Origin of the sequence: Pseudomonas sp. AU12215, assembly GCF_001675465.2 — a bacterium.
GTDB classification, from domain to species: domain Bacteria; phylum Pseudomonadota; class Gammaproteobacteria; order Pseudomonadales; family Pseudomonadaceae; genus Pseudomonas; species Pseudomonas nitroreducens.
The window spans coordinates 1-103083 of the sequence record NZ_MACM02000025.1 but is presented as its reverse complement, the minus strand read 5'-3'; the positions used below and the strand labels follow the sequence as shown (position 1 = coordinate 103083).

The 103083-nt window shown below is 66.4% G+C and carries 105 protein-coding genes and 3 riboswitches; of the genes, 63 read left to right on the top strand and 42 right to left on the bottom strand.

The window, feature by feature from the left end:
- Positions 1-537: GTP-binding protein (locus A9513_RS07445; protein ID WP_304362934.1), on the bottom strand; the 537-nt coding region annotated here is incomplete at its 3' end.
- Positions 538-769: 232 nt separating this feature from the next.
- Positions 770-965, bottom strand: a riboswitch (cobalamin riboswitch).
- Between the two features lie 60 nt (positions 966-1025).
- A riboswitch (cobalamin riboswitch) is annotated at positions 1026-1238 on the top strand.
- A 105-nt stretch (positions 1239-1343) separates the two neighbouring features.
- Here A9513_RS07445 and A9513_RS07440 point away from each other — a divergent pair.
- The 4 genes from A9513_RS07440 (at position 1344) to cobM (ending at position 3569) form a co-directional block, all read left to right on the top strand.
- On the top strand, positions 1344-1529 hold the full coding sequence (locus A9513_RS07440; protein WP_024764032.1) for a CbtB-domain containing protein: 186 nt from the start codon (positions 1344-1346) through the stop codon (positions 1527-1529).
- Between the two features lie 91 nt (positions 1530-1620).
- A complete protein-coding gene (locus A9513_RS07435; RefSeq protein WP_065084360.1) occupies positions 1621-2340 on the top strand; it encodes a CbtA family protein in 720 nt (239 codons plus the stop codon).
- Between the two features lie 69 nt (positions 2341-2409).
- Positions 2410-2826, top strand: coding sequence for a cobalamin biosynthesis protein (locus A9513_RS07430; protein ID WP_065084359.1), 417 nt, complete (start codon positions 2410-2412; stop codon positions 2824-2826).
- Positions 2823-3569 carry a precorrin-4 C(11)-methyltransferase gene (gene cobM, locus A9513_RS07425; RefSeq protein ID WP_037017171.1) on the top strand — a complete coding sequence of 249 codons (747 nt, stop codon included), beginning with the start codon at positions 2823-2825 and terminating at the stop codon, positions 3567-3569. Before A9513_RS07430 ends, cobM begins: the two co-directional genes overlap by 4 nt.
- A 97-nt stretch (positions 3570-3666) precedes the next feature.
- On the opposite strand, the gene A9513_RS07420 is transcribed toward cobM, so the two are convergent.
- The 3 genes from A9513_RS07420 to ccoG form a co-directional block, all read right to left on the bottom strand.
- Entirely contained in the window at positions 3667-5457 is a 1791-nt protein-coding gene (locus tag A9513_RS07420; protein ID WP_065084358.1) for a hybrid sensor histidine kinase/response regulator, read from the bottom strand.
- Between the two features lie 298 nt (positions 5458-5755).
- Positions 5756-7171 carry a GntR family transcriptional regulator MpaR gene (gene mapR, locus A9513_RS07415; protein WP_065084363.1) on the bottom strand — a complete coding sequence of 472 codons (1416 nt, stop codon included), beginning with the start codon at positions 7169-7171 and terminating at the stop codon, positions 5756-5758.
- An 86-nt stretch (positions 7172-7257) separates the two neighbouring features.
- Entirely contained in the window at positions 7258-8667 is a 1410-nt protein-coding gene (gene ccoG / locus A9513_RS07410) for a cytochrome c oxidase accessory protein CcoG (protein ID WP_065084357.1), read from the bottom strand.
- A gap of 345 nt (positions 8668-9012) precedes the next feature.
- Here ccoG and A9513_RS07405 point away from each other — a divergent pair, with 345 nt between their 5' ends.
- The 4 genes from A9513_RS07405 (at position 9013) to A9513_RS07390 (ending at position 13126) form a co-directional block, all read left to right on the top strand.
- Positions 9013-10677: a nitrite/sulfite reductase gene (locus A9513_RS07405; RefSeq protein ID WP_065084356.1), complete on the top strand. Its 1665-nt coding sequence runs from the start codon at positions 9013-9015 to the stop codon at positions 10675-10677.
- A complete protein-coding gene (locus A9513_RS07400; protein WP_024764025.1) occupies positions 10674-11162 on the top strand; it encodes a DUF934 domain-containing protein in 489 nt (162 codons plus the stop codon). The genes A9513_RS07405 and A9513_RS07400 overlap by 4 nt, the downstream gene beginning before the upstream one ends.
- A 139-nt stretch (positions 11163-11301) precedes the next feature.
- Positions 11302-12186: a sugar nucleotide-binding protein gene (locus tag A9513_RS07395; RefSeq protein ID WP_024764024.1), complete on the top strand. Its 885-nt coding sequence runs from the start codon at positions 11302-11304 to the stop codon at positions 12184-12186.
- Positions 12179-13126: an NAD-dependent epimerase/dehydratase family protein gene (locus A9513_RS07390; protein ID WP_065084355.1), complete on the top strand. Its 948-nt coding sequence runs from the start codon at positions 12179-12181 to the stop codon at positions 13124-13126. Before A9513_RS07395 ends, A9513_RS07390 begins: the two co-directional genes overlap by 8 nt.
- On the opposite strand, the gene A9513_RS07385 is transcribed toward A9513_RS07390, so the two are convergent.
- The 6 genes from A9513_RS07385 to A9513_RS07360 all read right to left on the bottom strand — a co-directional run bounded on the left by A9513_RS07385 (position 13107) and on the right by A9513_RS07360 (position 17466).
- The gene (locus tag A9513_RS07385) at positions 13107-13463 is read right to left on the bottom strand and encodes a SirB2 family protein (protein WP_024764022.1); all 357 of its coding nucleotides are present in this window, start codon (positions 13461-13463) and stop codon (positions 13107-13109) included. The two genes, A9513_RS07390 and A9513_RS07385, sit on opposite strands and share 20 nt — an antisense overlap.
- A 56-nt stretch (positions 13464-13519) precedes the next feature.
- Positions 13520-14224, bottom strand: coding sequence for an OmpW family outer membrane protein (locus A9513_RS07380; RefSeq protein ID WP_024764021.1), 705 nt, complete (start codon positions 14222-14224; stop codon positions 13520-13522).
- A gap of 138 nt (positions 14225-14362) precedes the next feature.
- On the bottom strand, positions 14363-14881 hold the full coding sequence (locus A9513_RS07375) for a DUF3299 domain-containing protein (protein WP_065084354.1): 519 nt from the start codon (positions 14879-14881) through the stop codon (positions 14363-14365).
- A 24-nt stretch (positions 14882-14905) separates the two neighbouring features.
- Positions 14906-16171, bottom strand: coding sequence for an ABC transporter permease (locus A9513_RS07370; protein ID WP_024764019.1), 1266 nt, complete (start codon positions 16169-16171; stop codon positions 14906-14908).
- 2 nt (positions 16172-16173) lie between these two features.
- Positions 16174-16881 carry an ABC transporter ATP-binding protein gene (locus A9513_RS07365; RefSeq protein WP_024764018.1) on the bottom strand — a complete coding sequence of 236 codons (708 nt, stop codon included), beginning with the start codon at positions 16879-16881 and terminating at the stop codon, positions 16174-16176.
- Positions 16882-16896: 15 nt separating this feature from the next.
- Positions 16897-17466 carry a DUF2796 domain-containing protein gene (locus A9513_RS07360; RefSeq protein WP_024764017.1) on the bottom strand — a complete coding sequence of 190 codons (570 nt, stop codon included), beginning with the start codon at positions 17464-17466 and terminating at the stop codon, positions 16897-16899.
- Between the two features lie 129 nt (positions 17467-17595).
- On the opposite strand from A9513_RS07360, the gene A9513_RS07355 reads away from it, so the two are divergent.
- A complete protein-coding gene (locus tag A9513_RS07355; protein ID WP_065084353.1) occupies positions 17596-17949 on the top strand; it encodes a hypothetical protein in 354 nt (117 codons plus the stop codon).
- 45 nt (positions 17950-17994) lie between these two features.
- On the opposite strand, the gene trxA is transcribed toward A9513_RS07355, so the two are convergent.
- The 3 genes from trxA to A9513_RS07340 form a co-directional block, all read right to left on the bottom strand.
- Entirely contained in the window at positions 17995-18864 is an 870-nt protein-coding gene (gene trxA, locus A9513_RS07350) for a thioredoxin (protein WP_024764015.1), read from the bottom strand.
- Between the two features lie 154 nt (positions 18865-19018).
- The gene (locus tag A9513_RS07345) at positions 19019-19675 is read right to left on the bottom strand and encodes a methyltransferase (protein WP_065084352.1); all 657 of its coding nucleotides are present in this window, start codon (positions 19673-19675) and stop codon (positions 19019-19021) included.
- On the bottom strand, positions 19672-20139 hold the full coding sequence (locus A9513_RS07340) for a YbaY family lipoprotein (protein ID WP_024764013.1): 468 nt from the start codon (positions 20137-20139) through the stop codon (positions 19672-19674). The genes A9513_RS07345 and A9513_RS07340 overlap by 4 nt, the downstream gene beginning before the upstream one ends.
- 136 nt (positions 20140-20275) lie before the next feature.
- On the opposite strand from A9513_RS07340, the gene nrdR reads away from it, so the two are divergent.
- The 13 genes from nrdR (at position 20276) to A9513_RS07275 (ending at position 30321) form a co-directional block, all read left to right on the top strand.
- Positions 20276-20740: a transcriptional regulator NrdR gene (gene nrdR, locus A9513_RS07335; RefSeq protein WP_024764012.1), complete on the top strand. Its 465-nt coding sequence runs from the start codon at positions 20276-20278 to the stop codon at positions 20738-20740.
- Complete coding sequence (gene ribD / locus A9513_RS07330; protein ID WP_141678348.1) at positions 20737-21855, top strand: bifunctional diaminohydroxyphosphoribosylaminopyrimidine deaminase/5-amino-6-(5-phosphoribosylamino)uracil reductase RibD; 1119 nt, start codon at positions 20737-20739, stop codon at positions 21853-21855. Before nrdR ends, ribD begins: the two co-directional genes overlap by 4 nt.
- A gap of 122 nt (positions 21856-21977) precedes the next feature.
- Positions 21978-22140, top strand: a riboswitch (FMN riboswitch).
- Positions 22141-22295: 155 nt separating this feature from the next.
- Entirely contained in the window at positions 22296-22964 is a 669-nt protein-coding gene (locus A9513_RS07325) for a riboflavin synthase (RefSeq protein WP_024764011.1), read from the top strand.
- A 16-nt stretch (positions 22965-22980) separates the two neighbouring features.
- Positions 22981-24087: a bifunctional 3,4-dihydroxy-2-butanone-4-phosphate synthase/GTP cyclohydrolase II gene (gene ribBA, locus A9513_RS07320; protein WP_065084351.1), complete on the top strand. Its 1107-nt coding sequence runs from the start codon at positions 22981-22983 to the stop codon at positions 24085-24087.
- A gap of 230 nt (positions 24088-24317) precedes the next feature.
- Positions 24318-24794, top strand: coding sequence for a 6,7-dimethyl-8-ribityllumazine synthase (ribE, locus tag A9513_RS07315; RefSeq protein ID WP_065084350.1), 477 nt, complete (start codon positions 24318-24320; stop codon positions 24792-24794).
- Positions 24791-25270, top strand: coding sequence for a transcription antitermination factor NusB (gene nusB / locus A9513_RS07310; RefSeq protein WP_024764009.1), 480 nt, complete (start codon positions 24791-24793; stop codon positions 25268-25270). Before ribE ends, nusB begins: the two co-directional genes overlap by 4 nt.
- Positions 25271-25417: 147 nt before the next feature.
- The gene (gene thiL, locus A9513_RS07305) at positions 25418-26377 is read left to right on the top strand and encodes a thiamine-phosphate kinase (protein ID WP_065084349.1); all 960 of its coding nucleotides are present in this window, start codon (positions 25418-25420) and stop codon (positions 26375-26377) included.
- Positions 26378-26379: 2 nt separating this feature from the next.
- Positions 26380-26895, top strand: a complete 516-nt coding sequence (locus A9513_RS07300; RefSeq protein ID WP_024764007.1) for a phosphatidylglycerophosphatase A — start codon at positions 26380-26382, stop codon at positions 26893-26895.
- Positions 26896-26964: 69 nt separating this feature from the next.
- Positions 26965-27702, top strand: coding sequence for an ABC transporter substrate-binding protein (locus A9513_RS07295; RefSeq protein WP_255302826.1), 738 nt, complete (start codon positions 26965-26967; stop codon positions 27700-27702).
- A 4-nt stretch (positions 27703-27706) separates the two neighbouring features.
- The gene (locus A9513_RS07290) at positions 27707-28351 is read left to right on the top strand and encodes a TIGR02281 family clan AA aspartic protease (protein ID WP_024764005.1); all 645 of its coding nucleotides are present in this window, start codon (positions 27707-27709) and stop codon (positions 28349-28351) included.
- 121 nt (positions 28352-28472) lie between these two features.
- Positions 28473-29102 carry a GTP cyclohydrolase II gene (gene ribA / locus A9513_RS07285; RefSeq protein WP_024764004.1) on the top strand — a complete coding sequence of 210 codons (630 nt, stop codon included), beginning with the start codon at positions 28473-28475 and terminating at the stop codon, positions 29100-29102.
- Positions 29099-29515: an MFS transporter gene (locus A9513_RS07280; protein ID WP_065084347.1), complete on the top strand. Its 417-nt coding sequence runs from the start codon at positions 29099-29101 to the stop codon at positions 29513-29515. Before ribA ends, A9513_RS07280 begins: the two co-directional genes overlap by 4 nt.
- Positions 29515-30321 carry a cobalamin-binding protein gene (locus A9513_RS07275; protein ID WP_065084346.1) on the top strand — a complete coding sequence of 269 codons (807 nt, stop codon included), beginning with the start codon at positions 29515-29517 and terminating at the stop codon, positions 30319-30321. The genes A9513_RS07280 and A9513_RS07275 overlap by 1 nt, the downstream gene beginning before the upstream one ends.
- 189 nt (positions 30322-30510) lie before the next feature.
- On the opposite strand, the gene A9513_RS07270 is transcribed toward A9513_RS07275, so the two are convergent.
- Together A9513_RS07270 and A9513_RS07265 are read right to left on the bottom strand one after the other, a co-directional pair.
- Entirely contained in the window at positions 30511-31524 is a 1014-nt protein-coding gene (locus A9513_RS07270) for a zinc-binding alcohol dehydrogenase family protein (protein WP_065084345.1), read from the bottom strand.
- A 25-nt stretch (positions 31525-31549) separates the two neighbouring features.
- Positions 31550-31837, bottom strand: a complete 288-nt coding sequence (locus A9513_RS07265; protein WP_024764000.1) for a putative quinol monooxygenase — start codon at positions 31835-31837, stop codon at positions 31550-31552.
- A 103-nt stretch (positions 31838-31940) separates the two neighbouring features.
- Between A9513_RS07265 and A9513_RS07260 the strand changes: the two genes are divergently transcribed.
- On the top strand, positions 31941-32855 hold the full coding sequence (locus tag A9513_RS07260) for a LysR family transcriptional regulator (RefSeq protein WP_038803588.1): 915 nt from the start codon (positions 31941-31943) through the stop codon (positions 32853-32855).
- A gap of 7 nt (positions 32856-32862) precedes the next feature.
- Here the strand turns inward: A9513_RS07260 and A9513_RS07255 are convergent, their stop codons facing one another.
- Both A9513_RS07255 and A9513_RS07250 read right to left on the bottom strand, forming a co-directional pair.
- Positions 32863-34179 (bottom strand): bifunctional DedA family/phosphatase PAP2 family protein, encoded by a 1317-nt coding sequence (locus A9513_RS07255; protein WP_065084344.1) that lies wholly within the window; start codon positions 34177-34179, stop codon positions 32863-32865.
- The gene (locus A9513_RS07250; protein ID WP_065084343.1) at positions 34176-34895 is read right to left on the bottom strand and encodes a DNA-3-methyladenine glycosylase; all 720 of its coding nucleotides are present in this window, start codon (positions 34893-34895) and stop codon (positions 34176-34178) included. The genes A9513_RS07255 and A9513_RS07250 overlap by 4 nt, the downstream gene beginning before the upstream one ends.
- Positions 34896-34958: 63 nt before the next feature.
- Here A9513_RS07250 and A9513_RS07245 point away from each other — a divergent pair, with 63 nt between their 5' ends.
- Positions 34959-35813: a class I SAM-dependent methyltransferase gene (locus A9513_RS07245; protein WP_065084342.1), complete on the top strand. Its 855-nt coding sequence runs from the start codon at positions 34959-34961 to the stop codon at positions 35811-35813.
- Between the two features lie 297 nt (positions 35814-36110).
- On the opposite strand, the gene A9513_RS07240 is transcribed toward A9513_RS07245, so the two are convergent.
- Positions 36111-37337, bottom strand: coding sequence for an alpha/beta fold hydrolase (locus tag A9513_RS07240; protein WP_065084341.1), 1227 nt, complete (start codon positions 37335-37337; stop codon positions 36111-36113).
- A gap of 310 nt (positions 37338-37647) precedes the next feature.
- Between A9513_RS07240 and A9513_RS07235 the strand changes: the two genes are divergently transcribed.
- The 12 genes from A9513_RS07235 (at position 37648) to lipA (ending at position 48911) form a co-directional block, all read left to right on the top strand.
- A complete protein-coding gene (locus tag A9513_RS07235; RefSeq protein WP_024763996.1) occupies positions 37648-38913 on the top strand; it encodes a glutamate-5-semialdehyde dehydrogenase in 1266 nt (421 codons plus the stop codon).
- A complete protein-coding gene (nadD, locus tag A9513_RS07230) occupies positions 38913-39569 on the top strand; it encodes a nicotinate-nucleotide adenylyltransferase (RefSeq protein ID WP_024763995.1) in 657 nt (218 codons plus the stop codon). The genes A9513_RS07235 and nadD overlap by 1 nt, the downstream gene beginning before the upstream one ends.
- A gap of 19 nt (positions 39570-39588) precedes the next feature.
- On the top strand, positions 39589-39942 hold the full coding sequence (gene rsfS / locus A9513_RS07225) for a ribosome silencing factor (RefSeq protein ID WP_024763994.1): 354 nt from the start codon (positions 39589-39591) through the stop codon (positions 39940-39942).
- Positions 39943-39949: 7 nt separating this feature from the next.
- Positions 39950-40417, top strand: a complete 468-nt coding sequence (gene rlmH, locus A9513_RS07220; RefSeq protein ID WP_015475414.1) for a 23S rRNA (pseudouridine(1915)-N(3))-methyltransferase RlmH — start codon at positions 39950-39952, stop codon at positions 40415-40417.
- Positions 40418-40432: 15 nt separating this feature from the next.
- A complete protein-coding gene (mrdA, locus tag A9513_RS07215; RefSeq protein ID WP_024763993.1) occupies positions 40433-42322 on the top strand; it encodes a penicillin-binding protein 2 in 1890 nt (629 codons plus the stop codon).
- A gap of 44 nt (positions 42323-42366) precedes the next feature.
- Positions 42367-43470, top strand: coding sequence for a rod shape-determining protein RodA (rodA, locus tag A9513_RS07210; protein WP_024763992.1), 1104 nt, complete (start codon positions 42367-42369; stop codon positions 43468-43470).
- Between the two features lie 8 nt (positions 43471-43478).
- Entirely contained in the window at positions 43479-44501 is a 1023-nt protein-coding gene (gene mltB / locus A9513_RS07205) for a lytic murein transglycosylase B (RefSeq protein ID WP_139092950.1), read from the top strand.
- Positions 44498-45526: a septal ring lytic transglycosylase RlpA family protein gene (locus A9513_RS07200; RefSeq protein ID WP_065084340.1), complete on the top strand. Its 1029-nt coding sequence runs from the start codon at positions 44498-44500 to the stop codon at positions 45524-45526. The genes mltB and A9513_RS07200 overlap by 4 nt, the downstream gene beginning before the upstream one ends.
- A gap of 94 nt (positions 45527-45620) precedes the next feature.
- Positions 45621-46778 (top strand): D-alanyl-D-alanine carboxypeptidase family protein, encoded by a 1158-nt coding sequence (locus tag A9513_RS07195; protein WP_024763989.1) that lies wholly within the window; start codon positions 45621-45623, stop codon positions 46776-46778.
- A 188-nt stretch (positions 46779-46966) separates the two neighbouring features.
- Positions 46967-47266 carry a DUF493 domain-containing protein gene (locus tag A9513_RS07190; RefSeq protein WP_024763988.1) on the top strand — a complete coding sequence of 100 codons (300 nt, stop codon included), beginning with the start codon at positions 46967-46969 and terminating at the stop codon, positions 47264-47266.
- Entirely contained in the window at positions 47266-47910 is a 645-nt protein-coding gene (gene lipB, locus A9513_RS07185; protein WP_065084339.1) for a lipoyl(octanoyl) transferase LipB, read from the top strand. Before A9513_RS07190 ends, lipB begins: the two co-directional genes overlap by 1 nt.
- A gap of 5 nt (positions 47911-47915) precedes the next feature.
- The gene (gene lipA / locus A9513_RS07180) at positions 47916-48911 is read left to right on the top strand and encodes a lipoyl synthase (protein WP_024763986.1); all 996 of its coding nucleotides are present in this window, start codon (positions 47916-47918) and stop codon (positions 48909-48911) included.
- Between the two features lie 47 nt (positions 48912-48958).
- Here the strand turns inward: lipA and A9513_RS07175 are convergent, their stop codons facing one another.
- From A9513_RS07175 to arfA, 3 genes are all read right to left on the bottom strand, one after another.
- The gene (locus A9513_RS07175; protein WP_065084338.1) at positions 48959-50221 is read right to left on the bottom strand and encodes a lytic murein transglycosylase; all 1263 of its coding nucleotides are present in this window, start codon (positions 50219-50221) and stop codon (positions 48959-48961) included.
- 180 nt (positions 50222-50401) lie between these two features.
- Positions 50402-50701 carry a hypothetical protein gene (locus A9513_RS07170; protein WP_024763984.1) on the bottom strand — a complete coding sequence of 100 codons (300 nt, stop codon included), beginning with the start codon at positions 50699-50701 and terminating at the stop codon, positions 50402-50404.
- A gap of 72 nt (positions 50702-50773) precedes the next feature.
- Positions 50774-50926 (bottom strand): alternative ribosome rescue factor ArfA, encoded by a 153-nt coding sequence (gene arfA, locus A9513_RS07165; protein WP_037006939.1) that lies wholly within the window; start codon positions 50924-50926, stop codon positions 50774-50776.
- Positions 50927-51106: 180 nt separating this feature from the next.
- Between arfA and A9513_RS07160 the strand changes: the two genes are divergently transcribed.
- Together A9513_RS07160 and A9513_RS07155 are read left to right on the top strand one after the other, a co-directional pair.
- Complete coding sequence (locus A9513_RS07160; protein ID WP_024763983.1) at positions 51107-51457, top strand: YciI family protein; 351 nt, start codon at positions 51107-51109, stop codon at positions 51455-51457.
- Between the two features lie 182 nt (positions 51458-51639).
- On the top strand, positions 51640-52872 hold the full coding sequence (locus A9513_RS07155) for an MFS transporter (RefSeq protein WP_024763982.1): 1233 nt from the start codon (positions 51640-51642) through the stop codon (positions 52870-52872).
- Positions 52873-52991: 119 nt separating this feature from the next.
- On the opposite strand, the gene holA is transcribed toward A9513_RS07155, so the two are convergent.
- From holA to leuS, 3 genes are all read right to left on the bottom strand, one after another.
- Positions 52992-54029 carry a DNA polymerase III subunit delta gene (gene holA, locus A9513_RS07150; RefSeq protein WP_024763981.1) on the bottom strand — a complete coding sequence of 346 codons (1038 nt, stop codon included), beginning with the start codon at positions 54027-54029 and terminating at the stop codon, positions 52992-52994.
- 36 nt (positions 54030-54065) lie between these two features.
- Complete coding sequence (lptE, locus tag A9513_RS07145) at positions 54066-54680, bottom strand: LPS assembly lipoprotein LptE (RefSeq protein ID WP_024763980.1); 615 nt, start codon at positions 54678-54680, stop codon at positions 54066-54068.
- A 79-nt stretch (positions 54681-54759) separates the two neighbouring features.
- A complete protein-coding gene (gene leuS / locus A9513_RS07140; protein WP_065084337.1) occupies positions 54760-57381 on the bottom strand; it encodes a leucine--tRNA ligase in 2622 nt (873 codons plus the stop codon).
- A 235-nt stretch (positions 57382-57616) separates the two neighbouring features.
- On the opposite strand from leuS, the gene A9513_RS07135 reads away from it, so the two are divergent.
- Together A9513_RS07135 and A9513_RS07130 are read left to right on the top strand one after the other, a co-directional pair.
- Positions 57617-58048 (top strand): hypothetical protein, encoded by a 432-nt coding sequence (locus tag A9513_RS07135; protein WP_024763978.1) that lies wholly within the window; start codon positions 57617-57619, stop codon positions 58046-58048.
- Between the two features lie 46 nt (positions 58049-58094).
- Complete coding sequence (locus tag A9513_RS07130; protein WP_065084336.1) at positions 58095-58856, top strand: YdcF family protein; 762 nt, start codon at positions 58095-58097, stop codon at positions 58854-58856.
- A 47-nt stretch (positions 58857-58903) separates the two neighbouring features.
- Here the strand turns inward: A9513_RS07130 and lnt are convergent, their stop codons facing one another.
- The 5 genes from lnt to miaB all read right to left on the bottom strand — a co-directional run bounded on the left by lnt (position 58904) and on the right by miaB (position 64401).
- Complete coding sequence (gene lnt / locus A9513_RS07125; RefSeq protein WP_065084335.1) at positions 58904-60436, bottom strand: apolipoprotein N-acyltransferase; 1533 nt, start codon at positions 60434-60436, stop codon at positions 58904-58906.
- 208 nt (positions 60437-60644) lie between these two features.
- The gene (locus tag A9513_RS07120) at positions 60645-61484 is read right to left on the bottom strand and encodes an HlyC/CorC family transporter (RefSeq protein WP_024763975.1); all 840 of its coding nucleotides are present in this window, start codon (positions 61482-61484) and stop codon (positions 60645-60647) included.
- 19 nt (positions 61485-61503) lie between these two features.
- Positions 61504-61965, bottom strand: coding sequence for an rRNA maturation RNase YbeY (ybeY, locus tag A9513_RS07115; protein ID WP_024763974.1), 462 nt, complete (start codon positions 61963-61965; stop codon positions 61504-61506).
- On the bottom strand, positions 61958-62959 hold the full coding sequence (locus A9513_RS07110) for a PhoH family protein (RefSeq protein ID WP_065084334.1): 1002 nt from the start codon (positions 62957-62959) through the stop codon (positions 61958-61960). Before A9513_RS07110 ends, ybeY begins: the two co-directional genes overlap by 8 nt.
- Before the next feature lie 104 nt (positions 62960-63063).
- Positions 63064-64401: a tRNA (N6-isopentenyl adenosine(37)-C2)-methylthiotransferase MiaB gene (gene miaB / locus A9513_RS07105; protein ID WP_065084333.1), complete on the bottom strand. Its 1338-nt coding sequence runs from the start codon at positions 64399-64401 to the stop codon at positions 63064-63066.
- A 137-nt stretch (positions 64402-64538) separates the two neighbouring features.
- Between miaB and A9513_RS07100 the strand changes: the two genes are divergently transcribed.
- Complete coding sequence (locus tag A9513_RS07100) at positions 64539-64871, top strand: DUF1820 family protein (RefSeq protein WP_024763971.1); 333 nt, start codon at positions 64539-64541, stop codon at positions 64869-64871.
- Positions 64872-64986: 115 nt separating this feature from the next.
- Here A9513_RS07100 and A9513_RS07095 read toward each other — a convergent pair whose 3' ends face one another.
- The 4 genes from A9513_RS07095 to A9513_RS07080 form a co-directional block, all read right to left on the bottom strand.
- Positions 64987-65529 carry a tetratricopeptide repeat protein gene (locus tag A9513_RS07095; protein ID WP_017521798.1) on the bottom strand — a complete coding sequence of 181 codons (543 nt, stop codon included), beginning with the start codon at positions 65527-65529 and terminating at the stop codon, positions 64987-64989.
- A gap of 216 nt (positions 65530-65745) precedes the next feature.
- Complete coding sequence (gene hemL / locus A9513_RS07090; protein ID WP_024763970.1) at positions 65746-67032, bottom strand: glutamate-1-semialdehyde 2,1-aminomutase; 1287 nt, start codon at positions 67030-67032, stop codon at positions 65746-65748.
- Between the two features lie 42 nt (positions 67033-67074).
- On the bottom strand, positions 67075-67704 hold the full coding sequence (gene thiE / locus A9513_RS07085; RefSeq protein WP_024763969.1) for a thiamine phosphate synthase: 630 nt from the start codon (positions 67702-67704) through the stop codon (positions 67075-67077).
- Between the two features lie 34 nt (positions 67705-67738).
- The gene (locus A9513_RS07080; RefSeq protein WP_065084332.1) at positions 67739-68536 is read right to left on the bottom strand and encodes a hydroxymethylpyrimidine/phosphomethylpyrimidine kinase; all 798 of its coding nucleotides are present in this window, start codon (positions 68534-68536) and stop codon (positions 67739-67741) included.
- A gap of 208 nt (positions 68537-68744) precedes the next feature.
- Here A9513_RS07080 and A9513_RS07075 point away from each other — a divergent pair, with 208 nt between their 5' ends.
- Positions 68745-71135: a hybrid sensor histidine kinase/response regulator gene (locus A9513_RS07075; protein ID WP_065084361.1), complete on the top strand. Its 2391-nt coding sequence runs from the start codon at positions 68745-68747 to the stop codon at positions 71133-71135.
- 204 nt (positions 71136-71339) lie between these two features.
- Here A9513_RS07075 and A9513_RS07070 read toward each other — a convergent pair whose 3' ends face one another.
- The gene (locus tag A9513_RS07070) at positions 71340-72359 is read right to left on the bottom strand and encodes a branched-chain amino acid aminotransferase (RefSeq protein ID WP_054906784.1); all 1020 of its coding nucleotides are present in this window, start codon (positions 72357-72359) and stop codon (positions 71340-71342) included.
- Positions 72360-72756: 397 nt separating this feature from the next.
- Positions 72757-73572, bottom strand: coding sequence for an IclR family transcriptional regulator (locus tag A9513_RS07065; protein ID WP_065084331.1), 816 nt, complete (start codon positions 73570-73572; stop codon positions 72757-72759).
- A 141-nt stretch (positions 73573-73713) separates the two neighbouring features.
- On the opposite strand from A9513_RS07065, the gene A9513_RS07060 reads away from it, so the two are divergent.
- The 17 genes from A9513_RS07060 (at position 73714) to A9513_RS06980 (ending at position 92162) form a co-directional block, all read left to right on the top strand.
- Complete coding sequence (locus A9513_RS07060; protein ID WP_037012870.1) at positions 73714-74100, top strand: Zn-ribbon domain-containing OB-fold protein; 387 nt, start codon at positions 73714-73716, stop codon at positions 74098-74100.
- A complete protein-coding gene (locus A9513_RS07055; RefSeq protein ID WP_024763964.1) occupies positions 74097-75248 on the top strand; it encodes a thiolase in 1152 nt (383 codons plus the stop codon). Before A9513_RS07060 ends, A9513_RS07055 begins: the two co-directional genes overlap by 4 nt.
- Positions 75249-75370: 122 nt before the next feature.
- Positions 75371-77506 (top strand): acetate--CoA ligase family protein, encoded by a 2136-nt coding sequence (locus tag A9513_RS07050; protein WP_065084330.1) that lies wholly within the window; start codon positions 75371-75373, stop codon positions 77504-77506.
- A complete protein-coding gene (locus tag A9513_RS07045; RefSeq protein WP_037012887.1) occupies positions 77490-78371 on the top strand; it encodes a MaoC/PaaZ C-terminal domain-containing protein in 882 nt (293 codons plus the stop codon). Before A9513_RS07050 ends, A9513_RS07045 begins: the two co-directional genes overlap by 17 nt.
- Before the next feature lie 39 nt (positions 78372-78410).
- Positions 78411-79769: an MFS transporter gene (locus A9513_RS07040; RefSeq protein WP_024763961.1), complete on the top strand. Its 1359-nt coding sequence runs from the start codon at positions 78411-78413 to the stop codon at positions 79767-79769.
- 38 nt (positions 79770-79807) lie between these two features.
- Positions 79808-80212 (top strand): PaaI family thioesterase, encoded by a 405-nt coding sequence (locus A9513_RS07035; RefSeq protein ID WP_037006947.1) that lies wholly within the window; start codon positions 79808-79810, stop codon positions 80210-80212.
- Between the two features lie 4 nt (positions 80213-80216).
- The gene (locus A9513_RS07030; RefSeq protein ID WP_065084329.1) at positions 80217-81275 is read left to right on the top strand and encodes an acyl-CoA dehydrogenase family protein; all 1059 of its coding nucleotides are present in this window, start codon (positions 80217-80219) and stop codon (positions 81273-81275) included.
- 8 nt (positions 81276-81283) lie between these two features.
- Positions 81284-82039, top strand: a complete 756-nt coding sequence (locus A9513_RS07025) for an enoyl-CoA hydratase/isomerase family protein (RefSeq protein ID WP_164488292.1) — start codon at positions 81284-81286, stop codon at positions 82037-82039.
- Between the two features lie 16 nt (positions 82040-82055).
- A complete protein-coding gene (locus A9513_RS07020; RefSeq protein WP_065084328.1) occupies positions 82056-83201 on the top strand; it encodes an acyl-CoA dehydrogenase family protein in 1146 nt (381 codons plus the stop codon).
- 48 nt (positions 83202-83249) lie between these two features.
- Positions 83250-84167, top strand: a complete 918-nt coding sequence (locus A9513_RS07015) for an SDR family NAD(P)-dependent oxidoreductase (protein ID WP_024763956.1) — start codon at positions 83250-83252, stop codon at positions 84165-84167.
- Positions 84168-84186: 19 nt separating this feature from the next.
- Positions 84187-85164, top strand: a complete 978-nt coding sequence (locus tag A9513_RS07010) for an NADH:ubiquinone reductase (RefSeq protein WP_065084327.1) — start codon at positions 84187-84189, stop codon at positions 85162-85164.
- A 150-nt stretch (positions 85165-85314) separates the two neighbouring features.
- On the top strand, positions 85315-86565 hold the full coding sequence (locus A9513_RS07005; RefSeq protein WP_065084326.1) for an OprD family porin: 1251 nt from the start codon (positions 85315-85317) through the stop codon (positions 86563-86565).
- 121 nt (positions 86566-86686) lie between these two features.
- Positions 86687-87352: a TetR/AcrR family transcriptional regulator gene (locus A9513_RS07000; RefSeq protein WP_065084325.1), complete on the top strand. Its 666-nt coding sequence runs from the start codon at positions 86687-86689 to the stop codon at positions 87350-87352.
- A 13-nt stretch (positions 87353-87365) separates the two neighbouring features.
- Positions 87366-89015, top strand: coding sequence for an acyl-CoA dehydrogenase family protein (locus A9513_RS06995; protein ID WP_065084324.1), 1650 nt, complete (start codon positions 87366-87368; stop codon positions 89013-89015).
- Between the two features lie 132 nt (positions 89016-89147).
- Positions 89148-90623 carry an AMP nucleosidase gene (amn, locus tag A9513_RS06990; RefSeq protein WP_024763952.1) on the top strand — a complete coding sequence of 492 codons (1476 nt, stop codon included), beginning with the start codon at positions 89148-89150 and terminating at the stop codon, positions 90621-90623.
- Between the two features lie 82 nt (positions 90624-90705).
- On the top strand, positions 90706-91482 hold the full coding sequence (deoC, locus tag A9513_RS06985) for a deoxyribose-phosphate aldolase (protein ID WP_065084323.1): 777 nt from the start codon (positions 90706-90708) through the stop codon (positions 91480-91482).
- A 116-nt stretch (positions 91483-91598) separates the two neighbouring features.
- Complete coding sequence (locus tag A9513_RS06980; protein ID WP_065084322.1) at positions 91599-92162, top strand: hypothetical protein; 564 nt, start codon at positions 91599-91601, stop codon at positions 92160-92162.
- A 20-nt stretch (positions 92163-92182) separates the two neighbouring features.
- Here A9513_RS06980 and A9513_RS06975 read toward each other — a convergent pair whose 3' ends face one another.
- Positions 92183-93193, bottom strand: coding sequence for an AraC family transcriptional regulator (locus A9513_RS06975; RefSeq protein WP_065084321.1), 1011 nt, complete (start codon positions 93191-93193; stop codon positions 92183-92185).
- 112 nt (positions 93194-93305) lie between these two features.
- Here A9513_RS06975 and A9513_RS06970 point away from each other — a divergent pair, with 112 nt between their 5' ends.
- Positions 93306-94286 (top strand): sterol desaturase family protein, encoded by a 981-nt coding sequence (locus tag A9513_RS06970; RefSeq protein WP_065084320.1) that lies wholly within the window; start codon positions 93306-93308, stop codon positions 94284-94286.
- Here the strand turns inward: A9513_RS06970 and A9513_RS06965 are convergent.
- Positions 94186-95226 carry an MBL fold metallo-hydrolase gene (locus A9513_RS06965; RefSeq protein WP_065084319.1) on the bottom strand — a complete coding sequence of 347 codons (1041 nt, stop codon included), beginning with the start codon at positions 95224-95226 and terminating at the stop codon, positions 94186-94188. The two genes, A9513_RS06970 and A9513_RS06965, sit on opposite strands and share 101 nt — an antisense overlap.
- Positions 95227-95377: 151 nt before the next feature.
- Here A9513_RS06965 and A9513_RS06960 point away from each other — a divergent pair, with 151 nt between their 5' ends.
- Positions 95378-95944, top strand: coding sequence for a pseudouridine synthase (locus tag A9513_RS06960; protein ID WP_037006932.1), 567 nt, complete (start codon positions 95378-95380; stop codon positions 95942-95944).
- A gap of 21 nt (positions 95945-95965) precedes the next feature.
- Here the strand turns inward: A9513_RS06960 and A9513_RS06955 are convergent, their stop codons facing one another.
- Positions 95966-96169, bottom strand: a complete 204-nt coding sequence (locus A9513_RS06955) for a DUF2788 domain-containing protein (RefSeq protein WP_015475469.1) — start codon at positions 96167-96169, stop codon at positions 95966-95968.
- A gap of 263 nt (positions 96170-96432) precedes the next feature.
- A complete protein-coding gene (locus A9513_RS06950) occupies positions 96433-96912 on the bottom strand; it encodes an Lrp/AsnC family transcriptional regulator (RefSeq protein ID WP_024763946.1) in 480 nt (159 codons plus the stop codon).
- A 442-nt stretch (positions 96913-97354) separates the two neighbouring features.
- Here A9513_RS06950 and A9513_RS36425 point away from each other — a divergent pair, with 442 nt between their 5' ends.
- Positions 97355-98425 carry a DUF6515 family protein gene (locus A9513_RS36425; RefSeq protein ID WP_065084318.1) on the top strand — a complete coding sequence of 357 codons (1071 nt, stop codon included), beginning with the start codon at positions 97355-97357 and terminating at the stop codon, positions 98423-98425.
- A gap of 6 nt (positions 98426-98431) precedes the next feature.
- Here the strand turns inward: A9513_RS36425 and A9513_RS06940 are convergent, their stop codons facing one another.
- Genes A9513_RS06940 through A9513_RS06930 form a run of 3 tightly spaced genes read right to left on the bottom strand, consistent with a single transcriptional unit; the run spans position 98432 to position 100258 of the window.
- Entirely contained in the window at positions 98432-99328 is an 897-nt protein-coding gene (locus A9513_RS06940; RefSeq protein WP_065084317.1) for a cation diffusion facilitator family transporter, read from the bottom strand.
- Entirely contained in the window at positions 99328-99840 is a 513-nt protein-coding gene (locus tag A9513_RS06935; RefSeq protein ID WP_024763943.1) for a DinB family protein, read from the bottom strand. Before A9513_RS06935 ends, A9513_RS06940 begins: the two co-directional genes overlap by 1 nt.
- A 1-nt stretch (position 99841) precedes the next feature.
- Positions 99842-100258, bottom strand: a complete 417-nt coding sequence (locus A9513_RS06930; protein ID WP_024763942.1) for a polyribonucleotide nucleotidyltransferase — start codon at positions 100256-100258, stop codon at positions 99842-99844.
- Positions 100259-100444: 186 nt separating this feature from the next.
- Between A9513_RS06930 and hrpB the strand changes: the two genes are divergently transcribed.
- Complete coding sequence (gene hrpB, locus A9513_RS06920; protein WP_065084315.1) at positions 100445-102976, top strand: ATP-dependent helicase HrpB; 2532 nt, start codon at positions 100445-100447, stop codon at positions 102974-102976.
- Positions 102977-103083 lie beyond the last annotated feature (107 nt).

Sequence of the window (103083 nt, the reverse complement as noted above, 5' to 3'; positions counted from 1 at the left end):
GGCCAGCTGGTCTTCGAAGAGTTCATGCAGCGGCGATTCGTGGTCCAGGTTCGGGTCCTGCTGGCGCTGCTCGTCGACCTGCTCGGGATGGGCGGCAAAGGTGCCGGCGGCCACGGCCGGGCTGTCGACCACGGTGATCACCGCGTCAACGGTGCAGGCGTTGCGGATTTCCGGCCACTGGAAGGCTTGCACCAGCGGCTTGGGCAGGGCCAGGCCGGAGGTCTCGATGAGGATCTGGTCGAGGTCGCCACGACGCGCCACCAACTCGCGCATCACCGGGAAGAATTCTTCCTGCACGGTGCAGCACAGGCAGCCGTTGGCCAGCTCGAAGACGCGGCCGACCGCCTCCTCTTCGCTGCAACCGATGGAGCACTGCTTGAGGATGTCGCCGTCGATGCCCAGCTCGCCGAACTCGTTGACGATCACCGCGATGCGGCGGCCTTCGGCGTTGTCCAGCATGTGGCGGAGCAGGGTGGTCTTCCCGGCGCCAAGGAAGCCGGTGACGATGGTGACGGGGAGTTTGGCCAGGGTTTTCATGCGCGCCTCGCAAGCGGAAGTTGAAGGCGGATGAAGGGCGCGCGCGCGGTTCGCCGCGCAACGAAGGTCGCCACCGGATCACCCCGCCCGGTTGTCTGTTGATAACGAACCGGTTCCGGATCTCGCGAGCCAGGGCCAGGCAAGGCGGAGGATCGCCGGGGACGCGGAGTTGACTGTAGTCAAAGAGCAGTCCACGGCGATCCTCCAACGCAGCATGGCCGACGCGCAGCAGATCGAAAACCAGTTACGAGGCAGGTCTCCTGGCTCACAGCCCTCTGGTATCTCTTCGCCTTCCCGCCCGAATCGGCAGTGGCGCGTGAAGAGACAGGCTGTTCACAGTTGCGGGGGCAGCCGTGGCGCATCCGAAGATTTCCACGTTCCCTCTTAGCTCCGGCCAGTGCCGGAGAACCTCGAAGGGAGGAAGGCTACGCAGCGATGGCGGGGCGGTCAATCGCCGGGGATCGGTTGACGCTTGCGGGGCTTCGTGGTCAGCTAGCGCGGTTTCAGGTGTCTCGCGCCACGCGCGCGAGGTGAAACGGGAAGCCGGTGCGTCCGCAAGGACCAGTCCGGCGCTGCCCCCGCAACGGTAAGCGATCGTAGGGTCATCAGTAGCCACTGTGCTCCGGCATGGGAAGGTTGACCCGCTTGGCCATTGGCTGACATCGCAAGCCCGGAGACCGGCCTGGAACTTTCGTTTTTTGGCAAACCCGCGGTGGGCGGGCGCAGGCCGTGGCGCGACCGTTCCGGCGCGTTCGAATGCGTTCAACCTCTGCGTTCTCTTACTTTGATCTTCAGAGGGAACGTTCATGTCCAGCAGCACCCTGACGCACGCGTCGAGCACTTCCATCCCCCTTTCCAAGCGCATCAGCCTGGCCGTTGGCGCCAGCCTGCTCGGTGCGCTGCTGGTGTACTTCGCTGGCTTCTCGCACATCGATGCGGTGCACAACGCCGCCCACGATACTCGTCACAGTGCGGGCTTCCCCTGCCATTAATGCCTGCCGTCGCGCCTGGCGCGACGGATTCGAGGCGCTCCAGCACGCTCGCTCACAGTGTTCGAGGCCTCGTCTCGCCTGGAGAATTGCAATGATCAAACGTATCGCCCAGACCGCCGGTTTCGCCGGTCTGATCGCGGCGCTGGTACTCACCGTGGCCCAGCTGCTTTGGGTGTCCCCGCTGATCCTCAAGGCGGAAACCTACGAGAAAGCCGAACCGGCTGCCGCGCTGGTCGAAGAAAACCACGAGCACGCCCATGAACACGCTGCTGGTGCAGTGGCTGCCCACGAGCACGACGCGCAAGCCTGGGAGCCGGAAGACGGCTGGCAGCGCATCCTCTCCACCACGGGCGGCAATCTGGTGGTCGCGGTGGGCTTCGCCCTTATGCTGGCTGGCCTGTTCACCTTGCGTGCGCCTGGCAAGACCTCCGAAGGCCTGCTCTGGGGCCTGGCCGGTTTCGCCGTGTTCACCCTGGCGCCGTCCCTTGGCCTGCCGCCGGAGGTGCCCGGCACCGCCGCCGCCGACCTGACCCTGCGCCAGACCTGGTGGATCGGCACCGCCGCGGCCTCCGCTGGCGGCCTTGCGCTGCTGGTGTTCGGCCGCAACTGGGCGCTGCGTGGCATCGGTATCGCCCTGCTGGTGGTGCCGCATGTGATCGGCGCGCCGCAGCCGGAAGTGCATTCCAGCCTCGCGCCGGAAAGCATCGCCCACGAGTTCATCGTCGCCTCGCTGATCACCAACGCGGTGTTCTGGGCGGCCCTGGGCCTTGTCGCCGCCTGGTTGTTCCGTCGCTTCGCACCGTCGGTCTGATCCGGGCGTTATGCTCGACCCCGCAGACGGCCTGGCCGTCTGCGGGGTTTTGTTTTGGGGAGATTGCTGATGACGCTGGTTGCCGGCCTCGGTTGCCGCCGCGGCTGCACGCTCGATGAACTGCGCGCCTTGCTGGCGCAGACGCTGGCCGAGGCCGGTCTCGATGAGTCGAACCTCACCGCGCTGGCCAGCGCCACGCTGAAGGCCGACGAGGAAGGACTGACAGCACTGGCCGCCGCCCTCGACCTGCCGCTGGCGCTGTTCCCGCCGCAACAACTGGCCGCGTGCGAACCGCGCCTGGACCGCACATCCGAAACGGTCCGCACGGCCATCGGCGCTGCCAGCGTGGCCGAAGCCGCGGCACTGCTGCAGGCCGAAGCCCAGGCCGGTGCGCCGGCGCGACTGCTGGTGGGCAAGCGCCGCAGCGACCAGGCCACCTGCGCGCTGGCCTTCATCCCCGTCGAATCCGAACAGGAGCAGCCATGACGGTCCATTTCATCGGCGCCGGCCCCGGCGACCCGGAACTCATCACGGTCAAGGGCCAGCGGCTGATCCGTTCCTGCCCGGTGATCCTCTACGCCGGCTCGCTGGTACCGCCAGCGGTGCTGGAGGGTCATAGCGCCGAGCGCGTGGTGAATACCGCCGAGCTGAACCTGGACGAGATCGTCGCGCTGCTGGCGCAGGCCCACGGCGAAGGCAAGGACGTTGCCCGCGTGCACTCCGGCGACCCTTCACTGTACGGCGCCATCGGCGAGCAGATTCGCCACCTGCGTGAACTGGGCATTCCCTACGAGATCGTTCCCGGCGTCACGGCCACTTCTGCCTGTGCGGCGATACTCGGCTGCGAGCTGACCCTGCCGGACATCTCGCAGACGCTGATCCTCACCCGTTACGCCCACAAGACACGCATGCCCGAAGGCGAGTCCCTTGCCGAACTGGCGCAGCACCGCGCGACCCTGGCGATCCATCTCGGTGTGGGGCAGTTGCCGAACATCATCGCTGAGCTGCTGCCGCACTATGGCGCCGATTGCCCCATTGCGGTGATCCACCGCGCCAGCTGGCCGGACCAGGACCAGGTCACCGGTACGCTGGGCGATATTCTGGCAAAGGCCGCGGCAAAGGATTTCAAGCGCACGGCGCTGATCCTGGTGGGCAGGGTGCTGGGGGCGGAAGGCTTCGCCGACTCATCGCTCTATAGCGCAGGGCATGCGCACCTGTATCGCCCGTAGTCGCTCTTCGTCGGAGCGAGCTTGCTCGCGAACGGCCTGACGCTGGCTTCATCGCAAAGGTCTGTTGGTGAGCAGGAGCCAGGCGTCCCCTTCGTTCCTACAGGGGATCGTCCAGCGGCTCCAGTTCACTGCTGAACTGCTCATCGATCATCGCCTTCAGCTGCTCCGCTGCCAGCGGCTTGTGCAGCAGCGGCCAGCCATGGGCGGAAGCCTGGGCGAGCAGCTGTGGGTCGGTGTCGCCGGTGACCAGCACGGCGGCGATCCAGTCGTCTTCGTAGTGCCCGTGCAGGCGGGCGATGGCGTCGATGCCGGTCTGGTGGTCGCGCAGGCGGTAGTCACTGATGATCAGGTCCGGCTTCTGCGCGGCAGCGGTCGGGTCGGCCAGCAGGTCGGCGACGTCGGCGACGATGACATGCCGGTATTCCCAGCTCTGGAACAGCAGGCGCAGGCCTTCGCGGTTCTCCGCATCGTCCTCGATCACGTAGATCAGCTTGTCGCTGCCCACCACCGTGCGCGGCGGCTGGATTTCTGCTTGGCGCGGCTGCACGGCGGTGGCGCGGGGCAGGCTGATCATGAAGGCGCTGCCGTGGCCTTCGCGCGAGTGCAGCGCCAGCGGATGGTCGAGCAACCTGGCGGTGCGCTGGACGATGGCCAGCCCCAGGCCAAGGCCTTTGCTGCGGTCACGCTCGGGGTTGTTGAGCTGGTGGAATTCCCAGAACACCTTCTGCTGCTCGCGCTCGGGAATTCCCGGGCCGCTGTCCCAGACTTCCACGCGCACCTGGCGGCCACGGCGGCGCCAGCCGATCAGCACGCCGCCGTGGTCGGTGTAGCGGATGGCGTTTTCCACCAGGTTGCGCAGGATGCGTTCGAACAGCGCCGGGTCCGACTTCACGAACGGTGCGCCGGGGCGTACGCGCAGGTTCAGGCCCTTGTCCGCGGCTTGCACGCTGCATTCCTGCTGGATGCGTTCGAGCAGTTCGGCGAGGGAGAAAACCTGCAGGCTGGGCTGGACGATGCCGGCGTCCAGGCGCGAGATGTTCAGCAGCGCGTCGAACAGCGAGCCCTGCGCGGCGAGCGCGCGGGAAATGTGGTCGACGAGGTTTTCGCTGGCCTCGTTCAGCGGCTGTTTCTTCAGTGCGCCCAGGTACAGGCCCAGCGCGTAGGTCGGCTGGCGCAGGTCGTGGCTGGCGCTGGCGAGGAAGCGGGTCTTGGCCTGGTCGCTGCGTTCGGCGGCCTCTTTCTCGATGCTGAGCTTGCGCAGCAGCTCGCTATTCTCGAAGCGCAGCAGCAGCGAGTCCACAAGGGTGGCGTGGAAGCGGTAGGCGAAGGCAAAGATGGTGACGGCGTAGACCAGCGCTGCCGCGCCGAGCGTCTTGCTCAGGGCGTCCGGCAGCAGCACCAGCAGGGCGGCGAAAGGCAGGGTGAAGGCCGGTACGATGAACAGGTAGAACAGCGGCAGGACGATGCTGTAGGCATTCATCACGCCGGTGCCCAGGCCCAGCAGGACGACCACCACGTACATCTGCATCGAGGGTGGCAGCACGGTCATCCAGTACGCGGCGGGCAGGCCCCAGAGCAGGCCCGAGAGGCCGGTGGTGATCATCACCTGGATCAGCCAGCTACGCCGGGGGCCGGCGCCGCTGTCGCGCAGCTGGTCGTAGCGCCGCAGCAGCCACAGGCGGGCGCCGCCCAGCAGGGTCTGCGCGGCGAACCAGGCCAGCAGCGACTCCAGCGGCAGCGCGCCGTTGAGCACCCAGGTGGTGAGGCCGGCGACCAGGTAGGCGGCAATGATGGAGAAGGGCGAGTTGCGCCGCAGCACGTCGAACTGTTCGGCGCGGACCCGTTCGGCATAGGGGGAATGGCTGAGGTCGCGCTGCCAGAGATTCATTGGGCCGTCCGTGGAGGGTCAGTGGGCGCTGTCTGTATAGCAACGTCCGCCGGGCAATCCCAGAAAATTCAGGCCAGCCAGCGTTCTCCGCGTGGCAGCATCCCGCGCTGCAGGAACCAACGCACCCCGAGGTGCACGCCGAACGCGGCGCCCACCGTGAGCAAGATCATCAGGCCTTCCGCGTCCATGGCAGCGTCCCTTGTCCGGGTTTCCTGCCTGACAGGGTATTCCTGCGACAACTTGACGCACAGATACAGATCGTTTCCGAATGTGCGGATCAGTCCTGCAGTCCGAACCTTCAGCCCTGCAGCGAGTGGATGATCCGTCCCAGGGTCTCCATCGCCTGTTCGCTGGTGGCGGTCCATGGACGCCCGTAGTTCAGGCGCAGGCAGTGGCCGAAGCGCCGCGTCGCCGAGAAGATCGGCCCGGGTGCGAGGCTGATGCCCTGGGCGTGGGCGAGCTGGAACAGCTTGAGCGCGTCGATCTGCTCGGGCAGTTCCAGCCAGAGGAAGTAGCCGCCGCTGGGGCGGGTGACGCGGGTGGCGGCGGGGAAGTGCCGGGCCACGGCGGCGAGCATCGCGTGCTGCTGGCTTTCCAGCGCGTGGCGGAGCTTGCGCAGGTGGCGGTCGTAGCCGCCGTGTTGCAGGTAGTCGGCGATGGCCGCCTGGGCTGGCACCGACGCCGACAGGCTGGTCATCAGCTTGAGCCGCTCGATCTGCTCGGCGTAGCGCCCGCCGGCCACCCAGCCCACGCGGTAACCGGGCGCCAGGCTCTTGGAAAAGGAGCTGCAATGCATGAACAGGCCCTCGGTGTCGAAGGCCTTCACCGGCTTGGGCGCCTGGGCGGCGAAGTACAGCTCGGCGTAGACGTCGTCCTCGATCAGCGGCACCTGGTGCCGGGTCAGCAGGGCGGCGAGGGCGCGTTTCTTCTCCTCGCTCATGCTGGCGCCCAGCGGGTTCTGGAAGTTGCTCATGAACCAGCAGGCCTTGATCGGTAGGCGCGCCAGGCTGTCGGCGAGCACGTCGAGGTCGATGCCTTCGCGCGGGTGCACGGGGATCTCAACCGCTTTCAGTTTCAGCCGTTCCAGCACCTGCAGGCTGGCGTAGAAGGCCGGGGCTTCGATGGCCACGAGGTCGCCGGGTTGGGTCACCACCTGCAGGCACAGGTTGAGCGCTTCCAGCGCGCCGTTGGTGACCACCAGTTCCTCCACCGGCAGCGGCATGCCGCCGACCATGTAGCGCAGGGCGATCTGCCGGCGCAGGGCGTGGCTGCCGGGGGCGAGGTCAGCCACCACCGAACGCGGGTCCATGTCGCGCACAGCGTGTGCCATGGAGCGCGCCAGGCGCGGCAGGGGGAACAACTCCGGCGCCGGGAAGGCCGAGCCGAACGGCACGGTGTCCGGGTCCTTGATCGAGCTGAGCACCGAGAACACCAGTTCGCTGACGTCCACCTCGGTGGTCTGCGCGTCGTGGCGGGCGATTTCCGGCTCGGCCAGGGCGCGCTGCACGTGCTCGCGGACGAAGTAGCCGGAGCGCGCGCGGGCAACGATCAACCCTCGGTCTTCCAGCAGGTAGTAAGCCTGGAACACCGTCGAAGCGCTGACCCCGTAGGTGCGGCTGGCGTGCCGCACCGAGGGGACTTTCTGGCCGGGGGCGAGTACGCCGCTGCGGATCAGGCCGGCGATCTCGTCGGCGAATTTCTCGTAGCGCTTCATCTTGTCCTGCGGGGCGCCCTGGGCGGTGTTGGAATCCGCCCACTCTAGGCGTTGCGCCGAGGTCACGCCAAGCTCCCGTGCCATGCTCAGCGCCTCGGCGAGACGAAGGTACTGGCGGCGTCGATGGCTTCATGGCCGTCGCTGATCCTGAAGTGCAGCGGCAGCGAACCACCGGCGCTGCTCTGCGCTTCGCTGGCGACCGAGACGGCGAAGTCGCGGATCTCGCCCGGCTGCAGCATCAGTTCCGGCACGCCTTGCAGGCGGTAGCCGGCTCCATCGGCGAGGCTCAGCTGGTAGTGCTGCGGTTGCTGGGTCTTGTTGATCAGCTTGAGGTTGTAGATGTTCTCGATCTCGCCGGCGGCGTTCTCGCGGAACAGGCCACGGTCGCGGGCGACGTCGAGGTTGATCAGCGGCCGGGCTTCCAGCGCCCAGATGAACGCGCCGATCATCACCAGCAGCACCGCCGCGTAGCCGATCAGGCGCGGGCGCAGCAGGTGGGTCTTGCCGCCCTCCAGCGCGCGCTCGGAGGTGTAGCGCACCAGGCCGCGGTCATAGCCCATCTTGTCCATCACCGAGTCGCAGGCGTCGATGCAGGCGGCGCAGCCGATGCAGGCTATCTGCAGGCCGTCGCGGATGTCGATGCCAGTGGGGCAGACCTGTACGCACTGGTGGCAGTCGATGCAGTCACCCAGGCCGAGGGCCTTGGGATCGGCGTCCTTCTTGCGTGCGCCACGGGACTCGCCGCGCGCCGCGTCGTAGGAAATGATCAGGGTGTCCTTGTCGAACATCACGCTCTGGAAGCGCGAGTACGGGCACATGTGGATGCACACCTGCTCGCGCAGCCAACCGGCATTGGCGTAGGTGGCGGCGGCGAAGAAGGCGACCCAGAAGGTGCTTTCCAGGTCGAGTCGGAAGGTGAACAGGTCCATCACCAGCGGGCGCACCGGCGTGAAGTAGCCGATGAAGGTGACCGCCGTGGCCAGGCTGATCAGCAGCCACAGACCGTGCTTGGCGCTTTTGCGCAGGACTTTCTCCGTGCTGACCGGGCCCGCGTCCCGCTTCATGCGCTGGTTGCGGTCGCCCTCGGTGACCTGCTCGGCCCACATGAAGATCCAGGTCCACACGCTCTGCGGGCAGGTGTAGCCGCACCAGACGCGGCCGGCGAACACGGTGATGAAGAACAGGCCGAAGGCGGCGATGATCAGGATTGCCGAGAGCAGGATGAAATCCTGCGGCCAGAAGGTCGCGCCGAAGATGTAGAACTTGCGCTCGGGCAGGTCCCAGAGCACCGCCTGGCGGCCGTTCCACTGCAGCCACAGGGTGCCGAAGAAAAGCAGGAACAACAGCGCACCGCCGAGGCGGCGGAGGTCGCGGAAACGTCCGGCGAAGCGCTTGGTGTAGACCGTCGGGGTGACCGCCGACAGTGGTTTCGGCGGCGGGGTGAAGCGTTGCGGTGCGTCGATCTCGATGACCTTCGCGGGGATTCTTTCGCTCATTATCGTGGCCCATCAGGCAGAAGAGGCGCCGCGACTGTACGAATCGGTCTGCACCCGAAACAGATTCAGGTTCGCCGGAAAAAACCATATCAGATGGTGAGATCCGCTGCGCACCGCGCCGTTGCAGGGTTGGTGCCACGCGCCATGAGACGGCTGATCGGGCCTGTTGCGGCAACCGGTCGCAGGCCCGTCGGGGCAGGCCTCTCCCGCATCTGATCCGGTTTTTCCCGTGTTATCTGCCGCTGTTTTGCACAACAGCCGCCGGCCATAGTTCGGTCAACCGCAATGTGGCGCGCCCGACGACAGAAGCAGGCTGCCACGCAACGATCCGAAGGTGGCCTGGCGATGTACCGATACGACGATTACGACCGCGCCCTGGTGCGTGAACGGGTGGCGCAGTTCCGCGACCAGGTGCAGCGGCGCCTGAGCGATGAGCTGAGCGAAGAGGAATTCCTGCCGCTGCGCCTGCAGAACGGCCTGTACCTGCAGAAGCACGCCTACATGCTGCGGGTGGCGATTCCCTACGGCACCCTGTCCAGCGAGCAGATGCGCACCCTGGCCTGGATCGCCCGCGAGCACGACCGCGGCTACGGCCACTTCACCACGCGGCAGAACATCCAGTTCAACTGGGTGGAACTGGGGCGCGTGCCGGACATACTCGAACGCCTCGCCGAGGTGGAGATGCACGCCATCCAGACCTCCGGCAACTGCGTGCGCAATATCACCACCGAGGCCTTCGCCGGGGTCGCCGCCGACGAGTTCCTCGACCCGCGCCCACTGGCGGAAATCCTTCGCCAGTGGTCCACGGTGAACCCCGAATTCCTCTTCCTGCCGCGCAAGTTCAAGATCGCCCTCTGCGCCGCCGAGGAAGACCGCGCGGCGGTGATGATGCACGACATCGGCCTCTACCTGCGCCGCGCTGAAGATGGCGAGCTGCGGCTGAAGGTGCTGGTGGGAGGCGGGCTGGGGCGCACGCCGATGCTGGGCCAGGTGATCCGCGACGACCTGCCCTGGTGGCACCTGCTGTCTTACGTCGAGGCCATCCTGCGCGTGTACAACCGCCACGGCCGGCGCGACAACAAGTACAAGGCGCGGATCAAGATCCTGGTGAAGGCGCTGGGTATCGAGGCGTTTTCCCGCGAAGTGGAAGAAGAGTGGCAGCACCTGCGCGATGGCGAGGCGCAGCTGACGCTCGATGAGTACCAACGCGTCGCAGCGGCATTCGATCCGCCGGTCTACGCGCCTTCCGACGAGCTTGCTTACGGCTCTGCGCTGGCTGCCGACGCGGCGTTCGCTCGTTGGGTCTCGCGCAACGTGCGCCCGCACCGCGTGGCGGGGTACGCCAGCGTAGTGCTGTCCACCAAGCCGGGTGCCGAGGCGCCGCCGGGCGATGCCACTGCTGAACAGATGGAGCGGGTAGCCGACTGGGCAGAGCGCTACGGCTTCGGCGAAATCCGTGTCGCCCACGAACAGAACCTGGTGCTGCCGGACGTTCGCAAGGCCGATCTCCACGCCCTGTGGCAGGAGGCTTGTGCCGCTGGGCTGGGTACACCGAACCAGGGCCTGCTGACCGACATCATCGCCTGCCCCGGTGGCGATTTCTGCGCGTTGGCCAACGCCAAGTCGATCCCCATCGCCCAGGGCATCCAGCAGCGCTTCGAGGACCTGGACTACCTGCACGACCTGGGCGATCTCAGCCTGAACATCTCCGGCTGCATGAACGCCTGCGGCCACCACCACATCGGCAACATCGGCATCCTTGGCGTGGATAAGAACGGCAGCGAGTGGTACCAGATCACCCTGGGGGGCGCGCAGGGCGTGAAGAGTGCGCTGGGCAAGGTGATCGGCCCATCGTTCGGTGCCGCCGAGGTGCCGGATGTGATCGAGGCGCTGGTGCAGACCTACGTGGAGCAGCGCGGCGCTGGCGAGCGCTTCGTCGAGACGGTCGAGCGCATCGGCCTGGAGCCTTTCAAGGCGCGGGTCTACCGCCAGGCGGAGGAACCGGCATGAAGAACCTGATTCGCCTGCGCGATGGTGTGGCCGAGCTGGCGCCGAATGATCCCTGGACCTTGCTGCGCGAGGTGCCGGAGGAACTGTCCGAAGGCCGACTGATCCTGCCGTTGAAGAGCTGGCTGGCGCTGGAGTCCGGTGACGGTTACGGCGTCTGGCTGGCGCCGGACGAAGACCCCGAGGAGTTGATCTGGCGGCTGAAGGAGCCGGCGCTGATCGCCATCGATTTCCCCAGCTTCCGCGACGGCCGCGGCTACAGCCTGGCCTACCTGCTGCGCAGCCGCCTGGGCTGGCGCGGCGAGTTGCGCGCGGTGGGCGATGTGTTGCGCGACCAGCTGGCGCACCTGCGCCAGTGCGGTTTCGACACCTTTGCCGTGCGCGAGGACAAGTCCGTGGAAGACGCCTTGAAGGGGCTCGCAGGGCTCAGCGTACTCTACGGGCGCTCGGTCATCGAGCCGCGCCCGCTGTTCCGGCGACGCTCCTAGGGCGTCACTATCGCGCACGGCCAGGGCTGCAGTGGGTCGGCCAAGCTTGACGCTGTGCCGGGGGGCAGGAAAAATGCGGGCATCATCCACGGCGCCCGCGCGCCGCTGGTAACCCACGTATTCGAGTGACCCCCAGAATATGCGCATGCGCCTGATGCTGTTGGGTGGCGGTAATGCCCTTGGACAGGCGCTGATCCGCCTGGGCGCCGAGGAAGACATCGGCTTCCTCGCCCCCCGACCGCCCGACCAGGGATGGGACGCCGCCAGCCTCACCGTGCTGCTGGACGAGACCCGTCCCGACGCGGTGATCAACCTTGCCTACTACTTCGACTGGTTCCAGGCCGAGGCTGTCGAGGCCGCCCGCCTGGCCAGCCAGGAGCGCGCGGTGGAGCGTCTGGCCGAACTCTGCCAGCACCACGAAATCCTGCTGATCCAGCCCTCCAGCTACCGCATATTCGATGGCGCCCGCGCCACTGCCTATAGCGAGAAGGACGAGCCGCTGCCGCTCGGCCCGCGTGGCCAGGCGCTGTGGCGCATGGAACAGTGGGTGCGGGCGACCTGCCCGCGCCACGTGCTGCTGCGTTTCGGCTGGCTGCTCGATGACAGCGCCAATGGCGTGCTCGGCCGCTTCCTCGAACGGGCGGAAAAGGAGCAGGTGCTGTTCCTCGCCGACGATCGGCGCGGCAACCCGACCCCGGTGGACGATGCCGCCCGGGTGATCCTCTCGGTACTCAAACAGCTCGACTGCCAGGCGCCGCTCTGGGGCACCTACCATTACGGCGGCCTGGAGGCGACCACCACCCTGTCCCTGGGCCAGGTGGTGCTCGGCGAGGCGCGCGCCTTCCGTGCGCTGGCCGTCCAGGAACCGAGCCCGCAGGCCCATGCCGCGCGCCCCGATGCCGGTGACGAACCGCAGCACGCGGTGCTCGCCTGCAAGAAGATCCTCCACACCTTCGGTATCAAGCCGCGCGCCTGGCGCGCCGGCCTGCCCGCCCTGCTGGACCGTTACTACCGCCATGTCTGATCGCCTCATTCCTTCCGCGCAGCCCATCCTCATCACCGGCGGCGCGGGGTTCATCGGTTCCCATCTGGCGGATGCCTTGCTGGCGCAAGGGTTTGCCGTGCGCGTGCTGGATGACCTGTCCACCGGCAAGCGCGCGAACCTCGATCCGCGCGTCGAGTTGATCGTCGGTGATGTCGCCGATGAAGCCGCGCTGCGCGGTGCGGTGAGCGGTTGTCAGGGCGTCGTGCACCTGGCGGCGATCGCTTCGGTGCAGGCCTCGGTGGAAGACCCGGTGGGCACCCACCGCGCCAACTTCATCGGTACGCTGAACCTCTGCGAGGCCATGCGCGAGGAAGGCATCCATCGGGTGCTGTTCGCTTCCAGCGCGGCGGTCTACGGACAGAACGGCGAAGGTAGCGCCATCGACGAGGACGTGGTCAAGGCGCCACTGACGCCCTACGCCTCGGACAAGCTGGCCAGCGAGTACTACCTGGACTTTTATCGCCGCGAGCACGCGCTGGAGCCGGCGATCTTCCGCTTCTTCAACGTCTACGGTCCGCGCCAGGATCCGTCTTCGCCGTATTCCGGGGTGATCAGCATCTTTGCCCAGCGCGCCGAGCAGGGCTTGCCGATCACCGTGTTCGGCGACGGCGAGCAGACCCGCGATTTCATCTACGTCGGTGACCTGGTGAAGCTGCTGATGACCGCGCTACTGGCGGACGAGGTGGCCGAGTCGGCGATCAACGTCGGCCTGGACCAGTCCACCAGCCTGAACCAGCTGCTGGCCGAGATTGGCAAACTCACCGGCGGCCTGCCGCCGGTCACCTACCAGCCGGCGCGCCACGGCGATATCCGCCATTCCCGCGCCGACAACCGCCGCCTGCTGGCGCGCTATCGCCTGGATGAGCCGACGCCGCTGGCCGAAGGCCTGGCCCAGCTGATCACCACCAGGGTTTGTTGATTGCCAGGAAGAAAACGCCTGCCAGCGAACTCAGGGCGAGCACGCTGAAGACTGCCTTGGGTGCCCGCGAGGTACTGCGCAGGGCGAAGGCTGCGAGCAGGATATAGAGCACCAGCAGGCCGATCTTCACCTGCAGCCAGACCGGCAGCGGCCAGGGCATCGCCAGGTGCACCAGGCCCAGGGCGCTGAGCAGCAGCAGGGTGTCGATCAGGTGAGGCAGGCCGCGCTGCCAGCCCGAGGGCCGTTTGCCCCACCAGCTCAGTCCCAGCCGCAACAGGAAAAGGGCGGTGCTGATGATGGCGAGGCTGACGTGCAGTGCTTTGAGTTCGAGATACATACCGGTTCCCTGAAAATGAAAAAGGCGCCCTTGGGCGCCTTTTCATGTTTGCTCCGTTAGAAACGGTAGCCGAAACCGACCATGTAAACCCAGGGGTCGACGTCGACATCGACCTTGGTTTTCTGGATGCCCAGTGCGGACGGGCCGTCGACACTGGCCTTGGTGTCGATGTCCATATACCAGACCGCGGCGTTGACGAAGGCGTGCTCGTTGAGCATGTAGTCCATGCCCAGTTCAGCGGCCAGGCCCCAGGAGTCCTGCAGCTTCAGGTTGCTGAAGCCCTGGTCCTTGCGAGCACCGGTGAGGTCTTCGTCGAAGAAGGTGGTGTAGTTGACGCCGAGTCCGCCGTAAGGCTGGAAGGCCGAGTTGGTACCACCCATGGGGTAGTACTGCAGGAGCACGGTCGGCGGCAGCTGCTTGATGTCGGCGAGCTTGCCATCGAGACCGCCGCCCAGGCCTTTTACATCGACCTGATGCTTGAACGGAGTAGCGGCGACCAGCTCCACGCCGATCTTGTCGGTGAGCAGGTAGGCGAAGGTCAGACCCAATTGGGTGTCGCTATCGACGGTGGCCTTGGTGCCGCTGGCTTTTACGCCATCGAACTTGAGGGCGCTGCTGCTATCGTCCGGCGCAACGGTGGCGATACCGCCGCGGACGAGGAAGTCGCCAGCCTGGTGGCCACGGATGTCGGCGGCCTGGGCTGCGATCGGTGCTGCGACGGCGAGTGAGAGAAGCGAGGCGGTGAGCCAGGACTTACGCATGATGAGCTCCAATATCTCTTTGGTATAAGTGTTGGTGCTCAGAATAGTAGAGAGCGCTAAAAGCGCTCTTTTGATTTGGCTCAATAAAGACCCCAAGCTTCCCATGGCAAAGGCGTGCGGCAAGATGCCGCACGGTCGTCACCGCCCGGTGTATTCGTAGGGTTCGATGCTGCTGGCCTGCATCTGGTAGCCGGCCTCGGCGAGGTCGCTCTCCACCGCTTTCACGCTCAGCGTGCCGATGATCCAGAACGGCTGGTAAAGCTCGTCGACTTTTACACCCTTGCCGCCTCGAACATAGACGATCTGGTTGGACGGCGGCGGTGGCACGTGGATGCACGCGCCGTAGTAGGGCACCAGCAGGAAGTCGCGGACGGTCTGGCCGTCTTCCTCGACTTCCAGCGGCACGATGTAGCCCGGCATCTTCACCTGCTGGCCATCCAGCGCCTTGACCACCGGGGCGTCGGGTGTCTGTTGCTTCACCGCCGGGCCGCTCTCGGCGTTGAGCACGTCGGAGAGCTTGGACATGTCATGCAGCGGCACGGGCGGTGGAGGCGGCGGCGCGCCCTCGGGGATCAGCTCGGGCCAGGTCAGCTCGCGCGGCGCCGCCCAGACGGCGGCGCTGGTGAGCATCAGCAGCAGGAACAGCAGACGGCGCATGGGACTTCTCTGTAAGGGGCTGGCTCAGAGGCGGATCGACAGGCCATCGGCCAGCGATTGCCGATAGGCACGCCACGCCGGCACACAGCCGATCAGCAGCGCGGCCAGAAGTATGCCGCCCAGCAGCGACCATTCATAGGCGCTGGGCAGCGCCAGTGGCAGGAAGATGCCGTAGTTCGCCTGCACGTAGGCCTGGCTGCCGGCGACGCCGGCATACAGCAGCCCGACGCCCAGCGTCACGCCGGCCAGCGCCAGGGCAAAGGCTTCGGCCACCAGCAGGCTGAAGATGTGCCAGGGGCGTGCGCCCACCGAGCGCAGGATGGCCATTTCCCGGCGGCGCTCGTTGAGGCTGGTGAGAATGGCCGTGAGCATGCCGATCAGGCCTGTCAGTACGACGAACAGCGAGACCACGAACAGTGCCTTCTCCGCCGTGCCCATCAACCCCCAGAGTTCCTGCAACGCCACGCCGGGGAGAATCGCCATCAGCGGCTCGCCGTCGTATTCGTTGATCTGCCGCTGCAGGGTGAAGGTGGCGACCTTGCTCTTGAGGCCCAGCAGGAAGGCGGTGATGGCCTTGGGCTGCAGGTCCATCGTCCGCGCCTGGTCCTCGCTGATACGCCCGGCGCCACGGGCCGGTACGCCGTTCTTCCAGTCGACGTGCAACGCTTCCATGCCCTGCAGGGAAATGTGCAGGGTGCGGTCCACCGGAGTGCCGGTGCGCTTGAGGATGCCGACCACGGTGAACGGCTTGTCGTCGTGCTGCACCAGGCTGATGGTGCTGACGCCGTGGGCCAGGACGATCTTGTCACCCAGCTTGTAGTGCAGCGCTTGGGCCACTTCGGCACCGAGCACCACGTCGAACAGGTCCTGGCCGAACGGCCGGCCTTCGGACAGTTCCAGCATCTGCCCGCGGCCGAAGCGGTAGTGCTCGAAATAGCCGGTGTCGGTCCCCATGACGCGGTAGCCGCGGTGCGAGTCGCCCAGGGAAATCGGGATCGCCCACTTCACCAGGGGGCTGTGGGTGACGGTTTCGTAGCTTTCCCAACGGATGTTGTTGGTGGCATTGCCGATGCGGAACACCGAGTAGAGCAGCAGGTTCACCGAACCGGAGCGGGCGCCGACGATCAGGTCGGTGCCGGAAATGGTGCTGGCGAAGCTGGCCTTGGCCTCGGTGCGTACGCGCTCCACCGCCAGCAGCAGGCAGGCGGAGAGGGCGATGGCGAAGATGGTCAGCAGCGCGGTGAAGCGACGGTTGGAGAGGCTGGCGAGCGCCAGGCGCAACAGGTACATGCTCAGATTCCCGGAGCGCGGGCGGCGCGGTTGAGGTCGGCGAGCGAGACGCTGCGGTCGAACAGCGGCGCCAGGCTCTGGTCATGGCTGACGAACAGCAGGCTGGCGCCGGCCTCGCGGCATTCGGCGAACAGCAACTGGAGGAAGGCTTCGCGGGCGTCGGCGTCCAGTGCCGAGGTGGGCTCGTCGGCGATCACCAGTTCCGGCTGGCCGATCAGCGCTCGGGCAGCGGCGACGCGCTGCTGCTGGCCGATGGACAGGCTGTCGGCGCGGCGCTCGATCAGCGTCGCCTCGCCCAGCCCCAGGTGCTTGAGCAGTGCCTCGGCAGCCTTGGTCACGCTGCCATGGCGCAAGGTGGCCCGTTCGGCGCGGCTGTGGGAGAAATGACAGGGCAGTTCGACGTTCTCGCGGACCGAGAGAAATGGCAGCAGGTTGAACTGCTGGAAGATGTAGCCGGTGTGGTCGACGCGGAAATGATCGCGGCGCGCCGACTTCATCTGCGCGATGTCCTCGCCCAGCAGCTTCACGCTGCCGCGCTGCGGGCGCTGCACACCGCCGAGCAGGCCGAGCAGGGTGGTCTTGCCGCTGCCGGACGGGCCCTTGAGGAACAGGGTTTCGCCGCGGGCCAGGGTGAAGGCGGGAATGTCCAGCAGCTCCGCCTGGCCGGGCCAGGCGAAGCCGAGGTTGTCGAGTGCGAGCAATGCGGTCATTTCAGCGCGTCGTGATCAGAAGTTCAGGGTCGGGTTGGCGGCGGTCAATTCTGCACCTTGCTGGCCGCTCGGGCCGATCAGTTGTACCTGAATCTTCTGGGTCGCCGGGAAGCGCTTGAACAGCGGCGCGAAGTCGAGAGTGGCCAGGTCCTGCGGTTGGGCGCAGGTCAGCTGGTAGTGGGCGTCGATATCGGCGTGGTGGTGGCCTTCGTGTTCGTCATGGTCGCCGTCGTCATGGTCATGCTCTTCTGCCTTGGGCGCATCGCCGAACAGCGGGCTGGAAAGCTCCACCGACTGCACGCTGCACTTGGCCGAGGCGGGCAGGGCAAGCAGTTGCAGCGGTTGCTTGAGCTGGGCCTGCACGGTGGCGACCGTGGCCTTGTCGGCGTCGCTGGTGGCGGCATGCTCGAAGCCGACGAAGTTCATCGCCGGGCTGTCCACCTGCAGTTCCAGGGTCTTGCCGTCGAGGGCAACGTTGAGCTGGGCGACGCCATGCTCGTGCTTGCCGAGGCTGCCGTGTTCATGTTCGTCGTGGGCTTGGGCCGCGAGGGGCAGCAGGGCGACAGCGAGGAGCAGGGGGCGCATGGGAGACTCCGGTCTGATGAATGATTTTGTTACGTTATAACAGATGAAAAATTAAGGCCAGCTTAGCGTGCGTTTGGCGTGGCGCCGATGCCGTGGGAGCATGCGCGAAACCGCGTGAGGAGAAGGGCGATGCTGAGAATCAAGGGCACCATCGGCGACTGGCCGGTGGACCTGACTGTGGAGATGGATGACGCCGACTGGGCCCGGCTGGCGCAGAGCCTGCCGGTGGCGGCCGTTGTGCCGTCCGCGCCGGTTACCGCTCAGCCAGTGGCTGCTGGCCCGGCGGACAAGCTATGGCTGGCCGCGCAGGACCTGTTGCGCCGCAGCGGCAGCACGGAAGGGCCGGAGTTGATGGATGAGCTGGAAGCGCTGGCGGGCAGCACGGGAGCGGCGAAGGGATTGCTAGTGCGCCTGCGGCACAGCCCGCAGGTGAAGATCGAGGTGCGCGATGGCGTGCAGGTCTTCACCTGGGCAGATGAGTAGCCGGGAGACTACAGAAAGAAAAGGCGCCTCGCGGCGCCCTTTTCATCAATACAGCAGATTCGCCAGCTTGCGGCGGTAGGCGATCACCAGCGGGTGATCGTTGCCCAGCAGGTCGAACACCTGGACCAGCGTCTTGCGCGGCAGGTCCTCGCCGTAGCCGCGGTTGCGCGCGAAGAGCTTGAGCAGGGCATCCAGTGCCGCCTCGTACTGCTGGCGCGCCAGTTGCTGCACGGCCAGCTGGTAGGTGGCTTCGTCGTCGTTGGCGTCAGCGGCCAGGCGGGTCTTCAGGGTAGCGGCGTCGGGCAGGTCGGCAGCCTGGCGCAAAAAGGTCAGCTGGGCCTTGGCGGCGGCCAGCGCCTGCTTGTGGTCGTCGCTCTTCACCGCGTCGAGCACGGTTTCGGCTTCACCCAACTCACCGCGCTCGGCGAGGCAGCGGGCGTAGAGGATCAGCGCCGCAGCGTTGCTGTTGTCTTCGCCCAACAGGACTTTGAGCTGCGCTTCGGCCTCGGCGAAACGGCCTTCGTTGAAGGCTGCCTGCGCCAGCTCCAGCGGGTTGCCGGCGGCCGGGGCGGGCGGCTGGACGTGCTGCTCCAGCATCTGGCGGATCGCCGATTCCGGCTGCGCACCGGCGAAGCCGTCCACCGGCTGGCCGTCCTTGAACAGCACCACGGTGGGCAGGCTGCGGATGCCGAAGCGCATCACGATGTCCTGCTCGACGTCGCAGTTGACCTTGGCCAGCAGCAGCTCGCCCTGGTACGACTCGGTGATCTGCGCCAGCAGCGGCATCAGCGCCTTGCACGGGGCGCACCAGTCGGCCCAGAAGTCGACCAGCACCGGCTTGTGGAAGGAGTTCTCGATGACGACCTGATCGAAGTTGGCGATGCTGGCGTCGAAGATGTAGGGCGTATCGCTCATGGGAAATCTCGAATCGAGTGGGGCGATGAAGGTGGTTGCCACTATAAGTGGGGGCGCTGCCTGACGGAAACAACCCGCCTGGTCGGGCAGCGTAATTCCCTTCAGGAGCAATATGGGACGGTGATACGGCCGGGAAGGCCCCAGCGTGCCGATGTCACCCGCGGCGTGCGTGATACAGGCTTACATGGCGGAATTCGGCCGGCTCGGCCAGGTCCGGCCAGGTGCAGCCGTCGAGTATGCCCAGGCGCTGGTACAGCGGATGGCTGAAGTCGCGGACCCGCGAATCCGCCACCAGGGCTTCGCGGCCGCGGCTGAGGAACTCGTCCAGCAGCGGCAGGTTGGCGCGGTCGTAGAGCACGTCGGCGACGATGATCAGATCAAAGCGGTCCTCTTCCTGGAAGAAGTCCGCCGAGTAGGTCAGCTCCACGCCATTCAGCTCGGCGTTGGCGCGGCAGGCGTCCAGCGCCAGCGGGTCGAGGTCGCAGGCCACTACCTCGGCGGCACCGGCCTTGGCGGCGGCGATGGCGGCGATGCCCGAGCCCGCGCCGAAGTCCAGCACGCGCTTGCCGCGCACCCATTCGGGTTTGTCGGCCAACCAGTGCGCCAGCACCAGGCCGCTGGCCCAGCAGAAGCACCAGTAGGGCGGCTCTTCGAGGATGCGCCGGGTCTCGTCGGGGCTGAACTCGCGGTCCATGTTGTTCGCATCGATCAGCCACAGGTCGATGTCGGTACCCGGCAGGCGTTCTGCGCACAGGCGTGCGTCGCCGAGCAGTTCGCCCAGGGCCTGTTGCAGGGAAAGCGGTGGCGTCACGGTGCGCGCTCCAGGCGCAGCTCGCCCAGGGCGCGGGTTTCCGGCTGGGTGATGCGCACCGGCGGCAGGCGCCAGGCCAGTTGGCCGGACTGCGAGACGCGGCCATGCAGTTCCACGCGGGCATTGGCCGGGAAGGACTGCGGATTGAAGATCAGCCGGAAGGGCAGCGCCTGGCCGTTGGCGATGAGCTTCTCGCTGGAAAGCAGTTGTTGCGGACGGTCGCGCTCGTCGATCACCAGCAGCGCGACTTCCACTTCACTACCCGCCGGCAGGTAGCCCTGGGAGCTGCTGAGCTGGCCGGAGAGGGCGCGCATGTGCGCCGGCACCGGTTCCAGTGCGGCGGGCGCCGAGTTCTTCGGTGCGGGCGCCGGCGCAGCGGCGGGCACGGGTTTTTCGCTGGCGCAGGCGGCCAGCAGGGCGGTGAGGGACAAGCAGAGCAGGCGGGTGTACATGGCGGGCTCCATCGCGGCAGATTCCAGGCGGGCGCTTATATAGCGTAATGCCTGCGGCTTGTCTGCGGGGAGCAGGGTTTCTTCGGCCAGGCGATGCGCTACCATGGCCCCTTACCTCTTCCTCCGACAAGACTGCCCAAGACTCGCCATGCATTGTCCTTTCTGCGGCGCCCACGACACCAAAGTCATCGATTCGCGCCTGGTCGCCGAGGGCGACCAGGTCCGCCGGCGCCGCGAGTGCCTGGCCTGCGGCGAGCGTTTCACCACCTTCGAGACCGCCGAGCTGGTCATGCCGCGCCTGATCAAACAGGACGGCAGCCGCCAACCTTTCGACGAGGACAAGCTGCGCGCCGGCATGCAGCGCGCGCTGGAGAAGCGCCCGGTGAGCATCGAGCGGCTGGAAGAGGCGCTGGCGCACATCAAGCACAAGCTGCGCGCCACCGGCGAGCGCGAGATCAAGTCGCGGGTGCTGGGCGAGCTGGTGATGGCCGAGCTGCAGAAGCTCGATGAAGTCGCCTACATCCGCTTCGCCTCGGTCTACCGCCGCTTCCAGGACCTCAACGAGTTCCGCGAGGAAATCGAGCGCCTGGCCCGGGAGCCGGCGAAAGAATGAGCGGCGTCGATTCCGTGAACTGCCCGGATGAAGCCTGGATGGCCCGCGCCATCGAGCTGGCCCGCAAGGGCTGGTACACGACCCATCCCAACCCTCGCGTCGGCTGCGTCATCGTCCGCGATGGCGAAGTCGTCGGCGAAGGCTGGCATGTGCGCGCCGGCGAGCCTCACGCCGAGGTCCACGCCCTGCGCCGGGCCGGCGACAAGGCCCGTGGTGCCACCGCCTACGTCACCCTGGAACCCTGCAGCCACTTCGGTCGTACGCCGCCCTGCGCCGACGCCTTGATCGGCGCCGGCCTCGCCCGCGTGGTCGCGGCCATGCAGGACCCGAACCCGCAGGTCGCGGGCAGCGGCATGCGGCGCCTTGCCGAAGCCGGTATCGAGGTGCGCTCCGGCGTGCTGGAAAACGAAGCCCGCGCCCTCAACCAGGGCTTCCTCAAGCGCATGGAGACCGGCCTGCCCTTCGTCCGCGTGAAGCTGGCGATGAGCCTGGACGGCCGCACCGCCATGGCCAGCGGCGAGAGCCAGTGGATCACCGGCCCGGCCGCGCGCCGCGCCGTGCAGCGCCTGCGCGCGCAGGCCAGCGTAGTGCTCTCCGGCGCCGATACCGTGCTGACCGACGACGCCCGTCTGACCGTACGCCCGGATGAGTTGGGCCTGGACGCCGAGCAGACCGAGCTGGCCTCGCAGCGCCAGCCGCTGCGCGTGCTGATCGACGGGCGCCTGCGGGTGCCGCTGACCGCTACTTTCTTCCAGGCCGGTCCGGCGCTGGTGGTGAGCACCCAGGACGACCCGAACTACGCGGTGGTCGGCCACGAACTGCTCAACCTTGCCGGCCTCGACGGCCAGGTCGACCTGCTGGCACTGCTGAGCGAACTCGGCCGCCGTGGGGTCAACGAAGTGCTGGTGGAAGCCGGCCCGCGCCTGGCCGGCGCCTTTGCCCGCCTCGGACTGGTGGACGAATACAGCATCTTCATGGCGCCCAAGCTGCTCGGTTCCTCCGCGCGGCCGCTGCTGGAGCTGCCGCTGGAGCGCATGAGCGAATCCCGCGAGCTGAAGATCGTCGACATCCGCGCCGTGGGTGACGACTGGCTGGTCACCGCCAGACCGCTGTGATGGCGCGCCGGCGTAGCCCTCGCCGGCCAGTCGGCGGACGCGCAGTGATCAATAGGAAGCTTCCGACTTGCGCCGGCCTGTGGTAAAACGCCACACGCGGTCGACGCTGTAACGACCGCGATTGACGTTCTCAGGGCGGGGTGCAAGTCCCCACCGGCGGTAATGACGCGCAATGCGTCTAGCCCGCGAGCGCCTGTCCAGACCGGTTCGCCGGATGGCCAGGGTCAGCAGACCCGGTGTGATTCCGGGGCCGACGGTCATAGTCCGGATGAAGAGAGAACGGGATAGCCATCGGGGCGTGCCTGCGCGCGTCCGAGAAGTCCCTTCGATCCGATACGCCCTGTTTTCTAACGAAAAACAGGAGTTCGCCTCATGCAATACCTTTCCCTGTTGGCTTCGCGGGCCTGTCGGCCGGCTGCCTTCTCCGTGTGGGAGGCAACATGTTCACCGGCATAATCGAATCCATCGGAACCATCGCATCCATCACCCCGAAAGGCGGTGACGTGCGCCTGTACGTGAAGACCGGCAAGCTCGACCTCGGCGACGTCAAGCTGGGCGACAGCATCGCCGTCAACGGCATCTGCCTGACTGCGGTCGAGCTGCCCGGCGACGGCTTCTGGGCCGACGTCAGCCGCGAGACCCTGGCGCGCACCGCGTTCGCGCAGCTCAAGATCGGCAGCCGGGTGAACCTGGAAAAGGCCCTGACCCCGACCACCCGCCTGGGCGGCCACCTGGTCAGCGGCCACGTCGACGGCGTCGGCGAGATCGTCAAGCGCGAGGAAAACGCCCGCGCCATCCAGTTCACCGTGCGCGCACCGCGCGAGCTGGCCAAGTACATCGCGCTCAAGGGCTCGATCACCGTGGACGGCACCAGCCTGACGGTGAACGCGGTCAACGGCGCCGAGTTCGAACTGACCATCGTCCCGCACACCGTGCAGGAGACGATCATGGCCGACTACCGCGGTGGCCGCCTGGTCAACCTCGAAGTGGACCTGCTGGCGCGCTACCTGGAGCGCCTGCTGCTCGGCGACAAGGCGGCTGAACCCAGCGCCGGCGCCGGCGGCATCACCGAAGCATTCCTGGCCGACAACGGCTTCCTGAAACACTGAAAAGGCTCGTCCCCGTATGGCACTCAACAGCATTGAAGAACTGCTCGACGACATGCGTCAGGGCAAGATGGTCATCCTCATGGATGACGAGGACCGCGAGAACGAGGGCGACCTGATCATCGCCTCCGAGTGTGTCCGCACCGAAGACATCAACTTCATGGCCCGCTTTGCCCGCGGCCTGATCTGCATGCCGATGACCCGCGAGCGCTGCGAGCGCTTGGGGCTCCCGCTGATGGTGCAGCGCAACGGTTCCGGCTTCGGCACCAAGTTCACCGTCTCCATCGAGGCCGCCGAAGGCGTCACCACCGGCATCTCCGCCGCCGACCGCGCCCGCACCGTGCAGGCTGCCGCTGCGAAGAACGCCGTCGCTGCCGACATCGTCAGCCCCGGCCACATCTTCCCGCTGATGTCCCAGCCCGGTGGCGTGCTGGCTCGCGCCGGCCACACCGAAGCCGCCTGCGACCTGGCGCGCATGGCCGGCTTCGAGCCGTCCGGGGTGATCTGCGAGATCATGAACGACGACGGCACCATGGCCCGTCGCCCGGAACTGGAAGAGTTCGCCCAGCAGCACGGCATCAAGATCGGCACCATCGCCGACCTGATCCACTACCGCCTGATCCACGAGCGCACCGTCGAGCGCCTCGCCGAGCAGCCGCTGGATACCGAGCTGGGCCAGTTCAACCTGATCACCTACCGCGACTCCGTGGAAGGCGACGTGCACCTGGCGCTGACCCTGGGCAAGGTCTGCGCGGAAGAGCCGACCCTGGTGCGCGTGCACAACCCCGACCCGCTGCGCGACCTGCTGATGGTCAACCAGGCGGGCCGCTGGAGCCTGCGTGCGGCCATGGCCAAGGTAGCCGAGGCCGGCACCGGCGTGGTCCTGCTGCTGGGCCACCAGGTCGGCGGCGACGACCTGCTGGCGCACGTCCGCGAGATCACCAATACCCCGGCGCCCGCGCAGAAGCCGACCACCACCTACAGCACCGTGGGTGCCGGTTCGCAGATCCTGCGCGACCTGGGCGTGCGCAAGATGCGCCTGATGTCGGCACCGATGCGCTTCAATGCGATATCCGGTTTCGACCTGGAAGTAGTAGAATATCTGCCCGCTGACGGGCAGCCCTGATCGCTGCTGCGCTTGGTCAGGCCGCGTTGGAAGCCGCCTCAAAATGCTCATTTACTTCAGTAAACTGCGCTTTTTCGGCGACTTCCGCCTTGCCGGACCAGCGCTCGCGACGCGCTCAGGACTACCCGAATGAACCTCGCCGCCGTGCCCTGGCACGGCGGTGCCGTTCTTCTACCCTATTTGCGGAGCGTCACGCTGACGCTCCGGCTCTTTAACAGTGAGACTTGCCCATGACCCTGAAGACCATCGAAGGTACCTTCATCGCCCCCAAAGGCCGCTTCGCCCTGGTGGTTGGCCGCTTCAACAGCTTCGTGGTGGAAAGCCTGGTGGAAGGCGCCATTGACGCGCTGGTGCGCCACGGCGTTGCCCAGAGCGACATCACCGTGATCCGTGCTCCGGGCGCCTTCGAAATCCCGCTGGTGACGCAGAAAGTCGCCCAGCGCGGCGAGTTCGACGCCATCATCGCCCTCGGTGCGGTGATCCGTGGCGGTACCCCGCACTTTGAATACGTTGCCGGTGAGTGCACCAAGGGCCTGGCGCAGGTTTCCCTGCAGTTCGGCGTGCCGGTCGCCTTCGGCGTCCTGACGGTCGACTCCATCGAACAAGCCATCGAGCGCTCCGGCACCAAGGCCGGCAACAAAGGCGCCGAGGCAGCCCTGTCCGCCCTGGAAATGGTGAGCCTGCTGTCGCAGCTGGAGGCCAAGTGAGCACCCAGGACGGCAACACCCCGGCCAAGCCCGCCAAGCCGAACAAGATCGCCATGCGTCGCAAGGCCCGCAGCCTCGCGGTGCAGGCCCTGTATTCCTGGCAGATGGCAGGCCAGCCGCTCAACGAGATCGAGGCGACCTTCCGTACCGACAACGATTTCAGCGATGTCGACGGCGCCTACTTCCACGAGATCCTGCACGGCGTGCCGCGCCTGAAGACCGATCTGGACGAGGAATTCACGCCCTGCCTGGACCGTGCGCTGGAAGAGATCGACCCGGTGGAGCTGGCCATCCTGCGCCTGGCCACCTACGAGCTGCGCAATCGCCTGGACGTGCCGTACAAGGTCGTCATCAACGAAGGCATCGAGCTGGCCAAGACCTTCGGCGCCACGGACGGACACAAGTTCGTCAACGGCGTGCTGGACAAGCTCGCTCCGCGCCTGCGCGCCGCCGAACTTCGGGGCGCCAAGCGCTGAGAACCTGCCCATGATCCTACTGCGAGACCGTGATCGGAGCTCATGCGCTGCTCGGAAGCCTCATTTATGGCTCATAAACTCCGGTTCCTGCGCTGCTCTTCGCTCCGCTGACGGCCTCTCGCTACAGATCCTGAACAGGTTCTGAGCATGGGTGAGTTCGAGCTGATCCGTCGCTACTTCGCCTCGGCCGCCTGTGCGGCCGGCGGCGAGGCAGTGGCTCTGGGGATCGGCGACGACTGTGCGCTCCTGGCGCCCCGGGCCGGCGAACAGCTGGCGATTTCCACCGACACGCTCGTGGTCGGTGTGCATTTTCCCACCGTCTGCGATCCCTTCCTGCTCGGCCAGCGTGCCCTGGCGGTGTCTGCCAGCGACCTGGCGGCCATGGGCGCTTCGCCCATCGGCTTCACCCTCGCCCTGACCCTGCCCGAGGCCGATCCGGCCTGGCTGGAGGGCTTTGCCCGTGGTTTGAACCAGAAGGCGCAGGAGTGCTCGCTGGCACTGATCGGCGGCGATACCACCCGCGGGCCGCTGGCGATGACCGTCACCGTGTTCGGCGGCGTGCCCGCCGGGCAGGCGCTGACCCGTGCCGGTGCGCGTCCCGGTGACCTGCTCTGTGTCGGCGGCCCGCTGGGCGAGGCGGGCGGGGCATTGCCGCTGGTGCTGGGCGAGATGACCACCGAGCCGTCCGTCGCCGAGCCGCTGCTGGCGCGCTACTGGTCGCCGCAACCGCAGCTGGACTTCGGCCAGGCGTTGCGTGGCAAGGCGTCGGCGGCGCTGGATATTTCCGATGGGCTGCTGGCCGACTGCGGGCATATCGCCCGTGCTTCGGGCGTAGCGCTGGTCGTCGAGGCTGAAAAGCTGCCGCCCAGCCCCGCGCTGGAAGCCCTGCTGGGCGCCGAGCGGGCATTGCAGCTCAAACTGGGCGCTGGCGACGACTATGTCCTGGCCTTCACGCTGCCGCCTGAGCACCTGTCGGCGCTTTCGGCGAACTGGCCGCTGCTGTGCGTGGTCGGTAGGGTGGAAGCCGGTTCGGGCGTGTGCGTGCTCGACGGCAACGGTGCCGATATCACGCCGCGTCAGGGCGGCTACCTGCATTTCATGGAGTGACCGTGACAGAACACCCCAACCAGGCCCCGGCCCAACCCGTGCCCCATTCGGTATGGCGCAATCCCTGGCATTTCCTGGCCTTCGGCTTCGGCTCGGGCACCCTGCCGAAGGCGCCGGGCACCTGGGGTTCGCTGGTTGCGCTACCCTTCATACCACTCTGGCAGATGCTGCCGGACTGGGGTTACTGGCTGATGCTGGGCGTCACCATGCTGTTCGGCTTCTGGCTGTGCGGCAAGGTCGCCGACGACCTGCGCGTGCACGATCACGAAGGCATCGTCTGGGACGAGATGGTCGGCATGTGGATCACCCTCTGGCTGGTGCCGGAAGGCTGGTGGTGGCTGCTGGTCGGCTTCGCGGTGTTCCGCATCATCGACATCGCCAAGCCCTGGCCGATCAGCTGGATCGACCGCAACGTCCATGGCGGCGTCGGCATCATGCTGGACGATGTGCTGGCCGGCGTTTTCGCCTGGCTGGTGATGCAAGGCCTGACATGGGGTTGGGCCCACTGGCTGATCTGAGGACGTTCGATGCGCCGACTGCTGTGCCTGCTCCTGTGCCTGTGCTGGCTGCCGGTGGCGTTCCTGTCGATGGCCGTGCCCGCGGCCGCGGCTGCTGACAAGCCCGCCCGGACGCTTGCGGGTGTTCCCGGGGAAATCCAGGTGGTCAGCGAGGTCTGGGTCAACTACACCCAGGCTGACGGTCGTGGCCTGGCCTGGGACCTGTTGCGGGCCATCTACGAGCCAGAAGGCGTACGCCTGAAACTGCGCAGCGAGCCCTACGTCCGCTCGGTCGGGCTGGTGCAGCGCGCCGAGGCGGATGCCTGGGTAGGTTCCTACCGCCACGAAATCGACAACATCATCTATCCGCACTGGCCTTACGACGTCGACCCCATCGGTGCGCTGGGCCTGAACACTTCTCCCCAACCGACGCTCGCCACGCTGGATAGCTACCGCCTGGCCTGGATGCGCGGCTACGCCTTCGACCGCTATCTCGATCACCTGAAGCGGCGCAATGAATTGCAGCGGCGCAGCTCGGCGCTGCCGATGCTCGATGGCCACCGCATCGACTACTTCATCGATGCCCGCCCCGAGCTGGAAGAGATGATCGAGGCCAAGGGTGTCGACGCCAGCGTCTACCACATCACCGATGTCGGCTCGATTCCGCTGTATCTTGGCTTCGCCAACAACGACCGCGGGCGGGCGCTGGCGAAGCTCTACGATTCGCGCATGCAGGCGCTTTACCGCAGCGGCGAGCTGGAGCGCATCTTTGCTCGCTGGCACTGGCCCTACGCCCCGCTGAAACCACTGCTGCCGCCCAAGGAGTGATCGAATGCGCCTGTCCGCCCTGATCTGCCTGTCCCTGTGTTCCATCGCTGCCGTGGCAGCCCCGCAGGTGCAGGTGGTCGGTCTGTTCCCCGGTGCTGCGGTGCTCAATATCGACGGCCAGCGCAAGCTGGTGAAAGTCGGCCAGAGCGGCCCGGAAGGCGTGCAGGTGGTCAGCGCCGACAGCCACAAGGCGGTACTGCGTATCGGCGGGGTCGAGCAGACCTATGAGCTGAGCCGCGAGTACAACAGCGGCGGCTATGCCGCGCCCTCCGCCCGCACCGAGATGAGTATCGCCCGCGGCACCGGCGGCCACTATTGGGTGGCGGGCACCATCAACAACCAGAACGCGCAGTTCCTGGTGGATACCGGCGCCACCTCTATCGCCATGAACGAAGGCGAGGCCCGGCGCCTGGGGATCGATTACCGCGCCAGCGGTACGCCGATGATGGTCTCCACGGCCAGCGGCACCGTCAGGAGCTGGCGGGTGATGCTCAACAGCGTGAAGCTGGGCGGTATCGAGTTGCTGGGCGTCGAGGCGGCGGTGGTCGAAGGCGATTACCCCACCGAGATTCTCCTGGGTATGAGCTTCCTCAACCGCGTCGGCTGGCGGGAGGAACAGGGCATGATGTACATCCAGGCCAAGCACTGACGGCAGGGCTTCTATCAACCGCATCGATGCTTATCTTGCAGAATTCGCAATGACGGTGCGGCTGGCGCTGCTGCTACAATGCCGGTCCTCCTTCCTTAGATAAATCTTTCAGGAGTTTCCGGTGTCTGTCGTTTTCGTCGCCGCCTCCAAGCTGCCCACCCCCTTCGGCGAATTCACCATGCATGGCTTCCTCGACGAGGAAACCGGCAAGGAACACGTCGCCCTGACCATGGGCAAGCTCGATGACGGCCAGCCGGTGCTGGGGCGTCTGCATTCCGAATGCCTCACCGGCGATGCGCTGTTCAGCCTGCGCTGCGACTGCGGTTTCCAGCTCGAGGGCGCACTGTCGGCCATCGCCAAGGAAGGCCGCGGCGTGCTGCTGTACCTGCGTCAGGAAGGCCGTGGCATCGGCCTGATCAACAAGATCCGCGCTTATGCTCTGCAGGATGAGGGCGCCGATACCGTGGAGGCCAACCTGGCCCTGGGCTTCGGCGCCGACCAGCGCGACTACGCCATGTGCCTGCCGATGCTCAAGCACCTGGGCGTCTGCTCGCTGAAGCTGATGACCAACAATCCGCGCAAGGTCAAGGCGCTGGAAGGCTATGGCCTGACCGTCGCCGAGCGGGTGCCGCTGCACAAGGGCCTGAACCCGCACAACAAGCGCTACCTGCAGACCAAGGCAGGCAAGCTGGGCCATATGCTGGGCAATATGCATCAGGGCGAAGCCGAGGCCGAGGTCTCCGCGTCGTGAATCGCGCCGCTGCCCGGCGCCGGCTGAATCTGATCTGGTGGCTGCTGCTGGCGCTCGCACTGGCACCGCAGCACCTGATGCTGGCGCTGGTGGGCGATGCGCCGTTCTCGGACACGCTGGCCACGCCGGTGTTCGTCGTCGGCCTGGTGTCGATGTTCCTCACCCTGCCGTTGTTCCGTCGCTACAAGCACGCACTGATCGCTACCGGTAAGGCTCGCGATGGCGCGGACGAGCCTGCGGCCTGGCAGGCACTGGGTGCCGCGCAGCGCCGTGGTGCGCTGGTGGGCAGTATCCCGGCCTGGATCGGCGCCCTGGCGGTGCTGGTCGACCTGCATGGTGTGCCGGTCCTGCTGCTGGGCTTCGCCAGCCTGGTCATCCTCTGGCTGTATCGCCTGCCGCGCCAACTGGCCTGATGCGCCGCTTCCTGTGCCTGCTCCTGCTGATCGCCGGTTTGCCGGTGGCGGCGGCAGAGCGGGTGATCAGCCTGGCGCCCTCGCTCACCGACATGGTCCTCGAACTGGGCGCCGCCGACCGGCTGGCCGGCCTGCTCGACGGCGGGCCACGTCCCGAGCCCCTGAAAGGCCTGCCGTCCGTCGGACGTTACGGTCAGGTCAATCTCGAACAGATTCTCGCCTTGCAGCCCGACCTGTTGCTGGTCTGGCCTGGCGCGGTGCCTGATGCGCAGTTGCGGCGCCTGAAGGCCGTGGGTATTCCGCTCTACGTGGCCGATCCGCACCGTCTGGACGATATCTCCCGGCAATTCCGCGAATTGGGCGAGCGCCTGGGGCAAGCGGAGAAGGGTCGCGCGTTGGCGCAAGCCTTCGATGTGCAAATGGCGCAGTTGCGTGCGCAATACCGGCGCGAGCAGCCACTCAGGGTGTTCTACCAGGTGTGGGACCGCCCGCTCTACACCGTCGGCGGTCGACAGATCATCAGCGAGGCGCTGGAAGTCTGCGGTGGCCGCAACCTGTTCGCCGATCTCGACCTGCCGGCGCCACAGGTGGGGCAGGAGGCCGTACTGGCCCGTGATCCGCAAGTGATCCTGGCGGCCAGCGACGAGCAACTGAGCAGTTGGACCGGCATGCGGCAACTCAGCGCTACGCGGCTCAAGCAGCTCTGGGTAGTGCCGGATCGCAACCTGGAGAAGCCGAGCTTCGCGATGCTCGATGCCACCGGGAAGCTTTGCCGGTTGCTCGCGGGTGCCAAGGCCGACGACTGAGTCGGCCGGGTTCGCGAGCAAGCTCGCTCCTACAGGTAACCGGAAGCACCAGTGCGCTCTTTGTAGGATCGACGGGGACGCCTAGTTCTTGCTTGCGAACCTCCGTATCCGGCGACAAGGAGCAGACCGCAGGGCGGAAAACCCCGAACGGGTTATCCGCCCTGCGTCCACGCCCCTCGGGGCCTGAGGTCAGAACCCCTCCAGTACGATCTTGCCCTTGGCCGTGTTGCTCTCCAGCAGTGCGTGGGCGCGGCGCAGGTTGGCGGCGTCGATCTTGCCGAAGTGCTCGCCCAGGGTGGTTTTCAGCACGCCGCTGTCGATCAGCCCGGCCACGCGCTGCAGCAGCTTGTGCTGTTCGATCATGTCGTCGGTCTGGAACATCGAGCGGGTGTACATGAACTCCCAGTGCAGCGACAGGCTCTTCTGCTTGAGCAGCCGCACGTCGAGGTTCTCCGGGTCGTCGATCAGCGCCAGGCGGCCCTGCGGGCGCAGGCTGGCGACGATTTCGGGCAGGTGCTGCTCGGTCTGGTTCAGGCTGGCCACGTGGGTGACTTCGCCGATGCCGATGCGCTTGAGCTCTTCGCTCAGCGGCTTGCGGTGGTCGATCACGTGGTGCGCGCCGAGGTTGCGCACCCATTCCTGGGTTTCCGGGCGCGAGGCGGTGCCGATCACGGTCATGCCGGTGAGCTGGCGCGCCAACTGGGTAAGGATCGAACCGACGCCGCCGGCCGCGCCGACGATCAGCAGGCTCTGGCCTTTGCTGGCGCTGCCCGCGGCCACCTGCAGGCGGTCGAACAGCAGTTCCCAGGCGGTGATGGTGGTCAGCGGCAGGGCGGCGGCGTGGGCGAAGTCCAGGCTCTGCGGCATGGCGCCCACGATGCGCTCGTCGACCAGTTGCAGTTCGGCGTTGCTGCCGGGGCGGGTCAGGTCGCCGGCATACCAGATCTTGTCGCCCGGTTTGAACAGGCTGACCTCGCTGCCCACGGCGCGGACCACGCCGCTAGCGTCCCAGCCGAGCACCTTGTGCTGGCCTTCGGCGGGCTGTGCGCGCTGGCGCACCTTGGTGTCCACCGGGTTGACGGAGACGGCGCGCACCTCCACCAGCAGGTCGCGCGGGCCGGGCGTGGGTTCGGGCAGCTGGATGTCGAGCAGCGAGTTGGCGTCGCTGCTGGGCAGGCTCTGGGTGTAACCAATGGCTTTCATGGGAATTCCTATTCGCTTTGAACGGTCAGTCGATGCGGTTCATCAGGCGGATATCGAGTTCCGCCAGGTCAGGTTCGGCGGCCTTCACGAAGGCCTGGAAGTGTGGGCTGGCCTCGTGCTCGGCCAGGGCATCCTCGTCGCGCCACTGCTCGATCATGTAGATCAGCTCGGCGTCCTTGATATCGCGGTGCAGGTCGTACTGCAGGCAGCCGGCCTCGGCGCGGGACGGCGCGAGCATGCCGTGCAGGCGCTCCTGCAGGCTGTCGGCGCGGCCGGGCTTGGCGCGAATGATGGCGATCAGGGTCAGGCTCATCCGGGTATCTCCAGTTGGGCAGGGAAGGTGAGGGCATGCTGCTCTCTTTCATCGGGAAGAAAAACCGCGTAAGTAGAGAGTCTCTTTCAAAGGATTTTTGAAAATGCTGCGCTTCGACGACCTGCAGATATTCGTCCGCACCGCGGAGCGCGGCAGTCTCTCTGCTGCCGCCCGAGAGCTGGAGCTGTCGCCAGCCGTGGCCAGTGCCGCGCTCAAACGCCTGGAAAGCGAGCTGGACGTGCGCCTGTTCGCCCGCTCGACCCGCAGCCTGCGCCTGACCGCCGAGGGTGAGCTGTACCTGGCCCACGCCCGCGCTGCGTTGCAAAGCCTGGATGACGGTCGTCAGTTGCTGGCGGGCGGCAAGAGCGAGATCGCCGGCAACTTCCAGGTATCGGCGCCCTCGGATTTCGGCCGCAACGTGCTGCTGCCCTGGCTGGACGAATTCCAGGCGCTGCACCCGCGCATGAACCTGCGCCTGCTGATCAGTGACCGTCAGGCCGATCTCTACCGGCAACCGGTGGACGTGGCTTTCCGCCTGGGGTTGCCGGGGGACTCGAACCTTGTCGCGCTTCCGCTGGCGCCGGACAACCGTCGGGTGCTCTGCGCCGCGCCCGAGTACTTCGCTCGCCACGGCAAGCCGCAGCACCCGGACGAGCTGCAAAAGCACAACTGCCTGCTGTACATGCTGGGCGGCCGAGCTCACGAGCGCTGGCGTTTCAGCGACAGCCGCAAGCAACACGAGGTGACGGTGCGCGGCGATCGTCTCTGTGACGACGCCGACGTGGTGCGGCGCTGGGCCGTGGCGGGGCAGGGGCTGGTCTACAAGTCCTGGCTGGACGTGGCGGCCGATGTGCGTGCCGGCCGGTTGGAGGTGGCGCTGGCGGATTACCTGGGCGAAGCCACGCCGATGAACCTGTTCTGCACCCACCGCGCGCAGCTCAGCCGGGCGGTGACCCAGCTGCGCGAGTTCGTCCAGTTGCGCTGCGCCGAACTGATGCGCGAGCGCCCCTGGGCCTGAAGCCGGGTCAGAGCGGTGTGTAGCGGTGAATGGCCGACGACAGCCCCCAGGCGCTGGCTACCGCCAGCAGCACCATGGCGGTCGGCAGCAGGCTCCACCAGATGCGCGGCGCCAGGGCCGGCAGCTCGCTGCGGCGCTGGCTTATCCACAGGCTGGCGGCGCACACCGCCGCGCCGAGCAGGGCGCCGGCGATGATGTCGCTGGGCCAGTGGGCGCCCAGATAGACGCGGGACAGCGCAATGCTCGCCGCCGGAATCACCGCCAGCAGCATCCAGGTCAGGCGCACCCGCGGGGACTTCTCCCGGCTGGCCAGCACCCCGAGTACCAGGAAGAAGGCGAAGGACGCCGAACTGTGGCCGCTGGGCATGCTGAAGGCGGACAGCGGATCGGCGATCACCTCGGGCCGGGCGCGGCCGAAGAGATGCTTGAGCGCGGTGTTGAGCAGCGCGGTGCCGACCATGGTGCCAGCCGCGAAGAAGGCATGGCGCCAAAGTCGCAGGGCGGCCAGCAGCGCCGCCAGCAGCGCACCGGCGATGAACTGGGTGCGGAAGTCGCCGACGCGGGTGACGGCCACCATCACATGGTCCAGCCACGCGTGGCGGTGTTCCTGCACCAGCGCCATCAGGCCCTTGTCCAGGGCGTCCAGGTGCGGCCAGCCGATCAGCATGGCGAACAACAATACGAAGCAGCCGACGGCGCCGATCAGCGGAGCATTGCGCTCCTTGCGCAGCTCGGCGTGGATCACCAGGGCGAACACCACTGCGATGCACGCGGCAACCACACCGGCCTCCGGCCAGAAGCCTTCGGGCAGCGGCAGGCGCATGGCCGCACCGGTGGCCCAGCCAGGCACCAGGTAGGCGATGGACCAGCCGGCGGCGGCGATGATGGAAACGCTGACGAAGCGGCCGAACGGCATGTCCAGCATGCCCGCAACCATCGGCAGGAACGGCCGCAGCGCGCCGATGAAGCGGCCCACCAGCAGGCTCGCCACGCCATAGCGGTGGAAGAACCCTTCCGCGCTGGCCATCCATTCCGGATGGTGGCGCAGCACTGGCAGGCGGCGGATGTCCTGGTGGAAGTGGCTGCCGATCCAGTAGGACGACAGGTCACCGAGCAGGCCGCCGAGGAACGCCAATGCCAGGGTTTCCCCCAGCCCCAGGGCGCCGCTGCCGGCCAGCATGGCGATGGCGAAGAGCATCACCACGCCGGGCAGGATGATGCCGATGATGGCGGCGCATTCGAGGAAGGCGACCAGGAACAGGACCAGGGCGAGCCATTGCGGATGGGTGGCCATCCAGGTGTTGAAGGCGGCGAGATCGATCATCGGAAGGTGGCGTCCTGGGTTCCGAGCAGGTGGTAGTCATGGCCTTCGACCTGGCCGCGGCGCAGTGGGTTGCGCGTGCAGAAGGGCGCGAAGGCGGCATCGACGAAGCGGTACTGCAGGTGTTCGTCGCGGCCGTGGGGAATGCCCAGGCGCGCGGCCTGGATAACGTGCGCGGGCGTTTCGCCAAGGTCGTCGACGAACAGGCGCTGCGGGTCGAAGCGCTGGGCGTCCCACTCCGGCACTTTCAGGCCCATGGAGCGGCAGAGCAGGGTCTGGCCGTTGCACAGCTTGCCCAGCGGACGCTCGCTGCCGTCGGCGGCGGGGTTGAGCCGACGCATGGCGGCCAGTGATTCGTCACCGGAGATGCGATCCATCCAGGGGTGCCCGGACTTGATCAGTACCGCATTGCCGGCGCCGCCGGCGCTGAAGTTCAGCGAGTCGCCGCCACGCGCGTAATACATGTAGATGTGCCCGCCATCGAGGAACAGCGCCTTGCGCTTCTCGGTGTAACCGAGCGATGCGTGGCTGCCTTTCTCGGCCAGGTAATAGGCCTCGGTCTCGATGATCCGCGCGGAGAGCCACAGGTCGCCGACCCGATGGCGGATCACCTTGCCCAGCAGTTCGCGGGCGACGGTCAGGGCATCGCGATTGAAGAAGGCGTCCGGCAGGGGATTGGCCCCTGGCCAGGGCAAACTTAGGTTGGGTTCGGCGGGCATCGGATTGTCGCGGTTCTCGGGCCGGTCTTAGGCTGGGGAATCATAACAACAAGATTCTTAAGCATGGCTGAACGGATCCGGGCCGACAGCGCCCACATTACCCCCAGCGCGCACTACACCGGTTACGTCTGGTATCGCCACCAGCTTGCCGATCCGGCCTTCGCCACGGCGTTCGGCCGCTGGGTGCACGGTTGCGTGGCGCCGATCAACTGGGGCGCGCGGGTCGGCTTCGGACTGAATATCGAAGACTTCCTGTTACAACGTCACCTGCTGATCGATGCCCGGCTGACCCAGGCCATCGAGTCGCGCGGCGTTTCCCAGGTGGTCGAGATAGCCTGTGGTTTGTCGCCCAGGGGCCGGCGTTTCCGTCAGCGCTATCCCCAGCTGACCTACCTGGAAGCCGACCTGCCGCCCATGGCCGCGCGCAAGTCGGCGTTGCTGCAGGAGCAGGGCTGGCTGGACGGCAAACATCGCGTGCGTGCTGTGGATATCCTTGCTGAAGACGGCGAGCAGAGCCTCGCCGCGTTGCTCTCCGGACTGGACCCAGAGCGCCCCGTGGTGGTGATTACCGAGGGGCTGGTGAATTACTTCCAGCGCCCGGTGATCGAGGGCTTCTGGTGTCGATTGGCCGTGGCCCTGCGGCGCTTCCCCGAGGCGACCTACCTGACCGAACTCTATCCCGACCTGCGCGAACACCCGCGCTACCGGCAGATTCGCTGGGGCGTCGGGCTGATCGGCAAGCTGACGCGGGGTGGCTATCCGCTGCATTACCGCAGCGCGGCGGAAATCGAGCAGGCGTTCGTTGGTTGCGGGTTTGGCCGGGTGGGCGTGCTCGATCCGCAGGTGGACGGTGTGGGGCTGGGCTTGCCGAAAGGGCGGATGCCGAGTCTGGTGCGGGTGATCGAGGCGCGGCTTTAGGTTCGGGACTGTTCGGGGCTGGGCGGTTCGCGAGCAAGAACTAGGCGTCCCCCTCGGTCCTACGAAGAGCAGCCGCGGCTTATTCGGGGGGCATGCAGGGGCGAGCTTGCTCGCGAACAATATCAATGCAGGACGCTTGTGCCCGCGCTTCCCCCTCACCCCAGCCCTCTTCCAGGGGGAGAAGGAGTCATTCGGTGCAGGCCTGCGCAGCTGACGTTTCGCATGATGCCGTTCCAGTCCCCTCACCCTTCTGGGAGAGGGAAGAGCCCGGCCTCCGAAATCGCCACATTCAAACCATCAAGCCGCACACGCCCCCTGCTGCATCGGCACCACCATCGCCGCCAGCGCTGCGCTGGCCTGCGGGTCGCCGTGGGCGAAGATGAACGCCAGGCCGTCGCCGCTGTAGCGCAGCGGCAGGATATCCAGTTCCGGCAGCCCGGCGGCGGCGAGCTTCCAGCCGCGCGCAGGGCGATCCGCCGGCAGCTCGACGCGGATCAGGCCACCGAAATAGCCCAGCTCCGCCAGCTCGCAGCGCCATTCGCCGCCCTCGCCGTTGCGCAGTACGGCGCGCCGATCGGCCGGCGCCAGGCGCGCTTCGAAGCGGCGCTCCAGGTGCAGCAGTTGCTGGCGCTGGAAGCGCGTGCTGCCGGCGGCGCTGCGTGGCAGAGGCTCGCCGAGCAGGAACGGGTTGTAGAGCCGCGCACAGGCATCGCGGCGTTCGAACTGGGCAAGGTGGTCGGCGTCGTGGATCAACGCAAACTCGGCATCGGCGCACGCGTGGGCGAACTCGGCGTGTTCCCACGGCTGGGTGAAATGGTCGTACTCGCCGGCCAGCACCAGGGTTGGGCATTGCGGGTGACGTTCGAAGCCGCCGAAGGCCAGCAGGCGCTGGCTGTTCTGCCGGTAGCGTTCGATTTCCGCTGGTGTCAGGCGCTGCAGCTGGCGCAACAGGGCCTTGCGGAACACCGGGGATACACCGGTATCGCCCAGGCGCAATGGGTTGATCAGGCCGGTCAGCACGCCATGGGCGAAGGGCTCCTGCTCGCCCAGTTCCAGGCGCGCCAGGGCTTCGATCAGCAGGGCGCGGGCGCCGGGTCGGCCGAAGGCGGTGATGCCGGCCAGCAGCAGGCGACCACAGCGCGCCGGGTGGCGGGCGGCGAACAGCGCTGCCAGCGCCGAGCCGTACGACAACCCGATCGGCATCAGGGGCGGCAATTGCAGGGTTTCGGCGAAAGCGGCGATGAGGTCGGCCAGGTCTTCCAGGCTCAGCTGGGGCGCCAGTTGCAGGTTGCCGCCCTGGCTGGGCAGGTCGAGGAGGATCACCGGGTGCCCGGCGAGCAGCTCGGAAACCTCGCTGGCGAAGGAGCGGAAGCTCTGGAAGGCACCGCCCAGCAGCAGGACCGGCGGGCGGGTGTCATCTTCCCTGGAGGAAAAGGCCTGGTAGTGCAGTTGCCAACCGTCCAGTTCCAGCACCGCCGGGGCGGCGGTCAGGGCCTGGGCGCTGTAATCGGTGCGATAGCGCATGGCAGTTCTCCGGCGGTGGGCCGCCTCTTGTTGTTCTTCCCTGGCGTGCCTCCCTGGCTATGCGATCGCAACGGGGGCAATGAGCCATGCTTGCAAGGTAACCAGCCGATACGAATTTGGTTACCCAACCTTCGGGCGGCAGAAGCGGGCGGGGGATGGGCGGATGTCACCGTTTGGCCGATGGGGCGTGGCGTGGGAGGGGGTTGGCGTTACGTGCGGTGCGCCGCTGACCGGCCGGCTGCTGTGGCTGGCCGCTGAGGGGGCGCTCCCGCTATACTTGCGCATTTCCCTCACGCAGACGCGTTTGATCATGACCGAGTCCGTTCTCGACTATATGAGCCGCCTGGGCCGCGCCGCCCGTGAAGCGTCGCGCGTCGTCGCGCGCGCCACGACCGCGCAGAAGAACCAAGCCCTGCTGGCCGCTGCCGATGCCCTGGATGCCGCCCGCGCCCAGCTGACCGAAGCCAACGAGCAGGATCTGGCCAATGGCCGTGCCAATGGTCTGGAGCCAGCCATGTTGGACCGCCTGGCCCTGACTCCGGCACGCATCGATGACATGATCGAGGGCCTGCGCCAGGTCGCCACGCTGCCGGACCCGATCGGCGAGATCCGCGACATGCGCTATGTGCCGTCCGGTATTCAGCTGGGCAAGATGCGCGTGCCGTTGGGCGTGGTGGGGATCATCTACGAGTCCCGTCCGAACGTGACCATCGACGCCGCCAGCCTGTGCCTGAAGTCGGGCAACGCCACCATCCTGCGCGGCGGCTCCGAGGCGATCCATTCCAACCAGGCGATTGCCGCGTGCATCCAGACGGGCCTGGCCAAGGCCGGCCTGCCGGCCAGCGTCGTGCAGGTGGTGGAAACCACCGACCGCGCCGCCGTCGGCGCGCTGATCACCATGCCCGAGTACGTGGACGTCATCGTTCCGCGCGGCGGCAAGGGCCTGATCGAGCGCATCAGCCGCGATGCCAAGGTGCCGGTGATCAAGCACCTGGACGGCATCTGCCACGTCTACATCGACGTCGCCGCCGATCTGGACAAGGCCATCCGCGTCGCCGACAACGCCAAGACCCAGCGCTATGCGCCGTGCAACACCATGGAGACGCTGCTGGTGCACGCCGGCATCGCCGACCGCGTGCTGCCGCCGCTGGCTGCCATCTACCGCGACAAGGGCGTGGAACTGCGTGGCGACGCGGCGACCCGCGCGCTGCTGGGCGCCGACGTGCTGGAAGCCACCGAGGAAGACTGGCGCACCGAATACAACGCGCCGATCCTGTCGATCCGCATCGTCGACAACCTCGATGCGGCCATCGAGCACATCAACACCTACGGCTCACAGCACACCGACGCGATCATCACCGAGAACTTCACCGATGCCCGCCGCTTCCTCACCGAAGTGGACTCGGCCTCGGTCATGGTCAACGCCTCGACCCGCTTTGCCGATGGCTTCGAGTACGGCCTGGGCGCGGAGATCGGCATTTCCACCGACAAGCTGCACGCCCGCGGTCCGGTCGGCCTGGAAGGGCTGACCAGCGAGAAGTACGTGGTGTTCGGCGACGGGCACGTGCGGACCTGATGAACAAGGCGCGTTCCCGGCGTGTCGGTCTGTTCGGCGGCACCTTCGATCCGGTGCACATCGGCCACCTGCGCAGTGCGCTGGAGATGGCAGAGCAGCTCGAATTCGACGAGCTGCGCCTGATCCCCAACTTCCGCCCGCCGCATCGCGACACCCCCCAGGTGCTACCTGCGCAGCGGCTGGCGATGGTCGAGCTGGCGGTTGCCGGCGTAGACCCGCTGGTGGTCGATGACCGCGAGCTGAAGCGTGACAAACCCTCCTACACCATCGACACCCTGGAGTCGCTGCGTGGGGAGCTGGATGAGCAGGACCAGTTGTTCCTGCTGGTCGGCTGGGACGCATTCTGCGGCCTGCCGACCTGGCATCGCTGGGAAGAGTTGCTGGAGCACAGTCATATCGTCGTGCTGCAGCGCCCGGATGCCGACAGCGAGCCGCCGGAAGACCTGCGCGACCTGCTGGCGGCGCGCAGTGTTGCCGACCCGAAGGCGATGATCGGCCCCGCCGGGCAGATCACCTTCGTCTGGCAGACGCCGCTTGCAGTTTCCGCCACGCAGATCCGCCAACTCCTGTCGCAGGGGCGCTCGGTGCGCTACCTGGTGCCGGATGCGGTATTGAACTATATCGAGGCGCACGGCCTGTACCAGGCGCCCCACTGAACAAGTCAGAGAGTCATACATGCAAACCGAACAACTGGTCGAACTGACCATCGCCGCCCTGGAAGATCTCAAGGCGCAGGACATCACCGTCATCGACGTGCGCGAGAAGACCAGCATCACCGACGTCATGGTCATCGCCACCGGCGCCTCCAGCCGTCAGGTCAAGTCGCTGGCCGACAACGTGCTGGAAAAGGTCAAGGAACAGGGCGTGCGCCCGATCGGCAGCGAAGGCCAGGAAGGTGGCGAGTGGGTCCTGATCGACCTCGCCAACGTCGTGGTCCACGTCATGCAGCCGGCCACCCGCCAGTTCTACGACCTGGAGCGTCTGTGGCAGGGCGCCGAGCAGAGCCGCGCGTCCCACAGCGCCGAGTAAGCGTGCCGTGCGCCTGCGTCTGATCGCGGTTGGCTCGCGCATGCCGCGCTGGGTGGAAGAGGGCTGGGCGGAGTACGTCAAGCGCCTGCCCTCGGAGCTGTCCCTGGAACTGGTGGAAATCCCGTTGAACACGCGCGGCAAGAATGCCGACGTGGCACGGCTGATCCGCCAGGAAGGCGAGGCCATGCTGAGCAAGGTCCAGCCCGGGGAACGCATCGTCACCCTGGAAGTCGAAGGCAAGCCCTGGAGCACCCCCCAGCTGGCGCAGGAACTCGACCGCTGGCGCCTGGACGCGCGCACCGTCAACCTCATGGTCGGCGGGCCGGAAGGCCTGGCGCCGGAGGTCTGCGCGCGCAGCGAGCAGCGCTGGTCGCTGTCACCGCTGACCCTGCCGCACCCGCTGGTGCGCATCCTGGTCGGCGAGCAGATCTACCGCGCCTGGACAGTGCTGTCCGGGCACCCCTACCACAAGTAGTCGTAGCCGTTTTCGATGCCGCAGCCGATACAGCTCAAGGACCACGAGAAGGACGCCCGCCTGGTCCGCGCCCGCGTCATCGTCGGCGGGGTGGCGATCTTCCTGCTCGCCCTTGTGCTGGTGGCGCGTATGTATCACCTGCAGGTGACGCAGTACGACTACCACTCGACGCTGTCGGAGAACAACCGCGTCCACGTGCAGCCGATTCCGCCCAATCGTGGGCTGATCTTCGACCGCAACGGGGTGATCATCGCCGACAACCGTCCCAGCTTCAGCCTGACGATTACCCGCGAACGTACGGAGAACCTGCAGGATACGTTGAAGAACCTCGTCGAAATCCTCGGATTGACCGAGGAAGACAAGGCCATCTTCGAGAAGCGCATGAAGCAGGGGCGGCGGCCGTTCGAGCCGGTGCCGATCATGTTCGAGCTGTCCGAGGAGCAGATCGCCCGCATCGCGGTGAACCAGTACCGCCTGAACGGCGTCGACGTGGCCGCGCAATTCGTCCGCCATTACCCGCTGGGCGAGCACTTCGCCCACTCGGTCGGCTATGTCGGGCGGATCAACGAGGCGGAACTGAAGAAGCTCGACCCGGTGGCCTATTCGGGCACCCACCACATCGGCAAGACCGGCGTGGAAAAATTCTACGAGGATGCGCTGCACGGCACGGTTGGCTACGAGGAAGTCGAGACCAACGCCCGCGGTCGCGTCCTGCGCGTGCTCAAACGTACCGAGCCGGTCTCCGGCCGTGACATCGTGCTGAGCATCGACAGCAAGCTGCAGGCTGCCGCGGAAACCGCACTGGCCGGCCGCCGCGGCGCCATCGTGGCGATCCAGCCGTCCACCGGCGAGGTGTTGGCGATGGTCAGCCAGCCGGCCTACGACCCCAACCTGTTCGTCACCGGCATCAGTTTCAAGGATTACGCGGCGTTGCGTGACTCCGAAGATCGCCCTCTGTACAACCGCGTGCTGCGCGGCCTGTATCCGCCGGGCTCGACGGTGAAACCGGCGGTGGCCATTGCGGGGCTCGACGCGGGTGTGGTGACGCCCACCAGCCGTGTGTTCGACCCCGGCTTCTACCAATTGCCCAACTACGACCACAAGTACCGCAACTGGAACCGCACCGGCGACGGCTGGGTCACCCTGGAGACCGCGATCATGCGGTCCAACGACACCTACTTCTACGATCTCGCCCACAAGCTGGGGATCGATCGGCTGCACGACTACATGAGCAGGTTCGGCTTCGGCCAGCGCGTGGCCCTGGACATGTATGGCGAAGCTGACGGCCTGATGCCGTCCCGCCAGTGGAAGCGTGCCTTGCGCCGGCAGGCCTGGTTCCCGGGGGAAACCCTGATTCTGGGCATCGGCCAGGGCTACATGCAGTCCACCCCGCTGCAACTGGCGCAGATGACCGCGCTGCTGGCGAACAAGGGCAAGTGGATTCGCCCGCACCTTGCCAAGACCATCGACGGCAAGCCGCCGGTGGACGAAGACCCGATGCCGGACATCCAGCTCAAGGATCCGAACAACTGGAACCTGGTGGACTACGGCATGCAGCAGGTAGTCCACGGCGCCCGCGGTACCGCCCACAAGGTCGGCGCCACGTCCGTCTACCGCATTGCCGGCAAGTCCGGTACCGCGCAGGTCGTGGCGATCAAGCAGGGGGAGAAGTACAACCGCTCCAAGCTGCTGGAGCGCCATCGTGACCACGCGTTGTTCGTCGGCTTCGCCCCGGCGGACAATCCGCAGATCGCCGTGGCGGTGATGGTGGAGAACGGCGAGTCCGGCTCCGGCGTCGCCGCCCCGGTGCTCAAGGCCGTGACCGATGCCTGGCTGCTGGACGAGACCGGCAAGCTCAAACCCGAATACGCACCTCAGGCCACGGCGGAGGCGCCCAAACCATGACCAAGAACGGAAACTTCGACCGCACGCTGTCCAGCGAAGATGTGATGAAGCGGCGCTCCAGTCTGCTGCAGCGCCTGCATATCGACGGCCTGCTGCTGCTGTTGCTGGTGACCCTCGGCTCGGTCGGCCTGTTCGTCCTGTACTCTGCCAGCGGCAAGAGCTGGGACCTGCTGATCAAGCAGGCGTCTTCCTTCGGCCTGGGCCTGGGCGCGATGTTCGTGCTGGCACAGATCGAGCCGCGCTTCCTCGCTCGCTGGGTGCCGCTGGGCTACCTGATCGGCGTGGCCCTGCTGGTGGTGGTGGACGTGATGGGCCACAACGCCATGGGCGCGACCCGCTGGATCAACATTCCCGGGGTGATCCGCTTCCAGCCGGCGGAATTCATGAAGCTGCTGATGCCCATGACCATCGCCTGGTACCTGTCCAAGCGCGCCCTGCCGCCGGGCTTCAAGCACAGTGTGATCGGCCTGGCGCTGATCGTCGTGCCCTTCGTGCTGATCCTCAAGCAGCCGGACCTGGGTACCGCCATGCTGGTGCTGGCCTCCGGTTCCTTCGTGCTGTTCGTCGGCGGCCTGCGCTGGCGCTGGATCATCACCGCCGTCTCGGCAGCGGTGCCGGTCGCGGTGGGCATGTGGTACTTCGTCATGCACGACTACCAGAAACAGCGCGTGCTGACCTTCCTCGACCCGGAAAGCGACCCGCTGGGCACCGGCTGGAACATCATCCAGTCCAAGGCAGCCATCGGTTCGGGTGGCGTCTTCGGCAAGGGCTGGCTGCTGGGTACGCAATCCCATCTGGATTTTTTGCCCGAAAGCCATACGGACTTTATCATTGCCGTGCTCGGCGAAGAGTTCGGCCTGGTCGGGGTGTGCCTCCTGCTGGTGCTGTACCTGCTGGTGATCTACCGGGGGCTGGTGATCACGGCGCAGGCGCAGACGCTGTTCGGCAAGTTGCTCGCCGGCAGTATCACCATGACCTTCTTCGTGTATGTGTTCGTCAACATTGGTATGGTCAGCGGGTTGTTGCCAGTGGTGGGGGTACCGCTGCCCTTCATTAGTTACGGCGGAACTTCGCTGGTGACCCTGATGTCAGGGTTCGGCGTTTTGATGTCGATCCATACCCATCGGAAGTGGATCACCCAGGTTTGATGACAAGAGTGAAGAACGGAATGCAAGTACTGCGCGCCTGGGCTGCCAGGGGGGTACATTGGGTCGGAATCGCGGGGGCGATCGGCGTGTCCGGCGTTGCTGCCGCGGGCGACTACGATGGTTCGCCCCAGGTCGCCGAGTTCGTCAGCGAGATGACCCGTGACTACGGCTTCGCCGGCGAGCAGCTCATGGGCCTCTTCCACGATGTGGAACGCAAGCAGTCCATCCTCGACGCCATCTCCCGCCCTGCCGAACGGGTGAAGACGTGGAAGGAATACCGTCCGATCTTCGTCACCGACGCGCGCATCAACCGCGGCGTGGACTTCTGGAACCAGAATGCCGAAGCCCTGGCCCGTGCGGAGCAGGAATACGGCGTACCGGCCCAGTACATCGTCGCCATTATTGGCGTCGAGACCTTCTTCGGCCGCAACACCGGCAACTTCAAGGTGATGGACGCGCTGTCCACCCTGGGCTTCGACTACCCGCCGCGCGCCGACTTCTTCCGCAAGGAGCTCAAGCAGTTCCTGCTGCTGGCCCGCGAACAGCAGGTCGACCCGCTCAGCCTGACCGGCTCCTACGCTGGCGCGATGGGCCTGCCGCAATTCATGCCGAGCAGCTTCCGTGCCTATGCCGTGGACTTCGACGGCGACGGCCACATCAATATCTGGAGCGACCCCACCGATGCCATCGGCAGCGTCGCCAACTACTTCAAGCAGCACGGCTGGCACACCGGCGAGCCGGTGGTGTCGCAGGCGGAAATCGGCACCTCCACTGCCGAGGACGCGCTCACTCAGGGCCTCGACCCGCAGATGAACCTCGGCCAGCTACGCTCCCAGGGCTGGCGTACCCATGACGTGATTCGCGATGACCTGATGGTCACCGCCATGCGCCTGGAGGGCGCGCAGGGCACCGAGTACTGGGTCGGCCTGCCGAACTTCTATGTGATCACCCGTTACAACCGCAGCGCCATGTACGCCATGGCGGTCCATCAGCTGGCCGGCGAGATCGCCAAGGCACGAGGTGTCCATTGAGCAAGCGAATCGCAAGTCCCGGCCTCTGGTCGTTGGCCGCCTGCGTTGGCCTGAGCAGCGTGTTCCTCGCCAGTTGCACCGGCAACCGCGCGCCGCAGCAACAGCAGCCGGTCGCCAGTAGCGGCATTTCCGGCCCGTACGACTACAACCGTCCGCACCGCGACGGCGCGCCCTGGTGGGACGTCGACGTCTCGCGCATCCCCGATGCCGTGCCGATGCCGCACAACGGGCCGTTCAAGAACAACCCCTACACCGTGCTGGGCAAGACCTACTACCCGCTCAATAACGCCAGTGCCTACAGCGTGACCGGCACGGCGTCCTGGTATGGCACCAAGTTCCATGGCCAGGCCACTGCCAACGGCGAGCAGTACGACCTGTACGGCATGACCGCCGCGCACAAGACCCTGCCGCTGCCCAGCTACGTGCGCGTCACCAACCTGGACAACGGCAAGAGCGTCATCGTCCGCGTCAACGACCGCGGCCCGTTCTACTCCGACCGGGTGATCGACCTGTCCTTCGCCGCCGCCAAAAAACTCGGTTACGCCGAAACCGGCACCGCGCACGTCAAGGTCGAGGGCATCGACCCCGACCGCTGGTGGGCTTCCCAGGGCAAGCAGCCGCCGATGATCATGGCCTTGCCGAAGATGGCCTCGCAGCCCGCCGCCGCGCAGCCACAGGCGGTCGCCATGGCCCAGCCCATCGAGACCTACACCCCGCCGCCGGCGCAACACGCCGTACCGGTGGCGCCGGTCCAGATCGACTCAAAAAAAAACGCTTCATTACCAGCCGATGGCCTGTATCTCCAGGTGGGTGCCTTCGCCAACCCGGACGCTGCGGAGCTGCTCAAGGAGAAAGTCGGCGGCCTGACGGGGGCGAAATCCTTTATCAGCTCGGTCGTGGTCAACCAGCAGACCTTGTACCGGGTGCGCCTGGGGCCGATCGGAACGCAGGATGAAGCAAGCCGGATGCAGGACAGCATCCGCGTGGCCAACCTTGGCCAACCCAAGCTCGTGCGCCTGGACTGAGTTCCACCGCACTTGCGATAGCGGCACATAGAGGCCGCCTCACGAGTTCCCCCGCGGGGGATTGTTTGACCATTAGTGAACCCCAGAGAGACGGATGAACATCTTCAACTTCGCCAAACGCCTGTCCTTGCTCGTGCTGTTCAGCGCCCCCGTGGCCAGCTGGGCAGCTGAAGTCGTTCCCGCCGCCCCGCAACTCGCGGCCAAGGCCTGGGTGCTGATGGACGGCGCCAGCGGCAACATCCTGGTCGAGAACGCCGGCGACGAGCGCCTGCCGCCCGCCAGCCTGACCAAGCTGATGACCGCCTACATCGCCACCAAGGAAATCGAAGGCGGCCGTATCGCCGAATCCGACCTGGTCACCGTCAGCGAACATGCCTGGCGCACCGGCGGTTCGCGCATGTTCATCAAGGTCGGCTCCCAGGTCTCGGTGAGCGACCTGCTGCACGGCATCATCATCCAGTCCGGCAACGACGCCTCGGTCGCCCTGGCCGAGCACATCGCCGGCAGCGAAGACGCCTTCGCCGACATGATGAACACCACCGCGCAGAAGCTGGGCATGACCAATTCCCACTTCATGGACGCCACCGGCCTGCCCAACCCGGACCATTACTCGTCCGCCAAGGACATGGCTGTACTGGCCCGCGCCATCATCTACGGCGAGCCGACCCACTACGCCATCTACGCGCAGAAAGAGTTCTTCTGGAACAACATCAAGCAGCCCAACCGCAACCTGCTGCTGTGGCGTGACAAGACCGTCGACGGCCTGAAGACCGGCCACACCGACGAAGCCGGCTATTGCCTGGTGGCTTCCGCCGTGCGCGACGGCCAGCGCATGATCGCCGTGGTGTTCGGCACCAACAGCGAACAGGCCCGCGCCGCCGAGACCCAGAAGCTGCTGACCTACGGCTTCCGCTTCTTCGAATCGCAGACCTTCTACAAGAAGGGCGCCGAGCTGACCAAGGCCATGGTCTGGAAAGGCTCCGACCACGAAGTGAAGGCCGGCCTGTCCGAAGACCTGACCATGACCGTACCGCGCGGCCAGCTCAAGCAGCTGCAGGCCAACATGGTTGTCGAACCGAACCTGATGGCGCCGATCCAGCAGGGCCAGGTGATCGGCAAGGTCGAGGTCAAGTTGGGTGACAAGGTCGTCCGCACCTCTGATCTGGTCGCCCTGAACGCCGTGGAAGAAGGCGGTTTCTTCCGCCGTATCTGGGACAGCATCCGCCTGTTCTTCTTCGGTCTGTTCAACTGACCGCCTGTCCCGGCCTTGCACTTTTGTATACAAGGCCGGGATTGACCCGCCCGCGCAGTCGCAAACTCGGGTAAAATGCCCGCCTGCGACTGCCTGGTCCCCCCGTGGTCCGGCAGTTGCCGTCCGATCCACCCGGAGCGCCCCACCCGGACGCTCATGCGGAGGCGGGCCATCCGCCCGCGACAGCCATGACTGATACCCCTGATACCGCTGACACCCCAGAACAGCCTGCACCGAAGATCGAGTTCCCTTGCGAACGCTATCCGATCAAGGTCATCGGCGACGCCGGGGAAGGCTTCCCGGACCTGGTCGTCGAAGTCATCCAGCGCCACGCGCCGGACCTCGACATCACCACCCTGGTCACCCGTGACAGCCGCAACGGCCGCTTCCTGTCCGTGCAGGTGCTGATCACTGCCACCGGCGTCGACCAACTGCAGAACATCCATAAAGACCTGCGCGCCACCGGCCGCGTCCACATGGTGCTCTGATGGGCGAAACGCTGGGCTTTCGTGAGCTGGGCATCCTGCCTTACGAGCCGACCTGGCACGCCATGCAGCGCTTCACCGCCGAGCGCGAACCTGTCACGCCCGATGAAGTCTGGCTGCTCGAGCACGAGCGCGTATTCACCCAGGGGCAGGCCGGCAAGGCCGAACACGTGCTGTTTCCCGGCGACATCCCGGTCGTCCAGGTCGACCGCGGCGGTCAGGTGACCTACCACGGCCCCGGCCAGTTGGTCGCTTACCTGTTGCTCGACGTGCGCCGCTCCGGCATCGGCGTGCGCGACCTCGTCTCGCGCATCGAACAGAGCCTTATCGGCCTGCTGGACAGCTACGGTGTTTCCGCTGTGTCCAAACCCGATGCTCCGGGCGTCTATGTGGACGGCGCGAAGATCGCATCCCTCGGCCTGCGCATCCGCAATGGCCGCTCCTTCCATGGTCTGGCCTTGAACGTGGACATGGACCTGGAACCCTTTCGACGCATCAATCCCTGCGGTTACGCAGGCATGGCCATGACCCAGCTCAGTCAGCTGGCTGGCCCCATCGCATTGGCCGATGTGCGCGAGCGCCTGCGTGGCGAACTCGTCGAACGCCTTGGCTACGCGGCACAGAAGACCCTAACGGGCGGGATCTAACCTAGATGAGCACTGTTGTGGAGAACTCCGGTCAGGCCGCCCCGGCTGCCAAGCCCGGCAAGGTGGAAGTTGGCGTCAAGCTGCGCGGCGCAGAAAAGGTCGCGCGCATTCCGGTGAAGATCATCCCCACCGACGAACTGCCGAAGAAGCCCGACTGGATTCGCGTGCGCATCCCCGTTTCCCCCGAGGTCGACCGCATCAAGCAACTGCTGCGCAAGCACAAGCTGCACAGTGTCTGCGAGGAAGCCTCCTGCCCGAACCTGGGCGAGTGCTTCTCCGGTGGCACCGCGACGTTCATGATCATGGGCGACATCTGCACCCGTCGCTGCCCGTTCTGCGACGTCGGCCATGGACGTCCGAAGCCGCTGGATGTCGACGAGCCGACCAACCTCGCCATCGCCATCGCCGACCTGCGCCTGAAGTACGTGGTGATCACCTCGGTGGACCGCGACGACCTGCGTGACGGCGGCGCTCAGCACTTCGCTGACTGTCTGCGCGAGATCCGCAAGCTGTCCCCTGGCGTCCAACTGGAGACCCTGGTGCCGGACTATCGCGGCCGCATGGACATCGCCCTGGAAATCACCGCCAACGAGCCGCCGGACGTGTTCAACCACAACCTGGAAACCGTCCCGCGCCTGTACAAGTCGTCCCGTCCGGGCTCCGACTTCGAGTGGTCGCTCGACCTGCTGCAGAAGTTCAAGCAGATGGTGCCGCACGTACCGACCAAGTCCGGCCTGATGCTCGGCCTGGGCGAGACCGACGAGGAAGTCATCGAAGTCATGCACCGCATGCGCGAGCACGACATCGACATGCTGACCCTCGGCCAGTACCTGCAGCCCTCGCGCAACCACCTGCCGGTGCAGCGCTTCGTCCACCCGGACACCTTTGCCTGGTTCGCCGAGGAAGGCGAGAAGATGGGCTTCAAGAACGTCGCTTCCGGCCCGCTGGTACGTTCCTCGTACCATGCCGACCAGCAGGCGCACGGCACCAAGATCGGCTGAGCCGTCGGTTCTGCTAGGAAAAAGGCGCCCTTGGGCGCCTTTTTCGTTCAGCTCTTTTGCCGGAGCTGTCCGAGTAGCGCCGGGGTCGGATAGCCGTCCGCCGGCGAGCCGATCGACTGCTGGTAGGCTCGGATTGCCTTGCGGGTATTGGCGCCAATGATGCCGTCGGCAGTTCCCGGCTGGTAGCCGCGCTGCACCAGCAGTTGCTGCAGTTCGATACGCTCCGAGCGGCTCAGCGGCGTGTCCTCCAGCGGCCAGCTCCCCGCCAGTTGTCCGCCGCCCCTGAAACTGTCGGCCAGGAGGCCCACAGCGAGCGCGTAGGAGGTCGAATTGTTGTACTTGAGGATGGCGCGGAAGTTATCGGTCACCAGGAAGGCCGGGCCGCGATAGCCGGCGGGCAACAGCAGTGAAACACTGGCTTGCGGGTCGCTCGGCAGGTTCCCGCTGGCTACCTTGATGCCCTGGCGCAGCCACTCGTTCATCGGTTTGCGGATGTCCATGTCGGCCTGGGCATAGTCGAAGCCCTGCGGCAGGCGCACTTCGAAACCCCAGCTCTGGCCTTGCTGCCAGCCGGAACTCTTCAGGTAGTTGGCGGTGGAGGCCAGGGCGTCGGGGGACGAGCCCCAGATGTCGCGGCGACCGTCGCCATCGAAGTCCACGGCGTAGCGGTTGTACGTGGTCGGGATGAACTGCGTCTGCCCCATGGCGCCGGCCCAGGAGCCGATCATGTTGCTGGCGGGCACGTCGCCGTGCTGGAGGATCTGCAGCGCGGCGATCAACTGGTCGCGGCCGAAGTCCGGGCGACGGCCCTCGTAGGCCAGGGTGGCGAGGGAGCGGATGACGTTCTTGCTGCCCATCTGCTGGCCGAAGTTGCTTTCCATGCCCCAGATTGCCACGACGGCCTCCCGCTCTACGCCGTAGGTTGCGTCGATGCGCTGCAGTACCTCGGCGTTCTCTTGCAGGCGGTCCTGTCCGTTGTGTACTCGCGCGGATGACACCGCGCTTTCCAGGTATTGCCAGACGGGACGGCTGAACTCGGGTTGGCTGCGGTCGGCAGTGACAACCGATTCATCCGGCTCGATGCCTTCGAATGCGCTGTCGAAGGTTGAAGCGCTGATGCCTGCGGCGAGTGCCTGTGCGCGGAAGCCGTCGCGCCATTGGGCGAAGCTCTGCGTGGGTTGCGCGCGCTCGGTGGCGACGCCTTTGGGCGGTGGCTCGGTGCAGGAGGTCAGCAGGCCGAAGCTGGCCAGGGACAGGGCGGCGACGAGCAGGCAGCGTTGGCCGACAACGGGTGAAACAGGCTTGCGCATTGCTCTCCTCGGGTACTGGCAGGCGAGGGGCCACCTTAACATGGCCATTGTGACGCGTCTGCGCTGGGCAGAGGCGACGGATACGCAAGGTTCGACGGCCGCCGCGGTGGAAAATTCCCGCCACCGGGCGGCCGAGCCCGCGGGTGAACCGTCAAGGCATTCCTGCCAGTGTGATCCTGGTTATTGCTTGGGGCTGGCGCCGGTTTCCTTGTCGACCTTCGGGGCGCTCTGGTCGAGTTCCTTGAGCATGTCGTCGTAGGCGGCACAGTCGTCCGGGCGCTGTTCGCTGGAACGGGACTTCTTCATTTCCGCGAGTTTTTCGTTGAGCTTCTGCGCGCGCTGGGGATCGCTGCGGGTGACTTCGGTGACCTTGGCGGCGACTTGCTTGCCTTTGGCTTCGGCTTCCTGGTCGGAGCAGAACGCGTGGGCGGAGAGGCTGAAGGGAAGAGCGAGGATGGCGGCTATCAGGGGCGTTTTCATGGTCGGACCTCCAGGTGCGTGGCTGTCCGGTTGAAAGCGAAAGGGCAGGGGTGGTTCAGGTTTTCTGCTGTTTCAGGCCGCCAGAAGCGAAGAAGCCTCCCAGTTACGGGAGGCTTCGCGGCGGTAGCTGCCTTTGCCTTTGGCCGGCTGTTCCTGGCGGCTGCGGAACAGGGGCTGTGCGATCAGGGACTTGGCCTTGTTCGGCCGTTTGGATTTCTTCGCCATGGGGCTTTCCTCGTTGAGGCCGGCGCCGTTGCCGGCGCGCAAATGTTCCGCCTATCTGGTACGCCTGTCCAATGCCTTTGGTCAGCCGGCGCTCGGGCCAAGGCCGCGGAAGGTCATTCGGGACTACGCTGGCTGCGGCGCACCTTCCTGGCGCATCGGACAGCTACGAGGACCAGAGCGATGAAGTTTCTCTGCATGATCTATTTCGACGAACACAAGGCGGCAGGGCTGCCGGAGGCCGAACTGCGCGGCATTGTCGATGAGTGCATGACCTACAGCGAGCAACTGCGCCGCAGCGGCAACTACATTGCCGCCAACGCGCTCCTGCCCACCGCCACGGGGCGCACGCTGCGCGGCCAGGGTGAGAGGCTGGCAGTGACGGACGGGCCATTCGCCGAGACGCGGGAGCAACTGGGCGGTTTCTACCTGATCGAGGCCCAGAGCATGGAGGAGGCCGAGCGTATCGCCGCGAAGATTCCGCCGGGGCGGTTGGGGTGTGTGGAGGTGCGCCAGGTTCGCGAGTGGGAGTGAGGTCGTTGGGGTAAGTCAGGTCCTGCAGGTTGCGAGGTGACTGCGGCGCTTTGTCGCAAAATTTGTAACAGACCTTTTCAGTCGGACGGCCGTGGCGCGTACTGGAGCTCGGCTAGCTTAATAGCTGGCTAACTATCGCTCTGGCGTGCAGGGACCGCGGCGCCGCCGGCTGGAGATACGTCATGCAGCAATGGTCCCCGACCCAGCGCAATGTGGTGATCGCTTCGGTGCTCGCCTGGACGCTGGATGCCTTCGACTTCTTCCTTCTGGTCTTCGTCCTCACCGATATCGCCCAGACCTTCCACGTCGATCTGCCCCAGGTATCGCTGGCGATCCTGCTGACCCTGGCCGTGCGACCCATCGGCGCGCTGCTGTTTGGTCGCGCGGCCGAGCGCTACGGGCGTCGGCCGGTGCTGATGATCAACATCCTGATCTACTCGCTGCTGGAGCTGGCCTCGGCGTTCTCGCCGAACCTGGCGACTTTCCTGATCCTGCGGGTGGTCTACGGTGTGGCCATGGGCGGAATCTGGGGCGTGGCCTCGTCGCTGGCGATGGAGACCATTCCCGAGCGTTCGCGCGGAATGGTGTCCGGGCTGTTCCAGGCCGGTTATCCCGCGGGTTACCTGATCGCCTCGATCATCTACGGCCTGTTCTTCGAAGTGCTGGGCTGGCGCGGGATGTTCATCGTCGGTTGCCTGCCGGTGGTGCTGGTGGCGTTCATCTGGTTCAAGGTCCCGGAATCGCCGATCTGGCAGGCGGCACGCGAACGCAAGGAGTCGACACCGCTATGGCCGGTGCTGCGCAGTCAGTGGAAGTTGTGCCTGTATGCCGTGCTGCTGATGGCCTGCTTCAACTTCTTCAGCCATGGCACGCAGGACCTGTACCCGACCTTCCTGAAGCTGCAGCACGGGTTCGATACGCACACGGTCAGCCTGATCGCGGTGGCCTACAACATCGCGGCGATCCTGGGCGGCATTCTTTTCGGCAGCCTGTCCGAGCGCATCGGGCGGAAGAAGGCGATCATCTGCGCTTCGCTGCTGGCATTGCCGGTGCTGCCGCTGTGGGCCTTCAGCCATGGCGCGGTGGCGCTGGGCGTCGGTGCCTTCCTCATGCAGTTCATGGTCCAGGGCGCCTGGGGTGTGATTCCGGCTTATCTCAACGAGCTGGCGCCGGTGGGAACCCGTGCGGTGTTGCCGGGGTTCGTCTACCAGTTGGGCAACCTGATCGCTTCGGTGAACGCGCCGCTGCAGGCGGAAATTGCCAAGAGCTACAGCTATGGCACGGCGATGGCCATCGTGGCCGGGACGGTGGCGATCCTCATCTGCGTGTTGATCAGCACCGGCCGCGATACGCGTGGTGTGGCGCTGGACCGCGCGGAAGGACAGGCACACCGGGCAGTGCCGTCGCGGTCCTGAAGCTCCGGGCGCTTGGCAGGAGAAAGGGCAGGCGCGCTCCTACGGAGAGCCTCGGAGGCTGCGTTACTTGGCGGCGGGCTTCTCAGCCACTCCCGCGGGCGGGGCATGAAACGCGGTAATCAGGCCGAAGGCAGGCTGATGCGCTGGCCGGCCACCAGCAGGGCGAGGCGGGCGAGGCTGTTCCAGACGTTGCCGGGAGCCTGGCCCTTGATCTGTGCATCGATCAGCTGAGCGTCCTGCAGCATCTGGTTCCAGCGTTGCGTGGTGTGCCGTTGCAGGGCCTTGCTCATCAGCGGGCGGCGCTTGTCCCAGATCGGCGGGCGACACTGGCTGAAGGCCTTGTCCAGCGGTACGCCCTGGCCGAACTGCTGGGCGAGGCTGGCCAGCACGCGAACTTCCCGCGCCAGCGCCCAGAGGATCACCGGCGGCTCCACGCCTTCGCCGCGCAGGCCTTCGAGCATGCGCAGGCAATGGGCGGCTTCGCCGTTCAGGGCGGCGTCGATCAGGCCGAAGACATCGAAGCGCGCACTGTCGGCCACGGCGGCCTGGACGGTATCGACGTCGATCTGCTGGCCTTCGGCGAGCAGCTTGAGCTTTTCGATTTCCTGCGCGGCAGCCAGCAGATTGCCTTCCACGCGCGCGGCGATCAGGTCGACCGCTTCCTGGCTGGCAGCGAGGCCAGCCTGGGACAGGCGCTGGCGAATCCACTGCGGTAACTGGTGCGCGTCGATGGGCCAGACCTGGATGAACTGGGCAGCATCGCCGTCGATCAGTGCCTTGGCCCATTTGGTCTTCTGCGTGTTGCCGTCGAGCTTGGGCAGGCTGACCAGCAGGACGGTGTCTTCCGGCGGCCGCTGCAGGTATTCCTGGAGAATGGCCGCGCCCTTGTCGCCGGGCTTTCCGGAGGGCAGGCGCAGCTCGATCAGGCGCTTTTCGGCGAACAACGAGAGGCTGGCGCCGGCTTCGATCAGCTGGCCCCAGTCGAAGTTGGCTTCGGCGTTGAACACCTGGCGCTCGCCGAAATCACGCTGGCGACAGGCGGCGCGGATGGCATCGCAGGCTTCCTGGCAGAGCAGGGGCTCGTCGCCGCTGACCACGTAGACGGGCGCGAGGTTGCCTTGCAGGTGCTTGGCGAGTTGTCCGGGATTGAGCTTCATAATGAGAAAGGGGCCGGTTGGCCGGCCCCTTGTCGCTTACTGCGCTTTCGGGAATTCGATCGGCGATTGCTGCGGCTGAGACTTGGCAGCCTCGTCCGCAGCCTTCATCGCGTCCGCTTCGGCCTTGGCCTTGGCTTCCGCCTTGGCCTGCAGGTCGTCGAGCTGCGCCGGGGTGATCAGCTGCAGGCGGGTGACCATCTGCTGGACCAGATCACGACGCATTTCGGCACGAATCTGCTGGGCTTCCTGGTCGGAGCCGATCAGGTTGTTCTCATCCTGCACGTAGACCTTGCGGACCTGGACCTGGTTGGCGAGCAGCAGCAGGTTGTCGGTGCCACGAATCTCGTAGCTCAGGGTGTTGGTCAGTTCGTTTTCCGCGCTACGGGCGGAACTGGTGTAACTGACGCTGCGCTGGGTTACGTCCTCGCGGGCCAGGATCAGGTGGTAGGGCGCGCGGGAGACGACTTTCACGCCGCTGCCTTCAAGCACCTGCTTGAGCTGCGTGACGGTCTCGCCATAGGCGTTGCGCGCACTCACGTCGATTTCCTTGAGCGCAAAGTTCGTATCGCCCAGGCCGCGCAGTTGGAAACCGCAGGCGCTCAGCACGCTGGCCAGGCCGATCAGCGCGAGGCTGGTCAGGATACGTTTCATCAAGCTTCCTCACTCCTGTTGATCCGATATGCCCGTGGCGAAGGTGCCACGGGCGAATGGGTCTTTTCCAGCGTTGCTTTTAGTTGGCGACGATATTGACCAGCTTGCCGGGCACCACGATGACCTTGCGAATGGTCAGGCCGTCGGTGAAGCGCAGCACGTTTTCGTTGGCGCGGGCGGCCGCCTCGACCTCCTCGCGGCTGGCGCTGGCGGGCATTTCAATGTGGCCGCGCAGCTTGCCGTTGACCTGTACCACCAATTGCAGGCTGTCCTGCACCAGCGCGGCTTCGTCGACCTGCGGCCAGCTGGCGTCGATCACGGCGCCTTGCTTGCCCAGTTCTTCCCAGATCACATGGCAGATGTGCGGGGTGATCGGGGCCAGCAGCAGGGTGACGGTTTCCAGGCCTTCCTGCAGCAGGGCACGGTCGGCGGCGGATTCGGCCGGGGCCTTTTCCAGCACGTTCATCAGGGTCATCACGGCGGCGATGGCAGTGTTGAACTTGTGGTGCTGGCCTACGTCCTGGCTGGCCTGGCGGATGGCCAGGTGGATGGCGCGGTGAATGGCCTTCTGCGCATCGTCCAGGGCGGATTTGTCCACGGCGCCGGCAGGGCCTGCGTTGACGTGGGCCTGGGCCAGGCGCCAGACGCGGCGCAGAAAGCGGTTGGCGCCTTCGATGCCGGAGTCGGACCATTCGCAGCTCATGTCCGGCGGCGAGGCGAACATCATGAACAGGCGGCACGTGTCGGCGCCGTAGGCGTCGATCATGGCCTGGGGGTCCACGCCGTTGTTCTTGGACTTGGACATCTTCTCGGTACCGCCGATTTCCACCGGCAGGCCGTCGGTCTTCAGGCGCGCGCCGATGACCTTGGCCTTGGCGTCACGCTCGACTTCCACGTCTGCCGGGTTGAACCACTCCTTGCCACCGTTGGCGGCGACGCGGTAGTAGGTCTCGGCGACCACCATGCCCTGGGTCAGCAGGTTCTTGAACGGCTCGTCGGAGTCGATCAGGCCTTCGTCGCGCATCAGCTTGTGGAAGAAGCGCGCGTAGAGCAGGTGGAGAATGGCGTGCTCGATACCGCCGATGTACTGGTCGACCGGCAGCCAGTAGTTGGCGGCCTTCTTGTCCAGCATGCCGTCTTCGAACTGCGGGCAGGCGTAGCGGGCGAAGTACCAGGAGGACTCGACGAAAGTGTCCATGGTGTCGGTTTCGCGCTTGGCCGGCTGGCCGCATTTCGGGCAGTTGCACTCGTAGAACGACGGCAGTTTGGCCAGCGGCGAACCGGCGCCATCCGGCACCACGTCCTCGGGCAGGACGACCGGCAGTTGGTCGGCCGGGACCGGCACGTCGCCGCAGCTGTCGCAATGGATGATCGGGATCGGGCAGCCCCAGTAGCGCTGGCGACTGATGCCCCAGTCGCGCAGGCGGAACTGGGTACGCTGCTGGCCGAGGCCCTTGGCGGCGAGGTCGGCGCCGATGGCATCGAAGGCGGCTTGGTAGCTCAGGCCGTCGTATTTGCCGGAATTGACGGTGATGACGCTCTCGTCCTTCAGGCCGTACCACTCTTTCCAGGTGCCGGCCTCGAAGTCGTTGTCGCCGGAGGCCTGTGCGATGACCTGGACGATGGGCAGGCCGTACTTGTTGGAGAATTCGAAGTCGCGCTCGTCGTGGCCCGGAACCGCCATCACGGCGCCTTCGCCGTAGGTCATCAGGACGTAGTTGGCGATCCATACCGGCAGCTTGTCGCCGGTCAGCGGATGCTCGACGAACAGGGAAGTGGCGACGCCTTTCTTCTCCTGGGTGGCGATGTCGGCTTCGGCGACGCCGCCGCGCTTGCACTCGTCGATGAACGCCTGCAGCGACGGATCACGCTGGGCAGCCAGGGTGGCCAGCGGGTGCTCGGCGGCCACGGCGACGTACGTAGCACCCATCAGGGTGTCCGGACGGGTGGTGAAGACCTTCAGTTGGCCGGCTTCGCCGATGGAGGCCTGGTCATAGGGGAAGGCGATCTCCATGCCGCGGGACTTGCCGATCCAGTTGCGCTGCATGGTCTTGACCTGTTCCGGCCAGCCCGGCAGGTCGTCGAGACTGGAGAGCAGCTCTTCGGCGTAGGCGGTGATCTTGAAGTAGTACATCGGGATTTCGCGCTTCTCGATCAGCGCGCCCGAACGCCAGCCACGGCCGTCGATGACCTGCTCGTTGGCCAGTACGGTCTGGTCCGCCGGGTCCCAGTTCACGGTGCCGTTCTTGCGGTAGATCACGCCCTTCTCGAACAGGCGGGTGAACAACCACTGTTCCCAGCGGTAGTAGTCCGGCTTGCAGGTGGTGACTTCGCGGGACCAGTCGATGGCCAGGCCCAGGCTGTTGAGCTGGGACTTCATGTAGGCGATGTTGTCGTAGGTCCAGGCCGCCGGCGCGACGTTGTTCTTCATCGCGGCGTTTTCCGCCGGCATGCCGAAGGCGTCCCAGCCCATCGGCTGCAGGACGTTCTTGCCCTGCATGCGGTGGTAGCGGCTGATCACGTCACCGATGGTGTAGTTGCGCACATGCCCCATGTGTAGCTTGCCGCTCGGATACGGGAACATCGACAGGCAGTAGAACTTCTCCTTGCCGGCGACTTCGTCGACGCGGAAGGAATTGTGTTCGTTCCAGAATTTCTGGGCCTGGGATTCGATCTCGAGGGGCTGATATTGCTCGTGCATGGCGCGATTTGAACCTGTACGGAAAAGAAATGTGCAGCCGGGGAGGTCGAGTGGCCCTCCGCTTCGCCGACCCCCGAGAAAACACGGGTCAGGCGGCTACAGAAAGCCTCGTAGCATACATGACCCCCACCCGAGCCGGTAGCCCGCGCCGTTTGTCGCACGCTCGGTCTGGCGCGGGGTGGGCCGCTAAGCTTTGCCTGAAGGCGGGAGGTTTCCGCCTGTCTTGAGGTGACTGATGGCTGAGCTGCATCGTGCAAGTGCTTCGGGTTCCGGTCTGTATGAACGGTTGTTGCAACGGCTCGCACTGGCCCTGGATGAGGCCGATACCGCTGAGCGGCTACGTGACGAATGCCCGATGGAGCTGGAGTTGCGCGGCTTGAGCAGTGCCGAGATGGAGTTGATCCGGGCCTATCTGGATCAGGATGTGAATTGGCTGCGCGGTTGGCATGCCGCAGCGGAAGAGCTGGCGCTGCTGGAGCATTCCCCGGCCCGCGCGCCGCGCCCTGTGCGCCACGCTGTGCCTCCGAGTCGTCCGCGCCTGGTGCCGCGCCCGCAGCAGCTGCAATGCGCGCTGTGTGGCTCGCCGGTCGCCTGGAGCCGCAGCCAGGGTGTGTTGCCTTGTACGTCCTGCGGCTCGCAGTTGTTCCGCAACGCGAAAGCGCGCTGATACCCCATCGATCCGTTAGGCTTGGTGCCTCGACAAGGAGTCGCCAATGCCGATCCGCTTCATCCTCAAACAGCTCTTCATGCCGCCGGGACTGCTGCTTCTGTTGTTGCTCCTGGGCTTCGTGCTGCGCCGCCGCTTTCCGCGCTTCTCCATGCTCTGTTTCTTTTCCGGCTTCCTGGGCCTGCTGGTGATGAGCCTGCCGGTGACCGTGGACTGGGGGGCGCGCCAGTTGGAGCCGCAGCAAGCGCTGAGGCAGGCGCAATGGCCAGGGCTGGCGCAGCGTGCCGACGCCATTGTGGTGCTGGGCGCGGGGCGGGTACGCGGCGACCGCGCCTGGGACGAAGACCAGCCCGGCCTGATGGCCCGCGAGCGTATTCGCTACGCGGCCCGCCTGGCCAAGGCCAGCGGCCTGCCGGTACTGACCTCCGGCGGCCTGCACTATGGCACGCCGCCTTCCGAGGCGCGGATCATGGCGCAAAGCCTGCTGGACGATTACGGCGTGCCGGTGCGCTGGGAAGAGGGTCGCAGCCGCACGACCTGGGAGAATGCGCGGTTCAGCGCCGAGATGCTGCGCGAGGCGGGTATCCGGCGGGTAATCCTGGTCACCAGCGCCATTCATATGCCACGTTCGATCTGGAGCTTCGAGAAGGCCGGGCTGGAAGTGGTGCCGGCACCTTCGGGGTATATCGGGACGGACGATGTCGTGCCCATGGGGGGCTGGTTGCCGGAGGGGCGGGCGATCTGGCAGAGCGGGCAACTGCTGAACGAGGCGATCGGGCTGGTCGGGTATCGGTTGTTCTACCGCTAGCCTTCGCCATGCAAAAGGGCCTCGCAATGAGGCCCTTTTCGCTTGAGTCAGCCGAACAGCCGACGTTCTTCCGGGTGTGTGCGACGGCGCACCAGCGCCCAGACCAGCAGTACGGCGCTGAGAGTCGCCAACGGCCAGACGCGCCACTTCAGGTAGGGGGTCAGGCCCTGCATCGGCACGACTTCGCCCTGCAGGACGCCTTGCTGGAATTGCGGGATCTGCACCGCCAGTCTGCCGAACGGGTCGATCAGCGCGGTCACGCCGTTGTTGGTGCCGCGCACCATCCAGCGGCCGGCTTCCAGCGCGCGCATCTGCGCCATCTGCAGGTGCTGCAGTGGGCCGATGGAGGTGCCGAACCAGGCATCGTTGCTGATGGTCAGCAACAGCTGGCTGTGTGCCGCGAGCTCGGCGGCGAACTCCGGGTAGACCACTTCGTAGCAGATGTACGGCGCCACGGAATAACCCTTGGCCTTGAGCAGCGGCTGGTCGGCCGGGCCGCGCGCAAAGTCGGACATGGGCAGGTCGAAGAAGGCGATCAGCCCGCGCAGCACGTCCTGCAGCGGAACGTATTCGCCGAAGGGCACCAGCTTCTGCTTGAGGTAGTTGCCGCTGCCTTCGCCGACCACGGTAATGCCGTTGTAGTAACGGATGCCATCCGCGGTCTTCTCGCGTACCGGCACGCCGGTGATAAGCGCGGCCTTCTTGGCGGTGGCGACGCCGTTGATCATCTCCAGGTAGCCGGTGGCCTGGTCCTTGAGCACGGGCACGGCGGTTTCCGGCCAGACGATCAGGTCGACGCCGTTCTGCTCGGCGGTCAGGTCGCGGTAAAGCTCGAGCTGGTGGGTGATGGCCTTGGGATCCCACTTCATTTCCTGGGCGATGTTGCCCTGCAGTGCGGCGACCTTCAGCGGTGCGCCGGCTGGGACGGTCCAGGCGTGGCCCTTGTAAGCCAGGCCGGCGGCCCAGGGGGCGATCAGCAGGACTAGGCCGGCGGCCAGGCGCGCCGGGCGCCGGGTCAGGGCCGGGATGTTGATGATCAGCGCGCCGGTCAGGGCGATGGCGAAGGACACCAGCCACACGCCGCCCAGCGGGGCGAGGCCGGCCAGCGGTCCTTCCAGCTGGCTGTAGCCGGCGTAGAGCCAGGGGAAGCCGGTGAGGAACCAACTGCGGAACAGCTCCAGCACCATCCACAGCGCGGCGAAGGCCAGTGCGTCGCTCAGAGGGGCATTGTTGCGGCGGAAGAAGCGCGCCCAGACCCAGGCGGGGAGGGCGAAGAAGAACGCGACACCGGCACTGAAACCCGCTACCAGGAAGCCGGCCAACGGCCCGGAGGCGCCACCGAAGTTGTGGATGCTGAAGTAGATCCAGCTCGTCCCGGCGATGAAGGCGCCGAAGCCGTACCACCAGCCGCGCCACAGCGCCGAGCCGGCGGTGGTGCCGCGCAGGCCGAGGTAGAACAGGGCCAGCGACAGCACCGCCAGCGGCCAGTAGCCGAATGGTGCCAGGAACAGCGGAGTGAGCGCGCCGGCGGCCAGGGCGAGCAGGTGGCCTGGCAGGCCGGGGCGGGTGATCCAGCGCATCGGAAATCCTTGTTGCGGTTAAGCGATGCGCAAGAGTAATGGAGAGACGAACGGTAGGCTATGGGGATGAGGGCCAAAAGCCATGAGCTGAGTGCGGCGGTGTGTTGCAGGATAGGTCGGAACTTATTGTAGGAGCGAGCTTGCTCGCGAGCTGCCCTCGCAGCGGAGTTGGTTCGCGAGCAAGCTCGCTCCTACAGGTGTCTGCCTCTTAATCCTGCAGCGGGGTCAGACGCAGCAGGTGCAGGCGGCGGCTGTCCGCGTTGAGCACGCGGAAACGGAAGCCGCCCAGTTCGGTGGTTTCGTTGCGCTTGGGCAGGTGGCCGAAGGCGCTCATCACGACGCCGCCGACGGTGTCGAATTCTTCGTCAGAGAATTCCGCGCCGAAGAAATCGTTGAAGGCTTCTACCGGGGTCAGTGCCTTCACGATGAAATCGCCGCTGGGCAATGGCTTGATGTAGCTGTCTTCCTCGACGTCGTGCTCGTCCTCGATATCGCCGACGATCTGCTCCAGCACGTCCTCGATGGTCACCAGTCCCGCCACGCCGCCGTACTCGTCGATGACGATGGCCATGTGGTTGTGGTTCGCACGGAATTCGCGCAGGAGCACGTTCAGGCGCTTGGACTCCGGCACGAAGGTGGCCGGCCGCAGCAGGTCCTTGATATTGAAGGAGTGGGCGTTGTCGTGAAGGATCAGCGGCAGCAGGTCCTTGGCCAGCAGCACACCCATGACGTCGTCCAGGCTCTCGCCCACCACGGGGTAGCGCGAGTGCGCCGCGTCGATGATCGCCGGCAGGAACTCGCGCGGGGTCTGGGTGGCCTTGATGCTGATCATCTGCGAGCGCGGCACCATGATGTCGCGGACTTGGAGGTCCGCTACCTGGATTGCGCCTTCGACGATGGACAACGCTTCGCTGTCGAGCAGCTTGTTGTCGTGGGCTTCGCGCAGCAGCTCCAGCAGCTCCTGGCGGTTTCTCGGCTCATGGGCAAAAGCCTGGGTGATCTTGTCCAACCACGACTTGTGCCCATTGCTCGATCGGTCTTCGCTCATCATTCCTGCTCAGTGGCTTTTATTCTTCATCGGCCGCATAGGGGTCCGGGTGACCCAGTTCAGCCAGCAATTCCCGTTCCAGGCCTTCCATTTCCTCTGCTTCCACATCGTCGATGTGATCGTAGCCGAGCAGATGGAGGCAGCCATGGATGACGAGGTGGGCCCAGTGGGCCTGCACGGATTTGCCCTGTTCGGCGGCCTCGCGGATAACCACGGGGGCGCAGATCACCAGGTCGCCCAGCAGCGGGATATCCAGCAGCTCATCGGGAACATCGGCGGGGAAGGACAGTACGTTGGTGGCGTAGTCCTTGTGCCGCCAGGTCTTGTTCAGTTCGCGCCCTTCGGCTTCGTCCACCAGGCGGATGGTGAGTTCAGAATCATTCTGGCGCTGGCGCAGGGCCAGTTCGCACCAGGTTCTGAACTCGGCTTCGCTTGGCAGGCCGGCCGCGTCGGAGGCGACCTGCAGGTCCAGTTCAAGCATTCTTGTTGCCCTGGCCTTCTACGCCGGTCAGGCGGTTCTCATAGGCGTCGTAGGCATCGACGATGCGCTGCACCAGTGGGTGGCGCACGACGTCCTTGGACTTGAAGTGGGTGAAGCTGATGCCGGGGACGTCGCGCAGCACTTCCATCACGTGCTTGAGGCCCGAGCGGGTGCCTTTGGGCAGGTCGACCTGGGTGACGTCGCCGGTGATCACCGCGGTGGAGCCGAAACCGATCCGGGTGAGGAACATCTTCATCTGTTCCATCGTGGTGTTCTGGCTTTCGTCGAGGATGATGAAGCTGTTGCTCAGCGTGCGGCCGCGCATGTAGGCGAGCGGCGCGACCTCGATGACCTGGCGTTCGATCAGCTTGGCCACGGTCTCGAAGCCGAGCATCTCGTACAGCGCGTCATACAGCGGGCGCAGGTAGGGGTCGATCTTCTGCGACAGGTCGCCGGGCAGGAAGCCGAGCTTCTCGCCGGCTTCCACCGCCGGGCGCACCAGCAGGATGCGGCGGATCTGCTCGCGCTCCAGGGCGTCCACGGCGCAGGCGACGGCGAGGTAGGTCTTGCCGGTGCCGGCCGGACCGATGCCGAAGTTGATGTCGTGATCGAGGATAGCCTTGACGTAGCGCTGCTGGTTCGCGCCGCGAGGGCGAATGTGTGCCTGGCGGGTCTTGAGTGTCACCAGCGGGGCCACGGGCTCCACGGAGAGTTCTTCCAGGCCGGATTCCTGCAGGAACAGGTGAACCAGGTCGGGCGTCATCTCGGTGCCGTTCTGCACTTCGCGGTAGAGGCGCTGCAGGAGGTTTTCGGCTGCCTGGGTGCGCTCGGGGTCGCCGACCAGTTCGAACTGGTTGCCGCGGTTGCGGATCTCGATGCCGAGGCGCTTCTCGATCTGGTGCAGGTGTTCGTCGAACTGGCCGCACAGGTTAGCGAAGCTGCGGGCCTCGAAGGGCTCGAGCATGAAACGATGGATGTCCAGGGGGGCGTTCAAGGGCTGTCTAGGTCGCCGTGCTGCAAAGGGAGATGGTCGAAGAATAACCCCCGGCGAGCGAGTACGAAAGTTCAGTCGCCAACGGGGGATTCAACGGTCGAGGTTCAGTGACGTGCTTCCACCAGGGTCGCGCGCAGGGAATTGGGCAGTGCCTCGTAGATTTCCACGTCGACGAACTGGCCGATCAGGCGCGGATTGTCGCAGCGGAAGTTGACCACGCGGTTGTTCTCGGTGCGGCCCTGGAGCTGGCCCGGGTCGCGCTTGGCGTAGTCGGTGACGAGGATGCGTTGGATGGTCCCGACCATCCGTCGGCTGATCTCGAAGCCTTGCTGGTTCAGGCGGCTGTTGAGGATCAGCAGGCGCTGCTTCTTCACTTCGTCGGGGGTATCGTCCACCAGGTCGGCAGCCGGGGTGCCCGGACGCGAGCTGTAGATGAAGGAGAAGGAGAAGTCGAAACCGACGTCCTCCACCAGCTTCAGGGTCTGCTCGAAGTCCTTCTCGGTCTCGCCGGGGAAGCCGATGATGAAATCCGAACTGATGCAGATATCCGGCACCGCCGCCTTCAGCTTGCGGATGCGCGACTTGTATTCCAGCGCGGTGTGGTTGCGCTTCATCGCCGCCAGGATGCGGTCCGAACCGGCCTGCACCGGCAGGTGGACGAACTTCACCAGTTCCGGCACCTCGGCGTGGGCGGCGATCAGCGAGTCGGAGAATTCCAACGGATGCGAAGTGGTGTAGCGGATGCGCTCGATGCCATCGACTTCGGCGACCACGCGGATCAGTTCGGCGAAGTCGGCCAGGCGGCCGTCGTGGGTCTGGCCGCGGTAGCCGTTGACGTTCTGCCCCAGCAGGGTGACTTCCTTCACACCGTTCTCGGCCAGGTGGATGACCTCGGCGAGTACGTCATCGAACGGGCGGCTGACTTCCTCGCCGCGGGTGTAGGGCACCACGCAGAAGGTGCAGTACTTGCTGCAGCCTTCCATGACCGAGACGAAGGCGGTAGGGCCGTTGACCTGTGGCTCGGGCAGGCGGTCGAACTTCTCGATCTCCGGGAAGGACACGTCTACCTGGGGTTTGCGGGTAGCGCGGGCAGCGTCGATCATCTCCGGCAGGCGATGCAGGGTCTGTGGGCCGAACACCACGTCCACGTACGGCGCACGCTCGCGGATCGCCGCGCCTTCCTGGCTGGCCACGCAGCCGCCGACGCCGATCACCAGGTCCGGGTTCTGCTGTTTGAGCACGCGCCAGGCGCCCAGTTCGGAGAACACCTTCTCCTGCGCCTTCTCGCGGATCGAGCAGGTATTGAGCAGAATGACGTCGGCTTCTTCGGCCTTTTCGGTGATTTCCAGGGCCTGGTGTTCACCCAGCAGATCGGCCATGCGCGAGCTGTCGTACTCGTTCATCTGGCAGCCGTGGGTCTGGATGAAAAGCTTCTTGGCCATGGAACCTGTCTTGGTCTGGTTAAAAAATGACCGCGCATTATATGCCTCGCCGCTTGTGTCTACCAGCGGCGGCGCGTGGGGGGAGGTTGCCTGTGTTATGCTGCGTGCCCTTTTTGCAAAGCTGTCATCCTTCGTTCATGAGCAAGCGCGAGAACCCGATCTACAAGGTGGTCTTCCTCAACCAGGGCCAGGTGTACGAGATGTACGCCAAGCAGATCTACCAGAGCGATCTGTGGGGCTTCCTGGAGATCGAGGAGTTCGTCTTCGGCGAGCGCACCCAGGTGGTGGTCGACCCTAGCGAGGAAAAGCTCAAGGCGCAGTTCGACGGCGTCATCCGCAGCTTCGTGCCGCTGCATTCGATCATCCGTATCGATGAAGTGGAGCGCCTGGGCACCGCGAAGATCAGCGATGCCAAGATCACCGGCAACGTGATGCCGTTCCCCATGCCGATGCCGGGCAAGGACAGCTGATTCATCAGCGCATTTTGTCCTTCGTAGGAGTTCGCTCGCGAACTGCCCAACGCCGAAGTCAGCCCAATAGTCCTGTTCGCGAGCAAGCTCGCTCCTGCAGGGAGTGGCGTTTGGGTCAGGGCAGCGGCGAGAACGGCGAGTTGCCGGCGGTCTGCAGTTCGATCAGGTAATTGCGGAAGATCTGCCCGAGCACCTTGGTGGCGATGTCCAGTTCGTCCTTGTTCATCTGCTCGGCGACCAGGTCGGCGCTGTCCATGGCGTCTTCGGCGCCGTTGACCGCAGCCATCTTCAGCACGATGTAGGCCTGTACGTTGTTGGCCTTCACGCCTTCGCCGCGGAAGAACATGGTGCCCAGGCGCAGTTGTGCGTCGGCGTGGCCCTGCAGCGAAGCCTTCTCGTACCAGTGCAGGGCGGCCTGGAAGTCGCGCGGGGCGCGTTCGCCGGTGTAGAAGAACTCCCCCAGCTCGAACTGTGCCTGTGCGTCGCCGGCATTGGCGGCCTGCTGGCAACTGGCCAGGGCCTGTTGCAGCTGTTCGGGCACGGTATTGAGGGTGCAGCGTCCGGTGGCTGGAATCAGCAGCGAGTTGCCGCCCGCCTGAGTGAACAGGGGCAGTGCAAGCAACAGGCAACCCAGCAGGGTGCGACCGGAACGGTACATGGGGAGAAACGGCCTCCAGAATCGGGGCGGGCAAAACCCGGCCAGCGAAATGCGCCAGCCTTCACATTATGAAATAAGCGGGCGCTTCCTTACAAAGTCTTTACCTTCTTTTCTGTTTTTTTACTGGAAATGCCAGCGGCGCCAGGGTTGGCGTAACGCTGTGAAAGGCCCGGTACAGAGCGGAAGGCGCCCGCCTGGGCGCCTTCGCGGGAGGCCTTACTTGAGGGCGGCGAAAGCGCGCTCGGCGGCGTCCAGGGTCAGCTTCAGCTCGGTTTCACCGTGGGCGATGGAGGTGAAGCCAGCCTCGAAGGCACTCGGAGCCAGGTACACGCCAGCGTCCAGCATCAGGTGGAAGAAGCGCTTGAAGCGTTCCGCGTCGCTGGTCATCACATCGTCGAAGGTGACGATGTCGTCGGCGCCGGTGAAGTACAGGCCGAACATCGCGGCACCCGCCTGGGTGGTCACGAAGGGGATGCCGGCAGCGTCGGCGCGCTCCTGCAGGCCCTGCAGCATGCGGGTGGTGTAGGTGGTCAGCTCGTCGTGGAAGCCGGGGCGGCTGATCAGGCGCAGGGTGGTCAGGCCGGCGGCCATGGCCAGCGGGTTGCCCGACAGGGTGCCGGCCTGGTAGACCGGGCCGAGCGGGGAGATCTGCTCCATGATCTCGCGCTTGCCGCCGAAGGCGCCCACCGGCATGCCGCCACCGATGATCTTGCCGAAGGTCGACAGGTCCGGGGTGATGCCGTAGTGCGCCTGGGCGCCGCCCAGGGCGACGCGGAAGCCGGTCATCACTTCGTCGAAGATCAGCACCACGCCGTGCTGGTCGCACAGGCGGCGCAGGCCTTCGAGGAAGCCGGGGGCCGGAGGCACGCAGTTCATGTTGCCGGCGACCGGCTCGACGATGATGCACGCCACTTCCTTGCCGACTTCGCCCAGGGTCTTCTCGACGGCGGCAATGTCGTTGAAGGGCAGGGTCAGGGTGTGCTTGGCGAAGGCCGCCGGCACGCCGGGGGAGTTCGGTACGCCGAAGGTCAGGGCGCCGGAGCCGGCTTTCACCAGCAGGCTGTCGGAGTGGCCGTGGTAGCAGCCTTCGAACTTGATGATGCTGTCGCGGCCGGTGTAGCCGCGGGCCAGGCGGATGGCGCTCATGGTGGCTTCGGTGCCGGAGCTGACCATGCGCACCATGTCCATGGACGGGACCAGCGAGCAGACCAGATCGGCCATTTCCACTTCCAGCGCGGTCGGTGCGCCGTAGGACAGGCCGTGGTCGAGTTGCTTGCGCACGGCGTCGAGCACGTCCGGGTGGCTGTGGCCGAGGATCATCGGGCCCCAGGAGCCGACGTAGTCGACGTAGCGCTTGTCATCCTCGTCCACCACGTAGGCGCCCTCCGCATGCTTGAAGAACAGCGGGGTGCCGCCGACGCTCTTGAACGCGCGCACCGGCGAGTTCACGCCACCGGGGATGTGTTTCTGGGCATTGGCGAAAAGCGTTTCGGAACGGGACATGGTGTACCTCGCGAAGCTGTGAAGGGCCGGGCGCTTGGGCGCTCAGCGGGTTTCGAAGAGTTGGCTGAAGGCGCGCGCGCGTTGTTCGACTTCGGCCGGGGAGTCGGCGGCGAACAGCGCGTGGATCACGGCGATCATGTCGGCGCCGCGGGCGATCAGCTCCGGCGCGTTGTCCAGGGTCACGCCGCCGATGGCCACCAGCGGCACGTTGAAGCGCGCCTTGGCCTGTTCCAGCAGTTCGAGGCTGGCGGCGGACGCGCCCGGTTTGGTCTGGGACGTGAAGAAGCGACCGAAGGCGACGTAGCTGGCGCCTTCGGCAATGGCCTTCTCGGCCAGGTCGAGGCTGGCGTGGCAGGTGCCGCCGATGACGGCATTGCGGCCGAGCAGAGCGCGGGCCGCGGCCAGCGAGCCATCGGTCTGGCCCAGGTGCACGCTGACACCCAGGCGCGCGGCCAGCTCGGCGTCGTCATTGATCAGCAGCGTGGCGCCGTAGCGCGCGCAGAGATCGCGCAGCGCCTCGGCTTCACGCAGGCGGCGCGAGGCGTCATCGGACTTGTCGCGGTACTGCAGCAGCTTGGCGCCGCCCTTCAGGGCGGCTTCGACGTAGGGCAGCAGGCGGCCGCCGTCGAGCAGCTGGCTGTCGGTGATGGCGTAGAGTCCGCGCAGTTTCATCGGTGCCTCGATCTTCGTACGGTTGATCAGTGAATCAGTTGCAATAGTCCAGCGGCAGGCGGCGCGGCACGTACTGGCCGTGGCCGGGTGCTTCCGCGTCACGCAGGGTGCGCCAGGTGTAGTCCAGGGCGCTGCGCACCGCGCTGACCAGTTCCTCGCCCAGGGCCAGGCGGCCGGCGAGGGTGCTCGCCAGGGTGCAGCCCGAGCCGTGGTAGCTGCCGGGCAGGCGCTGGCAGGTGAAGGTGTGGCGCTGGCCGTCGCGGGTGTACAGGCGATTGTGCACTTCGGACTCGTCGCCGTGGCCGCCGGTGATCAGCAGGGTCTGGATATAAGGCAACAGCTTGTCGGCGCATTGGTCCGCGGTGCCTTCGGGCAGCTCGGCGAGAATGCGCGCTTCCGGCAGGTTCGGCGTGGCGACTGCGGCAATCGGCAGCAGGCGCTCGCGCATGGCGTAGCCGACGTCGTCCTTGCCCAGCGAGCCGCCGCCGCCGGCGCGCAGCATCGGGTCGCAGACCAGCGGGATGCCGGGCAGCGATTGCATGATCTCGACGACGGTGTCGACCATCTGCACCGAGCCGAGCATGCCGAGCTTGACCGCCGCCACCGGCAGGTCGGCGATCACCGCGTTGGCCTGGGCCAGCACCCACTCGCGGTCGAGCACGCGGAAGTCGGAAACGTTGACGGTATCCTGAACGGTCAGCGCGGTGACGGTGGGCGCCGCGTGGCAGCCTTGGGCGATCAGGGCTTCGATATCGGCCTGCAGACCGGCGCCGCCACTGGGGTCGTGGCCGGACAGGCAGAGCACTACGGGACGGGAGGCAGGTGTTTTCATGGCGCGGGAGCTTATCACCAAAATGCGCTGCTGAGCTGACCGAACGGTCCATTGCGCATCGCCCGGCCGCGCCCTGTCCGGATGGTCGAATGCCACGGGGCACAAGGCCTGTGCTAGAGTTCGCCGATTCCAACACAACGCCTCCACGGCGCGCCAAAGCGGGAGATGGGGATCTCCGGCGCGGCTGTCGGTGGCACTGCGGGGCACCATGCGGCACTGGCTGATCTTCCTGATCCTTCTCATCCTCTCGCCAGTGGCGAGCGCCATCAGCTTCGACGAGCACGTGGGGCAACTGCCGCTCGGGCGGGCGATGGATGTCTTCGAGGACGTGCGCGGCACCGCCGATATCGCCGAGATCAGCTCGCCGGCGCTGGCCGCCAGCTTCCGCCCCCATGAGCGCGACGTGCTCAATGCCGGCTATTCGCGCTCGGTGTTCTGGCTGCGCCTGGACCTGGACTACCAGCCGCAGGCCTCGCGCGACCCGGCCAACTGGCTGCTGGAGCTGGCTTACCCGCCGCTGGACAAGCTCGATCTCTACCTGCCCGATGGCAATGGCGGCTTCAAGCTCGCCCAGCGCACTGGCGATACCTTGCCGTTCGACAGCCGGCCGATCCGCCAGAACAACTACCTGTTCGATCTCAAGCTGGAGCCGGGCAAGCCGCTGCGCGCCTACCTGCGTCTGGAGAGTCAGGGCTCGATCCAGGCGCCGCTGACGCTGTGGTCGCCCAAGGCCTATCTGGAAGAACAACCGCAGCGCATCTACGTGCTGGGCATCATTTATGGCGTGCTGCTGGTGATGCTGATCTACAACCTGTTCATCTTCCTCAGCGTGCGCGACACCAGCTACCTCTATTACATCCTCTATATCGCCTCGTTCGGCTTCTATCAGATCTCGGTCAACGGCGCCGGCATCGAATACTTCTGGCCGAACAATCCCTGGTGGGCCAATGCTTCCACGCCGTTCCTGATCGGTTCGGCCGGGCTGTTCGGCTGTCAGTTCGCCCGCAGCTTCCTGCATACCCGCGAGCACAGCCTGTGGATCGACCGCATCCTGCGCGTCTTGATGGGCGTCGGCGCACTGGTGATGGTGCTGGCGCTCACCGTCAGCTACGCCATTGCCCTGCGCCTGGCCACCTACCTGGCGCTGGCGTTTACCGTGGTGATCTTCACCGCCGGCATCGTCGCCTGGTTGCGCGGCATGCGTGTGGCGCGTTACTTCATCTTCGCCTGGAGCGCCTTCCTGCTCGGCGGGGTGATCAACACGTTGATGGTGTTGGGCTTGCTGCCCAATGTATTCCTGACTATGTACGCCAGCCAGATCGGCTCGGCGCTGGAGGTCGGCCTGCTGTCCCTGGCGCTGGCCGACCGCATCAACGCCATGAAGGAAGAGCGCACGCGTATCCTCCAGGAAACCAGCCGCAAGCTGGAGCAGCTGAACCTGGAGCTGGCCAGCAGCAACCGCCTGAAGGACGAGTTCCTCGCCACCGTCACCCATGAATTGCGCACGCCCATGAGCGGGGTGATCGGTTCGCTGGAACTGATGCAGACGGTGCCCATGGACATCGAGCTGACCCAGTACCACAAGACCGCCACCGGCTCGGCGCGCGACATGATGCGCATGGTCAACGACATTCTTGCGCTGATCGAGTTGCAGGCCGGCAAGCTCTACCCGCGCCGCGAGCCTTTCAGCCTGCGCGGCCTGTGCGATGGCCTGCGCGCGCAGTACGCGCCGCGCGCCGAGGAGCGCGGGCTGCGCTTCGTGCTGCAACTGGATGAGAGCCTGCCCGACACCCTCGAAGGCGACGCCGGCAAGCTGGCCCAGGCGCTGGGCTACCTGATCGACAACGCCATCAAGTTCACGCACCAGGGTGGGGTGAATCTGCGCGTAGCCGGTGTGCCGAACAGTGAAGGGCTGGCGCTGCGCATCGAGGTGCAGGACAGCGGAATTGGCTTCTCCACGCCGCCGGACGGCGTGCTGTACCAGCGCTTCTTCCAGATCGACGGCTCGCTCACCCGCGAGTACGGCGGCCTGGGGATTGGCCTGGCGCTGTGCCGCAAATTGGTGGCGCTGCTGGGCGGTGAGTTGGTGCATGAATCCGTGCCGGGGCAGGGCAGCCGCTTCAGCCTGGAGTTGCAGGTCGGCCAGCCGGTGCAGAGCATCGCGCCGCCGCCACGCCGTGCCGGCGGCCAGGTGCTGCGCAGCCCCGACCAGTGCACCGTGCTGGTGGTGGAAGACAACGCCATCAATCAACTGGTAATTCGCGGCATGCTGCTCAAGCTCGGTTATCGCGTGCGCACGGCCGACAATGGCGCCGAGGCCATCGAGCTCCTGCGTCGGGAGGCGATCGATACGGTGTTGCTGGATTGCCAGATGCCGGTGATGGACGGCTTCGCCACCTGCCGGGCGATTCGCACCCTGCCGCGTTGCGCCGATCTTCCCGTGCTGGCGATTACCGCCCACAGCCATAGCGGCGACCGCGAGCGCTGCCTGGCCGCTGGAATGAGCGACTACATGGCCAAGCCGGTGAAGTTCGAGGAGCTGCAGGCTTTGCTGCATGACTGGCTGCTGTGCCAGCCGGCGCTGCCCAGCCCGGCCTGAGGTTCGATCCTGTGCGGGGGCGGGCTTCGTCTGCGGTAGCCTCGTGCCTTTCGGTTCGCTGCGAAGAGCGCGCCGGAGCGGGCTTGTAGGAGCGAGCTTGCTCGCGAACGGTCCGTGGAGCGATGACTCTTGCGCACAACCGAATGAAAAACGCCGCGATGCCTTTCGGTATCGCGGCGTTTCTGTTTCAGCGAGCTGTCAGGTTCAGACCTTGACGACCCAGCCTTCCGGACCTTCCACGTCACCCTTCTGGATGCCGGTCAGCTCTTCGTAGAGGCGACGGGTCACCGGGCCGACGTCTTCGCGGCTGAAGAACACGTGCAGGTTGTCCTTGTACTGGATGCCGCCGATCGGGGTAATCACCGCGGCGGTACCGCAGGCGCCGGCTTCCTTGAAGCGCGCCAGGTCGTCGATCTGCACGTCGCCTTCGACCACTTTCAGGCCCAGGCGCTGTTCGGCCAGTTGCATCAGCGACAGACGGGTGATGCCCGGCAGCACCGAGCTGGAGCGCGGGGTGACGAACTCGTTGTCGTGGGTGATGGCGAAGAAGTTGGCCGAGCCCACTTCCTCAATGCGGCTGTGGGTGGCCGGGTCGAGGTAGATGCAGTCGGCGAAGCCGTCTTTCTTGGCCTGGGCGCCCGGCATCAGGCTGGCGGCGTAGTTGCCACCGACCTTGGCGGCGCCGGTGCCGTTGGGCGCGGCGCGGTCGTAGGTGGAGATCACGAAGTCATGGGGCTTCATGCCGCCCTTGAAGTAGGCGCCGACCGGGATGCAGAACACCGAGAAGATGAATTCCGGAGCCGGGCGCACGCCGATGTTGTCGCCCACGCCGATCACGAACGGGCGCAGGTACAGCGCGCCGCCGGAGCCGTACGGGGGAATGAAGCGCTCGTTGGCGCGGACCACCTGGCGGCAGGCGTCGATGAACTGCTGTTCAGAAACCTGCGGCATCAGTACGCGGGCGCAACTGCGGGCCATGCGTGCGGCGTTCTGGTCCGGGCGGAACAGGTTGATCGAGCCGTCCTTGCAGCGGTAGGCCTTCAGGCCTTCGAAGCACTGCTGGCCGTAATGCAGGGCCGAGGAGCCTTCGCTGATGTGCAGGGTGTTGTCTTCGGTCAGCTTGCCGTCGTCCCAGAGGCCATCGCGCCAGTGGGAGATGTAGCGGAAGTCGGTCTTGATGTAATCGAATCCGAGCGCGCCCCAGTCGATGTCTTTCTGTTCCATGGTTGCCTCATTCAATGGGATTGCCTGCGGCCATTCGTCTGCCAGGGCATGGCGGGCGAGCATCCGCATGGTGATTTCGGGACCCTGACGGCGGGCGCTGCCTGAATCGCCAGGATTCCGCTACGCGGGGGGAGCGACGTCCCCCGCTTGATGGTACCGCCAGGACTCCACCAGGACTTGCCATGATACCGGCGATATTCGCGGCTGTGGGGGCCTGCCTGCGAATATCGCTGCCATCAGTCGCATCGGGAACCGAGCGACCCCGGCGCAGGGTCGCGGGCGGCAATGCCCTGCCCGAAGACGGATTTTACTGATCGTCTGTTGGCTTCGGGTCATGCATTCAGCTGAAAAAAGACATTTATATGAATGTCATTTCGCATGCTGAATGAAATTTCCGTCATTCCGACTGGCTGGAATTCCCCTGGGGGAATAGCGAGCGGCTGATGAAACGGGCTGTCTCGTGCAGGCGGGCGCCGATCTGCTCGAGCTTCTCGCGCTCATGCTGGGCGCTGATGCCGATCCCGGAAATGATGAAGCGTGGCTGGCGGTCGTGATCGATGATCGCGCTGGCGACCATGCTGACGCCGCGGTAGAGGTGGTCCTGGTCGATGGCCCAGCCGCGCTCCAGGGTGGCGGCGGCATCGCTGCGGTATTCCTCGAAGCTTGGCGGGTTCTCCCAGCGCACACGGGTCAGGCGGCGGCGCAGTTCGTCGTCCGGCAGGTTGCGCAGGCCGGCGATGCAGCGGCCTGCGGCGCCGACCAGTTCCGGCAGGCGCGAGCCGACGGCGACGTTGACGTGCGCCACGGCTGGCGCGGAGACGGCGATCACGCGGATGTGGGCGTCGTCGGTGACCTGCCACAAAGTGATCAGGATGTTGTGGCTGGTGCTCAGGCGTTCCAGTTCCGGCTGGATAAGGTCGGCGTAGCTGCGGCCGATGAAGCTCACTGCCAGTTCCGACAGGCCCAGTCCCAGGCGGTAGGTCTTGGTGTCGTTGTCGAACGAGGTCAGTTGCTCGTTGGTCAGGGTGCGCAGGATGTTGAAGGTGGTGCTCGGGCTGACTCCCGTGGCGCGGGCGATGGCGGTCGCGCCCTCGGGGCCTTCGGCATTGGCCAGGTGGCGAAGGATCTGGATGGCGTTCACCACTGCGCCGACATCCTTGGCGCTGCCGGTGCGTTTGCTGCTGGCTTCTTCGACGGTCTTTTCAGTTGTCATATTCTGTATTCTGATTGACATTCAGTATTGTGAATGTATTCTGACCCTGCGACGCCTGCAACGGCTTCCTGGAAGCTGGCTTGGCATGGGCGGTAACGCACTTTGCAACAAAGGCAGAACAAGAACAAAGGAGAAACCTCAATGGTGGATTTCCCCGACCGCAGCATGCCAGGGCCCGAGGCGCAGTACCTCGCGTTTCTCGCCCAGGGCCGCTTCATGTTGCAGCGCAGCGCCTCCACCGGCCGGCATGTGTTCTACCCGCGCACCCAGGTGCCCGGCAGCGGCGAAACGGACCTGGAGTGGGTCCCTGCCAGTGGCCTGGGCACTCTTTATGCCTTGACTGTCAACCGCGCCCGCAGCGGTGACTACAACGTCGCCCTGGTCGACCTGGATGAAGGCGTGCGCATGATGTCGCGCATCGAAGGCCATCTCAGCCTGCCCATCGGTACTCGCGTGAAAGCGCGCATCGCCCAGCAGGACAGCGGCCCTGTCGTCGTCTTCGAGCCCCTGGCGGAGGTGCAGCCATGAGCCAGGTCCTGCGCGGCAAGACCGCCATCGTCGGCATCGGCAGCGCCGGTATCGGCGAAGCCCATGGCTACAGCGCTATGGAGCTGCTCGGCCAGGCCTCGATGAAAGCCATCGCCGATGCAGGGCTTGCGCTCTCGGACATCGACGCGGTGTTCTCGGCCACCAGCTCCCACGCCTTCCCGACCCTCTCGGTCTGCGAATACCTGGGCATCAAGCCGAAGTTCGTCGATGGCACCAATGTCGGCGGCTCCAGCTTCGAGCTGCATCTTCTGCAGGCAACCCTGGCCCTGGAGGCCGGCCTGTGTGACGCGGCGCTGATCTGCTATGGCTCCAACCAGCGCACTGCCGGCGGCAAGCTGGTATCGATGAGCGAGCCGCAGTGGCACGAAACGCCCTACCAGCCGCGCCACCCGATCACCGCCTACGCGCTGGCTGCCAGCCGGCACATGCATCAATACGGCACCACCCGCGAGCACCTGGCCGAAGTGGCCGTGGCCGCACGGGGCTGGGCCAACCTCAATCCCGAGGCCTTCGCCCGTGGCCCGCTGAGCATCGATGAGGTGCTCGCTGCGCGGATGGTCAGCGACCCGCTGAGCAAGGCCGACTGCTGCCTGGTCACCGACGGCGGTGGCGCCTGTGTGATGGTGCGCGCCGACCGTGCGCGGGACCTGCCCAGGGCGCCGATCTACTTCCTCGGCGCGGCCGGCGCACAGTGGCACCGCTCCATCGTTGCCATGCCCGACCTCACCGTCACCGCCGCTTCCGAGAGTGGCCCGCGCGCCATGCAGATGGCCGGTGTGAAGCACGCGGACATCGACCTGGTGATGGTCTACGACGCCTTCACCATCAATACGATCCTGTTCCTCGAGGACCTCGGCTTCTGCCCGAAGGGCGAGGGCGGTCGCTTCGTCCAGGGCGGGCGCATTGCTCCTGGCGGCGAGCTGGCGGTGAACACCAACGGCGGCGGGCTGTCCTGTGTGCATCCGGGCATGTACGGCATGTTCCTGATCATCGAGGCGGTTACGCAGTTGCGCCGACAGGCCGGTGAGCGCCAGTTGAAGAAGGCCGACATCGCCCTGCTGCACGGCAACGGCGGCACCTTGTCCAGCCAGGTCACCGCGCTGCTCGGCACCCAGAACGTGCTCTGAAATCCGGGCAGGACGCCCTCCCGGTGGCTACCTGCGATAAGCGGGCGGCCCGCCGTGGACGCGTTCGCCCTCGCGCCGGGACGACCTAGTCCGGCACCCGTCATCTGTTCAGGTGGAACGTCATGTCAGTGAGTCACTTGCAACGCACAGGCTTCGCCAGCCTTACCCCGCTGATCCAGCCACGCTCGGTCGCCGTGGTCGGCGCTTCCAGCGACCCGCACCGCATCGGTGGCCGCCCCATCGCCTACATGCTGCGCAACGGCTTCACCGGCCGCATCCTGCCGGTCAACCCCAATCGCACCGAGATCCAGGGCCTGCCGGCCTACGCCAGTGTCGACGCACTGCCTGAGGCGCCGGACGTGGCGATCATCGCGGTGCCGGCGCCGCAGGTGCTGGAGACCGTCCAGGCACTGGGCCGCAAGGGCGCGCGCAGCGCCATCGTGTTCTCCTCCGGCTTCAGCGAAGTCGGCGAGGAAGGCGTGGCCATGCAGGACGCCATCGTCGAGGCCGCCCGCGCGGCGAACATGCGCCTGCTGGGGCCGAACGCCCTGGGCGTGTTCAACGCCAACCTGGGCTACTACGCCTTCTTCTCCACCAGCCTGGAGCGCGGCATCCCGCTGGCCGGGCGCGTCGGCATCGCCACCCAGTCCGGCGCCTACGGCGCACACCTGCTGGGTCTGTCGCGGCAGCGCGGGCTGGGTACGCCGATCTGCGTCGCCACCGGCAACGAAGCCGACGTCACCCTGGGCGACGCCATCGGCTGGCTGGTGGAATCGCCGGAGGTCGACGTGGTGATGGCCTACGCCGAATCCATCCGCAATGTCGACAGCTTCCTCGCCGCCCTCGAAGCGGCCCATCGCGCCGGCAAGCCGGTGATCCTGCACAAGGTCGGGCGCAGCGAGCTGGGTGGCCGCGCGGCCATGTCACACACCGCCTCCCTGGCTGGCGACGACAAGGTGCTCGATGCGGTGCTGGCCGACTACGCCGTGGTCCGCGCGCGCACCACCGAAGAGCTGGTGGACATCGCCTACCTCGCCACCCAGCGCATCTACCCGGTGAACAACAGCCTGGGGATGATCACCGTCAGCGGTGGCGCCGGGATCATCGTCAGCGACGCTGCCGAGGACGTTGGGCTGCCCATGCCGCCGATGCCGGAAGCAGCCCAGGCGCGACTGAAACAGCGCCTGCACTATGCCTCGCCGCTGAACCCGGTGGACTGCACGGCCCAGGCGCTCAACGACCTGAGCCTGGTGCACGATTTCACCGAGTCCATGGTGGTGGACGGCGGCTATCGTTCGCTGATCGCCTTCTTCACCCAGGCCGGCACCGCCGCCTCCATCGGCCCGCGCCTGGCCGAGCAGTTCGCGCGGATCAAGGCCGACCATCCGGACCGCCTGTTCGTGGTCTCGGTGATGGGCGAGGGCGAGGAGCTGGCGCCATACCAGAAGGCCGGCTTCGCCCTGTTCGAGGACCCGACCCGCGCCGTGCGCGCCATCCAGGCCATGGGCCAGTTGGGCGAAGCGTTCGCCCGGCCGCTGCGCAGCATTCCTGTGCCCGCTGGCGTCGAGCTGCCGGCCAGCTCGCCCGGTGAGGCCGAAGCCAAGCAATTGCTGGCGCGCGCCGGCATCGAATCGGCGCCCGAACGTGTGCTGAAAAGCGCTGCGGAAGCCGCCGCATTTGCCGAACAAATCGGCTTCCCGGTGGTGCTGAAAATCGCCTCGGCGGACATCCTGCACAAGTCGGAAATCGGCGGCGTGCTGCTCAACGTCGGCAGCGCCCAGGCCGTACGCGAGGGCTATGACCTGCTGCTGCAACGCGCTGCTGAACACGCGCCGAACGCTCGCCTCGACGGCGTGCTGGTGGCGCGCCAGCTGCAGGGCGGCGTCGAGTGCTTCATGGGCATCCAGCGCGACCCGCAGTTCGGTCCGGTGGCGGTGTTCGGCCTTGGCGGCATCTTCGTCGAGGTGCTCAAGGACGTGGTGTTCCGCCGCTGCCCGTTCGGCGTCGGCGAAGCCGAGCAGATGATCCGCAGCATCAAGGGCGCGCCGCTGCTGCTGGGCGCCCGTGGTCGCCCGGTGACCGATATCAAGGCCCTGTCGCGCGTTCTCTCGCAGCTCTCGCAATTCGCTGCAGAGGCCGGCCCGCGCCTGCGTTCGGTGGACCTCAACCCGGTCTTCGCCATGCCCGAGGGGCAGGGCGCCTGGGCCGCCGACGCGGTGCTGGAAGTGCAGGAGGTGGCCCATGGCGCTGAATCCTGAGCACCTGCTGAATTACCCGATCCCGGAAGTACGCCAACGTTTCAGCCGCCACGACAGCGCCTTCTATGCGCTGTCGGTGGGCCTTGGCGCGGACCCGATGGACGAGCACCAGCTGACCTTCGTCGACGCCAATCGCGAGCTGCAAGCGCTGCCCTGCATGGCGGTGGTGCTCGGTCACCCCGGCTTCTGGCTGGGCAACCCGGACACCGGCGTCGATGCCCTGCGCCTGGTCCACGGCGAGCAGAGCATCGAATGGCTCAAGCCGCTGCCGGTGGAAGGCGAAGTGATCGGCCGCACCCGCGTCACCGGGCTGGTCGACAAGGGCGCCGGCAAGGGCGCGCTGCTCTATAGCGAGAAGGTCGTCAGCGATGCGCAGAGCGGTGAGGTGCTGGCGATTGCCCGCGGCACCACCTTCCTGCGCGGCGACGGCGGCTTTGGCGGCGACAGCCAGTCGCTGAGCCAACCGCACCGCCTGCCCGAGCAGGCGCCGGACCTGGTCATCGACCTGCCGACTCGCCCCGAGCAGGCGCTGCACTACCGCCTGAACGGCGACGACAACCCGATCCACGCCAGCCCCGCGGCGGCGGCGCGCGGTGGTTTCCCCAGGCCGATCCTGCACGGCCTGTGCACCCTGGGGGTGGCCTTCCACGCGCTGCTGCGCGGCTTGGCCGACTACCGCGCGGAGCGTTTCGCCCACCTGCAGGTGCGCTTCTCCGCACCGGTTTTCCCCGGCGAAACCCTGCGTACCGAAATCTGGAATGACGGCTCCTTCCGCACCCGCGTCGTCGAGCGCGACGTGGTGGTGCTGGACAACGGCCGCGTGCGCCTGACCCCGGAGATGGGAGAACACGCCGGGCGGGCATAGCGCGACGACGACCTCAACCAACCTGCGAGAACAACAACAATGAACGCACCCGACAGCTTGGCCCAGGGCACCGCGATACCGCGGCGGACCCTGGTGATCGCCTTCCTCTTCTGCTTCCTGGGTCTGCTCGCCGATGGCGCGGACCTGATGTTCCTCGCCTACAGTCTGAACAGCCTGAAGGCCGAGTTCGGCCTCTCCAACTTCGAGGCCGGTTCGCTGGGCAGCATCACCCTGGCCGGCATGGCCATCGGCGGTATCTACGGCGGCTGGGCGTGCGACCGCTTTGGCCGGGTGCGGGTGGTGACGTGGACCATCCTGGTGTTCTCCGTGGGCACCGCGCTGCTCGGGCTGGCGCACAACTTCTGGGCCTTTGCGCTGATCCGCTTCGTCTCCTCGCTGGGCCTGGGCTCGCTGTTCGTCGCCTGCAACATCCTGATGTCCGAGTTCGTCACCGCGAAGTACCGCACCACCATCCTGGCGACCATGCAGGCTGGTTGGACGGTCGGCTACCTGGTGGCGACGGTGCTCGCGGGGCAGATCATCCCCGACTACGGCTGGCGCGCGCTGTTCTTCACCGCGATCGGCGCGGCGCTGATCTGCCTGGCGCTGCGGCCCTGGGTGCCGGAGTCGCCGTCCTGGCTGGCAGCCCGTGCGCAACGGCTGCAGCAGGCCGCCAGCAACCGCCAGCAGAGCGCGCCCAGCGGTGGCATGCGCCAGCTGCTGGTCGATCCGTCCACCCGGCGCATGTTCCTGCTGTGGAGCCTCACCTCGTGCTTCCTGCTGTTCGGCTACTACGGCACCAACAACTGGATGCCCTCGTACCTGGAAAGCGAGCTGGGCATGAACTTCAAGTCCATGACCGGCTACATGGTCGGCACCTACACCGCGATGATCCTCGGCAAGGTGCTCGCCGGGATCGCCTCGGACCGCTTCGGCCGCCGCGCCACCTTCGCCGCCGGCGCCATCGGAACCGCGATCTTCATGCCGGTGATCGTGTTCTGGCACACCCCGGACAACATCGTCTGGATCCTCGCGCTGTTCGGCTTCATCTACGGCGTACCGGTGGGCGTGCTGGCCACCTACATGACCGAGAGCTTCTCCACCCAGGTACGCGGCGCCGCCGTCGGCACCTCCTACAACCTCGGCCGCATCGGCGCGGCGGTGGCCCCGGCGGCCATCGGCCTGCTGGCCTCCCATGTGTCCATCGGCGCGGGCTTCCTGGTGATGGGCATCACCTACGTCATCACCGGCCTGATCCCTGCGCTGCTGATCCCCAACCGCCTGTATGACCCGAACCGCGAAGGGCGCACGGTGCAGCCCGGCACACCCGCCCGTGCGCCTGCGCACAGCGCTGCCCGCCCGCTGGGCCAACCCGTCACGGAGGAAAGCCTGCGATGACCGATCTCACCTGCGCCGCCCATGCGCCCGGGCCGGACATGTTCCCCCGCGATCGATACACCTTCCAGGAGTTCCTCGGCCTGGAGCGCTGGGTCGATGGCGAAGTGGTGCGGGTACGCCTGCGCCACCGCCCGGAGCTGATGAACTACATCGACAGCTTCCACGGCGGCGTGCTGATGAGCGTGCTCGACGCTGCCATGGCCGGCGCGATCCGTGCGCAGATGCCGGGTTGCTCGATGGTCACCATCGACATGGCCACCCACTTCATGGGCAGTACTCGCGGCGAGATCAACGCCGTCGGCCGGGTGCTCAAGCGCACCCGCACGCTGTGCTTCTGCGCGGCGGAAATCTTCGATGAAGCCGGCGAGCTGATCGCCAGCGCCACCGGCAGTTTCAAGTACCGGCCCGCGGCGGCCGGAGCTGTTCAACCGACACGGGAATGATGAAATGACCGACCACACCGCGATGGCCGAGGAGCGCGAAGAGCGCCTGCGGCTGATCCGTGACAGCGCCGCCTCCCTGGTCCCGCGCGGCGGCGACCTGGGGCGGGTGCGCCGTCTGCGCTTCCAGCAGACGGGCGTCGACCGCGACGCCTGGGGCGAAGTCTGCGCCATGGGCTGGCCGGGCCTGCGCCTGGCGGAAGAACTGGGCGGCAGCGGGCTGGGCATGGCCGAGTACGCGGCGCTGCTGGAAGAGCTGGGCCGTGGCCTGCTGCCCGAGCCGCTGATCGAGGCGAGCCTGGTCGCTCCGCTACTGCCGGCGGGCGAGCGCGACGCGCTGCTGGCCGGCGAGCGGCTGATCCTGCCGGCCGGCATCGGTTATGAAGCGGATGCGGCATTGCCGGTGCTGCGCGATGGCCAGTTGCGCGGCGAGGTCGCCCATGTGGCGCTCGGTGCTGCGGCCGATGCCTGGCTGGTCGCCTGCAACGCCGGCCTTGCTCTGGTGCAGCGCAACGCCGAAGGGCTCAGCCTGCATCAGGAGCCGACCCAGGACGGCGGCCACCTGGCGCGCCTGCGCTTCGACGGCACGCCGGCGCAACTCGTCGAGTCCGCGCCCGCCGCCCTCGATGAAGCGGCGCTGGCCTGCTCGGCCTATCTGGTCGGGCTGATGGATGCCGCCTTCGAACAGACTCGCGACTACCTCGGCGTGCGCCGCCAGTTCGGCCGCGAGATCGGCAGCTTCCAGTCGCTGCAGCACCGCATGGTCGACCTGAAGCTGCAGATCGAGCTGGCCCGCGCCATCGTCGGCGAAGCGGCCAGCGCCCTGGATGACGGTGCGTCGACTGCCCTGGTACAGCGCCTGGTGTCCACCGCCAAGGTGCGTGCCGCCGAAGCGGCCATGCTGGTCACCCGCCAGGCGATCCAGTTGCACGGCGGCATCGGCTACACCGACGAGGCCGACATCGGCCTGTTCCTGCGCCGCGCCATGGTGCTGCTCAACAGCCAGGGCTCGCTGGCCTTCCATCGGGCGCGCTACATCGCCCTGCTGCATGCGGAGGTGGCGTGATGAGCGAGATGCTGCTGCAGGAAACTCATGGTTCGGTGCGCCTGCTGCGTTTCAACAATCCGGCGCGGCGCAATGCGCTGTCCCCCGCATTGCGCGCCGAGTTGCTCGACGCACTGCGTGAAGCGGACGCCGATCCCTCCGTGCGCAGCGTGGTGCTCACCGGTTCGGCGGAAGTCTTCAGCGCTGGCGGCGACCTCAGCGACATGCACGTCACCGACCTCAACGCCGGCCGCATGCGCATGCAGAAGAACGCCGACCTGATCCGCCAGATGCTGCGCATGGGCAAGCCGATCATCGCCGCCGTCGAAGGCTGGGCGGTGGGCGCCGGGCTTTCGGTGGCGCTGGCCTGCGACAGCCTGGTTTGCGGCGGCACGGCGCGCTTCGCGGCGGGCTTCGGCAAGGTCGGACTGATCGCCGATCTTGGCCAGTTGCACACCTTGCCTGCGCGCATCGGCAACGGTCGGGCGCGGCAAGTGCTGATGTTCGGCCAGGTGATCGAGGCCGAGGAAGCATTGCGCATCGGCCTGGTGGACCAGCTCTGTGCACCGGGTGCCGCGCTGGATGCGGCGCTGGCACTGGCCGCGAAGGTCGAGCAGCAGGCGCCGCTGGCGCTGTCGCTGACCAAGGCGCTGCTGGCCGATGGCCTGGAGCTGCTGCTCGAACGCGAAGGCGATTTCCAGAGCCAGCTGTTCCTCAGTGCCGACCACGCCGAAGGCAAAGCGGCCTTCCTCGAAAAACGTTCCCCGGATTTCCGGGGCCAGTAATCAGGAGAACCGTGACATGACCGATTACAACGCCCTCGACGACGGCGAATTCCGTCGGCTGGTGCGCGAGTGGGTCGCCGCCAACTACCCGCAACGCATCCGCAACCCGGCCCACCGCCTGGGTCGCGACGACACCTGGGAGTGGTACCAGGCACTGTCGCAGCAGGGCTGGCTGTGCCCCGGCTGGCCGGTGCAACACGGCGGCATGGGCCTGTCCGCCGGCAAGCAGTTGATCATGATCGAGGAGATGGAGAACTACGGCTGCGCGCGACTGCCCGACAGCGGCATCACCATGCTCGGCCCGCTGCTGATCCGCTACGGCACCGACGCCCAGCGCGAGCGCTTCCTGCCGCGCATCTTGAGCGGCGAGGACATCTGGTGCCAGGGCTACAGCGAGCCCAATGCCGGCTCCGACCTCGCCAGCCTGCGTACCGAAGCGGTGCTGCGCGACGGCGAATGGGTGATCAACGGCCAGAAGACCTGGACCACCATGGGCACCGAGGCCAACTGGATCTTCGTGCTGGCGCGCACCGAGCGCAGTGCCAAGGCGCAGCAGGGCATCAGCTTCCTGCTGGTGCCGATGGACAGCCCCGGCGTCGAGGTACGGCCAATCCTCAACCTCGAGCTGCAGGGCGAGTTCTGCGAGGTGTTCTTCAACGACGTGCGCGTGCCGGAGGAAAACCTCGTCGGCGCGGTCAACCACGGCTGGGGCATGGCCAAGGCGCTGCTCGGCTTCGAGCGCATCTTCCTCGGCTCGCCCAAGCAGGCCACCTTCGCCCTCGAGCGCCTGGTGCGCCTGGCCCGTCACCAGGGCCTGTGGGACGACCCGGTGTTCGCCCAGCGCTTCGCCGCGCTGAGCATGGACCTGGACTGCCACAAGGCGCTCTACGAGCGCTTCGCCGAACGCCTGCGGCGCGGCGAGGAACTGGGCCCGGACGTGTCCCTGCTGAAGATCCACCAGTCCGAGCTTTACCAGCGCATCAGCGAGCTCGGGCTGGAGATCGCCGGCGCGGATTCGGCGCTGCTCAACCCCTTCGCCGACGATCCCGAGCTGCACCCGGCGGGCATCTTCATCCAGTCGCGGCCCACCACCATCTACGGCGGTACCAACGAGATCCAGCGCAACATCCTGGCCAAGGCCGTGCTCGGCCTGCCGAGCTGATCGTGCGCACAACGAACCTCAAACACGAATTGATGTAAGGAACGAGCAATGACCCAACGACTCAACGAAGGCAAGGTAGCGATCGTCACCGGCGCCGGTGGCGGCATCGGCCGCGAGATTGCCCTGGCCCTGGCCGACAGCGGCGCGCGGGTACTGATCAACGATATCGGCGTGTCCCTGCAGGGCGAGGGCGGCTCGGCTTCCCCGGCCGAGGAAACCCTCGGGCTGATCCGCCAGCGCGGCGGCGACGGCGCGATCAACACCGACAGCGTGTCGGACTGGGACAGCGCCCGGCGCATCGTCGCCAGCGCCATCGACGCCTTCGGCCGCGTCGACATCGTGGTCAACAATGCCGGCATCCTGCGCGACACCATCTTCCACAAGATGAGCGCCGAGGACTGGCTGTCGGTGATCAACGTGCACCTCAACGGCAGCTTCTTCGTCAGCCGCGCCGCCGCCGAGCATTTCCGCGCACAGAACAGCGGCGCCTTCGTGCACATGACCAGCACCTCGGGGCTGATCGGCAACTTCGGCCAGGCCAACTACTCGGCGGCCAAGCTGGGCATCGTCGCCCTGAGCAAATCCATCGCCCTCGACATGCAGCGCTACAACGTGCGCTCCAACTGCATCGCGCCCTTCGCCTGGAGCCGCATGACCGACTCCATTCCGGCCGAGACCCCGGAGCAGAAAGCGCGGGTGGAAAACCTGCAGCGCATGACCCCGGACAAGAACGCGCCTCTGGCCGTGTACCTCGCCTCCGATGCCGCCAGCGCGGTCAACGGCCAGGTGTTCGCCGCACGCAACCACGAGATCTTCCTGATGAGCCAGAGCCGCCCGCTGCGCAGCGTGCACAGCGACAACGGCTGGACCCCCCAGAGCATCGCCGAGCACGGCATGCCGGCGCTGCGCGGGAGCTTCATGGACCTGGCGCGCAGCCCGGACGTGTTCTCCTGGGACCCGATCTGACCCTTCGGAGGACAGGCGCATGTTCAAGACCCGATTCACCGAAGCCTTCGGCGTCGAACACCCGATCATGCAGGGCGGCATGCAGTGGGTGGGGCGCGCCGAGATGGCGGCGGCGGTGGCCAACGCCGGTGGCCTGGCGACGCTCTCGGCGCTGACCCAGCCGACGCCGCAGGCGCTGGCCGACGAGATCGCGCGCTGCCGCGAGCTCACCGAAAAGCCCTTCGGCGTCAACCTGACGCTGTTGCCGACACAGAAACCGATCCCCTACGCCGAGTACCGCGCGGTGATCATCGAGAGTGGCATTCGCGTCGTCGAAACCGCCGGGAACAATCCCGGCGAGCACATCGCCGAGTTCCGCCAGCATGGCATCAAGGTGATCCACAAATGCACGGCGGTGCGCCATGCGCTCAAGGCCGAGCAACTGGGGGTCGACGCGGTGTCCATCGACGGCTTCGAATGCGCCGGCCATCCGGGCGAGGATGACATTCCCGGCCTGGTATTGCTGCCGGCGGCGGCCAACCGGCTGCGTGTGCCGATCATCGCTTCCGGTGGTTTCGCCGACGGGCGCGGGCTGGTGGCGGCGCTGGCGCTGGGGGCCGATGCGATCAACATGGGCACGCGCTTCCTCAGCACCCGCGAATGCCCGATCCACCCGCAGGTCAAGGCGGCCATCCGCGCCGCCGACGAGCGCTCCACGGACGTGATCATGCGTTCGCTGCGCAACAGCGCGCGGGTCGCGCGCAACGCCATCAGCCAGGAAGTGCTGGCCATCGAGGCGCGCGGCAACGCCACCTATGCCGACATCGCCACGCTGGTCAGCGGCCTGCGCGGGCGCACGGTCTACGAACAGGGCGACACCGACCTGGGCATCTGGTCGGCGGGCATGGTCCAGGGCCTGATCGATGACGAACCGAGCTGCGAGGAACTGCTGCGCGGCATCGTCGAGCAGGCGCGCGAGCTGATCCGCGAGCGACTGGAGGGTTTGCTTATCCAGTGATTTTCCATGTGGCGGCGTGGGAGCAAGCGTTTCCTGGGGCCATGTGTGGGGCCTCCCTCTCCCTGGACGATGGGGCTGGGGAAGGGGCTCTGGCACGGAACTTCAGGCAGCGGCGCCGCCTTCACCTCACCTGACGAAGAGACAACAACAATGAAAAATCTTCCCGTACGGGCGCTCGTTTCGAGCTTCGCCTGCCTGCCCCTGTTCGCTCACGCGGACTTCATCGCGGACAGCAAGGCCAGCCTGGAACTGCGCAATTTCTACTTCAACCGCGACTACCGTCAGAGCGGCGCCGCACAGTCGAAATCCGAGGAGTGGGCACAGGGTTTCCTGCTGCGCTTCGAGTCGGGCTACACCGAGGGCACGGTCGGCGTGGGCGTCGATGCGCTCGGCCTGCTCGGGATCAAACTGGACTCCAGCCCCGACCGCACCGGGTCCGGTCTGCTGCCGTACTCGGCCAGCGACAAGCGCGCCGCCGACGACTACAGCGACCTGGGCGTGACTGCCAAGCTGCGCGCGTCGAAAAGCACCCTGAAGGTCGGCACGCTGCTGCCGAAGATGCCGGTGGTGCAATACAACGACACCCGCCTGCACCCGCAGACCTTCCAGGGCGGCCTCGCCGAGATCAACGAGATCGACGGCCTCACCGCGCAACTGGGCCAACTGCGCCAGGTGAAACAGCGTGACTCGACCAACGACGAAGACCTGTCGATGACCCGTGGCAACAAGCGCAACATCGTGCTCGGCAGCCATACCAGCAGCGACCGCTTCAACCTCGCCGGCGGCACCTACCGCTGGACCGACAACCTCAGCACCAGCTACCACTATGGTGGCCTGGAAAACTTCTACCGCCAGCACTACCTGAGCATGGTCCACACGCTGCCCATCGCCGAGGGCCAGTCGCTCAAGTCCGACATCCGCTGGGCGCGTTCCACCGACGATGGCGGCAGCAACGTCGACAACCGCGCGCTCAACGCCTTGTTCACCTACCGCATCGGCGGCAGCGGCTTCGGCGTGGGCTACCAGCGCATGTCCGGCGATACCGGCTTCGCCTACCTGTCCGGCACCGACCCGTACCTGACCAACTTCGTGCAGATCGGCGACTTCGCCAACAAGGACGAGCGCTCCTGGCAGGCGCGCTACGACTATGACTTCGCCGGCCTCGGCCTGCCCGGCCTGACCTTCATGACGCGCTACCTGCAGGGCGACCACATCGACCTGCTCAACGGCTCGGGGCGCGGCAAGGAATGGGAGCGCGACACCGACATCGGCTACGTGGTGCAGAACGGCCCGTTCAAGAACCTCGGTTTCAAGGTACGCAACGGCGCCTTCCGCAGCGATTTCGGCAACGACATCGACGAAACGCGGGTCATCGTCAGCTACCAGATGCCGCTCTGGTAATAGTCGCTACGCGCGGTGGCGGTTTGGCCAGAATCGCCCTTCCCGTGGCGGGAATGTCCCTTTCAGCCAAAGTCTGAACCGTGATTCACTGCTTTCAATGCAATGAATCAGGGTTCAGACCATGGCGTACCGGCAAACCGAGGCCCGGCTGCAAAAGGACGGCGAACAGCGCGAGCGCATCCTCGAGCTGGCGCTGGCGCGGGTTGCCGACGGCGGCTTCGCTTCGCTGACCATGCAGAGCCTGGCGGATGACGCCGGCATCGCTACCGGCAGCCTCTATCGGCATTTCAGCGGCAAGGGCGAACTGGCCGCCGAAGTCTTCGCCCGCGCCAGCCAGCGCGAGGTCGATGCCTTGGGCGTGCTGCTGAAGGATTCGGGCAGCGCCGCCGAGCGCCTGAATCGAGGCCTCCACCAATTCGCCGCGCGTGCCTGGGGCAGTCGTCAGCTGGCCTTTGCACTGATCGCCGAACCGGTCGACCCGGAGGTCGACGAGCAGCGCCTGGTCTACCGCGACGCCTACGCTGCCCTGTTCATCACCCTGCTGGAGCAGGGTATCGCCACCGGCGAATTCCAGCCCCAGCCGGTGCAGCTCACTGCCGCCTGCCTGGTCGGCGCCATCGCCGAAGCGTTGATCGGTCCGCTCTCGCCACCGGCCCGCGCTGCGCGGGATGCCGGTGAATCCAAGGTTTCCCTGGAGGACGTCAGCGACGCCCTCGTGAACTTCTGCCTGCGCGCCGTCGGTGCGTTCCCTGCTGCTTTGCCAAACCTGCCAGGCCCACGCCTGTGATGGAGGACCAGTCATGATCCCGCACCAGTACGCCGAAACCCACGAAGTGACCAACCAGGTGCCGCCGCTGGATGGTGCCAACCTCTATCGCGTCGACGTACCGCTGCAGGAGTGGGTGCGTCGCTACGGCGGTGGCTTCGCCGAGCAGAAACTCGACGCCTATGGCGCGCTGGCCGGTGGTCCGCTGATGGCGGCGGGCTTCCTGGCCAACGAGAACAAGCCGGTGTTCAAGTCCCATGACCGCTACGGCCATCGCGTAGACCTGATCGAGTTCCACCCGGCCTACCACGAGCTGATGCGCGCCTCCATCGAGGCCGGCATCCCGTCCATGCCCTGGACCGACCCGCGTGCCGGCGCCCAGGTTGCCCGCGCCGGCCTCAGTTACCTGCACAGCCAGGCCGAAGCCGGCACTGGCTGCCCGCTGACCATGACCTTCGCCAGCGTGCCGGCCATCCGCCTGCAGCCGGACATCGCCGAGAAGTGGCTGCCGAAGATCCTTTCCACCGAATACGACCCGCGCAACCTGCCCATCGAGCAGAAGGCCGGCGCCACCATCGGCATGGCCATGACCGAGAAACAGGGCGGTACCGACGTGCGCGCCAATACCACCCGCGCCTACCCGGTGGGCATTCCCGGTCCGGGGCAGGCCTACGAGCTGGTCGGCCACAAGTGGTTCTGCTCGGCGCCGATGTGCGACGCCTTCCTCACCCTGGCCTACACCGAAAAGGGCCTGACCTGCTTCCTGCTGCCGCGCCACCGCCCGGACGGCAGCCGCAACGAGTTCTACATCCAGCGCCTGAAGAACAAGCTGGGCAACTGGTCCAACGCCTCCAGCGAAGTGGAATACCGCGGCGCGCTGGCCTGGATGGTCGGCGAGGAAGGCCGCGGCGTGCCGACCATCATCGAGATGGTCGCCATGACCCGCTTCGACTGCATGATCGGTTCCAGCTCGCTGATGCGCCAGGCGCTGACCCAGGCCGCGCACCACTGCGCCTACCGCCAGGTCGGCGGCCGCGTGCTGGCCGAGCAACCGCTGATGCAGAACGTGCTGGCCGACCTCGCCCTGGAAAGCGAAGCCGCGCTGGCGCTGACCCTGCGCATGGGCCGCGCCCTGGACCACCTGCACGACGAACAGGAAGACAAGTTCGCCCGCCTGGTCACCGCCGTGGGCAAGTACTGGATCTGCAAGCGCGCCCCCGCGATGATCAACGAGGCCGCAGAATGCCTGGGCGGTGCCGGCTACGTCGAGGACACCATCCTCCCGCGCCTGTACCGCGAAGCACCGGTCAACTCCACCTGGGAAGGCTCGGGCAACGTGCAGTGCCTGGACGTGCTGCGCGCCCTGTCCAAGGAGCCCGGCGTGCTCGACGCGCTGTTCGCCGAGCTGGGAGACGGCCATGGTGACGCGCGCCTGGCCTCGTTCATCGGCAACCTCAAGGCGTCCTTCGCCGATACCCAGGACATCCAGTACCGCGCCCGCCAGCTCACCGAGAACGTCGCCGTCGCCCTGCAGGCCAAGCTGCTGCTGGAAGCGGGTAACTCGGTGGTCTCCGACGCCTTCATCGCCAGCCGCCTGGACGACGGCGGCCGCGTCTACGGAACCCTGCCGCGCGGCGTGGATGTGGAAGCACTGGTGGCGCGGGCGACACCGCACCTGGAGTGATGCAACGTTGCCAGTTGCCCTCCATGGGCAACTGGCCTGGTCCTGTCACTGATCGTCTCTGTTGAATCTGTCATCCCTTTCCGCAACGGAAGCAGGCAAGATGGAGCTGATCGTTCAGACAGGATGCCCACCATGAGTCTTACGACTGGCGACGAGTTCTTCGTCGCACAGACCGCCGAAGAGGCCGTCGATCAACTGGCCGTGCTTCATGAGCGCGCCACCGGCGCCCTGAACCAGGCGCTCAAGCGTTACCTGAAGGACCGCGAAGTCCCCGACGCGCAGCAGCGCGAACAATTCCGCTACCCGCTGCTGCGGGTGACCTACCTGTGCCAGGGCGAAGTGCCATCCACCACCCGCGCCTACGCCAAGGTCCAGGTGCCCGGGACCTACGCGGTGACCATCACCCAGCCCAAGGCCTTCCGCAAATACCTGCTCGAGCAACTGCGTCCGCTGATGGAAGACTTCACCGTACGGGTGGAAGTCGGTGTCAGCCAGCAGAACATCCCTTACCCCTACGTGGTGGAAGGCGGCGATGAACTGGGTGGTTCGGGCGTGACCGCCGCCGAGTTGGCGCGGGTGTTCCCCAGCACCGACCTGTCGGCCACTTCCGATGGCGTGGCGGACGGCCTGTACGAATGGGAGAACGCCGACCCGATGCCGCTGGCGCTGTTCGACGCGGCGCGCACTGACTTTTCCCTGCGCCGCATGGTGCATTACACCGGCAGCGACTGGCGCCATGTGCAGCCGTGGATCCTGCTGACCAACTACCACCGCTACGTCGACCAGTTCATCCACCTGGGCCTGGAGCGCCTGCGCGACGATCCGCGCTTCGTGCGCATGGTCCTGCCGGGCAATGTGGTCATCGAGCGCGGTACCGACGAAGGTGAGGCCAACGCCATCGTCGCCAGTGTCGAATGGCACCGCTTCCAGATGCCGGCCTATCACCTGATCGCCGAGGATGGCGACGGCGTGACGCTGGTGAACATCGGCGTCGGCCCGTCCAACGCGAAGAACATCACCGATCACCTCGCCGTGCTGCGCCCGCACTGCTGGCTGATGGTCGGCCACTGCGGCGGCCTGCGGCAGTCGCAGACCATCGGCGACTATGTGCTGGCCCACGCCTACATGCGCCGCGACGGCATTCTCGACCGTGTGCTGCCGCCGCACATCCCGATCCCGGCGCTGGCCGAGGTGCAACTGGCGTTGCAGGAAGCCGCCGCGGTGGTGACCGGAGAGCGCGGCGACCAGCTCAAGCGCCGCCTGCGTACCGGCACCGTGCTCACCTACGACGATCGCAACTGGGAGCTGCACTGGGCCCAGGAACGCCCGCTGATCAACCTGGCGCGGGCGATTGCGGTGGACATGGAGAGCGGCACCATCGCCGCCCAGGGCTACCGCCTGCGGGTGCCCTACGGCACGCTGCTGTGCGTCTCGGACAAGCCGCTGCACAGCGAGATCAAGCTGCCCGGCGCCGCTACGGCGTTCTACCAGCGCGCGGTGAGCCAGCACCTGTCCATCGGCATCGCCGCCGTCGATCTGCTGCGCACCCAGCTCAACTCGCTGCACTCGCGCAAGCTGCGCAGCTTCGACGAGCCGCCGTTCCGCTGATCTGCGACAGGGCACGGGGCGACCAGCAGGGTGATGGTGGTCGCCCTGGCTGCATGAAGAAAGCCGATGGAGAGCGTTGCCGATGACCGATCCTCGCAAGACCCCGGCGGGCCGTGCGCTCGCCCTGCTGGACCTGACCTCCCTGAATGACCGCGACGACCTGCAAAGCACCGTCGAACTCTGTCGCCGTGCGCTGACGCCCTACGGCGATGTGGCCGCGGTGTGCGTCTGGCCGAGACTGGTGCATATCGCCCGGCGAACACTCAATACCCTGGGCGGGCGCTCGGTAAAGGTCGCCAGCGTGTGCAACTTTCCCGCGGGCAACGCCCCGCTGGCGGACGTGGTGGAGGAGGTGCGCAAGACCCTTGCCGAAGGCGCGGACGAGATCGACCTGGTCTATCCCTGGCGCAAGCTCAAGGCCGGCGAGCCAACCGGCGCAGTGGAGCTGATCCGTACCTGCAAGACGCTGTGCGGGCCTTACCACCGTCTCAAGGTGATCCTGGAAACCGGCGAGCTGGCCGACCCCGAATTGATCCGCACGGCCTGCCGGGAAGCCATCGCCGGCGGCGCCGACTTCCTCAAGACCAGCACCGGCAAGGCGGCGGTGAATGCCACGCCCGAGGCGGTGCGGGTGATGCTCGAAACCATCGAGGAGGAGGGCGGCAAGGTGGGGCTCAAGGTATCCGGCGGGCTGCGCACGCTGGCCGATGCGCAGGGCTACCGGGCGCTGGTGGAGGAACGTTTCGGCGCTGGCTGGGTCACCCCGGAGCATCTGCGTTTCGGCGCATCGTCATTGCTTGACGATCTGCTGCGCGAGTTGCGCGCCGAAGCCAAGCCCATCTCCACGCGCAGCTACTGAACCGCTCGCGTTGACGCAGCCTGGGGCGGGCCTAGAATGCTCGCCTCCCGCGCCACGGGGAACCGTGGCGCGCTCCTCCGGTCGGACCTTCGCCGACCTCCTCCGCTGGTGATTGCATGCCCTTCCGCGCCCCCTCGCACCTGACCAACCCCTTGCGCCGCTTCTCCCGCCGCCTGGTGGAAAACGGCACGCCTGAAGTCGCCGCGCCGCTTCCCTTGCCTGACAGCATCGCCGGCGAACCCTGGTTCTCCGTGGGCAAGGCGGTGGAGGGCCTGGGCGGCGAGCGGGTGGATGGCTGGTGCCTGGAGGAGTGGCCGGGCCTGGCCCTGCGTGCCCGCTTCAGCGCCTGCTGGCGTGATGGTCAGGGTCGTCTGTGGAACGTGCTGCCCGGCGGCGAGCCCATCGCCTTCCTGCCCGACCCGAAGCGCCGCTACGAGGGCGTGCCCCTTGCCGAGCAACTGCACGCGCTGGAGCGTGACGAGCTGCTGGAGGACTACCTCTGGCTCAGCCGCGAGTTGGGCAAACCGCAGATGGATGACGAGCGCCGGGAAGTCCGCGAGTCCATGCGCCAACGGCTGGAAAGCTGGCTGGAGCTGGGCGGCCGCGGCGACAAGCCGTGCCCGTGCAACAGCGGCAAGCGCTACCGCAATTGTTGCAGCAAGCGGGTGCGCGAGAATTAGGCCGAGGCGGGCCGGCGCCTTCACCGGTCCAGAGGCGCGGCGTGCGGACTCCTGGTCAGGTGCCGCCGCCAGGCCAGGGGAGCTGTTCCGTACCAGTGGCGGAACGCGCGGCTGAACGCACTCTGTTCGGAGAAACCAAGTCGTGCGGCAATCTCGCCAAGTGGAAGAGCAGCATCGCTGAGATAACGCTCAGCCAACTGGCGGCGGGTGTCGTCCAGGAGTTGCTGGAAGCTGCTACCCTCGGCCTGCAGATGACGTTGCAGGGTGCGTGGCGATCGGTTCAATTGCCCGGCCAGGTCGCCGATGTTGCCGCGTCCCTCGGGCAGCAGGCGGGCCAGTGCCTGTTGGCAGCTGTGCAGGAGCGCGGAGTGTCCTCGTTGGCGGAGAAAGCCTTCAGCCTGTTCGTCAAGCAACTCCAGAAGCGCCGGATCGGCTTGTTGCAGTGGCAGTTGTAGATAGGCCAAAGGCAGGCTCAGGCGTGTCGCGGGTTGGCCGAAGCGCACCGGGCAGCCGAAAAAGTCCAGATAGGCGCCGATGTCCGCTGGCGACGGGTTGACGAAATGCACCTCGGACGGCAGCAGAGCCTGATCGCAGATGCGACGGGCTAGCTGAACCAGGGCAGCCACGCCGGTCTCGTCGACCAGTTGGCCCGGCCTACCGCGCTCGGTGCCCCATTCCAGCAGCAGGAGGTTGCCTTCTGCGCGCACTCTGACCGGATTCACGTCATAGACCAGCCCCTGGTAACGCTCCAGGCGCTGCAGGGCATCGGCGAGTGTCGCGCACGTGCGCCCGGCATAGCCCACCACACCGAAGTGCTGCGGTCCGATCCCTTCGGCGATGCGCAGGCCGATGGCGGGCTCGCCCAGCCGGGAATCCGCGCGCTGCAGCAATACCTGCCATTGGGCCAGGGGAATCAAGCCGCTCGCGGGGGCCGGCAAGGGGCCGAGCAAAGCCTGTGCGTCGACCCCGCGGGTGGCGAGGAACTCGTAGAGCAGCCGGGCGTAGCTGCTGGCGATGTGCTGTTGGGCCATGGGCAGGTCTGCCGATTGACGCGATAGGTCAAGAAGTTAGCGGGGCTGGTCAATCCGGTCAGCCCAACTTTCGACAAGCTCTACGCAGGACATACCTTGCAGGAGCCTCGCCATGCCTGATCTGCCCACTGGTTTGACGTCCTGGGTCGCCGCTATCGATCCACTGCGCGACTTGCTGCTGATCCTGACGCCGCTGTTCATCGCCACATTACTCGTCGAGTGGCTGGCGCTACGTCGGCGCGGGGTCTTTCGGCTCGGTGACTCGCTGGCCAGCCTGGGGCTGGGAGGCCTCTATCTGGTGGTGGATGCCGTGCTGGTGGCGATCCTGGTGTTGCCGGTCTATCGGCTGCTTTTCGAACATCGCCTGCTGCAGTTCGAGATGACTCCGCTGGCTTTTGTCCTGCTGTTCTTCCTGCTGGAGTTCTGCTTTTTCCTCTTTCACTGGGCCAGCCACCGTATTCGCTGGTTCTGGGCCGCCCACGTGGTGCATCACTCCTCGCGGCAGATGAATTTCACGACGGCCATGCGCCAGAGCCTGTTCTATGGCTTCGCCGGAAACTGGCTGTTCTATCTGCCATTGGTCTGGCTGGGATTCGCCCCGGAGTGGGTTCTGTTCATGCTTTCGGTGAGCCTGGCCTATCAGTACTTCCTGCACACCCAGGGGGTCGGCAAGTTGCCCGGAGCCATCGAGTGGCTGTTCAACACCCCTTCCCACCACCGTGCCCACCATGGGCGCAATCCCCAGTACATCGACCGCAACTACGGTGGCGTGCTCATCATCTACGACCGACTGTTCGGCACCTTCGTCGAGGAACGCGAAACGCCGGAGTACGGCATCGTGCGCCAGGTGGAGAGCTACAACCCGTTGTGGCTGAACCTGCACGAGTGGGTCGACATGTTCCGTGACCTGGCCCGGCCGGGCCCGTTGCGGCTGCGCCTCAAGCACCTGTGGGCGCCGCCGGAGTGGCAGCGTCCGCCGGGCACGCCGAGCTCTAACGAAGCGGAGGTATCCGCCATTGCTCCCCCGGCTTCGGAGCCCGGAAACGCCCCGCTGGCACACCGCGCTGCTGGAGCGCCACGGCCAGATCGCTGAGCGGCGTGAACTGTCCTTCGTCGCTCAGGCGGAAGGTGCCGAAGTGGATCGCCATGCTGCATTGCGAGTCGAGATGCTGGTGCGCCTGTACGGCGTCGTCCGGGTTCATGTGGTGGTGACGCATGAACCAGCGCGGCTCATAGGCGCCGATGGGCAGGGCGGCAAAGCGCATGGGGCCGAAGCGCTCGTGCATCAGCCGAAACTCCTCGCCCAACCCGGTATCGCCGGGGAACAACAGCGGGCCGTCCGGCGACTCCAGCACGAAACCCATCCACAGCGTGCGGTTGGTGTCGCGCCGCGAGCGCGCCGACCAGTGTTGCGCCGGCACACCGGTGAGCAGCATGCCCTCGGGCATCGGCAGGCTCTGCCACCAGTCCAGCTCGACGATGTCATTGAAACCGCAGGCGCGGATCAGCTCGCCGTTGCCCAGGCCGGTCACCACTTTCGCTGACGGGAAGCGCCGGGCCAGCTCGCGCAGGCTGTGGATATCCAGGTGGTCGTAGTGGTTGTGGCTGACCAGGATCAGGTTGATCGGCGGCAATTCGTCCAGCGCCAGGCCCGGCGGGTGCACGCGCTTGGGGCCGACGAAGCTGAACGGGCTGGTGCGCTCGCACCAGAGCGGGTCGGTGAGGATGTTCAGGCCGCGGTGCTGGATCAGCAGAGTCGCGTGGTTGATGTAGGTCACGCGCAGTTCGTCGCCTTCGAGGCGGGCCGGCGTTTGCGGGCGGGCGTTGGGGCCGGGCTGGGCAATCCACTCCTGCTGGCGGCCGCGTTCGCGCTGCCACTTGAGGAAGGCGCGCAGGCCGTTGTGCGGTTGGCGGTCAAGATTATGAAAGCGGGTGCCGTCGAAATGCGCCGTCTGCGGGCCGCGATAGCGGGCGCCGAGGCGCCCGCTGAGGTTCTGCAAGGTGATCAGCCAGGTGGGGTGGCTCATGGGCATGCTCGTGCGTGCTCTTGCGAGGAGGACTCGGCACAACCTAGCATGCCGGGCATTCGCCGTACCCCCAACCTCGGTTACCAGTCTTTTCGCCATGCCCCGTCCTCCGCGTCCCGCCAATCGCCGTCCTGCCGTCCGTCCCACGTCTCGCCGGGTGGCCAAGGCGCCGCCGGCACAACCCAGGCTGATCCTGCTGAACAAGCCGTTCGACGTGCTGACGCAGTTCAACGACAGCGATGGCCGCGCAACGCTGAAGGATTTTGTCGATATGCCGGGCGTCTATCCGGCCGGGCGGCTGGACCGCGACAGCGAAGGCCTGTTGCTGCTGACCAACGACGGCCGCCTGCAGGCGCGGATTGCCGATCCCAGGCACAAGCTGCCGAAGACGTATTGGGTGCAGGTGGAAGGCGAGCCGAGCGACGAACAGCTCGCCCTGCTGCGCAAGGGCGTGCAGCTCAACGACGGCCCGACTTTGCCGGCCGAGGCCCGGCGGCTGGAAGAACCGCAGTTGTGGGAGCGCGACCCGCCGGTGCGCTTCCGCAAGTCGGTGCCTACGGCCTGGCTGGAGCTGGTGATCCGCGAGGGGCGCAATCGCCAGGTCCGGCGGATGACGGCGGCAGTCGGCCTGCCCACGCTGCGCCTGGTGCGCGTGCGCATCGGGCCGTGGCAGCTGGATGGGCTGCAGCCGGGGGAATGGCGGGAAGTCAGCCCCGAACTCTGAGGGGCCGGGGCGAGGCGGGGGTCAGAATCCGCCTTCGAGTCCGGCGACGACCACCGACTTGATCAAGAAGCCGAGCACGCCCAGGCCCAGTGCGAAGAACAACACCATGGTGCCCATGCGGCCGGCCTTGGACTTCTTGGCAAGGTCCCAGACGATGAAGGCCATGAACAGGATCAGGCCGGTTACCAGGCCATACATCATCCAGTCTTCGAAACTTTCGTTCATTGCTGCTCCTGCCCGGTACGGATGTGTCTCGTGGGGCGCCGGGACTGAGGGTGGTGGTGGAGAAGGCGCGCATTATACGCATGCGGCGCTTTGTCGTTCAGAGCCGTTCATAAATTGAGCAGTTCCTCCTGAGCGACGCACGCAATGCCGCGAAAATTCCCGCCGCAGCCCGGCTGGCGGGGAAATTTCCGGTATCGATTTCGTTCGGCGGGAGGCAGGGTGCGGTGCTGTGTCGCAGGTCTGGCCGCTCCTGCAAAAACTGATCAGACGCGCAGGTGGTCCAGCGGCAACTCGGTGCTGGCCAGAACGTTGCGCAGCACGAAGCTCGACCGCACGCTGGTAACGCCTTCGATGCGCGTGACGGTGCCGAGCAGGAAGTGCTGGTAGTGCTCCATGTCCGGCACCATCACCTTGAGCTGGTAGTCCGCGTCCATCCCGGTCACCAAGCTGCACTCCAGCACCTCGGGGCACTTGCCGATGATCTGCTGGAAATGCTCGAAGCGTTCCGGGGTGTGCCGGTCCATGCCGATCAGCACGAAGGCGGTGAGGCTCAGGCCGAGCTTCTTGCTGTCCAGCAGAGCGACCTGGCGGACGATGTAGCCATCGTCTTCGAGCTGCTTGACCCGTCGCGAGCAGGGGGAGGGTGACAGGCCGATGCGTTCGGCCAGCTCCTGATTGGAGATGCGCGCGTCGCGTTGCAGTTCGGCAAGAATTCGCAGGTCGTAGCGGTCCAGCTTGTCCATGAAAGCCTCGAATTTTAATTGAATTGCGCTTTTGGCGTAATTTTTGGCTGTTTGTTGCTCAGGTTGTGCCTTTATAAGCAATCTTAGCAATCATTTATCCGCTCTGTCGCCGTACTATTTCTTCCAGATTCACAGCCCGGACATCACGTCCCCCTGCGATCCGCCCAATCAGGCGCTTCGCGGCCCGCCGACCCCACAGGATCGCGCCGGCCACCGGGCTGCGCACTGCCCAGAAGGCGGAGCGAGGTGAGCCGGCGCCAACAGCGACGAGCAGGACGAGATTCCACAAAGGGAGGCTGACGAGCCTCCCTTTTTTCTTGCCCGCGATCTGCCCCCCCATCTTTACCCTGACTTTACCCAACACCTTGCAATGCGGGCGTTGCGCCGTGGTCTATGGCATTGTCACATCACTGTTTTCGGCCGTCGCCGAAGTGAGGAATTCATGAAGTCGGGCATTGGGCGGTTCGCCTCCTTCGCTGTGCTTTCGCTGGCGCTGGCCGTGCAGACCGCCACGGCTGCCGGTTTTGGCGGCGCGGATATGCAGGGCGGCCAGGGCCAGCCGCCGAGCCAGGGCGGTGGCCAGGGACGTCCTTCCGGCGGTTCGGGCAACGCTGGCGGTGGCAAGTTCGGTTCCCACGAAGTCCCGAACGGTTCCGGCGGTGGCTGGCAGGGGCGCCCGCCCAGCGGTGGAAACAATGGCCAGTGGCAGGGCCGCCCTCCGGGCAATGGCGGTAATAACAACGGCCAATGGCAAGGGCATCCGCCAAACGGCGCCGGTAACGGCCATGACAATGGCCAGTGGCACGGCCGCCCTCCGGGCCAGAATGGCAATCAGTGGCAGGGCGGTCAGGGTCGCCCGCCGGGCTATGGCGATAGTCAATGGCAGAACCGTCCGCCGGCCAACAATGGCAACGCGGGCAAGTTCGGTTCCCATGAAGTGCGCCCACCATCCGGCAACTGGCAGGGGCGGCCGCCGTCCCACGGCAACTGGGGGCCACATCCGTCCTACTGGCGGCCGGGCTATGTGGTGAATGCCATGCCGAGCGGGCACTACCGCGTGCCTTATCGTGGCAATGACTACTACTTCAACGACGGCTACTGGTACCGTCCCTACGGCTCTCGTTACGTGGTAGTGACGCCGCCCTACGGCGTGCGCGTGCGCTACCTGCCCTCCTATGCCGAGCAGGTGTGGGTCGGCAGCATCGGCTACTTCCTGGCTGCCGGCACCTACTACCTGTGGCAGGCCAGTTCGCAGGACTACGAAGTCGTGGCACCGCCCCAGCAGCAACCGGTGGCCGTGGCACAGACCGGCTATGACGTGATCGCCTATCCGCTGTACAACCAGGGGCCGGACCAGCAGGCCCGTGACCGCTACGAATGCCATGGCTGGGCCGTGCAACAAAGTGGCTTCGATCCGGCATCGGCCAGCTACGCGCCGCCGGCGTACGTCGCCGACAACTACCGCCGCGCCCTGGGCGCCTGCCTGAGCGGGCGCGGCTACAGCGTCAACTGATGCTCTCTAGCTGATCGTCTCTTTGCCCACCACTTCCTGCGGGTCGGCGTGCACCAGCACCTCGGCCCGCGGGAATTCCTTGTGGATCGCCAGCACCGCTTCGTCGCACAGGTGATGCGCCTTGGACAGCGACAGCTCGCCGGGCAATTCGAGGTGCAACTGGACGAACCAGTGCGTGCCGGAAATCCGCGTGCGCAGGTCATGGGCGCCGAGCACGCCGGGTACTTCGCGCACCAGTTCGAGCATGCGCGTGCTGACGTCGGGCGGTAGTTCCTCGTCCATCAGCACCGCGATGGATTCGCGGGCGATCTGGAAGGAGCTCCAGAGGATGTACAGGGCGATGCCCAGGCCGAAGAGGGCGTCCATCTGTTGCCAGCCGAAGTTCGCCAGCACCAGGGCGACCAGAATGCTGCTGTTGAGCAACAGGTCCGAGCGGTAGTGCAGGGAGTCGGCGCGGATGGCATTGGAACCGGTGATCTTCACCACGTAGCCCTGTACCGTCAGCAGGCCGGCGGTGAGTACCAGCGACAGGATCATCACCGCAATGCCCCAGCCGACGGCTTCCACCGGCTCGGGATGTTGCAGCCGGTCGATGGCCTGGGTGCCTACCAGTACGGCACTGACCGCGATGAACAGCGCTTGCGCCAGCCCGGACAGTGATTCCGCCTTGCCGTGGCCGTAGCGATGGTCGTCGTCCGCGGGGCGGATGGCGTAGTGCACCGCCAGGAGGTTGAGGAAGGAAGCGGCGCCGTCGAGCAGCGAATCGGTGAGACCGGCCAGCAGGCTGACCGAGCCACTGAGCCACCAGGCGATGGCCTTGGCGACGATCAGGGTGGTGCCGACGCCGAGCGACGCGAAGGTCGCCAGCCGCATGAGGTGGGAGTGGCTGGCGTGCTTGAGCATCAGGTGTCCAGGCGGTTGGGCAGGAAGTAGATGTAGTCCAGCAGCGGCGCCTTCTGGCCCAGCGCAGTGAGCGCGGCGCTCATTTGCCCGCGATGGTGGGTGCCGTGGTTGACCAGGTGCTGGACGATGTTCGCCAGGCTCTGGCGGTGTTCCTGCCCGGCCATGTTGCGGTAGTCCAGTTGGGTGCCGAGGGTGGCATCGCTCTGCTTGCTCAGCCACAGGCGCCAGGCGCCGACACCGTCATTGAGGAAGTCGGCGAGGCCGGCGCGATCAGGCGCCGCCTCGGCGTCGAGGCGTTCGAACTGCCAGGGCTCTCGCTGCACTCGGGCGAACCAGATGCGATCGACCACCGCGAGGTGGTTGAGGGTGCCGTGAAGGCTGCCGAAGAACAGCCCGCGCGGCGCGCGGTAGGTCTCTTCATCCAGGGGCGCTATGGCCTCCAGGATGCGTTCGTAGGCCCACTGGTGGTACGCCAGGAGTTGCTGAAGGTGTGAAGCGAGAGCGCCGTGCATATCAGGCCTCCGGGCGCAGGCCCAGGCTGGCGAGTTGTTGGAGGCTGCCGCTGCGCTGGATCAGACGCGGGTCGTCCAGGGGCAGGCTGCGGCCGGTTTCACGCTCGAGGATCGCCTTGAGTTTAGCCTTGTCCACGGTGCCGTCTTCACCCACGGCATCCTTGAGCTTTTCCGGCGCGACCGAGTACTTCGCATCGGGCAGGTAGATCGCGCCGGTGGCGAAGTCTACGCCGAAGGCAATCAGGCCCGGGATGACGTAGAACAACAGTCCGATGGCGTCGAAGGCGACGATGGCGGGGTCGATACGGCCGTCGATCTGGCCGCGGCGATCGGGGTAGAACAGGGTGCCGCAGGCGGTCAGCTGGCTGAACAGGGCGGCGCTCAGAACGGCGCAGGACACACGGGTGGCAAGACGCATGGAAGACCTCCGGGAGGATGATGCGGACAACTATATCAACGAGCTCGCTGTCGCTGCTGGCAGATTCGCACTATGCGGCGTTCTCGTTGCTTCTATGACTGCCGAGTTGGCATCGTGGTTCGCCCGCTATAATCGCCGGCCCCCGCACAATCGGGGTTACTGCCCCATGAAATTCCAGGAGCCGGCATGAACGCCCTTCCCATCGACAGCGTCCTTCCCGTCCTGCGCCAGGCCCTGGCCGAGCGCCATGAGGTGGTACTGGAAGCGCCGCCCGGCGCCGGCAAGACCACCCGCGTGCCGCTGGCGCTGCTGGGCGAGGCGTGGCTGGCCGGGCAGTCGATCCTGATGCTGGAACCACGCCGCCTGGCTGCCCGCGCTGCCGCCGAGCGCCTGGCCAGTGAGCTGGGCGAGACAGTCGGCGAGACTGTTGGTTACCGCATCCGCCTGGATAGCAGGGTCGGCCCGAAGACGCGCATCGAGGTGGTTACCGAAGGCATCCTCGCGCGCCGCCTCCAGGATGACCCGGCGCTGGAGGGCGTGGGCCTGGTGATCTTCGACGAATTCCATGAACGCAGCCTCGATGCGGACCTGGCCCTGGCGCTGACCCTCAACGGCCGCGCGCTGCTGCGCGACGAGCCGCCGCTCAAGGTGCTGGTGATGTCCGCGACCCTGGAGGGCGAGCGCCTCTCCACGTTGCTGGACGATGCCCCGGTGGTACGCAGCGAGGGCCGCATGTTCCCGGTGGACATCCGCTGGGGCCGCCCCTGGCAGGCCGGCGAATTCATCGAGCCGCGCGTGGTGCAGACCGTGCAGCAGGCGCTGGCGGATGAACCCGGCAGCCTGCTGGTGTTCCTGCCCGGCCAGGCGGAGATTCGCCGCGTCGCCGAACAGCTGGGCGACACACTGGCTGGTCGGCCTGAAGTACTCATCTGCCCGCTGCACGGCGAGCTTGATCTGGACGCCCAGCGCGCTGCCATTGAGCCCGCGCCGGCGGGTAAGCGCAAGGTGGTGCTGGCCACGAATATTGCCGAGACCAGCCTGACCATCGATGGCGTGCGTGTCGTGGTGGATGCCGGGCTGGCGCGGGTGCCGCGCTTCGATCCGGGCAGCGGCATGACCCGCCTGGATACCCAGCGCATCTCCCGCGCCTCCGCCACCCAGCGCGCCGGCCGTGCCGGGCGCCTGGAACCCGGCGCCTGCTACCGCCTGTGGTCCGAGGCGCAGCACGATCAACTGCCGGCCTATGGCGCGGCGGAAATTCTCCAGGCCGACCTCGCCGGCCTTGCGCTGCAACTGGCGCGCTGGGGCGTGGCCCCGCAGGAGCTGGCCTGGCTCGACCTGCCGCCCGCCGCCGCTTATGCACAGGCCCAGGACCTGCTGGAGCGTCTCGGCGCGCTGGCCTCCCGCGCCGGTGGCGGCAGTCTCACGCCCCACGGCCAGGCCATGGCCGAGGTGCCGGCGCACCCGCGAATCGCCCACCTGCTGCTGCGCGGCCACGCGTTGGGGCTGGGACAGTTGGCCTGTGATCTGGCCGCCCTGCTGGGCGAGCGCGACATCCTGCGCGGCAACGACGCCGACCTGCATCACCGCATCGCCCTGCTGGCCGGCGAGCAGAATGGCCCGCGCGCCAGCCGCGGCGCGGTGCAGCGCGTTCGCCAGCTGGCGCGGCAGTTCAAGGGCTACTTGCGGGGTCCTGCCCGTGAACCGGTTGCCGACCCCGAACATCCGCGTTGGCTCGGCGGCCTGCTGGCCTTTGCCTACCCGGACCGTATCGCCCGCCAGCGCCGCGCCGGTGGCGGCGAATACCGCCTGGCCAACGGTCGCGCCGCGCTGTTCGGCGAGCCGGATGCGCTGATGAAGGAAGCCTGGCTGGTGATCGCCGACCTCGGCAGCCGCCAGGGCCAGCGCGAGGAGCGCATCTACCTGGCGGCGGCGCTGGAGCCGGCGCTGTTCGAGTCGATTCTCGCCGAGCAGGTCAGCGTCCACGACGAACTGGACTGGGACGAGCGCGAAGGCGTATTGCGCGCCGAGCGACAGCGCAAGGTCGGCGAACTGGTGCTCTCCAGCGAAGCGCTGCCCAATCTGGACGCCGAAGCCCGCAGCCGCGCGCTGCTCGGGCTGGTGCGCCGCAAGGGCCTGGAGTTGTTACCCTGGACGCCGGAGCTGCGCCAGTGGCAGGCACGCATCGCGCTGTTGCGGCGGCTGGACCTGGAGGGCAAGGGCGAGAGCGAGTGGCCGGACGTCAGCGACGCCGCCTTGCTGGGCTCGCTGGAGAACTGGCTGCTGCCTTACCTGGGCAAGGTTTCGCGGCTCTCGCATTTCGGCAACCTGGACTTGAGCGGGATTCTCCATGCGCAGCTGCCCTGGCCATTGCCGCAACGCCTGGACGAACTGGCGCCGCGCACGTTGCAGGTGCCGTCCGGCTCGAACATCCGCCTGGACTACAGCGAGTTCCCGCCGGTCCTCGCTGTGCGCCTGCAGGAGCTGTTCGGCCTCGCCGATACGCCGCGCATCGCCCAGGGCCGGGTGGCGGTCAAGTTGCACCTGCTCTCTCCGGCGCAGCGGCCGGTACAGGTGACCCAGGACCTGGCCAACTTCTGGCGCAGCACCTATGCCGAAGTGAAGAAGGACCTCAAGGGTCGCTATCCCAAGCACTACTGGCCGGATGACCCGTTGATCGCCGAGCCGACGGCGCGGGCCAAGCCGCGCAAGACCTGAAATTCGCGCAAGGGCTCCTGCTCTTGTAGGAGCAACTGTCTTCTTCAGGTAAGTCCGTGCCAGTGCCTTCCCTCACCCCAGCCCTCTCCCAGAGGGAGAGGGAGCCG

Coding starts and splice junctions, on each gene's coding strand:
- A9513_RS06950 (WP_024763946.1), bottom strand. CDS start 96,912: ATGGACAAGCTGGACCGCTACGACCTGCGAATTCTTGCCGAACTGCAA.
- A9513_RS07340 (WP_024764013.1), bottom strand. CDS start 20,139: ATGGAGCCCGCCATGTACACCCGCCTGCTCTGCTTGTCCCTCACCGCC.
- A9513_RS07390 (WP_065084355.1), top strand. CDS start 12,179: ATGTCTGATCGCCTCATTCCTTCCGCGCAGCCCATCCTCATCACCGGC.
- A9513_RS07100 (WP_024763971.1), top strand. CDS start 64,539: ATGAGCAAGCGCGAGAACCCGATCTACAAGGTGGTCTTCCTCAACCAG.
- A9513_RS07235 (WP_024763996.1), top strand. CDS start 37,648: ATGACCGAGTCCGTTCTCGACTATATGAGCCGCCTGGGCCGCGCCGCC.
- A9513_RS07325 (WP_024764011.1), top strand. CDS start 22,296: ATGTTCACCGGCATAATCGAATCCATCGGAACCATCGCATCCATCACC.
- rsfS (WP_024763994.1), top strand. CDS start 39,589: ATGCAAACCGAACAACTGGTCGAACTGACCATCGCCGCCCTGGAAGAT.
- A9513_RS07155 (WP_024763982.1), top strand. CDS start 51,640: ATGCAGCAATGGTCCCCGACCCAGCGCAATGTGGTGATCGCTTCGGTG.
- A9513_RS07245 (WP_065084342.1), top strand. CDS start 34,959: ATGGCTGAACGGATCCGGGCCGACAGCGCCCACATTACCCCCAGCGCG.
- ccoG (WP_065084357.1), bottom strand. CDS start 8,667: ATGAGCGAAAGAATCCCCGCGAAGGTCATCGAGATCGACGCACCGCAA.
- A9513_RS07260 (WP_038803588.1), top strand. CDS start 31,941: ATGCTGCGCTTCGACGACCTGCAGATATTCGTCCGCACCGCGGAGCGC.
- leuS (WP_065084337.1), bottom strand. CDS start 57,381: ATGCACGAGCAATATCAGCCCCTCGAGATCGAATCCCAGGCCCAGAAA.
- A9513_RS07255 (WP_065084344.1), bottom strand. CDS start 34,179: ATGATCGATCTCGCCGCCTTCAACACCTGGATGGCCACCCATCCGCAA.
- A9513_RS07120 (WP_024763975.1), bottom strand. CDS start 61,484: ATGAGCGAAGACCGATCGAGCAATGGGCACAAGTCGTGGTTGGACAAG.
- A9513_RS07005 (WP_065084326.1), top strand. CDS start 85,315: ATGAAAAATCTTCCCGTACGGGCGCTCGTTTCGAGCTTCGCCTGCCTG.
- A9513_RS07050 (WP_065084330.1), top strand. CDS start 75,371: ATGTCAGTGAGTCACTTGCAACGCACAGGCTTCGCCAGCCTTACCCCG.
- A9513_RS36425 (WP_065084318.1), top strand. CDS start 97,355: ATGAAGTCGGGCATTGGGCGGTTCGCCTCCTTCGCTGTGCTTTCGCTG.
- thiL (WP_065084349.1), top strand. CDS start 25,418: ATGGGTGAGTTCGAGCTGATCCGTCGCTACTTCGCCTCGGCCGCCTGT.
- A9513_RS07075 (WP_065084361.1), top strand. CDS start 68,745: ATGCGGCACTGGCTGATCTTCCTGATCCTTCTCATCCTCTCGCCAGTG.
- A9513_RS07015 (WP_024763956.1), top strand. CDS start 83,250: ATGACCCAACGACTCAACGAAGGCAAGGTAGCGATCGTCACCGGCGCC.
- holA (WP_024763981.1), bottom strand. CDS start 54,029: ATGAAGCTCAATCCCGGACAACTCGCCAAGCACCTGCAAGGCAACCTC.
- A9513_RS07270 (WP_065084345.1), bottom strand. CDS start 31,524: ATGAAAGCCATTGGTTACACCCAGAGCCTGCCCAGCAGCGACGCCAAC.
- A9513_RS07030 (WP_065084329.1), top strand. CDS start 80,217: ATGACCGACCACACCGCGATGGCCGAGGAGCGCGAAGAGCGCCTGCGG.
- A9513_RS07160 (WP_024763983.1), top strand. CDS start 51,107: ATGAAGTTTCTCTGCATGATCTATTTCGACGAACACAAGGCGGCAGGG.
- A9513_RS06935 (WP_024763943.1), bottom strand. CDS start 99,840: ATGCACGGCGCTCTCGCTTCACACCTTCAGCAACTCCTGGCGTACCAC.
- ribD (WP_141678348.1), top strand. CDS start 20,737: ATGAGCGGCGTCGATTCCGTGAACTGCCCGGATGAAGCCTGGATGGCC.
- A9513_RS07130 (WP_065084336.1), top strand. CDS start 58,095: ATGCCGATCCGCTTCATCCTCAAACAGCTCTTCATGCCGCCGGGACTG.
- miaB (WP_065084333.1), bottom strand. CDS start 64,401: ATGGCCAAGAAGCTTTTCATCCAGACCCACGGCTGCCAGATGAACGAG.
- A9513_RS07365 (WP_024764018.1), bottom strand. CDS start 16,881: ATGACCGCATTGCTCGCACTCGACAACCTCGGCTTCGCCTGGCCCGGC.
- A9513_RS07375 (WP_065084354.1), bottom strand. CDS start 14,881: ATGCGCCGTCTGCTGTTCCTGCTGCTGATGCTCACCAGCGCCGCCGTC.
- A9513_RS06965 (WP_065084319.1), bottom strand. CDS start 95,226: ATGCCCATGAGCCACCCCACCTGGCTGATCACCTTGCAGAACCTCAGC.
- rodA (WP_024763992.1), top strand. CDS start 42,367: ATGAAGCGGCGCTCCAGTCTGCTGCAGCGCCTGCATATCGACGGCCTG.
- ribE (WP_065084350.1), top strand. CDS start 24,318: ATGACCCTGAAGACCATCGAAGGTACCTTCATCGCCCCCAAAGGCCGC.
- A9513_RS07405 (WP_065084356.1), top strand. CDS start 9,013: ATGTACCGATACGACGATTACGACCGCGCCCTGGTGCGTGAACGGGTG.
- lipB (WP_065084339.1), top strand. CDS start 47,266: ATGGGCGAAACGCTGGGCTTTCGTGAGCTGGGCATCCTGCCTTACGAG.
- thiE (WP_024763969.1), bottom strand. CDS start 67,704: ATGAAACTGCGCGGACTCTACGCCATCACCGACAGCCAGCTGCTCGAC.
- A9513_RS07395 (WP_024764024.1), top strand. CDS start 11,302: ATGCGCATGCGCCTGATGCTGTTGGGTGGCGGTAATGCCCTTGGACAG.
- A9513_RS07430 (WP_065084359.1), top strand. CDS start 2,410: ATGACGCTGGTTGCCGGCCTCGGTTGCCGCCGCGGCTGCACGCTCGAT.
- A9513_RS07295 (WP_255302826.1), top strand. CDS start 26,965: ATGGCCGTGCCCGCGGCCGCGGCTGCTGACAAGCCCGCCCGGACGCTT.
- A9513_RS07435 (WP_065084360.1), top strand. CDS start 1,621: ATGATCAAACGTATCGCCCAGACCGCCGGTTTCGCCGGTCTGATCGCG.
- A9513_RS07385 (WP_024764022.1), bottom strand. CDS start 13,463: ATGTATCTCGAACTCAAAGCACTGCACGTCAGCCTCGCCATCATCAGC.
- arfA (WP_037006939.1), bottom strand. CDS start 50,926: ATGGCGAAGAAATCCAAACGGCCGAACAAGGCCAAGTCCCTGATCGCA.
- A9513_RS07020 (WP_065084328.1), top strand. CDS start 82,056: ATGACCGATTACAACGCCCTCGACGACGGCGAATTCCGTCGGCTGGTG.
- A9513_RS07055 (WP_024763964.1), top strand. CDS start 74,097: ATGAGCCAGGTCCTGCGCGGCAAGACCGCCATCGTCGGCATCGGCAGC.
- A9513_RS07170 (WP_024763984.1), bottom strand. CDS start 50,701: ATGAAAACGCCCCTGATAGCCGCCATCCTCGCTCTTCCCTTCAGCCTC.
- nrdR (WP_024764012.1), top strand. CDS start 20,276: ATGCATTGTCCTTTCTGCGGCGCCCACGACACCAAAGTCATCGATTCG.
- A9513_RS06980 (WP_065084322.1), top strand. CDS start 91,599: ATGCCCTTCCGCGCCCCCTCGCACCTGACCAACCCCTTGCGCCGCTTC.
- A9513_RS07355 (WP_065084353.1), top strand. CDS start 17,596: ATGCTGAGAATCAAGGGCACCATCGGCGACTGGCCGGTGGACCTGACT.
- A9513_RS06955 (WP_015475469.1), bottom strand. CDS start 96,169: ATGAACGAAAGTTTCGAAGACTGGATGATGTATGGCCTGGTAACCGGC.
- A9513_RS07095 (WP_017521798.1), bottom strand. CDS start 65,529: ATGTACCGTTCCGGTCGCACCCTGCTGGGTTGCCTGTTGCTTGCACTG.
- lipA (WP_024763986.1), top strand. CDS start 47,916: ATGAGCACTGTTGTGGAGAACTCCGGTCAGGCCGCCCCGGCTGCCAAG.
- A9513_RS07380 (WP_024764021.1), bottom strand. CDS start 14,224: ATGCGTAAGTCCTGGCTCACCGCCTCGCTTCTCTCACTCGCCGTCGCA.
- A9513_RS07250 (WP_065084343.1), bottom strand. CDS start 34,895: ATGCCCGCCGAACCCAACCTAAGTTTGCCCTGGCCAGGGGCCAATCCC.
- ribBA (WP_065084351.1), top strand. CDS start 22,981: ATGGCACTCAACAGCATTGAAGAACTGCTCGACGACATGCGTCAGGGC.
- A9513_RS07265 (WP_024764000.1), bottom strand. CDS start 31,837: ATGAGCCTGACCCTGATCGCCATCATTCGCGCCAAGCCCGGCCGCGCC.
- A9513_RS06995 (WP_065084324.1), top strand. CDS start 87,366: ATGATCCCGCACCAGTACGCCGAAACCCACGAAGTGACCAACCAGGTG.
- A9513_RS07275 (WP_065084346.1), top strand. CDS start 29,515: ATGCGCCGCTTCCTGTGCCTGCTCCTGCTGATCGCCGGTTTGCCGGTG.
- A9513_RS07040 (WP_024763961.1), top strand. CDS start 78,411: ATGAACGCACCCGACAGCTTGGCCCAGGGCACCGCGATACCGCGGCGG.
- amn (WP_024763952.1), top strand. CDS start 89,148: ATGAGTCTTACGACTGGCGACGAGTTCTTCGTCGCACAGACCGCCGAA.
- A9513_RS07290 (WP_024764005.1), top strand. CDS start 27,707: ATGCGCCTGTCCGCCCTGATCTGCCTGTCCCTGTGTTCCATCGCTGCC.
- hrpB (WP_065084315.1), top strand. CDS start 100,445: ATGAACGCCCTTCCCATCGACAGCGTCCTTCCCGTCCTGCGCCAGGCC.
- A9513_RS07440 (WP_024764032.1), top strand. CDS start 1,344: ATGTCCAGCAGCACCCTGACGCACGCGTCGAGCACTTCCATCCCCCTT.
- A9513_RS07070 (WP_054906784.1), bottom strand. CDS start 72,359: ATGGAACAGAAAGACATCGACTGGGGCGCGCTCGGATTCGATTACATC.
- mapR (WP_065084363.1), bottom strand. CDS start 7,171: ATGAAGCGCTACGAGAAATTCGCCGACGAGATCGCCGGCCTGATCCGC.
- A9513_RS07400 (WP_024764025.1), top strand. CDS start 10,674: ATGAAGAACCTGATTCGCCTGCGCGATGGTGTGGCCGAGCTGGCGCCG.
- A9513_RS07175 (WP_065084338.1), bottom strand. CDS start 50,221: ATGCGCAAGCCTGTTTCACCCGTTGTCGGCCAACGCTGCCTGCTCGTC.
- A9513_RS07360 (WP_024764017.1), bottom strand. CDS start 17,466: ATGCGCCCCCTGCTCCTCGCTGTCGCCCTGCTGCCCCTCGCGGCCCAA.
- A9513_RS07420 (WP_065084358.1), bottom strand. CDS start 5,457: ATGAATCTCTGGCAGCGCGACCTCAGCCATTCCCCCTATGCCGAACGG.
- A9513_RS07370 (WP_024764019.1), bottom strand. CDS start 16,171: ATGTACCTGTTGCGCCTGGCGCTCGCCAGCCTCTCCAACCGTCGCTTC.
- mrdA (WP_024763993.1), top strand. CDS start 40,433: ATGCCGCAGCCGATACAGCTCAAGGACCACGAGAAGGACGCCCGCCTG.
- cobM (WP_037017171.1), top strand. CDS start 2,823: ATGACGGTCCATTTCATCGGCGCCGGCCCCGGCGACCCGGAACTCATC.
- A9513_RS07240 (WP_065084341.1), bottom strand. CDS start 37,337: ATGCGCTATCGCACCGATTACAGCGCCCAGGCCCTGACCGCCGCCCCG.
- A9513_RS06940 (WP_065084317.1), bottom strand. CDS start 99,328: ATGCTCAAGCACGCCAGCCACTCCCACCTCATGCGGCTGGCGACCTTC.
- ybeY (WP_024763974.1), bottom strand. CDS start 61,965: ATGCTTGAACTGGACCTGCAGGTCGCCTCCGACGCGGCCGGCCTGCCA.
- lptE (WP_024763980.1), bottom strand. CDS start 54,680: ATGAAACGTATCCTGACCAGCCTCGCGCTGATCGGCCTGGCCAGCGTG.
- lnt (WP_065084335.1), bottom strand. CDS start 60,436: ATGCGCTGGATCACCCGCCCCGGCCTGCCAGGCCACCTGCTCGCCCTG.
- A9513_RS07010 (WP_065084327.1), top strand. CDS start 84,187: ATGTTCAAGACCCGATTCACCGAAGCCTTCGGCGTCGAACACCCGATC.
- A9513_RS06970 (WP_065084320.1), top strand. CDS start 93,306: ATGCCTGATCTGCCCACTGGTTTGACGTCCTGGGTCGCCGCTATCGAT.
- nadD (WP_024763995.1), top strand. CDS start 38,913: ATGAACAAGGCGCGTTCCCGGCGTGTCGGTCTGTTCGGCGGCACCTTC.
- A9513_RS07065 (WP_065084331.1), bottom strand. CDS start 73,572: ATGACAACTGAAAAGACCGTCGAAGAAGCCAGCAGCAAACGCACCGGC.
- A9513_RS06975 (WP_065084321.1), bottom strand. CDS start 93,193: ATGGCCCAACAGCACATCGCCAGCAGCTACGCCCGGCTGCTCTACGAG.
- A9513_RS07195 (WP_024763989.1), top strand. CDS start 45,621: ATGAACATCTTCAACTTCGCCAAACGCCTGTCCTTGCTCGTGCTGTTC.
- trxA (WP_024764015.1), bottom strand. CDS start 18,864: ATGAGCGATACGCCCTACATCTTCGACGCCAGCATCGCCAACTTCGAT.
- A9513_RS07035 (WP_037006947.1), top strand. CDS start 79,808: ATGTTCCCCCGCGATCGATACACCTTCCAGGAGTTCCTCGGCCTGGAG.
- hemL (WP_024763970.1), bottom strand. CDS start 67,032: ATGTCCCGTTCCGAAACGCTTTTCGCCAATGCCCAGAAACACATCCCC.
- A9513_RS07080 (WP_065084332.1), bottom strand. CDS start 68,536: ATGAAAACACCTGCCTCCCGTCCCGTAGTGCTCTGCCTGTCCGGCCAC.
- deoC (WP_065084323.1), top strand. CDS start 90,706: ATGACCGATCCTCGCAAGACCCCGGCGGGCCGTGCGCTCGCCCTGCTG.
- A9513_RS07190 (WP_024763988.1), top strand. CDS start 46,967: ATGACTGATACCCCTGATACCGCTGACACCCCAGAACAGCCTGCACCG.
- A9513_RS07135 (WP_024763978.1), top strand. CDS start 57,617: ATGGCTGAGCTGCATCGTGCAAGTGCTTCGGGTTCCGGTCTGTATGAA.
- A9513_RS07045 (WP_037012887.1), top strand. CDS start 77,490: ATGGCGCTGAATCCTGAGCACCTGCTGAATTACCCGATCCCGGAAGTA.
- A9513_RS07025 (WP_164488292.1), top strand. CDS start 81,284: ATGCTGCTGCAGGAAACTCATGGTTCGGTGCGCCTGCTGCGTTTCAAC.
- A9513_RS07000 (WP_065084325.1), top strand. CDS start 86,687: ATGGCGTACCGGCAAACCGAGGCCCGGCTGCAAAAGGACGGCGAACAG.
- A9513_RS06930 (WP_024763942.1), bottom strand. CDS start 100,258: ATGCGTCTTGCCACCCGTGTGTCCTGCGCCGTTCTGAGCGCCGCCCTG.
- A9513_RS07060 (WP_037012870.1), top strand. CDS start 73,714: ATGGTGGATTTCCCCGACCGCAGCATGCCAGGGCCCGAGGCGCAGTAC.